Here is a 111,185-nt window from a genome sequence, read left to right as displayed (position 1 = left end):
TTTGCAGGATCGGTGATGCTGCCGGCATATTTGTTGTCGCCCGCGGCCTTGAGCGAGCCGATCGTCTTGCCGGCATATTTGCCCGATTTGAGCGTGATGGAAAACTCGCCGCTGCCTGAAATGGCCGCGGTATCGCCGGCTTGCGTTTTCCAATTGCCCTCGATCGGATCGGCCCACGCCGCACCCGCCATGATCAATGTGGCTGCAAGAGCCAGGCTGACTTTTCGAAACATGTCTTGCTCCCTTTGGATAGCCGGCCGAATTCTCCGCCTCGCCGGTCTGCCGCTTACGCAAACGCAAGCTAATCCAGCTCCCCGCAAAACAAAAGCGGTGCCGCAACGGAAGACTTTGGGATTTTGAAGCCGCCTGAATTGGCTGTGTCGGCGGGGAAATGAAACGACCGGCACGTGCTGTTTGTTTCCCGTGGTTAGCGGAGTGTTGATCGAGGCTCGGAAAATTTTCGTCAAATTTGACGAAAATCGGCGGAATTGCTGGCTTCGTATCCTTAACGAATTTCTATGTTTACCTCTTGTTTTAGCTTTGTTTTCCTCAAATTAAGCACGCCATTTAACGACGGATTCAAGCCTGCTTGGCATTCTCGGAAGCATCGAAAGAGCGGCCCGGACAAGACGAACGGAGGCAGCTCTCGGGAGCCAGACAGGGGACTAAAATGGCACGTTTTGAAATGCTTGAAGCAGGTTTCGGCGCCATGGGGGCAACTGCCCAGGCCGACATTCTTTTCGAACTGGGCATGATGTATGCGACCGGCCGCGATTGCGACACCGACGTCGTTGCCGCCCACAAATGGTTCAACATCGCCGCCATCAAGGGATCGGCCCGCGCGGCGGAACTGCGCTCGGAACTGTCGGCCGCCATGTCGAAGGTCGAGATCGCCAGGGCGCTGCGCGAAGCCCGCGAATGGATGACCATGCACTAAAGTACCGGCAGACGGGGACGCTCCGGCCAAGACCGCTCCAAGACGGTCGGGCCAAACAGGGATAAGGCTGCGCAGACAGCCGGGCCACAGGCCATCAACAAAGAGAATGCGGCAGGCAGGATGGGCCAAGCCGTACGACGGACCATGATGCCGAAAAGAATCCGGTTTTCGGATCAGGGCAGGGAAGACGGGGAAGGCCACGTTGGGGTTCGCGGCGCGGGGGCGCTGGGGAAACAGCCCGATGGGCAAAAAAGCCACGACCAGCCGGAACAAGGCTGGCGTGGCTTTTTGCGTGGATGAGGGCTCGCAGGCCCAATCGAGCGGCGCCAATGCGCCTAGACAGGCACAATGAAGGATGAAATTGTCCCGCCTCTCTGGAAGAAGCGCGGCCGGGGGCCGCGCGTGAGTGGAGGAGTTCTATTGCCATGAAAAATATGAGTATTTTCAGCGCGGCCATCTTCGGCCTGATGATGAGTGCGCCGGTCGCATTCGCCGACGACATCACCGTTTCGGTGGTCGGCCCGATGACCGGACAGCTCGCCACCATCGGCGATCAGTTCAAGCAGGGCGCAAAGGCTGCGGCAGACGCCATCAACGCCGCGGGCGGCGTCAACGGCTCGATGATCAAGCTCGACATCGAGGACGACCAGTGCGATCCCAAGCAGGCCGTGTCGGTGGCCAACCGCATCGTCGCCAACGGCGTCAAGTTCATCGACGGCCATGCCTGCTCGGGCTCGAGCATTCCGGCCTCGGCCGTCTATGCCGAGGCCGGCGCGCTGATGATGAGCCCGGCTTCCTCGAACCCAGTGCTGACCGACGCGGCCGCCAAGGCCGGCTGGCCGACCATCATGCGCCTCTATACGCGCGACGATGCACAGGGCGCCTTCATCGGCCCCTGGATCGCCAAGAAATATGCCGGCAAGAAGGTCGTCATCCTGCACGACAAGAGCGCTTACGGTCAGGGCGTGGCTGATGCCGTCAGGGCGACCATGAACACTGGCGGCCTCAAGGAAGTCTATTATGACGCCATCAACCCCGGCGAGAAGGACTATTCGGCGCTCGTCACCAAGCTGAAGGATCTCAAGGCCGACGTCGTCTATTTCGGTGGCTACCATCCTGAAGCCGGCCTGATCCTGCGTCAGTCGGCCGAACAGAACCTGAAGTTCCAGCTGATCATGCCGGACTCGATCGCCTCGCCGGAATTCTGGCAGGTTGCCGGCCCGGCTGGCGAAGGCACCATGTTCGTCTTCCCGTCGGACCCGCAGGCAAAGCCGGAAGCCAAGGCGGCGGTCGAGAAGATCAAGGCCGGCGGCTTTGTGCCGGAAGGCTTCACGCTGTTCTCCTACGCCGTGGTCCAGGCTTTCGCCGAAGGGATCAAGCGTGCAGGCAGCGACGATCCGGCCAAGGTTGCCGAAGCGTTGAAGAACGGCACGCCGATCAGCACCGTTGTCGGCGACGTCACCTTCGACGAAAAGGGCGACCTCAAGAATGCCAGCTACGACATCAACCAGTGGCATGACGGCAAGTACGCGCCGATCGCGCAGTAATCCCGCGTAATGATGTAATCCAAGGAAATGGCCGGGTTTCGCCCCGGCCATTTTGTTTACGGTCCGCGAAGCGCTCCGCTTGTCAGCCTGCGGCAGCGGTCTGGGCGCTCTGTTCCTCGACGAACCGCACCAGCACCGTCCCGTCGGTGACCTGCGCTCCTTCCACAGCGATCTCGGCAACCACCCCATCATGCGGGGCGGCGATGGTGTGCTCCATCTTCATCGCCTCGAGGATCAGGAGTGCTTGTCCCTTGATCACCGCGTCGCCCTTGGCCACGCGCACCAGCTTGACCAGACCCGGCATCGGCGCGCGCAAGCTGCCGGAAGCGGCAGTCGCGTCATCGCTCCGTGCCAACGGGTCCGATACCGCGAATGTGTAGCCGACGGCGCCTTCGAACACCGTGATGTGGCCGGGCCAGCGGGCGAGGCGGGGAGCGGCGCGAAAATCATGCGAATTGGTGCTGTCATAGGGCGCATCGAGCGCCACCTGGAAGCGCCCGTCCGACCGCACCGAAACCTTTGCCAGTATATCCGTCTCGCCGAACTTCAGCCGCGTGCGACGCGCCACGCCGTGGAAATGCGCATAGCCGGCAAGCGACGACCATGGGTCGTTCGATGGCGGCAAAGCTGCCGCACCGGAGGCGGCAAGGGCTGCTGCCGAGATGATCTCGCCGGTCGGCGGCGCGACCTTGGTCAGTGCCGCCTGATGCCGGTCGATCAGGCCGGTGTCGACGTCGCCATCACAAAAGTCGGGATCGGCGGCAAGGGCGGCGAGAAAGCCGGTGTTGACGGTGGAACCAGCAATTTCGGTCTGCGACAGCGCCGCGCCGAGCGCTTCCAGGGATGCTTGCCTGTCCTTTGCATGGACCACCAGCTTGGCGATCATCGGGTCATAATAGGGCGAGATGGCATCGCCGGCCCGCACGCCGGTCTCGACGCGCATCGTCGCGCCCTCGGGGGCCGCCTCAGGGAACTTCAGATGATGCAGCGTGCCCGTTGCGGGCAGGAACCCCTTTGCGGCATCCTCGGCATAGATGCGCGCCTCCAAGGCGTGGCCGGTCAGCGCGATCTCGCTCTGCGTCTTCGGCAACTTTTCGCCGCTGGCAACCCGCAACTGCCACTCGACCAGATCGGTGCCGGTGACCATTTCGGTGACGGGATGCTCGACTTGCAGGCGGGTGTTCATCTCCATGAACCAGAAGCGGTCGGCCTTGAGACCTTGCGAGGCATCGACAATGAATTCGATGGTGCCGGCGCCTGAGTAGCCGATCGCCTTGGTGGCCTTCACCGCCGCTTCCGTCATCGCCTTGCGCAGCGCTGGCGTCATGCCGGGGGCGGGGGCTTCCTCGATCACCTTCTGGTGGCGGCGCTGCGCCGAGCAGTCGCGTTCATAGAGATGCACGGCATTGCCGAAATTGTCACCGAACACCTGCACTTCGATGTGCCGCGGTTTGTCGACATATTTTTCGACCAGAACGCGGTCGTCGCCGAAAGCAGCCTTTGCCTCGCGCCGGGCGCTGGACAGCGCCTCGGAGAAATCATCGGGATGCTCGACGCGCCGCATGCCCTTGCCGCCGCCGCCGGCGCGCGCCTTGATCAGCACTGGATAGCCGATCTCGCGTGCCTTGGAGGCAAGCAGGACGATCTCCTGCGCTTCGCCATGATAGCCCGGAACGACGGGAACGCCGGCTTTCTCCATGAGCCGCTTGGCGGCATCCTTCAGCCCCATGGCGCGGATCGAGGCCGCCGATGGGCCGATGAAGGTGAGCCCCGCCGCCACTACCTGGTCGACGAAATCAGGATTTTCCGACAGGAAGCCATAACCGGGATGGATGGCCTGCGCCCCCGTCGAAAGCGCAGCCGCGACGATCCGGTCACCGCGTAGATAGCTTTCGCCAACCGGCGAGGCGCCGATATGAACGGCCTCGTCGGCCATCTCGACATGCAGTGATTTCGAGTCGGCGTCCGAATAGACGGCGACAGTGTGCACACCCATCTTGCGGGCCGTGCGGATGACACGGCAAGCGATCTCGCCCCGATTGGCGATCAGGATTTTGATGAACATGGAGCCTCCGTAGCCAGGGCTTGCTGAAAGCGACGCAGGCGTTCCTTCGCGCCCCCTCTGTCTCGCAAGCCTATATGGATAGGCTTTCCCTTCGCCGGACACTGCCTTGCAGTTCGACGCTTGATGTAGAGCGCTCCCTTACCAAGGCAGTGCTCTACCAGCAAAGCGCAAATGCCTATTTCGATGCCGAGATCGCGCAGCCGCCACTCGCGGTCTTGAGTTTCCACCGCGTCAATCCGGCCTGGCAGTTGCGCAGCGCGATCTCTTCCGCGGCCTTCTGGGACGGCGCGTTGAACTTCGTCCCGCAGATGATGTAGAGGTCGACGACGCGCGAATAAAAGGTCGTGGCGTAGGCCGAATGACCGCTCGCCGCGACGTAGCCCTTGTAGGCGACGTTGCATTCGCCCGAGCCTAGGGTCGGCGGAAAACGCACGTCTCCCTTGCTTCCTGCGAGCGATCCGGCCTGGCTGGCGCCGGCTGTTGCGAATATGAGCAAACTTGCAAGTATCGAAGCAGTCGTCTTCCGGCAATATTTCAGTTTCATTTCCGCCCTGTTCCCGTTGCACTGCGCAGGATGAGCGGTAGCGAATATTTTGTCTCGACGCCAGTTCACCAGCGGAGATTCGATGCTGCCTATGCTGATGAATCGGTTGGTCCATGCAGTTCAGCCTCTTCGCAGGGCAGCAACGGCCTGCCGGTATATTTCCGCCGTTTGGTCGTCGAAGCAGCAGAAGATGACAGTTTCAGGCGTGTTTTTCTCTTCGACGATCATGCTGACGGTGCCGACAGCGATCTTGGTCGCCTCATCTTTCGGGTAGCGGTAAACACCGGTCGAGATCGCCGGAAACGCCACCGAACGGCAACTATTGGCGGCCGCGAGTTCCAGCGACCTGCGATAGCAGGAGGCCAGCAGTTCGGCTTCGCCCTTGCCGCCGCCCTGCCAGACCGGCCCGACCGTGTGGATGATATGTCGAGCCGGTAGCTTGTAACCCTTGGTGATCTTGGCGTCGCCGACCTTGCATCCATTCAGCATCCGGCATTCGAACTCGAGCTCGCGGCCGGCGGCGCGATGGATGGCGCCATCGACCCCACCCCCGCCAAGAAGCGAGGTGTTGGCGGCATTGACGATGGCGTCGACATCGAGCTTCGTGATGTCGCCTGTGTGGATGCGGATCCTGTCCAGCGCCTTGTTCATCTCACATCCTGAACACGCCGAAGCGCGTGTCCTCGATTTCGGCGTTGAGCGCGGCTGAAAGGCTGAGCGCCAGCACCTCTCGCGTCTTCGCCGGATCGATGATGCCGTCATCCCAGAGGCGGGCGGACGAGTAGAGCGGATGGCCCTCATGCTCGTATTTCATTAGGATCGGCTTCTTGAATTTCGCTTCTTCCTCGGCGCTCCACTCGCCGCCCTTGCGTTCGATGCCCTCGCGCTTGACCATGGCGAGCACGGTTGCCGCCTGTTCGCCGCCCATCACCGAGATGCGGGCGTTCGGCCACATCCACAGGAAGCGCGGGGAATAGGCGCGGCCGCACATGCCGTAATTGCCGGCACCGAACGAACCGCCGATGATGACGGTGACCTTCGGCACCTTGGCGGTGGCAACCGCCATCACCAGCTTGGCGCCGTCCTTGGCGATGCCGCCTGCTTCGTACTTTCGGCCGACCATGAAGCCGGTGATGTTCTGCAGAAAGACCAGCGGGATCCCGCGCTGGCAGCACAGCTCGATGAAATGCGCGCCCTTCAGCGCGCTTTCGGAAAACAGCACGCCATTGTTGGCGATGATGCCAACCGGCATGCCGTGGAGATGGGCAAAACCGGTGATTAGCGTTGTGCCGTAGTTCTGCTTGAACTCGTCGAATTCGGACCCGTCGACAAGGCGCGCAATCACCTCGCGCACATCATAGGGCTGGCGCAGATCGGTCGGCACGACGCCGTAGAGTTCATCCGCCGGATGAAGCGGCGGAATCGATCTCTGTAAGTTCAGGCTTACGGTCTTGTTCCGATTCAGGTTTTTGACGATGCGCCGGCAGATGGCGAGCGCATGTTCGTCGTCCATCGCATAATGGTCGGCAACACCGGAAAGCCGCGTATGCACATCCGCGCCGCCCAGATCCTCGGCGCTGACGTCCTCACCGGTGGCCGCCTTCACCAGCGGCGGGCCTCCGAGAAAAATGGTCGCCTGGTTGCGCACCATGATCGTCTCGTCCGACATCGCCGGCACATAGGCGCCTCCGGCCGTGCAGGAGCCCATGACGCAGGCGATCTGCGGGATGCCGGCCGCCGACATGTTGGCCTGGTTGTAGAAGATGCGGCCGAAATGCTCGCGATCGGGAAACACCTCGTCCTGGTTGGGCAAATTGGCGCCGCCGCTGTCGACCAGATAGATGCAGGGCAGATTGTTCTGCAGCGCGATCTCCTGCGCCCGCAAATGCTTTTTCACCGTCAGCGGATAGTAGGTGCCGCCCTTCACCGTGGCATCATTGACGACGACCATCACCTCGGTGCCCTCGACCCGGCCGACGCCGGCGATCATGCCGGCCGAGGAAATTTCCTCGCCATACATCGACCACGCCGCGAACTGGCCGATCTCGAGGAAGGGCGAGCCGGTGTCGAGCAATTGCGCGAGGCGTTCGCGCGGCAGCAGCTTGCCGCGCGAAATATGGCGCTCACGCGCCTCCTCGGAGCCGCCGCGCTCGACGGTCGCGGCCTTGTCGGCGATGTCGGCGACCAGTGCGCGCATGCGTTCGGCATTGGTGCGAAAAGTGTCGGAGGAGGAAGAGATCTGGGTTTGCAGGACGGCCATGCTCACACCCCCTCCGCCATGATCTCGCGGCCGATGAGCCAGCGCCGGATTTCGCTGGTGCCGGCGCCGATCTCGTAGAGTTTGGCGTCGCGTAAAAGCCGGCCGGTCGGATAGTCGTTGATATAGCCGTTGCCGCCCAGCAGCTGGATGGCGTCGAGCGCCATCTGCGTCGCCTTCTCAGCTGCGAACAAAACGCAGCCGGCGGCGTCCTTGCGGGTGGTCTGGCCGCGGTCGCAGGCGGCGGCGACGGCGTAGACATAGGCGCGCGCGGCGTTCATCACCGTATACATGTCGGCCAGCTTGCCTTGCACCAGCTGGAACTCGCCGATCGGCTGGCCGAACTGCTTGCGTTCGTGCACATAGGGGATCGCCACGTCGAGGCATGCCGCCATAAGGCCGATCGGCCCGCCGGCAAGCACCGTGCGCTCATAATCGAGGCCCGACATCAGCACCTCGACGCCGCGCCCTTCTTCGTGCAGCACATTGTCGAAAGGCACCTCGACATCCGAAAAAACCAGCTCGCCGGTGTTGGAGCCGCGCATGCCGAGCTTGTCGAGTTTCTGCGCCACGGAAAACCCTGTCATCGCCTTCTCGACGATGAAGGCGGTGATGCCGCGCGATTTCCGTTCCGGATCAGTCTTGGCATAGACGACCAGCGTATCGGCGTCGGGGCCGTTGGTGATCCACATCTTGGTGCCGTTGAGCACATAGCGGTCATTGCGCTTTTCGGCGCGCAGCTTGAGCGAGACGACGTCGGAGCCGGCGCCGGATTCAGACATCGCCAGCGCGCCGACACGCTCGCCCGAACACAGCGGCGGCAGGAATTTTTCCTTCTGCGCCGGCGTCGCCCAGCGGTTGATCTGGTTGACGCAGAGGTTGGAGTGGGCGCCGTAGGAGAGGCCGATCGAAGCCGAGGCGCGGGAAATTTCCTCCACCGCAATCACATGGGCGAGATAACCCATGCCGCTGCCGCCGAAATCGGGATCGGCGGTGATGCCGAGCAGGCCGAGCGCGCCGAGCTCGCGCCACAGATGCCCCGGAAATTCGTTCTGGCGATCGATATCCCCGGCGATCGGCGCAATCCTGTCCTGGGCGAAGCGGCGCACCATATCGCGCAGCGCCTCGATGTCCTCGTCATGCCCGAAGCTGAGCGTGTTCGTGTACATGGCGTTCCTCCTGCCGCATGACCCCGAAAATCGACTTCGATTTTCGGAAAGGATCATGCGCAAAATCTAAGTGCTACAGCGTCCTTTGCACGTCCGAGGGACGTGCGGCGCTGTAGGTATCCATCCTCGCGCCAACCAGACGCATTGTCATTGAAAGATATGTCGCCGTCACTTCAGGGACCGACAGCCGCTCGCCTGGGCGAAACCAGACGATGACGACGGTCATCATCTGGATCAGCGCCATGGCCGTAAGGCCGGTGTCCTCGATGCTGAAGTCGCCGGCCTCGACGCCTTCGCGCAAGATGGTGCGCAGTTCCTTTTCGTAGGCTGTGCGCATGCGCAGGATCTGCGTCAGCCTGTCGGGCGACAGGCTGCGCAGTTCCATGTTCGACACATGCGTGGCATGCCGGCGCTCGATGTGGAAATCGATGTGGTTGCGCACATAGGCCGCAAGCTGCCCCGCCGGATCCGCATCGGTTGGCCTGACGTGTTCCCAGGCCGCCCGAAGCCCCTCCATGTGCTCGCGCATCAGCGTGAACAGCAGGTCTTCCTTGGTCGGAAAATAGCGATAGAGCGCGGCTGCCTGCACGCCGACCTCGGCCGCCAGCTGGCGCATCGACATCGCCTCGTAGCCGTAGCGTGCGATCAGGTTGACCGCCGCTTCGCGGACTGCCGCCTCGGTTCGCTCGCCGTCTGATCCTGTGGTGCGCGCCATGGTCGCCTCGTTGACCTGACGATAATAAAACGAACGTTCAATTAATTCAAGGGTGCCAGACTGGTTCAAGTGCCGCGCGTGCGCCTATGCGACGATCCTGAAATCTCCGGGCGCGGTCCAGGTCTCGATCTCCTCCACCTCGACCCGCGAGACTGAAGCGCCCGCCGGACCTTGCCGAAGCCGTTCGATCATGGCCGAAACCGCCGCGTCGGCGCCGGCAAAGCCATGCCGTTACCGAGCCGTCTCTTTCGTTGCGCACCCAGCCCACCAGCCCCAGCCCCGCCGCTTCGCCTCTTGCCCAGATCCTGTAGCCGACGCCTTGCACCCTGCCATGTACGCGGGCTTGCACAGCCCTTTTTCGATCGTTCATCGCGTGCTCCCATGCATAGAGTCTGGCGCAGGAACGGGCGAAGGCAACTGGCTTGAAGGGGTTATCGAACAGGAGCCCAGCCTTGATCGCAAGATGGATGACTTGATCCAATAAATAGTTGACTTGGTCAACTTTTGCGCGATGATCTACCGACTTGCAAACTCAGGGAAGGCGCGTGACATGCCGGCTGATCGCAGTGCCCTGGTCAGCGATCTCAGATGCTTCAACCGGTTCTATACCGGCTTGATCGGGCTGCTCGACGAAACCTCGACGCACAGCGCCTTTTCGCTGACCGAGGCGCGGGTGCTGTTCGAACTGGGCCGTCGACCTGGCCGTGTTGCCGCCAATCCTGGCGGTACGGCAGGCTTTCTGGCACGGGTGCTTCAAATCGACTTCGGACCAGCAGCGTCCGACATTGCCTGGGAACTCCAGCTGGATCCTGCCTATGTCACGAGAATCCTTCGAAAATTCTCTGCCGCCGGCCTGACCGAAACGCGCACTGGCCCCGAGCCCCAGCGCCGTCGCGTCCTCTCGCTCACCGTCCGCGGCCGGGCTGCGCTTGCCGCACTCCAGGCAGCTGCGGATCGCGATCTCACCCGCCTGACCGCAAGCCTGGACGACGAGGAAGCCGCCGAGTTGTCGGATATATTGGCACGCGTCAGGCATCTGCTAAGCGCAGCGCCAGCATCCGAACGCCGCGAAAGCGCCTAGTTCCCCCGCGCTGCCGCCAGCGCGCCCGGCAATTCCTCGGCAAAGATATCCAGTTCATGGTCGAGGCCGACGCTGACGCGAATGCAGCGGTCTAACCCTGGCGCCATCGGCTTGCGGATGAACACATCACGTGACAGCAGACCTTGCAGCACCTTCAGCGCGAAGGCGCCGTCATGGCCGCAATCGATGGTGACGAAATTGGTCGCCGAGGGCAGCGGCTTTAACCCGTTCTGTTCGGCGATCGCCGCGATGCGCCGGCGCCCGGCAGCCACCCGCGCCACCACCGTCTCGAGATAAGCCTGGTCGGCGAGCGCCTCGACGCCGGCGATCTGCGCCATGCGGCTGACACCGTAGTGGTTGCGGATCTTCTCGAAGTCGCGAATCACCTGGGCTTCCGCAATCGCATAGCCGCAGCGTATTCCGGCAAGCCCATAAGCCTTTGAAAAGGTTCGCATGCGGATGACATTCGGTCGCGAGATATCGATCGGCGGCAGGGCCGAGGCTGGCCCCAATTCGCCATAGGCTTCGTCGAGCACCAGCATGGTGGTCTCAGGCAGCGCCTCGATGAAGCGGATCACTTCGTCCGCCTCCCACCAGCTGCCCATCGGATTGTCCGGATTGGACAGATAGACCAGCGACGCCTTCTGCTTGACGACCGCGGCGAGCAGGCCGTCCAGGCTCTCGCGGTCATTCTCGTAAGGGACGGTGACCAGCCGCCCGCCGACGCCGGCAATATGGAAATTGAAGGTCGGATAGGCGCCGAGCGACGTGACCACCGCGTCGCCAGGCGCCACATACATGCGCGCCACCAGGCTGAGCAGGCCGTCTATGCCTTCGCCGACAACGACATTCTCGACAGCCACGTCGTGGTGCGCGGCAGCCGCGACCTTCAGGTCGAAATTGTCGGGATCGCAATACATCCATTGGTCACGCGCGACGCTCTCCATGCGGGCGATGACGCGCGGCGACGGGCCAAAACTGCTCTCATTGGCGCCGATACGGGCACGGAAGGGCCGGCCGCGCTCACGCTCCTGCGCTTCCGGGCCGACAAAAGGCACGGTCGACGGAAGTGCTGCAATGATCGGCGAGAGGGCAGGGCGCTGACGCATGGTGGAAGCTCGCTTGGAAAAGGGACTTCTTGCTAGCGTGGCCAGCCTGGCCGTGCAAGCACCCCGCGGTCCGCAGCCGTAGCGATGGATTCCGTCACCTCTTTTTGGAAGCGCAATCCAGGAGCTGCCTGCCGGCTGAGTCGCTGGACGAAACTGTCAAAGGCGCCGTTGGCTCGTCGGCCCAGCCAACTTTCAAAAGAACTGGGCCAATGCATGCGGCCCAAAAGTGACCTCGGTTTTGGGAGAACGGCATGCATAAAGCAAAGGCCTGAAGCGTCGCATGGATCCATTTCGACGCGCTTCGGGCCTCGCGGCAGCATAGCTGCATTTTTTATGAGCATCATGAAAAAACCCGGCGGTTGCCCGCCGGGTTTCGATTTCGACAAGGCGAAATCTATTAGAACGAGCGCTGGAAGCGGAGGATGCCGCCGACGCTGCTCTTCTTGGTGGAGCCGGTCCAGTTGGAGAAGTCGGCGTCGTCGAACTTGCCTGCATTGAGGTAGTCGACTTCGGCCGTGACCGTGAAGCCGGGAACGATGTCGTAGGCGATGTTCGCCGCGACGCCGAGGTTCTTCCAGTCGTCATACGAGATCTGGGCGTTGAACCTGGTCTTCTCGTTGAACTTGTAGGTGCCACCGCCCCACACAGCCCAATTGCCGCCCCACTGCTTGTAGAAGCCGCGGCCGCCGGCGGGAGATCCGACGACGAGAGGCGGAAGGCCGACGACCGGGTTGGGAACGGTGTTAACATCATTGAGCTTGCCGTCAGAGCCGTAACCACCCATGACCCAAAGCGACACTTGGTCGTTGACGGTCACGTCCAAGCGAACCTTGCCGGCCACCGACTCATAGTTGCTGTCATAAGCGACGACGCCGGTGATGGCGCCCCAGCCCTGCGTGTACTTCACGCCGCCGACGACATGCGGAACGTAGCTGTCGATTGAACCGACGCCGTAAAAGCCAGGCGTACCACTGCCCGCGCCTTCTTCCAGCGAAACCACGGCCGAGAAGCCGTTGCCGGCGTCGAAGTAGTACTGGACGACGTTGGTATCGAAGTCACCGTAAGGAACCAGCGTATCCTGGATGACGTCGCCGGCATAGCCGATGAACGTGTTGAAGGCCGATTCGTCCTTACCGACGCGCAGACCACCGAGCTGGATCCAGGCGAAGTTCAGCGACGTCCCCTTGTTGTGAGCGGCATTGATAGGCTCGTCGGCATTGTCGTTGCCGAAGTTCCAACGGGTCTCGGTGTAGGTCTTCAACGTGCCGAGTTCGGTTTCCTGGCCGGTCCAGGTCTTCAGCGTGAAGCGGGCGTTCTTGTGCCAGACGCCCTGGTTCTTGCCGCTCGTCACGTCGTCGGTCCGCGCGCCATCGAACGAGCCGATGTCACCGCCTTGGATGTCGTAACGGACGTAGCCGCCGATGCGCAGGCAGGTTTCGGTGCCGGGGATGTAGAAGTAGCCAGCGCCGTAGACGTCGCAGATCTTGACGTATTCAGCGGGTTCCGGCTCGGCGACGACGACGGCGTCGGCGGCGCGCGCACCGGAAACTGCGATCAGGGCCGCAGCGGAGCCGAGAAGAAGGCTCTTGATGTTCATTTTCTGACCTCCAGTCAAAAGTTAAAAAACGGGTCTGGGTATTCTTTGCTGAAGGACAGCGTTCCCTGCCCCATCCCCACTACCGAAAAAGATGCGCACCGCGCCGCTCCTTCGAATTCGACATTACCCATGAGGCGGCGGCGTTCAACAACGATCGTACCGGCGAATGGGCTGTTCGGCTGCTATCCCCCAGCGTTGTTGCACAAATGACACGATTTGGCCTCACTCAGAAAGCTCTCGTTAACCATTGGGCCGGTCGCAGCCGCCTATCTCCAGCCGAATCCGGCAACCGGCTGACGGAATCAAGGCAAGGCCGCGAGTCACCAGCCAGGGATTTGCCGCAGAACCGCCGCAGCTGGGAAAGCCGCGGCGCAGCACGCGGTTATTTTTCGACATAATGATTTCTTTTTCCGAGATAATGGTCGGGGCTTGTTGATTGTGCCGGCGCTTTTCTTTATCCAGCGGCGCAACGGAGAGGTGGCCGAGTGGTCGAAGGCGCTCCCCTGCTAAGGGAGTAGAGGTCAAAAGCTTCTCGTGGGTTCGAATCCCATCCTCTCCGCCATCCTGCTTCGCGCTGTGCGCTTCGAATCACATCAATCAAGCTATGGACTTCGGCCAGGCTCATCTGCCTGTCGCCTTGACGGTGTATATTGCCGTCGAAACCGAGGCCAATGCACGGCAGCTCGAACGGTGTTTCAAGACCGGATCGGGCAAGGCTTTTGTGAGCAAGCGATTTTGGCGAACTGAGCGCCGCTGACGGCCTGTGACGCTATCTATCTGAGATAAAACGAAAAAAAGCCATTCGAGCTGCCTTCAGCTGACCTCCACTCTCGATTCTGACTGGAGGTCAGAAAATGAACATCAAGAGCCTTCTTCTCGGCTCCGCTGCGGCCCTGATCGCAGTTTCCGGTGCGCGCGCCGCCGACGCCGTCGTCGTCGCCGAGCCGGAACCCGCTGAATACGTCAAGATTTGCGACGTCTATGGCGCTGGCTACTTCTACATCCCCGGCACCGAAACCTGCCTGCGCATCGGCGGCTATGTCCGTTACGACATCGGCGTGGGCGACCGCGAAGGCGTGCAGAACGTTCCAGATCATCTGGATGGCGGCACCAATGACACCTACTACAAGCAGGCTCGTTTCGCGCTGAAGACCTGGACCGGCCAGGAAACCGAGCTCGGCACGTTGAAGACCTACACCGAGACCCGCTTCAACTTCGGCAACAACAGCGGTGACTATACCGGCGTGCCGACGGACGTCGACAACAATCCGGCCACCCCGGACGTGCTGGTTTACCCTACCGGTTGGCAGGCTGGCAACAAGGGCGTTTCGCTGAACTTCGCCTGGATCCAGCTCGGCGGTCTGCGCGTCGGTAAGGACGAATCGGCCTTCAATACGTTCAGCGGCTACGCTGGTGAGGTGATCGACGATACGCTCGTTCCCTACGGCAATTTCGACACCAACGTCGTTCAGTACTATTTCGATGCCGGCAACGGCTTCTCGGCCGTGGTCTCGCTTGAAGAAGGCGCTGGCACTGACACGATCGACAGCTATGTTCCGCATGTCGTCGGTGGCGTGAAGTGGACCCAGGGCTGGGGTGGCATTTCCGGCGTCGTTGCATACGACAGCAACTATGAGGCTGTCTCGGGCAAGGTTCGCCTGGATGTCACTGCGACCAACGAGCTCACGCTGTGGGTCATGGCCGGCTATGGCAACAAGTCTGACGTTGGCGACCCGAATTCCGGTCACAACTTCTACAAGAACTGGGACGGAAGCTGGGCTGTTTGGGGCGGTGGCACCTACAAGTTCAACGAGAAGACCTCGTTCAACGTCCAGGCATCGTATGACGACGGCAAGACTTTCGGTCTGGCTGCCAACGTCGCTTATGAGGCCGTTCCGGGCTTCAAGGTCGTGGCCGAAGTCGACTACTTCAACAAGGCGTCTGGCGATTTCCGTCCTGTCAAGGATGACGGTGTCGGCGGTATCCTCCGCTTCCAGCGCTCCTTCTAAGGGCTGGTTCCTTACAGGTGAAATCCAGCCCGGGCGCACACACGCCCGGGCTGTTTTTGTTTCGTGACTGGGCTTTGGAAAAACAGAAGGAACAGGGGGAACTCGGTAGCTGAAAAGTCTGCGGAACGATTTCGTGGGATTCACCGTCAGGTGGATGAAATTGTTTGTCGGACAAAAACTCTTGAAAGGACGCTTCCAAGTAGGCTAGGGCTGACCTATCCACTCGGGGGTGTGGTCAATAATGACAAACGAAGCGATTCAAGAGGGGTATCCCTCTGATCATTTTGCGGTGTTCTCTTCTCAAAATTCAAAGTTTAAATATACATATAACAAGATCCGGGAAGTAACGTCGCATAGGGTTGGAGACCTTTTTCTAGCATATCGAGATATATTGTGGGATGATGGGCGGCATAAATACAATGTCAGCTCTTTCATCGGCGAAATAGACGAGATCCTCCTCGGGGAGCGTTTCAGCGCCTTTGACCAGAGTACCCTTGATAACCTTATCGGCACCTTGCGCCAGCGCGGCAACAGCAACGCAACCATCAATCGAAAGATGGCTGCCCTCAGCAAACTGCTGCGCAAGGCTCACAAGATGGGGGATATCCACAGCCTGCCCGAGTTCCGCCGCCAGAAGGAGCGGGCGGGACGGATTCGTTTCCTCGAGAGGGACGAAGAGGCAAGGCTGTTTGCCGCCATCAAAAGCCGCAGCGAGGATGCCTACAGGCTTTCCGTCTTCCTGGTCGATAGCGGTTGCCGTCTTGGCGAAGCACTCGGGCTGATCTGGAACGACATCCAGGAACATCGCGTCTCCTTCTGGATCACCAAATCCGGCCGCAGCCGCACCATTCCGATGACCGAGCGGGTCAAGGAGGTCATCAAGCTGCCTCCGACCGAGGGCCGCCGGCCCAAAGGTCCGTTCACCAAGCTCAGCCAGGCACAATATCGTGCCATCTGGAACGAGGCGAAAGCCGAAGTCGGTCTTGGCGCCGACGATCAGGTGGTCCCGCACATCTTGCGCCACACCTGTGCCTCGCGTCTTGTCCAGGGCGGCATCGACATCAGGCGCGTGCAGATGTGGCTCGGTCATCAGACCTTGTCGATGACCATGCGCTACGCGCATCTGGCCACAAATGATCTCGACGGCTGTGTCACCGTGCTCGAGACGCCCCGGGGGTGTGGAGCGGCCAGCGGCGTTGAAAGCTCTGCATTTTCGTCGCCGCTGACCACGCCTTCGGCCTCGAAGCCGGCGCGCAAGCCGAAGAGCGAAGCGGTAAAGGCCCCCGGTAAAGGCTCCAAGGCAAACTAGAGCGTTTCACCGTTTCATGGAAACGGCGAATCACTCTAACTCTTTGTTTTGATCCAATTCCTGACGGAAAACCGCTCACACTTTTCCTGGAATTGCTCTAGCTCCGCGCCGAGCTTGCCAATTGGCCGCGCGAGTCGGCGCTCCTGCCGGGCGGCATCCTTTCCCCGTATGTAGTGTGGGGGAGGGGCGCTCTCATCGGCGGTCGCGCAATCGCCGGCGTTACAAGACGAGTTGTGACGTTGCGGCCAACCCCTTCTTCCACTCGGGATAGAGGCTGAGCTCATCGTCGATGATTCGCCAATTATCGGCGATGCGAAGAGGCGCCGGCGTTGCTGCCGGCTGCTTTCCTCTCGTCTCCGTGGGGGGCGGTCCGCGAAGCAGGCAGAAAAGCCAATTGCTTGGCTCGTCGCGTGACGAACGGCCGGCGTGGCAATGAGGGCAAACGGTTAGGAATTGCTGTGCACGGCAAGAATAATGGCGAAATGGAACCAAGAGGCCGCTCGGCTTACAAAGTCATGGCAGTTTGAATTTTCAGCTTCCTGAAGTTTATTCTGAGCAACTCTGCTGTTCCGCCCTGTCGAGAAACGCGCCAATCGAGCCGGGCAAGCTGCCGGTTTCAAGGAACGGCGCATGGCCCTGACCCTCAACGGTGATCGTTTCCATCATCGGATGGCGCTGGCGCATCTGCTCCAGAGTTTCAGGCGACAAAAGCCTGGAATTGGCGCCACGTATAGCGAGCAGGGGAATGGCTGTCAACGCCTCGAACTGCGGCCACAGCGCCGGCAATGGCTGTGACAGGTCGAGATTGGCGACCGTATCGACCAGTTTCGGATCAAAATCCGGCATCAGCCCTTGATCCGTCGCGCGGTAGAGCGCCCCCACCATGCGCGTCCAGTCTGCATCGGTGAGTGCAGGAAAATCCTTGGCGTGAACGCGGCGCTGGGCATCCACCGCCTCGGCGAAGGTTTTCGGCTTCGGCGCGCGTTCGAGATAGGACTGGATGTGGGCGAGGCCGGCCGTTTCTATCAGCGGCCCGATGTCGTTGAGAACAATAGCTTTCAGCACGGCCGGCCGCAGCGCGCCAAGCACATGGATGATCAGCCCGCCGCGCGAGGTGCCGATGAAAGCCGCCTCCTCGATGCCGAGCGCGGTCAGTCCGGCAAGGACGTCACCGGCCTCGACGCCGACATTGTAGTGGCTAACATCGGGATCGTGGGCCGATTGTCCGCGTCCGCGATAGTCGAAGGCAACCACCTTGCGCGCCACCGGGGATCGCGTCGAAAGATAAAGCGCCAGTTCGTGAAAATCCCGCGCGTTGCGGGTCAGACCGGGCAAGCAGACGACCGGCCAGTGTCCGGAATTCGCGTCGCCATAGACGCGCGCATGAAGTCTCAGCCCGTCTGGCGCTGCGTAGAAGAAGTCGGGAAATTTCGAGGGATTACCAGTCATCTAGAAAAGAAATCGACCAACAACACGGCTAGCTCCGCTAAAATTGCAAGAAGGACGGCTATTTCGATCCATACTTCGACCAGATAGTTTCGATGTTCGATCAGTCTATCATTGGCGAGCTCGTAGAGGTCCTCTCCGACCTCGATCGCATCGTCAAGCGCTCGGACACGAGATATGAGGTCGGCTTGTAATGCAAGCTCACCAAAGAGCCTTCTTGTTGCCGTTGAGAATTTAGGTTCTGGGCGCTGCAAAGCGATGTCCATCCGAGCCACAAAAATGCGCGCGGTCTGAAACTGCCGGGTCATCTGGTTGACACGGCACTGCTCGCGCAACGCGGTACGCGTAATGTCGTGTGTGAGAGCGACGTCGTTTGTCATCGATTGCCATGTTGTTTCCAGACGCGACTCCTCGACCGATAGAGCGCCATAAACATGCGAAAAGACGGCAGCCGCCGCAAGACAGTCTTCGGCTGCCTGCATAGGCGCGAAGGCCAGGCCTCGCCGACCTCGCCAGACAAGGCGTACATTTCGACCCGACACGTCCAGATAAGGTGCCTTTGTATCGCCCTGTAGCAGTATAGCTAACCCGTCGCGGCACAGAAGGGGCCGGTCCGGCCAACAGCATCAGTCCCACCCGCGTAAGCTGTTGCATTCAACCCACGACGATAAAACTTGGCCTATCTTTGTCAAGGATCGCGTGCCGCCCATGAAACCGCGGTGCGTGCGCGAAGCGTCAGGCATGAACCGTCTGCGTCGGCAAAAGATTGCGGTTGGGCCTGTGATCCCCATACTCGACGGTTGGCAATCTTTCGGTCAACTCCGCCCGTTCACCAGGTCGCCGACGATGTCGTATTTGCCGGAAATACGCATCTTGTAGACCTCGTAATTCTCCATCACGCGCTGCACGTAACTTCTTGTTTCCGTGTAGGGAATCCGCTCGATCCAGTCCACAACCGCATCAATGTCCTTGCCGCGCGGGTCGCCGTATCTGGCCACCCACTGGCTGGCCCGGTTGGGGCCGGCATTGTAGCCGGCGAAGGTCAGCACGTAGGAGCCGTTGAAGCGATCGAGCTGCTCGCCGAGGAAGGCTGAACCGAGTGTGGCGTTATAGCCGGCGTCGGTGGTCAGCCGCGCCTGCGAAAACTGCAATCCGGCCTTCTTCGCCAGCTGTTTGGCGGTTCCCGGCATCAGCTGCAGCAGCCCGCGCGCGCCGGCGCTGGATACGGCACCGACGTTGAACTCGCTTTCCTGACGGGCAATCGCGTAGGCCAGTGCCTTCCCCGAACCGGAAATATTGGCCGAGTCAGGAATGACGCCGAGCGGGTGCGACAGCGCACCGACATCGATGCCGCGCGCGCCGGCGATCTTGCCGACCTTCAACGCCATGAAATGATTGTCTTGTTTTTCGGCAAGGACAGCGAGCAGCGCCAGTTCGCCCGGGCTGGTCAACTGCCCGGCGAGGTCGCGATAGAGCGTTTCGGCATAGCGATCATAGCCCGCCTCCTGCAGCCGCTTGATCGCACTGACAGCCTCGCGGCCGGCAAAATTCTGCCGGTCGGCTGCACTTGGCGTGGGATAGACGATGTTGAGCGCCTGGCGGCCGACGCGTTCTGCGGCAAGCTGGCCGTAAAAGGTCGTGCCGTAAGCGGCGGCGCGGCCAAAATAGTCCTTGGCGTTGCCGGCACCGCCGACTTCCGCGGCGCGGCCGAGCCAGTAATAGGCGCGCGACAGGGTCATCGGCCCTTGGGCAAGGTCGGCGATGCGCGAAAAATGCGTCACGGCAAGCTTTGGGTCGTTGAGGCCCCGCAGCGCATACCAGCCGGCATGGAACTCGGCCTCGGCCGCATTGGCAGCACTTTCGGCGGCATGCGTGGCGACGATCTTGTACGCGGTCTTCATGTCGCCCTGGTCGACCAGTTCGCGCGACAGCACCCGGCGCTCGACCCACCAGGCGTCTGGATCGACCAGAGCCTCACGGTCCGTCGGCGCCTTCATCACGACGGCGGCGGCGCCGGCAAAATCCTCCTGCTTGCGCAGATACTCGGCCTGCGCGAAGAAATAGCCGGCAGAACGCTGCGACACCGGGACGGCCTTCAGCAGTTTCGACGCATTCTTGTCGCCTCTGTCGGCCGCGGCCCAGGCCTCGGCAAACTGCTGGGCGCCGGCAAGGCCGGCAATGCGCAGGGCGGAATTCACCCGGTCGGCATAGAACATGCGGTCCATGCGAAAACGGTGGTCGGCGGCAGGGATCAGACTGCCGAATTCCTTGATCAGCGCCGTCTCGTCCTTGGCTTCCAGGATCGTGGTGCGCCAGAACGGCGACAGCACCGAGCGCGCCGCCTTGACATTGCCCGTCGCCACATAGGCGCGGGCGAGAACCATGATGCCTTCGAATGTTTGTGGCTGGCTGCCATCGAACGCCGCAACGACGATGTCGGGAGCGGGGTTTTCTCGATAGAGCGCCCGCTCGCTGTTCTTGCGCAAGGCAATGGTGCCCGGCCAGTTGGGCAGCATTTTCGCGGCGGCGGCGATGTCGCCGCTCGGAACCTTGTCGCCACCGTAAAGTGCGATCGCCCAGGCCAGTATGTGCTGGTCGAGCGATTGAGCGGGAAGCGCATCGCGCACTCCACGCGCGCCGGGAATGTCGCCGGCCGCCAATGCGTCGAGCCCAGTTTTCAACAGGGCGACGCTGGGTGAGGGGGCCCGCTGCGCGCTGTCCTGCGGGCTCGGAATCGGGATCGCCGAGGTGACCCGCGCATCCACGCTGCTGCTGATCGCCACACCGGGCATCAGCGCGGCGATGGCGCCAAGCAGCGCGAAGAGGTGAGGCCGACGGGTCGGCATGATCTCGTGTCTTTCCCTGGTCCCGCATTGTACCAGCAGGCGAAGATGCCTCGAAGCCTAAACTTAGGTCGTGAAGGGCTCGTAAACAAAGGGTTATCGAGGCCGTTCGAATTGCGCTTGCTGGCACCATGGCAATGCTTGCCGCGCAACCATGTCGAGACTATGGTGCGCCGCTTCGCTTTCAGTTAGAAGGCGCACACGACAAACTGATCGACAAGACACCGATGCATGTCGCCCAAAAGTGGATACCGGTTTTGGGACAACGACATGCATAAACCAAAGATGCATGTCGCCCAAAAGTGGGAACCGGTTTTGGGACAACGACATGCATAAACCAAAGATGCATGTCGCCCAAAAGTGGGTACCGGTTTTGGGACAACGACGTGCATGAACAAACAAGTCCCAAGGAGTTGGACGACATGCTGAGAGGCTCGCTTACTGCGCTCGTGACACCGTTCGAAAAGAGCGGGCGTTTCGACGAGAAAGCCTTTCGCGCGTTTGTCGAATGGCAGCTCGGGGAAGGCACGACAGGCCTGGTTCCGGTGGGCACGACCGGCGAGTCGCCGACGCTGTCGCATGATGAGCATCGCCATGTCGTCAAGGTCTGCATCGAGGTGGCCAAGGGCCGCGCCCCGGTCGTTGCCGGCGCCGGTTCCAACAACACCGCGGAAGCGGTTGGCCTCGTGCAATATGCCGAAAAGGCCGGTGCCGACGCCGCCCTGGTCGTCACGCCTTATTACAACAAGCCGACGCAGCGCGGCCTCTACGAGCATTTCGCCGCCGTCGCCAGGGCGACCAAGCTGCCGATCATCATCTACAACATCCCGCCGCGCTCGGTGATCGACATGATGCCGGAGACGATGGGCCGGCTGGCGCACGACTTCAAGAACATTGTCGGCGTCAAGGATGCGACCGGCAAGGTCGAGCGTGTGTCCGAGCAGCGCATGACCTGCGGCAAGGATTTCATCCAGCTTTCCGGCGAGGATGCTTCGGCGCTCGGCTTCAACGCCCATGGCGGCGTCGGCTGCATTTCGGTGACCTCGAACGTCGCCCCGCGGCTCTGCGCCGAATTCCAGGAGGCGACGCTCTCCGGTGACAGCGCCAAGGCGCTTGAGCTGCAGGATCGTCTGCTGCCGCTGCACAAGGCGATCTTCCTGGAGCCCGGCGTGTCCGGCGCCAAATACGCTCTGTCGAAGCTGGGCAAGGTCGAGAATGTGCTGCGGTCGCCGCTTGTCACGGTCGAGGAAGCGACCGCGGCGAAGATCGACGCGGCCATGAAGCACGCCGGCTTGATTAATTGAAGATGAGGCGCCACCTCTCCACATCATGAATCAAGTCAGAAAAGCCGATCCCAACAACAAGACCGTTGCGGAAAACCGTAAGGCGCGGTTTTCCTACGAGGTGCTCGACACGATCGAGGCCGGCTTGGTGCTGACCGGCACCGAGGTCAAGTCGCTGCGCCAGGGCCAGGCCAATATCCAGGACAGCTATGCCTCTGTCGAAGGCGGCGAGATCTGGCTGATCAATTCCTATCTGCCCGAATATCTGCAGGCCAACCGCTTCAACCACGAACCCAGGCGGCGGCGCAAACTCCTGCTCAACAAGCGCGAGATGGCCAAGCTTTCGCAGAGCGTCGACCGCGAAGGCATGACGCTGGTGCCGCTGAAAATCTATTTCAACGACCAGGGCCGCGCCAAGCTGCTGCTCGCCGTCGGTCGCGGCAAGAAATTACACGACAAGCGCGAAACCGAAAAACAGCGCGACTGGTCGCGCGAGAAGGGCCGGCTCTTGAAGGAGCGTGGGTGACAGATATCTGGCGGTAGCCCTCGAAAAGCCCGGTTGGCTTCCAGGTTTGGGGCGAGCGCAACCGGCAGATACCAGAGGGGATTGCCTTGAAGGACCGGATCATCCTCTGGGGATCGATGAGCCTGGTTTTTGCGGCGATGGCCGTGGCCGGCGGCTTCTTCTACTTCCACACCTATTCTCCCGACCGCAACAAATATCCGGTCAGAGGCATCGACGTCTCGCATCATCAAGGCCAGATCGATTGGTGGCGCGTTGCCGCCGACGATGTCGCCTTCGCCATCATCAAGGCGACCGAGGGCGGAGATCATGTCGATAGCGCCTTTGCCAGCAATCTGCGTGAGGCCCGCGCGGCTGGCATCGCCGTTGGCGCCTATCATTTCTTCACCTTCTGCCGGCCGGGTGCCGACCAGGCGAAAAATTTCATCTCGGTGGTGCCGCGCGATCAGCCCTTGCTGCCGCCGGTGGTTGATGTCGAGTTTGGCGGCAACTGTCCGCAGCGTCCATCGCCCGAACAGTTGAATGCCGAACTCCAGGCTTTCCTCGGACCTGTCGAGGCGGCGTTCGGCAAGACGGCGATCGTCTATCTGACCGATGAGGCGCAGGCCGCCTATGCCGGGCAGATCGTCGCCCGCCCGCTGTGGCTTCGCTCGCTGCTGGTAGAACCGGACCGCCACGACTGGGTCTATTGGCAGTACCACAATCGGGGGCGCGTGGACGGTATCGAGGGTGACGTCGACCTGAACGTTCTGCGGGGTGGGCCGGAGAAATTGGCGGCGCTGCTCGCGCCGGTGCCCTGAGGTGTGAATCTATATCTGCAGGAATGCCGCGATCTCGCGGAACACGTTGACGAACATTTCCTCCGTCAAGACACCGGTGTTGGTGTTGTAGCGCGAGCAGTGATAGCTGGAAAACAGCGTGATGCCGCCGGCCGGCAACTGCCCGCCATGCTTGAACGGATAGGCGGCGACGCGCCCGCCAAGCGCACGCACGGTCGACTGGTGCGCGATCGACCCAAGCGCCAGCACGGCGCGCAGCTTCGGAAAGCGCGCGATCGTCGGCACCAGGAACGTCCGGCAGGTCGAGATTTCGGCCCCGACCGGCTTGTTCTCCGGCGGCACGCAGCGCACCGCATTGGTGATCGCCGTGCCGACAAGCTCCAGCCCGTCATCGGGCCGCGCCTTGAACTCACCGCGTGCGAAGCCGTGCGCGATCAGCGTCGAGTAGAGCAGGTCGCCGGCGTAGTCGCCGGTGAACGGACGGCCGGTGCAGTTGGCGCCGCGCAGGCCGGGCGCCAGCCCGACGATCAGAAGCTGGACGGTGTTTTCGCCCTGCGGCGGCAGGAAGGTCGGCACCGGCGCGTTGAACCAGGACGGCTCGCGCTGCCGCCACTCGGCTATGAAATCATGCAGCCGCGGGCAGAGCGGGCAGTCGCGGTTCGGTTCGGAGGCGAGGAGGATGGTCAAGGCGACCGGCCTCAGTAGTCATCCTCATCGACTTCAGCTGGTTCGGGCCGGCGCACGGGCCTCTCCGAGGGATCGCGGCCGACTTCGTTCTTCAGCGTCGTCAGGTCGATGAAATGGTCGGCCTGGCGGCGCAGATCGTCCGAGATCATCGGCGGTTGCGAGGCCATGGTCGAGACGATCGACACTTTGCGGCCGCGCCGCTGCAGCGCCTCGACCAGCGTGCGGAAGTCGCCGTCGCCGGAGAAGATGACATAGTGGTCGACGACATCGGCGAGCTCCAGCGCATCAACCGTCAGTTCGATGTCCATATTGCCCTTGATCTTGCGGCGGCCGGTCGAGTCGGTGAACTCCTTGGCGGGCTTGGTCACCACCTTGAAGCCGTTATAGTCGAGCCAGTCGATCAGCGGGCGGATCGAGGAGTATTCCTGATCCTCGACCAGCGCGGTGTAATAATAGGCGCGCAAGAGATAGCCGCGCTTCTGGAAACTCGACAAAAGCTTGCGATAGTCGATGTCGAAGCCGAGCGCCCGGGAGGTGGCGTAGAGATTGGCACCGTCGATGAACAGGGCGATTTTTTCACGTGGGTCGAACATGGAAAATATTCCTTTTCGAAAATGCGGCCGTCTAAACGAAATGCGGTAGCGACTATCGGTCAGGCTCTTAATAAACCGGCTGACCTTGTCCATTCGAGATAACGCCAGTTTGGTGGCAATCCAAGGCGTGATGCGGCAATGCAAGCAATTGTGATCGCGGCGTCGAACGAACGACGCGGCTGGTTTTGCCAAATCCGGGGTCTGGACAGGGGGATTAAGCGCCCCAATGGCCCGCCAATGCCATGATGCTTGTATTTTGGCGGCATTCGGGTTATGGACCGCGCCTGTTTTCCATCAAATCCAGGCATGAAAGGGGCAGTCCATGGCCCGCGTAACCGTTGAAGATTGCATCGACAAGGTCGACAACCGCTTCGAGCTGGTGCTTTTGGCCGGCCACCGCGCTCGCCAGATCAGCCAGGGCGCACAGATCACCGTTCCTCGCGACAACGACAAGAACCCGGTCATCGCCTTGCGCGAGATTGCCGACGAGACGCTGTCGCCCGACGACCTCAAGGAAGATCTGATCCATTCGCTGCAGAAGCATGTCGAGGTCGACGAGCCCGAAGCCGATGGCGAGGTGATCGCCGATCAGACCGGCGCCGCTGTCGCGGCCACCGAAACCGACGACGCCGAGGACAACATCACCTTCGATCGCATGACCGAGGAAGACCTGCTGGCCGGCATCGAAGGTCTGGTTCCGCCGGAAAAGAGCGACGACTACTAAGAGAGTTTTCTGGACCTGGCCGGAACACGTTTCCGGCACTTCCGTCCCGGCAGTTTCGTGGCTATCTATGACATGCGCCGTACAGCAGTGCGGCGCATGATTCATTTCATCGCTGAGAGATTCCGCCCATGATGCGTCAGTATGAGCTTGTCGAGCGCGTCCAGCGCTACAAGCCTGACGTCAACGAGGCGTTGCTCAACAAGGCCTATGTCTATGCCATGCAGAAGCATGGACACCAGAAGCGCGCTTCCGGGGATCCGTATTTCTCGCATCCGCTCGAAGTAGCCGCCATCCTCACCGAAATGCACATGGACGAGGCAACGATCGCCGTCGCCCTGTTGCACGACACCATCGAGGACACCACGGCGACGCGGGCCGAGATCGACGATCTGTTCGGCCCCGAAATGGGCAAGCTGGTCGAGGGCCTGACCAAGCTGAAGAAGCTCGATCTCGTCTCCAAGAAGGCCGAGCAGGCGGAGAATCTGCGCAAGCTGCTGCTGGCGATCTCTGAAGACGTCCGCGTGCTGCTGGTCAAGCTCGCCGACCGCCTGCACAACATGCGCACCCTCGACCACATGCCCGAGGCAAAACGCCTGCGCATCGCCGAGGAGACGATGGACATCTATGCGCCGCTGGCCGGGCGCATGGGCATGCAAGGCATGCGCGAGGAGTTGGAGGAGATCGCCTTCCGCTACATCAATCCGGAAGCCTACCGCGCCGTCACCGCGCGGCTTGCCGAAATCTTCGAGCGCAACAAGGGCGTGCTGACCGACATTGAAAAGGCGCTGTCGGCGCTGTTTGAAAAGCACGCCATCAACGCCGGCGTGAAGAGCCGCCAGAAGAAGCCGTGGTCGGTGTTCCGCAAGATGGAGGCCAAGGCGCTGTCCTTCGAGCAACTGTCCGACATTTTCGGCTTCCGCGTCGTCGTCGATACGGTCGAGGACTGCTATCGCGCGCTCGGCGCCATCCACACCACCTGGTCGATGGTGCCCGGCCGCTTCAAGGACTACATCTCGACGCCGAAGCAGAACGACTATCGCTCGATCCACACCACCATCGTTGGCCCCTCGCGCCAGCGCGTCGAGCTGCAGATCCGCACCCGCGAGATGAACAAGATCGCCGAATACGGCGTCGCGGCGCACTCGATCTACAAGGACACCGGCGGCAAGACGAACGGTGCCGGCCATGCGATCTCGAAGGAGACCAATGCCTATGCCTGGCTGCGGCGCACCATCGAGCAGCTTGCCGAAGGTGACAATCCCGAGGATTTCCTCGAGAACACCAAGCTGGAACTGTTCCAGGACCAAGTGTTCTGCTTCACGCCGAAGGGCATGCTGATTGCCTTGCCGCGCGGCGCCACGCCCATCGATTTCGCCTATGCGGTGCACACCGATGTCGGCGACACCTGCGTCGGCGCCAAGGTCAATGGCCGCATCATGCCGCTGATGACGGAACTGAAGAATGGCGACGAGGTCGAGATCATCCGCTCCAAGGCGCAAGTGCCGCCGGCCGCCTGGGAATCGGTCGTCGTCACCGGCAAGGCGCGCGCCGCTATCCGCCGGGCCACCAAGAACGCCATTCGCAAGCAGTATTCCGGCCTCGGCGCGCGCATTCTCGAACGCGCCTTCGAACGGGCCGGCAAGTCCTTCACCAAGGAAAGCCTGAAGCCGGTCCTGCACCGGCTGGCGCGCAAGGACATCGAGGACGTGCTGGCGTCCGTCGGCCGCGGCGAACTTGCCTCCACCGACGTCATGAAGGCTGTCTTCCCCGACTATAAGGACGAGCGTGTCACGCCGGCAGCACCCAAGCAGCGCGAGGAGGGCTGGTCGAAGATCCGCAATGCCGCCGGCATGCTGTTCCAGATTCCGGGCCGCGCCGCGCGCAAGGACAAGGACCAGCCGCGCGACGGCGCCGTGCCGATCCGCGGCGTGCGCGGCGACCTGCCGGTGCGCTTCGCGCCGGAGGGTGCTGTGCCGGGCGACCGCATTGTCGGTATCGTTCAGCCGGGCACCGGCATCACCATCTATCCGATCCAGTCGCCGGCGCTGCAGGCTTTCGATGACCAGCCTGAGCGCTGGATCGACGTGCGCTGGGACATTGACGAGCGCACCAAGGAGCGCTTCCCCGCGCGTGTCTCGGTCACCGCCATCAATGCGCCGGGCTCGCTCGCCGATATCGCCCAGGTCGTTGCGTCCAACGACGCCAACATCCATACGCTGTCGATGGTGCGCACCGCGCCCGACTTCACCGAAATGCTGATCGATCTCGAAGTCTGGGATCTGAAGCATCTCAACCGGCTGCTGTCGCAGCTCAAGGACAATTCGAGCGTCAGCGACGCACGGCGTGTGAATGGCTAGATCCTGATCCCGAAAAGTGGGAACCGGTTTTCGGACAAGATCAGGGTCAATTCAAAAGGGGCGCAGATGAAGACCGATGAAGTGCTGGGTATTTTCCGCGAGGCGGGTGCTGTTCTGGAGGGGCATTTCATCCTGACGTCGGGCCTGCGCAGCCCGGTCTTCCTGCAGAAGGCACGGGTGTTCATGCATGCCGACAAGACCGAGCGGCTGTGCAAGGCGCTGGCCGAAAAGATCCAGGCAGCAGTGCCGGGCAAGATCGACTATGTCGTCGGCCCGGCGATCGGCGGCCTGATCCCGGCCTACGAAACCTCGCGCCATCTCGGTGTGCCGGCGATCTGGGTCGAGCGGGAAGGGGGCGAGTTCCGCCTGCGCCGCTTCGAGATCGCCAGGGGCGCGCGCGTCGTCATCGTCGAGGATATCGTCACCACCGGCCTGTCGATCCGCGAAACCATCGAGTGCCTGCGCGAGCTTGGCGCCGAGGTGGTGGCCGCCGCCTGCATCATCGACCGTTCCGCCGGCAAGACCCATGTCGGCGTGCCGCTGATCGCGCTCGCCGAATATGAGGTTCCGGCCTATCCGCCAGACCGGCTGCCGCCGGAGCTTGCCGCGATACCCGCGGTCAAGCCTGGCAGCCGCAACATCTGACCATGCATGTCGCCCAAAAGTGTGCGGCGGTTTTGGGAGTGACGACATGCATGACAACAAACTCGAAATGATCGTTGGGATCGATCATTTCGTGCTGACGGTGGCGTCGCTCGAAGCGACCTGCGTCTTTTACCAGCGCGTGCTGGATTTCGAGCGCATCGATACGCCGGGCCGGCCGACAGCGCTGGCTTTTGGCAGCCAGAAGATCAATGTCCATGAAATCCGCCGCACTTTCGAGCCGAAGGCAAAGGCGCCGACGCCAGGGTCAGGCGATTTCTGCCTGGTCACCGAACGACCACTCGACGAAATCCGTGCCCGTCTCGAAGCCAATGGCGTTGCGCTCGAACTGGGACCGGTCGAGCGCATTGGGGCGCGCGGTCCGATGATGTCTGTCTATTTTCGCGATCCGGACGGCAATCTTGTCGAAGTCAGCCAGTACTTGCGGTAGTGTCTCAGGCATCCGGCTGCGACAATAAGCCGAAGCCATTCTCAAATTCGCCGCGATTGTCAGGCGTTGGAGACGTGAACCTTACCAAAGATTATAGCGGCGCGGCCGCTGTACAGGTAGCCTTCGGTTGTTGCCGGGGTTGCGGATCGCTATATCAAAGTCGCGATTGCCTTCGGGTGGCCGCAAAGCGCAAGATGCGGCGGTTGAAGCCCGGCTGAAGACGGCCGGCATGTAAGCTGTAAAGTATCGGGAATAGGAAGAGAGTGCTTTTTCGTCGCCGCAAGCCTGATGGTCTTTTGGAGCGGGTGCGCACCTATCTGTGGCCGCGCCGCTCGTTTTCGCGCTCGCTTCAGTATTTTTCCAAGCGCATCCTGCGTCTGAAGGCCACCCCGCATGCGGTGGCCGCCGGGGTCGCGGCTGGTGTCTTCGCGTCGTTCTTTCCCGTGGGCTTCCACTTCATCATTGCCGCCGTTCTATGTTGGGTGATCGCCGGCAATCTTGTGGCGGCGGCACTTGGCGCTGTTTTCTTCGGCAATCCGCTGACTTTTCCCATTCTGTGGGGCGCATCCTGGGAAACCGGCAAGCTCATCCTGCACGATCGCCTGCCGGCGCATGGTCCGCCGGCGCATCTGGGCGAAATGCTGCACACGCTTTCCTTTGCGAAACTGTGGCATCCGGTGCTGGAACCCATGCTGATTGGCGCTGTGCCGCTCGGGCTGGTGTTTGGCCTCCTGTTCTACGGCGTCACGCGCTGGGGCATGAATGTCTTTCGCGAGCAGCGGCGCAAGCGGCTGGCCGAGCGCGCAAGGAGCCGCGACCAGCCGCCTCATCCCGGAGCAAGCATCGGTTCTGCTACGCGATGATCATCGGCATCGGCAGCGATCTGATCGACATCAGGCGCATTGAGAGCTCGCTGGAGCGTCACGGCCAGCGCTTCGTCCAGAGGATCTACACCGAGGTCGAACAGGCGCGTTCGGAAAACCGACGAGCCCGCGCCGCTTCCTACGCCAAGCGCTTCGCCGCCAAGGAGGCCTGCGCCAAGGCACTGGGCACCGGTCTGGCGCAAGGCGTGTTCTGGCGCGACATGGGCGTCGTCAACCTGCCCAGCGGTGCGCCGACCATGGCGCTGACCGGCGGAGCGTTGGCGCGGCTCGAAAAAATCCTGCCCCAGGGGCACCGGGCGGCGATCCACCTCACTATCACGGATGATTTTCCGCTCGCTCAAGCCTTTGTGATCATCGAGGCGTTGCCCGTCGAACAAGCGCCACATTGATTGCATCTGACGACCGGCATTGACGTTGCCCAGCGCGCGCCGAGACTCTATACATCCAACGCACAATCGAGGACGACATGAGCGTGGCTGAAAAATCCCAGAAGAAATCCGGCGGGCTTGGCGAAACCGTCAGCGTCATCGTCCAGGCGCTTTTGCTCGCGCTGGTCATCCGCACGCTGTTGTTCCAGCCCTTTTCGATCCCGTCGGGATCGATGCGGCCGACGCTTCTGGAGGGCGACTATCTGTTCGTCACCAAATGGTCCTACGGCTATTCGCGCTATTCGTTGCCGTTCGGGCCCGACCTGTTCTCGGGCCGCATCTGGGGTTCCGAGCCCAAGCGTGGCGACGTTGTGGTGTTCAAGTTCCCGCCGGATCCCTCCGTCGATTACATCAAGCGCGTGGTCGGCCTGCCCGGCGACAAGATCCAGATGAAGAATGGCCAGCTGTTCATCAACGGCGTCGGCGTGCCGCGCGTGAAAACCGGCCAGATTGACAATCCCGATATCACCGAGATGCCTCAGCCGATCGACGTCTACCGGGAAACCCTGCCGAACGGCGTCAGCTACGACACGCTCGACCTCAATCCGAATTCCATCGGCGACAACACGCGTGAATTCGAGGTGCCGTCCGGCCACTATTTCATGATGGGCGACAACCGGGACAATTCCGCCGACAGCCGGTTCACCGTCGGCTATGTTCCAGCCGAGAATCTGGTTGGCCGCGCCAACCTCGTCTTCTTCTCGATCGCCGGCAAGGCGAGCCCTCTCGAAATCTGGAAATGGCCGTCGCTGATGCGCGTTTCGCGCCTGTTCCACTTCGTCAACTAGGGTCATGGCGTCAACAAAACGGTTGACCGCCGATGCGCTCGCCGAAGCGCTGGTGCAACGCACGGGCCATGCCTTTGCCGACCGCCAGCGCCTGCAGCGTGCGCTCACCCATGCCAGCGCCCGTGGCGCCAATGCCGGCACCGACTACGAGCGTTTCGAATTTCTCGGCGACCGGGTTCTCGGCCTGGTCGTTGCCGATATGCTGCTGGCGGCGTTTCCCGATGCAGCGGAAGGCGAATTGTCGCTGCGGCTCAATGCGCTGGTCAATGCCGAGGCGCTTTCCGAGATCGCCGAACATATCGGGCTGCCGGACCTGGTCCGTGCCGGATCGGATGTGCGCGGCCTCGAGGGGCGCAAGCGCGTCAACCTGCGCGCCGACGCCTTGGAATCACTAATCGCCGTGCTCTATCTCGACGGCGGGCTGGACGCGGCACGCGCCTTCATCCACAAATATTGGCAGCCGCGCTCACAGGCTTCGGGTGCGGCGCGCCGCGACGCCAAGACCGAATTGCAGGAATGGGCACATCAGGCGGCGAGTGCGGTTCCGGCCTACCAGATCGACAGCCGCGAGGGGCCGGACCACGATCCGCTGTTCACCGTCAGCGTCAGAGTTGGCGCATTTCAGCCGGCGACCGGCAGCGGCCGTTCCAAACGTGAAGCGGAGCAGGCAGCCGCGGCTGCCCTTCTGCTGCGCGAAGGTGTATGGAACGCGGCATGACCGATATTGAAACTGCTGAAACCCCCGCCACGCATTCCGGCTTCGTCGCGCTGATCGGCGCGCCGAATGCCGGCAAATCGACGCTGGTCAACCAGTTGGTCGGCGCCAAGGTGTCGATCGTCACCCACAAGGTGCAGACGACCCGCGCCATCGTGCGCGGCATCGCCACGCATGACAATGCGCAGATCGTCTTTGTCGACACGCCCGGCATCTTCAAACCCAAGCGGCGCCTCGACACCGCGATGGTGACCACCGCCTGGGGCGGCGCCAAGGATGCCGATATCGTGCTTTTGCTGATCGATGCCGAGCGCGGTATCCGGGGTGATGCCGATGCTATCCTCGAACGGCTGAAGGATGTGCGCCAGCCGATGGCGCTGATCCTCAACAAGGTCGACCGGGTCAAGCACGAGACGCTTCTGGCCCTGTCCGCGGCGGCGAACGAGAAAGTGCCGTTCAAGCGCACCTTCATGGTCTCGGCGCTGACCGGCTCCGGCTGCAAGGACCTGCTCGACTATCTGGCGCAGGCGCTGCCGTCCGGCCCCTGGTACTATCCGGAAGACCAGATTTCCGACCTGCCGATGCGCCAGCTGGCGGCCGAGATCACCCGCGAAAAACTCTATCTGCGGCTGCATCAGGAACTGCCCTATTCCTCGCATATCGAAACCGAGAAATGGGAAGAGAAGCCGGACGGCTCGGTGCGCATCGACCAGACCATCTATGTCGAGCGCGACAGCCAGAAGAAGATCGTGCTCGGCCACAAGGGCGAGACCATCCGTGCCATCGGCCAGGCGGCACGCATGGAAATCGCTGATATGCTGGAGCAGAAGGTGCACCTCTTCCTGTTCGTCAAGGTGCGCGAGAACTGGGGCGACGATCCCGAACGCTACCGCGAGATGGGGCTCGAATTCCCGCACTAGCGGCCCGGCGTGTCATCGACGCGGTGCCGGCGACCGCAGGCGCTGGACATGATGTGATTCCTCGGCCGTCTTTGCTCTCGTTCGCGCACCTGTCGCGCTCGGCCCCCTAAAGCCTGTCAGGTGGCACGCACCGGCATGTGATTGTCATGGAGCGAGAGGGCTGCCGTCACAAATCAGGAACGCGACAGCGCGCGCCGGTGCGTTTCGATTGCTTTGGCAGATATGGCCAACCCAGCGACCAGCATGGGTGTCCATCCAACCTGGAGGTGGATTGGATGTCAGTCAACGATAAATGGAGCGAAAAATAACCGCCGATTGTTGTCGGAAGTAGACAAAAAGTCCCATTTAATGGGGTATCTGGGGAATTATAGTCTGTTTAGAGTATAGTTAGCCGAGAAATTATCGGGATATATATTGATTGTATGACGTTGTGCCGATTGTGCCGAATGCTACGGTGGCGAGTGTTATTTGTGCAACACAGCATTTATCTGTTCACAGAATCGCCGTTATTTCCAAAACCGTCATTGAAGGCGGAAGATTGATGGGTATGTTCGCCGCGAAAAGGGACGCAGTGCGCGCCCTTTTCGTTGTGGGAATGAGGCGGGAAAAAATAGCCGCCAGCCACAGATCCGAAGCCATTTAAACTATGACTGGAGAGGTCAGAAAATGAACATCAAGAGCCTCCTTCTCGGCTCAGCCGCGGCACTGATCGCGGTCTCCGGCGCTCGCGCCGCGGACGCTGTCGTCGTCGCCGAACCGGAGCCGGCCGAATACGTCAAGATTTGCGACGTCTACGGCGCCGGCTACTTCTACATCCCGGGCACGGAAACCTGCCTGCGCATCGGCGGCTATCTCCGCTATGACATCGGCGTCGGCGATTCCGGCTCGTTGGATGGCGTCAATAACGTTGCCGATAGCGTGGACGGCCGTAGGCACGACACCTACTACAAGAACATGCGCTTTTCGCTGAAGACCTGGACCGGCCAGGAGACTGAACTCGGCACGCTGAAGACCTACACCGAGACCCGCTGGCAGTTCGGCAATTCCTCCGGCGATTACACAGGTAACGGCACTGGCTGGGTGGCCGGCAACAAGACCGCCACCCTCAATTTCGCCTGGATACAGCTCGGTGGCCTGCGCGTCGGTAAGGATGAAACGGCATACGACCAGTTCATCGGTTACGCCGGCAACGTCATCCAGGACACGACCATCCCGTATGGCGTCAAGGACACTAACGTCGTCCAGTACAATTTCGACGCAGGCAACGGCATCACGGGCGTGATCTCGCTCGAAGAAGGCGCGACTGCTTCGGGTATCGCGGACACGATCGACAGCTATGTTCCCCACGTGGTCGGCGGTCTGAAGTACAAGGGCGACTGGGGCGCGATCACCGGCGTCGTCGCCTATGACAGCAACTATGAGGAAGTGGCCGGTAAGGTTCGCCTGGACGTCAATGTCAACAAGGAACTGTCGCTGTTCATCATGGGCGGCTACGGCACCGACGACAACCTCAAGGACCCGACGAACTTCGTCAACGCACATGGCCGTGGGCAATACAAGCCATGGGGTGGCAACTGGGCAGTCTGGGGTGGCGGTACCTACAAGTTCAACGACAAGACGGCGTTCAACGTCCAGGCTTCGGCTGACGACGACAAGAACTACGCTCTTGCGGCGAACGTCGCCTACACCATCGTCCCGGGCTTCACGATCACGACCGAAGTCGACTGGGATCACTACGGCAACTTCGGCAATCCCTCCCTCTACGGCAACTGGACCAAGGCCAACAAGAAAGACAGCGTCGGCGGCATCGTCCGCTTCCAGCGCAACTTCTAACCGATCGGCTGACCTACCAGGCCGCCCGCAGCGTATCGCTGCGGGCGGTTTTTTATGCGTTGTCGCGAGAGCCGGCCCAGGCGCCAGGCTCATACCTTGATTTCGCCACCCGATCGGTGAAAAGCTCTGGGCATGGAATGGCGCGACGAGGGAATCATTCTCGGCACCCGCAAGCATGGCGAAACCAGCGCCATCCTCGAGGTGATGACCCGCGCGCATGGCCGCCATCTCGGTCTCGTGCGCGGCGGTCGTTCGCGCAAGCAGCAACCTGTTCTCCAGCCCGGCAACCGCGTCGATCTCTTGTGGCGGGCGCGCCTTGACGAGCATCTCGGCACATTCCAGGCCGAGGCGATCGAGATGAATGCCGCCAGGCTGATGGACAGCGCCGTCGCCGTCTACGGCCTGCAGACCATGGCCGGGCATTTGCGCCTCTTGCCCGAGCGTGACGCCCATGGCGGCCTTTATGAAGCTCTCGCCGTGATGATCGTCCATCTCGACGATGCCGATACTGCCGGCGAACTGGTGGCGCGCTTCGAGCTTCTGATCCTCGATGAACTCGGCTTCGGCCTCGATCTCAGCCAATGCGCCGCCACCGGCACAAGGCAGGATCTGGCCTACGTCTCGCCGAAGTCGGGTCGCGCGGTGTCGCGCGAAGCCGGCGCGCCATGGCGCGACAAGATGCTGGCGCTGCCGGCCTTTCTGCAACGCGGCTCCGGCCTGCGCGGCGATCCTGCCGCGATCGAGGATGCCTTCCGGCTCACCGGTTTCTTCTTCACCCGGCATGTCTATGAGCCGCGCGGCATCGAGGCGCCCGACGCCCGCGCCGGCTTTCTTGCCGCACTGCGCAAGCATCACGCGGCGCGCAAGGCCATTGCCGGAGACAATGCGGCATGAGCGAAGTCGAATTGTATCCGGGCCGGGTCTCGCCGCTCGGTCTCGGTACCATTCCGCACGCCGACATCCTGAAATACACCGGCCTGGAATTGCTGCAGCGAATCATCGACGGCAGGTATCCGGCACCGCCGATCTCGTTCCAGCTCAGCTTCGCGCTGACCGAAGTGTCGGAAGGTCGTGCCGTGTTCCGCGGCGTGCCGAATGAGCGCCACCTCAACCCGCTGGGCGGCGTACATGGCGGCTGGGCGGCAACGCTGCTCGATTCGGCATTGGCCTGCGCCGTGCAGACGCTGCTCGAAAAGGGTGAGGCGTATACGACGGCGGAGTTCAAGGTGAATCTCACGCGGCCGATCACGCCCAGGACCGGCGAGGTGGTTTGCGAAGGCAAGGTGGTCCACAAGGGCCGCACGCTTGCCGTTTCGGAGGCGACACTGAAGGATGCCGGTGGCAAGCTCTTGGCTTTCGGCACCGAGACATGTTCGATATTTCTAGCCGCCAATCTGGCGGCACGTTGAGTTTTCCAGCCGTTTAGCCGCCGCATTTGAATGTCAGTGAGATGAAACGTCAGTGAAAACTGGCCTGGTTTGGGGGAACCGCCATGTTTGAAAGCCTGATCGGCCTTGTCGCCATCATCGCCTTGTTCGTCATTATTTCGCGTCAGCAGAGCCGCATCGGTCTGATCGAACGCGAACTTGGCGCGCTGCGCAGTCTCGTCCTCTCAGGCGCCGTGCCGCCGGTGGCCAAGCCTTCAGAACAGATGGCGGCCGATGGCAAGGCCGAAGCGGCGCCGATGGCTGCGGCAGCGGCCGATATCGCCTCGCCGGCGGTGAGCGAACCGGTCGTACAGGCGCCGGCTGCAGAAACGGAAGCTCCGGCCGGCGAGGCTGTGTCTGGCCCCTGGTCGACGGGCGAGGCTCCGAAGGCAGCAGAGCCTGTCGAGCCGGTTGCAGGGGCCAAGGCCCCCGGCAAGCCGGATATTGAGACTGCACTTGGCACGCGCTGGGCGGTCTGGGTCGGCGGCATCGCGCTGGCGCTGGGTGGCCTGTTCCTGATCCGTTACACCATAGAAGCCGGCATTTTTGGCCCCGGCGTGCGGCTTACCATGGCGGCGGTGCTCGGGCTGGTGCTGGTCGCAGGCGGCGAGTTCATTCGCCGCACCGGCTTCAAGGTGCCGGTGCAAGGCGTTGCCGGCGCCTATATTCCGGCGATCCTGACGGCGGCAGGTGCCTTCATCCTGTTCGGTACCGTCTATGCCGCCCATGGCATTTACGGCTTCATCGGCCCGGGGCTTGCCTTCACGCTGCTCGGTGCGATCGGCGTGGCGACGATCGCGGCGGCCCTGGTCCATGGCCAGGCGCTGGCCGGCATCGGCCTTGTCGGCGCCATGGTGACGCCGGTGCTGATCGCCTCGCAGGCGCCCAATCCCTGGGCGTTGTTCGGCTACCTCGCTATCGTGCTCGCCGCCACCGCTGTCATCGCCCGCATGCGCGACTGGAAAGCGCTGATGGCGGCGGCCTTTTTCGGCACCGGCATCTGGACCATCCTTTACATGACCGACGCGCCGGGCGTGAACCTCTCCGCCGTCCTGTTCATCGATGCCGTCACACTGGCCGTGCTCGCTTTTGTCTGGCTCGGCCGCCACCGCGACGAAACCGCCAGGACCTTCGACTGGCCGTCCATCGTGCCTGGCCTGTTCGTTGCCTTCTCGGCGCTGGGCCTGTCGGTCGACCCGGCCTTCGCCGCGGCCGGCTATGCCTTGCACGGCGCCGCTATCCTCGCGGCGATGGTGGCTGTCGCACTTTATCGCCCGCTGGCGCTGCCGCTGCTTTACGCCGCCGGTCTGGCGACGGTCATGATCTATCTCGGCATCATCCCGCCAACCTCGATCGCGTCCGACTTTTCGGCCGGCGCTCTCGGTGTCGATGGTTTGCCCGTCGCGACGTCCAATGCCTTGACCTTGCGCATCGGCATCGCCCTCGGCCTGATCTTCATCGGCGCGGGCCTGTGGGCCGCCCGTAAATTCGCGGCATCTTCCCCGCTTCGATCCGCCTCATGGGCGGCATCGGGTGTTGTCGTGCCACTGGTCATCCTGCTGGCGCTCTGGTTCACCTTCGGCAATCTCGACCGCGACTTTGTCTACGCCGCCGTCGCAGCGCTGATGGTCGTGGTTTTCGCCGGAGGCGGCGAGTGGATCGCGCGCGCCGAAGAACCTTCGCTCAAGGGCGGGCTAGCTGTGTCGTTTGCCCTTGTCGGTGCGGCGCTCGCCGGTCTCTTGATGCTGCACATGGCTTTCAATTCCGGCTGGACCACCATTCTGCTTGGCGCAGCAGCCATTGTGCCGGCGCTGGCGACGCGCTGGCGCTCCTATCCGGTGCTCGGCTGGGTTTCGGTTGGCGCCGTGATCGCCGTGCTTGGCCGCGTCGCCTTCGATCCGACCATCGTCGGCGCCGAGTTCCTGTCGACGACACCGGTGTTCAACTGGCTGCTGCCGGGCTATGGCGTCCCTGCGCTCGCCTTCGGCTTCGCCGCCTGGCAGCTCGCCCGCACCACCAATGGCCGGCCGCGCCTCGCCATGGAAGCGGCGGCGGCGCTGTTTGCGCTGCTTGCCGTCGCCATGCTGGTACGTCACGCCATGCATGGCGGCGTCATCGACACGGGTCCGATGACGCTTGCCGAACAGGCGATCTACACGCTGATCGCCATCGGTGCCGGCGCCATCCTGGTCGCCATCGACATACGCTCGCCAAGTTCTGTGCTGCGCTATGGTTCGATGGCGGCGGGCGCGGTTTCGGTCGCCTTGATCGTCATCCGACATTTCGGGGTGCTCAATCCGCTGTTTACGGACGAGTCGACCGGCCGGATCCCGGTCTTCAACCTGTTGTTCCTTGCCTATCTCCTGCCGGCCATCGCCGCCGGCGGACTGGCGCTCTATGTCAGGGGTAAGCGGCCGAAATGGTATTCGGCAATGCTGGCACTGGTCGCGGCGCTGCTTGCCTTTGCCTATGCCACCCTGTCGGTCAGGCGGCTATTCAAGGGCGAGTTCATCGGCCTGTGGAGCGGGCTTGGCCAGTTGGAGACCTACACCTATTCGGCGCTTTGGCTGGTGATCGGCGTGGCGCTGCTCAGCGCCGGAGTCTGGCTGAAGTCGCAGGTGCTGCGCATCGCCTCGGCCGCGTTGATCGCGATCGCCGTGCTGAAGGTCTTCCTCTTCGACATGTCGGAGCTGGAGGGCGTGCTGCGAGCACTGTCCTTCATCGGCCTCGGCGCCGTGCTGATCGGCATCGGCCTATTCTACCAGCGGCTTTTGACCAGGGCGGCGAGGGAGAAGATACCGGTCGTCGAACAATGACGGCAGGAATTCAATCAAGCCGGGAATAAACCGGCACCCGCCAGCGTTGTCTCATTGCTTGGGTGACCGGGGCGGCGGACCGCTTCGCGCTGGCCGCTTGCGTCGCGCCGGGAAGGCGCGTTGAATCGGGATCAACAAGGGCGATTTCAGAACCAGCGGTCATGGACGAAAAGAAGGCTGCAATCCTTGGCGAAATACCGCGACTGCGCCGCTACGCACGCTCGCTGTTGCGCAACCGGGATTCTGCCGACGACCTCGTCCAGGACTGCCTCGAGCGCGCACTCATGCGACTCGACAACTGGCAGACGGGAGAAAGCCCCAGGAGGTGGCTGTTTACGATCATGCATCATTTGTTCATCGACCAGATGCGCAAGGTGAGCCGTCGCGGCGAAGCGGCGATGCTGCCGCTGGAAGCTGGCGAGGCGGTTGCCCAGCCGGCCGAGCAGTTGGAGGGCATCGCCTCGCGTGAGATCATCAACGCGCTGCAGGCGATCAGCCCCGATCGCCGCGCGGCCCTTGTCATGGTCGCTATCGAGGGCTTTTCCTACGCCGAGGCCGCCAACATGCTGGGCGTTCCCGCCGGCACGCTGATGTCGCGCATCGCGCGCGGGCGTGAGGAACTGCGCGGGTTGCTGGATGACACGGCGCGTCGCCGCGCGATAAGGATCGTCGAGAAATGATCCGCCGCGATTTTTCAGAACGTGACATCCATATGGCGCTCGACGGCGAACTGCCTGCCGACGAGCGCGCCGCCTATGATGCCTGGCTCGACGCCAATCCCGAGATGAAGGCCAGGAGCGCCCGCTTCACAGCCGACCGAGAGGCGTTGCGTTCGGCCTTTGCCGGCGTGCTGGATGAACCTGTTCCCGCGCGCTTGCGCAAGGTGGTGCTCGGTGAAGCGCCGGTTAGGGCCGCGGTGCCGAGATCGCGCTGGTGGCTTGCCGCGGCAGCTGCCGTGCTTTTGGCCGCGGGCGGATTTGGCGGCTACTTTGCCGGCATGGACAGCGTCGGACAGGAGGATCCGGCGGAGGATCGGCTCGCCGAACAGGCGATTGCCGCCCATGTCATCTACGCCGCCGAGAAGCGGCATGCCGTGGAAGTGCCGGCAAGCGACAAGGATCATTTGCAGACATGGCTGTCCAACCGGGTCGGGCTGAAGCTGGTGGCGCCGGATCTGACCGCGAACGGCTTCCAACTGGTGGGCGGCCGGTTGCTGCCGGCCGGCGAAGCTAAGGCCGCGATGCTGCTCTACGAGGACGACAAGGGCGAGCGCATATCTCTCTTCGTCACCGCGGAATCGGCGGAGAATGCCAAGGGCACCTATGCTTCGGCGCAGGACGGCCCGCAGGCCGTCTACTGGCTGGACAAGGGCTATGGCTGCGCCGTCGTCGGCTCGCTGCCGCGCGAGCAATTGGCGGTCGTGGCCAAGAATGCCTATGGCCAGCTTCTGGCAGGCCTCGCAAGCTGAGTTGGCCGCAATTGTTCGTAGCCGCTTGCCCATCAAAACGGCGATCCTGTTCAAAGCCCGCGAGCTTCCTTGCCGCGGCGGAACCTGTCACAATTCGGCCCTAATCAAGGAGCGATAGCGCTTGATGAATACCGGCGCTTCGGCCGGTGTTTGCGACGCTTTTGACCGGGGCCGTTTCCGCAACGCAATCGAGGTTTTCTCAAGTCGCATGCCTGCCGAGATCCGTACGGCCCGCGCGTCTGACGTCGATGATCTCGCCGCCATCGAGAAAGCCGTTTTCTCGAGCGATCGCATTTCCCGTCGCTCCTTTCGCCTGTTCATCGAGCGCGAGACCGCCGAGACGCTGGTCGCCGAAGTCGCCGGCCGCGTCGCCGGCTACGCAATCGTGCTGTTTCGCAAGGGCAGTGGGGTGGCGCGGCTCTATTCCATAGCCGTTGGCCCATTTTTCGGCGCGCTCGGCATCGGGCGCCAGCTTTTGACTGCGGCGGAGGAGGCAGCCTTCGAGCACGACCGCATGATGCTGCGCCTTGAAGTGCGCGAGGACAACGACCGGGCCATCCGCATCTACGAGCGGGCCGGCTACCGCAAGATTGGCCGCGAGCCTGGCTATTACGAGGACGGCGCGACCGCGCTTCGTTATGAGAAAACCCTGCGCGGCGACCTTCCAGTGGCCACCAGGGTGCCGTTCTACCAGCAGACCTGCGAGTTCACCTGCGGCCCATGCTGCCTGATGATGGCCATGGCCAATTTCGACCGGAATTTCGTGCCCGATCCGGTGATGGAAATCCGCTTGTGGCGCGAGGCGACGACCGTCTTCATGATGTCGGGGCCGGGCGGCTGCGAACCATTCGGCCTCGCGGTCTCGGGATATGAAAGCGGGCTCGCGGCGGAGATCTTTGTTTCCTTCTACGGCGCGCTGTTCCTGCAATCGGTGCGCAGCGAGGACAAGCGCCGGGTGATGGAACTGGCCCAGGTCGACTTTCGCCGCCGCGCGGAACTTTATGGCATCCCGGTGAATTACCGCTCCTTCACCATCGACGACATCCGCACCGCCATCGCCGCGGGAAAACTGGTGCTGGTGCTGATCAGCGGTTTCCTGATGTTCGGCAAGAAGGTGCCGCACTGGGTGCTGGCCATCGGCGACGATGGCGATCATATTCTGATCCACGATCCCTGGGTCGAGGACGAAAGGCAGGAAACCATCCTTGATGCCGCCAACATTCCCGTGCCCTACGGCATCTTCATGAACATGGCGCAGTTCGGCCGCGACGGGCTGCGTGCCGCCATCACTCTGGGGAAGCGCGACACACAATGACCTGGGTCATCCTTACCGGCCGGCAGAGCGATCTCGACCAGGTGGCGACACCGCACAAGATCATCACCAATCGCGACTATCTCGCGCATCCCTCGCTGTTCCGCGGCCAGCGGCCGAAGGTCATCAACCTGTCGAACAATTACGGCTATCAGAGCCGCGGCTACTATGCCTCGCTGCTGGCAAGTTCGCGCGGCCACAAGGTCATTCCGACCGTCGAGACGATGATCGACCTGTCCGAACGCAAGCTCTACGAACATGCGCTGCCGGAACTGGAACTGGCGCTCAACAAATGCCGCAAGGACCTCGGCGGCGCCTTTCCGGCCAAGGTCTGCATTTTCTTCGGCATCGGCCCGTCGAAAGTCTGGGACCGCTTCGCCAAGCTGTTGTTCGACTGGTTCCGGGCGCCGGCGCTCGAGGTCCACATCAAGGACAGCGCCGAATGGGCTTCGATCCGCAAGATTGGCTTCCATCCGCTGGCGCGCATGACGGAGGATGAGGAAAAGAGCTTCATCCAGTGCCTGGAGACCTACACCAACCGTGAATGGCGCGACACCAAGGGGCGCACCCCGGCGCGCTACACCTTCGCCACGCTGGTCGATCCGCACGAGGAATTGCCGCCGTCGGAAATCTCGTCGCTGCGCTACTGGGCCAAGATCGCCGAAAAGATGGGGGTCGAAATCGAGCCCATCACCAGGAAGGATCTTGCCAAGCTCGCGAACTACGATGCGCTGTTCATCCGCGAGACCACCTCGATCTCCAATCACACCTATCGTTTCGCCCGCCGAGCCCAGCAGGAGGGCATGCCCGTCATCGACGATCCGCTGTCGATGATCCGTTGCACCAACAAGGTCTATCTCAACGAGCTGATGGCTTACAACAAGGTGCCGGTGCCGCCGACCGTGATGATCGCCGGCACCTCCGACTTCGAACTGGCCGCGCAGACGCTGGGTTTCCCGTTGGTGCTGAAGATCCCGGATTCATCCTTCTCGCGCGGCGTCAAGAAATGCGAGAATATCGAGGAACTGACACGGCTTGCGACCGAGTGGCTGGAGGATTCCGACCTCCTCATCGCGCAGAAATTCATCCCGACCGAATATGACTGGCGCGTCGGCGTGCTCGGCGGCCAGCCGCTGTTTGCCGTGCACTATCTGATGGCCAAGAAGCACTGGCAGATCGTCAACCACAAGGCCAATGGCAAGCCCGACCAGGGTGGCATCAAGACCTTCACGCTGAAGGAGACGCCGGCCCATGTCGTCGAGACGGCGGTCAAGGCGGCCCGCTGCATCGGCGACGGCCTCTACGGCGTCGACCTCAAGGAGACCAAGGACGGCGTCTTCGTCATCGAGGTCAACGATAACCCAAATCTCGACCATGGCTGGGAGGATTCCGGCGAGAAGGACGAGGTCTGGGTGCGGCTGACGCAGTGGTTCCTGGAGCGGCTCGACCGGCCGGGGCGGTAACTGTTCAACCAGAGCGGTTCGCCGTTTCACGGAAATGGAGAACCGCTCTATCTCTTTGTTTTAAAGCAATTCCGGACGGAAAACCGCTTCACACTTTTTCTGGAATTGCACGGGGGAAAACATGCAGTTCATCGTGATCGAGGATTTCATCGGCTGCGACCGCAAGGAGATCTACCGCCGTTTCCGCGATCGGGGCCGCCTGAAGCCGGAGGAGCTTGTCGTCCACCACAGCTGGATCGCCGCGGATATGAGCCGCTGCTTCCTGCTGGTGGAAACCGACGACGTCACGCTGCTGCAACGCTGGGTCATCGAATGGGCTGATCTGGTCGAGTTCGAGATCGTTCCCGTGGCGACCAACAAGGACATGGTGGCAGCCTTGAGCGGGCATCTCTGACCACGGGAGCCTGACGGGTCAACGCAGCGCCGGGGAGCCGGCAGCGCGCTGGCATTGGTTGATCAGCCAATCGCGGAACGCCGCCACGACATCGCGCCCGGCGCTGCGCTCCGGAATGGTCAGGCAATAGGGCTGGCGCAGCGCGATTGCCCTGGCGGCGGGCCGGACCAGCCGGCCGTCTTCCAGCGCTTCGGCACAATAGACCCCTTGCGCCAGCGCCACGCCCAGCCCCGAAATGGCGAGGTCGAGGGCGGCGCGCGACGAGTTGGCCGACAGGCCCCGCTGCGCCGCCCGGCCAGGCTGAACACCTTCAGCCTCGAACCAGTTGCGCCAGGACGGAAACGAGGCGCCGGTCGGGCCCCAGTCGGTGTGGATCAGCGGCAGCCCGGCGAGCGGACCGCCGTCCGCCTTGATCGAGTTGGCAAGCCCTGGCGCGCAGACCGGATAGACGGCGTCCCGGGCGATGTCCTCGGTCGGGTGCTCGCGATAGTGCGGGCCGTACGAGAGCCTGATATCGATCAGCTCGCGGTCGAACGGCACCGGGTCGTCGTCGCCGCGCAACGAGATGTCGGCGGCACCATGGCTTGCCACGAAGCCCGCCAGACGCTGCGAAAGCCAGCCCATGGCCATCGAAGGCGGCACCGATACCACCAGGCGCGGGCGGAAGGCATCGCCGCCCAATTCGCGCGAGACACTGCCGATTTCCTGGAAGGCCATGGTCAGCCGCGGCAGCATCTCCACGCCGGCCTCGGTGAGCACAACCTTGCGGTTGACCCGTTGAAACAGCTTGCGCCCCATCTGTTCCTCGACGGTGCGGATAAGCTGGCTGACAGCGGCCGCCGAGACCGAAAGCTCCTCCGCCGCCGCGGCGAAGCTGCCCGTGCGCGCCGCGGCCTCGAAGGCCTGAAGTCCTTTGAGCGATGGAGATGTGACCATGATCGCCAGATAGATAAGATGAACTTATCCAAATCGCAGAAATCGTCGTTTTTGGAAAGCTTTTTCACCAGCTAGAGTGGGTCTCATCAAATTGCAAGCCTGGATCGAACCGATGGACCATCGCGACATCATCGCGTCACTTACCCCGGAAGAGCGCAGTCGCCTGACCGCCAAGTCCGATGCTGCCGGTCTCGTTCAGCTCGGCGCCCATTGGGGGGCGATTGTGATCATCGGATCGCTGATCGCCGCGAAAGTACCATTCTGGCCGCTGCTGATGCTGCCGCAAGGCATCCTGATCGTCTTCCTGTTCACGCTGCTGCACGAGACGGTTCATCGCACCGCCTTCGACACGCTGTGGTTGAACGAAGTCGTGGCGCGGGTGTGCAGCCTGGCGCTGGCATTGCCGGCCGACTGGTTCCGCTATTTCCATTTCGCCCATCACCGCTTCACGCAGGACCCCGAAAACGATCCGGAGCTCGCCTTTCCCAAGCCGGAAACGCTAAGGCAATATCTCGTGCACGTTTCCGGCATCCCGCTGTGGTGGGGCCATCTCAAGACGCTCTATGCCAATGCGGTTGGCTGCAGCCAGGAAAGCTATGTGCCGCCGAAAGGCCGGCCCAAGGTGCGGGCCGAAGCGCGCGCCATGATTGCCTTCTACGCCGTCGTCTTTCTGTTCGCCGTCTACTTCCGGCTCTCTGTACTTTTCTATATCTGGGTCATTCCCGCACTGCTGGGGCAGCCCTTTCTGCGCCTCTATCTGCTCGCCGAGCACGGCCGCTGTCCGTTCGTGGCCAACATGCTGGAGAATACGAGAACCACACTGACCAACTGGGTTGTGCGCAAGCTGGCCTGGAACATGCCCTTCCATACCGAGCATCATGCCTACCCCGGCGTGCCGTTTCACCAATTGCCGCGGTTTCACACGCTGATCGAGCGGCATCTGAAGGTGGTCGAGTCGGGCTATGTCAGCTTCCACCAGAAATACCTGGAAGCGCTGAACTGACCGATGTCGTCAGCCGGTCTGGCTGTGTAGCGCACGCGCCTTCAACAGACGCTGGATGTCCGCTGCCTTCGACGGCACGCCGATCAGATAGCCTTGCGCCTCTTCACAGCCATTGTCGCGCAGAATGTCGAGTTGTACCTCGGTCTCGACGCCCTCGGCGGTGACGACAATGCCAAGCTCGTTGCCGAGCCCGATGATGGTGCGGACGATCGCCGCCGTGTCGCGATTGCCCATGTCGCGGATGAAGGAGCGGTCGATCTTGATCTTGTCGACCGGGAAACGCCTGAGATAGCCGAGCGAGGAATAGCCGGTGCCGAAATCATCCAGCGCGATGCGGATGCCGAGATCGCGCAATTGTCGTAGCGTCTTCAGCACGGCCTTGCTCTCGTCCATCAGCACGGTTTCGGTGATTTCCAGCTCCAGCCGTCCGGCCGGCACCCCGGAAAAGGCCAGCGCCGAGATGACGCTGCTGGCAAACCCGCCGCTTTTGAGCTGCACAGCCGAGACATTGACCGCGATGCGCAGGCCGGGAGGCCAGCTTGCCGCTGCCGCGCAGGCCTTCCTCAGCGCCCATTCGCCGAGCGGCACGATCAGTCCGGTCTCTTCGGCGACGGGAATGAACGCGTCCGGCGCGACAGTGCCGCGCGCAGGGGAATGCCAGCGCATCAAGGCCTCCGCGCCGATGATCTCGCCGGAGGCGATGTTCATGATGGGCTGGAAATCGAGATCGAACTCCTGGCGCGGCAGTGCCGCGTCGAGGTCGACTTCGAGCGCCCGCCGGGCCTGCACTATGGCGTCCATCGCGGGCTCGAAGAAGCGATAGAGGTTTCTCCCTTCGCTCTTGGCTCGGTAGAGCGCCGTATCGGCGTTTTTCAGCAGCGTGTCGGCGTCCCGGCCATCTTCGGGGAAAACAGCGATGCCCAGGCTGATGCCGATATGCATATCCCGGCTCTTGTCGCGAAACGGTTTTGCGATGGCCTCGACGATGCGCTTCGCCAGTTTTTCAGCATCGGCGATGCCCCTGGAGTTGAACTGCATGACGACGAACTCGTCGCCGCCGAAGCGGGCGACGACGTCTGTCTCATTGCGCAGGCAACGCTGCAGCCTCTCGGCGACGTTTTTCAAGAGCCAGTCGCCGGCGGGATGTCCCCAGGTGTCGTTGATCGCCTTGAAGCGGTCGAGATCGAGCGAGAAGATCGCCAACGGCGGTGCCGCGGCATCCTCCAGTGCCAGGTCGAGCCGTTCGCGAAACATCGAGCGGTTTGGCAGTCCGGTCAGCGTGTCGTGATGCGCAAGATGGATCATGCGCTCTTCGGTGCGTCGACGTTCGGTGACGTCGTCGAAGGTCACCACCCAGCCGCCGCCGCTCATCGGCTGGCGCGTGACCAGAATCGTCCTGCCGTCGATTAGATGGCGATAGGCCTCGTGCATTTTTGCCGCCACCAGGCAGGCCTCGGTCTTGGCGACTTCGCTGTCGACGTCGATCTTCTGGTAGATGCCGAGCTCCAGCAGTTTTTCGAGCGCGTCGCGATGCGTCGTTCCAAGCGGGAAGTTCGCCGCGGTGACGTTGTAGAGCTCCAGAAAACGCCGGTTGCGCACGATCATCCTGCCGTCGGCATCGTACATCAGCAGGCCTTGCGACATGTTGGCGAGTGCCGCGTCGAAACGGCGATGCTGCTCCTTGAGGTCCTGCTCGGCGCGCCGCTGTTCGGTGATGTCCTCGTAGATCGAGACCCAGCCGCCCAGGGCCAGCGGACGGTGCGAGATGTTGATGATGCGACCATCCGACAGCGTCTCTTCGTAGGTCGAAGGTTTCGCCTGGTCGATATAGGGTTTGCGGATGGCGTAGAGCTCGTCGGCGCTTTGCGAGGCGATGCCGATGTCGACGCTGTGGCGCAGGATGTCGATGAAGTGGATGCCCGGTCGCACCAGCCTGGCGTCGAGGCAGAAGATGTTGAGGTAGTTGCCGTTGCAGATGATCATGCGCTCGTCGGCGTCGAACATGCATAGCCCATGCGACATGTTCTCGACGGCAGCTGAAAAGCGTTCGTTCTGTTCGCGCAGCTCGTCTTCCATGCGGCGCGGGCGCTCCACGCCTTCGGCCACCCACTCCGGGGCGATCGAACCATCCTTGACATCCACGACGGGCATGAGGCGCGCCTGCGGTGCGTGATCGAACACCACACTGTTGCCGTTTCCGGTTAATTTAGCGTTCTTTACCCTACCGCCGACGTTGCAACTGGATGCCGCGACTTCTCAAGCGCCGAAAACCGCTTCAGGAAGGCATCCTGCGCCCAGGTCACCGAGCGCGGCGTGAAATCGAAACGCTCGGCGGAGAAACCGCGCGGACGGCCGAAGAATTCGGTCGCCTCGGCGGTCGAGAAGCCGGCAAGCAGCGTTGCCTCGAAATAGGCGGCGATCTGGTCGGCGCGCTTGATGTCCCTGCGCAGCGCCGCGGCCGGTTCGGGCGGCAGCGAAAAGCGCAGATGGATGGCGCGCTGCAGGCGCAATTCGCAGTCCTTGTAGCTGCCGCCCATCACCGACTTGAACGGCGAGATCATGTCGCCGATGACATATTCAGGCGCATCGTGCAGCAGCGCGGCGAGCCGGTCGGTGGCAGAAGCCTGAGGCACCAGATCGTTGAACAGCGCCTCCACCAGCAGTGAATGCTGGGCGACCGAAAACGCATGCTCGCCGCTGGTCTGGCCGTTCCAGCGGGCGACGCGGGCGAGCCCATGGGCAATGTCCGAAATCTCGATGTCGAGCGGCGAGGGGTCGAGCAGGTCGAGCCGGCGGCCGGACAGCATGCGCTGCCAGGCACGCGGCGGCGCACCGGCGCGATCCGCCGCCATCAGGCTTCCTCCGCGCTGACGGTTTCCTGGGGAAAACTGAATTTGGCCCAGGCGGGAATGGCCAGCCTCACCGGAACATCGCCGGCCAGGATCGGCTGGCCGGCGTCGAGTGCCGCCTTGACTCTGTCGATGCGGGCAACGGCAAGCCCGATGTCGCCGGCGCTCGAGCCGAGCGTGCCGACCGGCCGGCCCTCGACGGTGAGTTCGGTGCCGGAGGCGGGCAGGGCAAGCCCAGCCTGCACGATCAGCACACGCCGCCTGGCGGTCCCGCGATGCTGCATGCGCGAGACGACTTCCTGGCCGACATAGCAGCCTTTCCTGAAGCCGACGCCGCCGGTCTCGTCGAGTAGCACGTCATGCGGGAAGGCGTCGCCCAACGCATAATCGGTACCGCTCTCCGCGATGCCGTGGGCGATGCGCAAGGCCTGCCATGCAGCGATGTCGCCGGCGTCCGCAATGCCGGCATAGGTGCGCGTGACGCTTTGCTTGGCAAAGCGCCTGTCGGCAAACGCGGTTGAATCATTTTCTGAGGCGATTGACTCCTTTCCCCACCCAACAGCGACAAGCGACTGTTCCGACTTGGCAATCTCGACCTTGGCGCGAAGCTTGTAGAGCATCAGCCGGCGAATGAAATCATCTGAAATGTCGGCCCGGCATTCTAACCGGAAGGCGTTTTCGCCGGCACGCGAGATCAGGAAGTCGAACAGGATCTTACCTTGCGGCGTCAACAGCGCGCCAGGCTTGGCTTCGCCGGCGCCGAGCGTATCGAGATCGGTGGTCAGGATGTTTTGCAGAAAGTGCTCGGCATCCGGGCCGTAGACGGAGATGAGCGCGCGGTCTTTCAGCAGGGCAAAGGGCATGGGGGATAAAGGCCTGATCTTGCAAAACGGTTGGCCATTACGTAAGCCGCTGACACTCCCCCCGCAAGAGAGCATGGCCATGACCTACGACCTCATCCTGACAGGCGGCACAGTGGTCAACCATGACGGCGAAGGGGCACGTGACGTCGGCGTGAAGAATGGACGCATCGCCGCAATAGGCGATCTCCGCCAGGCCTCGGCCGGCGAGACGATCGACTGCCGCGGCCTGCACATCCTGCCGGGCGCCATCGACAGCCAGGTGCATTTTCGCGAGCCGGGACTGGAGCACAAGGAAGATCTGGAGACCGGTTCGCGGGCGGCGGTGCTGGGCGGCGTCACCGCGGTGTTCGAGATGCCAAACACCAACCCGCTGACCACCAGCGAGGCAACGCTGGCCGACAAGGTGCGGCGCGGCAGCGGGCGCATGCATTGCGACTTCGCGTTCTGGGTCGGCGGTACCCGCGATAACGCCAGCGATGTCGGCGAGCTTGAGCGGCTGCCGGGTGCAGCGGGAATAAAGGTTTTCATGGGATCGTCCACCGGCGACCTGCTGGTCGAGGACGACGAAGGCGTCGCCTCGATTCTGCGCAACACCCGCCGCCGTGCGGCCTTTCATTCGGAGGACGAGTTCCGGCTGCGCGAGCGCCTTGGCGAGCGGATCGAGGGTGATCCGTCGTCGCATCCGGTCTGGCGCGACGAGATCGCCGCCTTGCGTTGTACCGAACGGCTGGTACGCATCGCGCGCGACGTTCGCGCACGCATCCATGTCCTGCACATCTCGACCGCGGAGGAGATCCTGTTCCTCGAACAGCACAAGGACGTCGCGACCTGCGAAGCGACGCCGCACCATCTGACGCTGAGCGCCGACGACTATCCCAGGCTCGGCACGCTGATCCAGATGAACCCGCCGGTGCGCGCCTCCCGCCACCGCGATGGCGTCTGGCACGGCATCGCGCAAGGCATAGTCGACGTGCTCGGCTCCGATCACGCACCGCACACGCTGGCCGAAAAGGCAAAACCTTACCCGGCCTCGCCCTCGGGCATGACCGGCGTGCAGACGCTGGTGCCGATCATGCTCGACCACGTCAACGCCGGCCGGCTGACCTTGCAGCGTTTCGTCGATCTCTCAAGCCACGGGCCGCAGCGTATTTTCGGCATGGCCAGAAAAGGCCGCATCGTAGCCGGCTACGATGCCGACTTCACGGTTGTCGATATGAAGCGGCGCGAGACCATCACCAATGCGCAGGCCGGTTCGAAGGCAGGCTGGACGCCCTATGACGGCAAGGAAGTGACCGGCTGGCCGGTCGGCACCATCGTGCGCGGCCGCCGGGTGATGTGGGAAGGCGAAATCGTCACGCCTGGGCAGGGCAGGGCGGTGGAGTTTTCCGAGGCGTTGCCTGCCTAGAGCCTCAAACTCCCCTTGAGAGGCTGGACCGAAGGTTCGGGTGGGCGCGCCGCCGCCCCCTCAGTCTCCGGCGACGAAGAAGGTCCACTGCCCAGCGGGCGTGATGCCGACGCGATAGAAAATATAAGCGCCGAACTGCTTCATGTCGTCGAAATCGCCGGCTGTGACGATCTTGAACAACTCGACCCGCTGCTTGGCGTCGAGCTTGTCCAGCGGCAGCGCGAAGAAATACGGCCAGACATAGAGTTCCTTGGCTGTTCCGGCGTCGACATGGACATAGCCGGCGCTGAGCACTTCCTCCAGTATGGCCAGGATCTCCTGGCCGTCAGGGTCGCCGGATAGCCCCTTGAGGAAGGCGATGGCGTCACCATCGATGTCGGCCAGCGACAGCTGGGTCATGCTGTCGCCCTTGCCGATCAGGGGCCGGAGCTTTTCGATGTCGCCGCTCCTGCAGGCCTCGATGATCAGATCATGCATGCGCCGCACGGGCTCGGGCAGCTTGCTAAGGTCGTAGGCCACCTCGGGCAATGGCGCCTCGGGATCGACACGCGGCCTGTTGGTGCCGCCATCCGCTGGACTGTCGGGCTCCGCCGCGTCCGGAGCGGCCGGCTGCTGGCCGGTCGAAGGCGGCGTTCCCACCGGGTCGGGCATGGGAATCGAGCCGCCGGGCGACGAGACGTCATCATCCGCTGACGGTGTGACAGGCGAGGGAAGCTCTTCGCGTTGAATCTCGCTCAGCGCATAGGCCGGGCTGCTTGCCAGGCACGTCACAAAGGCAATCGCAGCACAGCAAGCGGCGAGACGGATGTAGAGGACTAGGCCCTGCGGCCCGCCTGACATCGGAAAATTCACTGCCCGTATCTCCTTGGCTCCCGGGCATGATGCCCAAACGGCACTCGATCGTCAAAGAACCGGATGTCGGTTCAGTGCCGCAGCCGCTCGGGTTCGAAGGCGCCAGCAATCACCTTTTCACGCATGCGGTCGAGCAGGGCAAGGGCCGACGTCTCGCCATTGGCGCGCAGCATTTCACCGAATGCGGTCTCGAGCGCCGCTTCGGCAATGATCTCGGGCTCGATGCCGGCGGAAAGGCCCTCGGCCCAGGCTTCGCTGTGGCTTTCCACCGCCGTCAGGCGTTTTTCTTCCCTGACCAGCGCGTCGATGTCGTTGACACCATGTTCCATAAGCGATGTCCACCCTTTCAAGCAGCGATCCATCAGTGCGGATCAGGCTTGATCTGTTCCGTTTACACGCAGCCCTAAGTAAGTATCTGTAAATACGACATTTTTTTGATCGTCTTTTACAGCAGGCGGCTGTGTTTGGCGAAGCTGCGTTTCAACTCGGATCAAACTTAGCCGATTAGGCCGGCCCGCGGGGCGAAAACCTTCAGTTTGAGTTAATTTCACATTCTCGCGGTAACGTTTGATTAACGTTGTTGCAGAAGTGCAACAACAGGATTGCACCAAGACCCAGACCGCTACAAGCCAGATTTGTCTGATATGACCGGCGATCGCCCGGATATCTGTTGATGGATTGCCTGAGGCGCGCCGCATCGACATGGATGCAGGCGACGCGCTTTACGTTTTTGCTCTTATGCATGTTGTGTCGCCAAAACTGGGCTGCTTACGCGACATGCATCAGTTGCCATAGCGCGAGGCAATATCGCGCGACAGCGTCTCGCCTTCCTTCATATAACGGCTGATGGCTTCCGTGGCTGAAGCGGTGCACTGCGTATAGGTGCCGCCGAAGGAACGATAGCCGCGATTGAAGCTGGCGATGAAGCGGGCGCGACGCTCCGGATCCGGATTTTCCGAATCGAGCAGTTTTTCCATTTCGCCACGCCACTGGTCGCCCTTCTCGCCGCACAGATTGCGCAGGAAATGCAGCGACCCCAGCACCTCCGCCAGCCGCATCAGCCCCGGCTCGAACGGCGACTCGGCACTGAACGCCGGCCGCACGGCCACGACCGTACTGGCGGCAAGGCACAAAGCGACAAGAAAAGGAGCGCGGCTCATAAGTCTATGTGGCCAAACAATTTGTCGCCTGCAAGGCGTTTCCGGCGCGGCGGCTGGGAATCCAGCGGCTTTAGGGGGAACCAGACGATCGGCCAAGCAGATCTTCCGCCAGCGCGAACACCGAGCCGACAAGCGGCAGCGCCGTCATCTCGCGGAGCGTGTAGAAGGCAGCTGTCTCGGCATCGTCGCTGGCCACGGCCTCGCCGCCTGCATAGGCGGCGCCGAAGACCGTGAGGCGGTAATCGACCGGGTGGGAATCTTCCGTGCCGTCGATATGGATTTCCCGAAGCGGGCGAAAACCGGTGGCACGCAAACCGGTCTCTTCGTGCAGCTCGCGCTTGGCGGCTTCCTCCAGTGTCTCGCCGGGCTCGACCTTGCCGCCAGGAAAGGCATAGAGACCCTGCGAAGGTTGCCGTGCCCGCTTGACCAAGAGCACGGTGTCGCCACGCACCACGGCTACCGAGACCGCCGGCAGTATCTTTCGTGTATCGCTCATGGCTCCCAATCGTTCGACCGCCACAGCCCGCTGTGGACGGTCAGCGCCGGACAGCTTTAGCGGTTGCAGTGCGGCTGTTCCATCGTCACTTTCTGGCGGGACCATTCGGAGGCAGGAGCAATCGATCATGTGCGGACGTTTTGCCTTGACCACCACACCGGATCAGACCGCCGCCTTTCTCGGCCTGGCCGGGCTGGAGGAGTTCCCGGCACGCTACAACATCGCGCCGACGCAGCCGGTGCTGATGGCGACCGCTGGCGCACCACGCGCGCCGGGCTCCAATTTGCCGGATCGCCAGCCGATGCTGGTGCGCTGGGGTCTCATTCCGGCCTGGGTCAAGGACACCAGGGAGTTTCCGTTGCTGTTCAACGCGCGCTCGGAAGGCGCAATCGAAAAGGCCTCGTTCAAGGCCGCCATGCGCCATCGCCGCGCGCTGGTGCCGGCGTCTGGCTTCTACGAATGGCGGCAGAGCGGTGGCAAGAAGGGGCAACCCTACTGGATCCGGCCCAGGCATGGCGGCCTGGTCGCCTTTGCCGGCCTGATCGAGACCTATGCCGAGCCGGGCGGCTCGGAAATGGACACCGGCGCCATCCTGACGGTCAACGCCAATGCCGACATCGCCCACATCCACGACCGGATGCCGGTGGTGGTCGATCCCCGGGATTTTGCCCGCTGGCTGGATTGCCGCACGTTGGAGCCGCGCGATGTCGCCGACCTGCTGCGGCCGGCGCAACTCGATTTCTTCGAGGCTATCCCTGTCTCGGACCTTGTCAACAAGGTCGTCAACACCGGCCCGGAGATTCAGCTGAGGGGCGAGATCGGGCCGGAGCCCGAGAAGGCCAGGCGCCAGAAGCCTGGCGCGAACGACAGTCAGATGACGTTGTTTTAGAGGATACCGCTATTTCGAGGCGGATGTGAGCGCCTCATGCCCGGCGCCTCTGGCGCCGGCCGCACCCTGTTTCAGGCAGCGCGGGGCGATACGATCTTCGGCGCCGGCTTCTTTTTCTTCGCGGTGTGAAGAAGGGCGGCGACGATCGCGGCCGGGCCGATGGCGCGATAGTGGCTGGCCAGCGCCGGTTGCTTGGCGCGGGTGGCTTCCTGCTTGCTTCGAGGCATGTTCTCTTCCCAGGTAACGTTTTCGTGTTCGCGTTTGACCGTCGAATCCGACCAAATCGTGACGTTTGGTGATCTAGCCGGCGAATGTTTCATGACTGTGCCGACATGTTTAATAAAATGTTTCACTGCCTGATTCCGCGTGATCGAGCGACGCGTTTGCCAATCTTCACGGCGTTTTTCTTGGAAGCAGCGGCTTGACGGCAACACTGACCAAGGCGATAAAGCCGCCCATGAAAACGTCTTTCGCCATTTGTGGCATTTGCATTATTGGCTAGCCTCGCGCTGGCCGGACGTTTTCGCCTCATCTTTCCCCAGAGTGGACAAACGCCCCGGCCAGCAGGCTGGAGTCTGATTTGCGCCTCGGCGCGGGACTGGCTCCATCCAGATAAAAAGTTCTGAACCGGGAAGGCATGGAATGTCCGACGCATCGCAGGGCCTGCGCCTCTACAACACGCTGACGCGCACGAAAGAGAATTTCGTTCCGATCGATGCGCTCAATGTGCGCATGTATGTCTGCGGCCCGACCGTCTACGACTTCGCCCATATCGGCAATGCCAGGCCGGTTATCGTCTTCGACGTCTTGTTTCGCCTGCTGCGCCATCTCTATGGCGAGACGCATGTCACCTATGTGCGCAACATCACCGACGTCGACGACAAGATCAACGCGCGTGCGTTGCGCGATTTCGGTAGCGAGATATCGGCCGGAAAGCTGTCGCTGAACGAAGCGATCCGGCGGGTGACCGAAAAGACCGCCGACCAGTTCCATAGGGATGTCGCCACGCTCGGCTGCCTTGAGCCGACGGTTGAGCCGCGCGCCACCGAATTCGTCGAGCCACGCGCCGACGGCAAGGCAGACATGATCACTTTGATTCAAAGCCTGATCAAACGCGGCCACGCCTATGTCGCGGCAGGCGAAGTTCTGTTCGACACCGCCTCGATGCCGGACTACGGCCAATTGTCGAAGCGCAATCTCGACGAACAGCAGGCCGGCGCCCGCATCGCTGTCGATGCGCACAAGAAGAACCCCGGCGATTTCGTGCTGTGGAAACTGTCATCGCCGGAAGAGCCGGGCTGGCAGAGCCCGTGGGGCAGGGGCCGGCCGGGCTGGCACATCGAATGCTCGGCCATGTCGGCGGCCTATCTCGGCGAGGTGTTCGACATCCATGGCGGCGGCCTCGATCTCATCTTCCCGCATCATGAGAACGAGATCGCCCAGTCGCGCTGCGCCCACGGCACATCAGTCATGGCCAACGTCTGGATGCACAACGGCTTCCTGCAGGTCGAAGGGCAGAAGATGTCGAAGAGCCTCGGCAATTTCTACTCGATCCACGAACTGCTGGAGACCGAGACCTTCGGCGGCCGCAGCTGGCACGGCGAGGTGCTGCGGCTGGCGATGCTGATGACGCACTACCGCGAGCCGATCGACTTCTCCGTGCGCAAGCTGGAGGAGGCGGAGAACACGCTGCGCAAGTGGAAACGCGCGGCGGATCTGGCGCCTGCGGCAGGGCAGTTGCCGGTGGAGGTGATCAATGCCTTGTCGGACGATCTCGCCACCTATGCCGCCTTCCAGGTGCTGACCCAGTTGGCCAGCGAGGCCGCGGAAGGCAACGAAGCCGCCGTCGCGCTGAAGGCGTCACTGCTGTTCCTCGGCTTCGATGTCGCCTCGGCAAAGGTCGACGAAGACAAGGTCGCCAAGGCAATCGCCAATCGTCTCGCTCTTATCGCTGCCAAGAACTGGGCCGAAGCCGACCGTGTCCGCGACGAGCTTTTGGTACAAGGTGTACAGTTGAAGGACGGCAAGGATCCGGCCACCGGCGAACGTGTGACGACGTGGGAGGTCAAGCGGTGAGGGTAGCGCCAAGCACCCCCCTCTGCCCTGCCGGGCATCTCCCCCTCAAGGGGGGAGATTGGACGTCATTTCGGCTTTCGCCAATAGCGGACGTCGATGATTGGGCGCCGTCGGCGAAGCTGCCGATCTCCCCCCTTGAGGGGGAGATGTCCGGCAGGACAGAGGGGGGCGCCTCGCGATGACCCATCATCACGTATCTCCCGTCAATCGCGGCAATGCGCGCAAGGCTATGACCGACGCCGGGCTGAAGCTTTGGAATGAGATACGCGCACACCGACTCATGGGGCTGGCGTTTCGACGTCAAATGCCGATAGGGGGCTACATCGTCGATTTTGCTTGCGCCAACAAGAAGCTGATCGTCGAGCTGGATGGCTCCCAGCACGCTTCTCATGAGATTTCAGCGTCTGACGCCGCGCGAGCAGCCAAGCTTGAGGCTCTGGCCTGGACTATCCTGCGTTTCTGGAACGACGACGTCATTCGCGATATCGACAATGTCTGCCAGCACATCGTGATCGAGGCCGGTTTGGCCGGTGCCGAAGTGCCAGCACGTGAACCAGCAAGGGAGGCATTTCCATGATCGACCATCTCGGCATCGACGTTGCAAATTTCGAGGCTTCGAAAGCTTTCTACGACAAGGCGATGGCGCCGCTTGGTGCTTCCCTGCTCTATATGGTGCCGCTGGAATACACCGGCGGTGAAAAGGTCGGTGGCTACGGTCGCGATCGGCCGGTGTTCTGGCTGCAGGAAGGCAAGGAGGGGCAAAAGGCCCACCAGCACGTCGCCTTCACCGCGCGCAGCCGCGCCGAGGTCGATGCCTTCCATGCCGCTGCCCTTGCCGCCGGCGGCAAGGACAATGGCAGGCCGGGCCTGCGCCCGCATTATCATCCGAACTACTACGGCGCCTTCGTCTTCGATCCCGACGGCAACAATGTCGAAGCCGTCTGCCATGACCCGGAGTGAGACGTGATGAGCCTTGACAACCGGCCGGTCTACACAGGCGGCTGCCAATGCGGCGCGGTGCGCTTCCGTGTCGAAGGCGCGCTTGGCGACGCCTCGATCTGCCACTGCCGGATGTGCCAGAAGGCGAGCGGCAATTTTTACCTGCCGTTGGTCTCGGTGCGCGGCGCCAGGGTTGACTGGACACGCGGCGAGCCCAAGCGTTTCCGTTCCTCCAATGCCGCCTGGCGCGGCTTCTGCGCCGAATGCGGCACGCCGCTGACCTTCGAGGCGCCCGACGGCATGGCGCTGGCGATCGCCGCCTTCGACGATCCGGCCGGTATCGCACCGACCATTCAGTGGGGCACGGAGGCAAAACTGCCTTATGTGGATTCGATCCCGCAACTGCCGGGCGAGGACACGATGGCGGACATGGGCTCGGCTCCCTATCTCGCCGAGCTTGTCTCCTACCAGCATCCCGATCACGACACCGACCAATGGCCGCCGGAGGAAAGACTATGACCGAGACTGTCCGGGCCGGCGGCTGCCAGTGCGGCGCCGTGCGCTTCCGCATCAAGGGGGCGCTCGGGCGGCCGTCCATCTGCCATTGCCGCATGTGCCAGAAGCAGTTCGGCTCGTTCTTCGGCGCGCTGGTGACGGTGCCCAGCGATGGTGTCGAATGGACGCATGAGGAACCGAGCTATTTCCAGTCTTCAGTCGACATCGATCGCGGCTTCTGCGCCCGTTGCGGCACGCCGTTGAGCTACCGCCAGCCCGGCGGACTCGAGATTGCCATCGGCGCCTTCGACGACCGCTTGGATCTGGCGCCACAAATTCAGGTCAATTACGCGTCCCGGCTGCCCTGGGTGGAGAAGATCTTCGCGGCGCCGGTCCATGACGACCCCGACTACTACGCAAGGCAGGAGCAGATCATCTCCTTCCAACATCCCGATCACGAAACGGCCAACTGGCCGCAGCAGGGCCTGAAATTATGAGCTTGCGCACCCTCTACCCGGAGATCGAACCGTTCGACTCAGGCATGCTCGATGTCGGCGACGGCCATCAGGTCTATTGGGAGCGTTCCGGCACCAAGGGCGCCAAGCCGGCCGTGTTCCTGCATGGCGGGCCGGGCGGCACCATCTCGCCCAAACACCGGCGGCTGTTCGATCCAAAATTCTACGACGTCATCCTGTTCGACCAGCGCGGTTGCGGAAAATCGACGCCGAACGCCTCGCTGGAGGCCAACACGACCTGGCATCTCGTCGCCGACATAGAACGGCTGCGCGAGATGGCCGGCTTCGACACATGGCTGGTGTTCGGTGGCTCCTGGGGCTCGACGCTGGCGCTCGCCTATGCCGAGACGCATCCCGATCGCGTCAGCGAACTGGTGGTGCGCGGCATCTACACACTGACCCGCGCCGAGCTCGAATGGTATTATCAGTTCGGCGTCTCCGAGATGTTCCCCGACAAGTGGGAGCGTTTCGTGGCGCCGATTCCCGAGGCCGAGCGCGGCGATATGATGGCGGCCTACCGCACGCGGCTGGTCGGCTCGGACCGCAAGGCGCAGCTGGAAGCGGCGCGCGCCTGGAGCCTGTGGGAAGGCGAAACCATCACGCTGCTGCCGGAACCGGAAACCAGCGGCAAGTTTGGCGAGGACGACTATGCCGTCGCATTCGCCCGCATCGAGAACCATTATTTCGTCCATGCCGGCTGGCTGGAGGAGGGGCAGCTGCTGCGCGATGCCTGGAAGCTCAAGGATATTCCCGGCACCATCGTCCATGGCCGCTACGACATGCCGTGTCCGGCACGTTACGCCTGGGCGCTGCACAAGGCCTGGCCGAAGGCCGATTTCCATCTGATCGAGGGCGCCGGCCATGCCTATTCGGAACCCGGCATCCTCGACCGGCTGATCCGCGCGACGGACAAATTTGCAGGCAAATGACCATGACCCGCGAGCGCCTCTATCTCTTCGACACCACATTGCGCGATGGCCAGCAGACGCCGGGCATCGACTTTTCCGTCGAGGACAAGATCGCGATTGCAAAACTGCTCGACGATTTCGGCATGGACTATGTCGAGGGCGGCTATCCCGGCGCCAATCCGACCGACACGGCCTTCTTCCAGCAGAGGCGCACGGCAAGCGCCAAATTCGTTGCTTTCGGCATGACCAAGCGGGCAGGGGTGTCGGCATCCAACGATCCCGGCCTTGCGGCGCTTGTGCAGTCGAAATCCGACGCCATCTGCTTCGTCGCCAAGAGCTGGGATTATCATGTCCGCGTCGCGCTCGGCTGTACGAACGAGGAAAACCTCGAAGCCATCAAGGCGTCGGTCGAGGCCGCTGTCGTCTCCGGCAAGGAAGCGCTGGTCGACTGCGAGCATTTCTTCGATGGCTTCAAGGCCAATCCGGACTATGCGCTGGCCTGCGCCAGGACGGCATACGACGCCGGCGCGCGCTGGGTGGTGTTGTGCGACACCAATGGCGGCACGCAGCCATCGGAAGTTCGTGCCATCGTCGACAAGGTCATCGACTCGGGCATTTCCGGCGATCATCTGGGTATCCACGCCCACGACGACACGGGCCAGGCGGTTGCCAATTCGCTGGCCGCGGTCGAGGCTGGCGTGCGCCAGATCCAGGGCACGCTGAACGGCATCGGCGAGCGCTGCGGCAATGCCAATCTGATCTCGATCGTGCCGACGCTGGCGCTGAAGCCGGCTTTCGCGGATCGCTTCGAGACCGGCATTTCGGCCGACGCGCTGACCGGTATTTCGCGGCTGTCGCGTGCCTTCGATGAATTGCTGAACCGCGCGCCGGAAGCGCAGGCGCCCTATGTCGGCGCCTCGGCTTTCGCCACCAAGGCCGGCATCCATGCCTCCGCCCTGGCCAAGGAACCGGCGACCTATGAGCATGTGCCGCCCGAATCCGTCGGCAACCGCCGCCGCGTCATGGTCTCCGACCAGGGCGGCAAGGCCAATTTCCTCGCCGAGCTGAAGCGGCGCGGCATCGAGGTGCCCAGGGACGATCACCGGCTCGACGCGCTGATATCAGTCGTCAAGGAGCGCGAGGCCGAGGGCTATGCCTATGAGGGCGCCGACGCATCCTTCGAGCTCCTGGCGCGCAAGATGCTGCACGGCCTGCCGGAGTTCTTCAATGTCACCTCATTCCGCTGCATGGTCGAGCGCCGCTTCGACGCCAACGGCAATCTGAAGACCGTCTCCGAGGCCATCGTGAAGGTCGAAGTCGACGGCGAGGAGAAGATGTCGGTGGCGGAAGGCCATGGTCCGGTCAACGCGCTCGACATCGCGCTGCGCAAGGATCTCGGCAAATATCAGAGCGAGATCGTCGATCTCGAACTCGCCGACTTCAAGGTGCGTATCCTCAATGGCGGCACCGAGGCCATCACCCGCGTCCTGATCGAATCGCATGACGGCACCGGCGCGCGCTGGTGGACGGTCGGGGTTTCCGAAAACATCATCGACGCTTCGTTCCAGGCGCTGATGGATTCGATCATCTACAAGCTGATGAAGAACCGTGAGATGGCCGGGCTGGTGGCCGCCGAATAAGGTTGAACCATCAGCGAAAGTCCATTGATCCATCAGAACTTTGTGATGGTCTTGCCAAGGTTACTGGGCCATAGCGTTGGGCCATGGTCACTGAAGCAATTACCCTGGACGCAGAATCAAAGGCCCGTCGCGGCTTCCTGCTGGCGCTGGGCGCCTATCTCTTGTGGGGGTTGCTGCCTTTCTACATGAAGGCCGTGGCGCATCTGCCGCTTGCCGAGGTGATCGCGCACCGCATCGTCTGGTCGGTGCCGATCGCCGCAGCGGTTCTGGTTTGGGCCGGCCGCACAGCGGACTTCAAGGCGGCAATTCGCTCCCCCCGCACCATCGCCATGGCGGCGCTGACGGCGGCGCTGATCTCGGTCAACTGGGGCATTTACGTCTGGGCTATCGCCGTCGACCGCACTGTCGAGACCGCGCTTGGCTATTACATCAACCCGCTGGTCAGCGTCGTCGTCGGTGCGCTGTTGCTTGGCGAGCGACTCGACCGTCTGCAGATCGCGGCGGTGGTGCTGGCGACGGTCGCCGTCACGGTGCTGACAATCGAGGGCGGCAAGCTGCCCTGGGTGTCGCTGGCGCTGGCGTTTTCCTTCGCCGCCTACGGCTTCTTCCGCAAGACGCTGCCGATCGGCCCGAGCCAGGGCTTTCTGCTCGAAGTGCTTTTGCTGTCCGTGCCGGCTCTCGGCTATATCGTCTACCTGATCGCGACGGGACAGGACCACATCGTATCCAGCACAGGCACCGACACGGCGTTGCTGATCGGCTGCGGCCCGGTCACCTCGGTGCCCCTGCTTTTGTTTGCGTTCGGCGCCAAGCTTTTGCGCCTCTCGACCATCGGCATCATGCAATACATCGCGCCGACCATGGTTTTCCTGATCGCGGTTCTGATCTTCGATGAGCCGTTCGGCACGGCACAAGCCATTGCCTTTGCCCTGATCTGGACGGCGCTGGCGATGTATTCCTGGTCGATGCTGGTCACGGCGCGACGGACCGCGGCTACATCTGCCCGAGCCGCCTGACGAAAAGGTACGTCACGCCGGCGATCAGCAGCGAAATCGCCGTCACCACCCAGAAACCCATCGGCGTGTCGACCAGGGGCAAACCGCCGACATTCATGCCGAACAGGCCTGAGATGATGGTCATCGGCAACAGCACCGCCGTCATGACGGAGAGAATGTAGAGAAGCTGGTTCGACTGCATGGTCAGTTTCGCCATCAGCTCGTCCTGCAACAGCCTTGTGCGTGCCTGCAACTGCTCGCCGTCATTATAGAGGGTGAGTGCCCGGTGCGAGAGTCTGGCCGCCATGTCATTGATCGGGTCAGGCAGCTCGTCGCGATGCGAATGGTCGAGATGCCGGAAAAGATTGGTGAGCGTCGCCATCTGCCGGTGGATCACCACCAGTTGCCGGCGCGCCTCGACCAGCGCCTGGCGTTCATTGTGCCATGCATCGCGCACGACGCGGTCCTCTATGCCGTCGAGCGCATCGCCAAGCTTGCCGAGCTCACCCGACATGCCGTCGAGCGATTGGCCCATGACAGCCTCGATCAGGTCCGACGGCGAGCGGAATTTCCGCGATCCATTCTCCACCGCCTTGCGGATGGCGTCGACCGACTCCAGCGGCTGTTTGCGGGCGCCGATCAATATCGTGTCGTTGAAGGCGAAGCGGAAATGGACGAGCCCGCGCGCCTCCGAGAAATCGTGCTTGAGGTCCGGCAGATCGCCATAGAGCCAGCCATCCTCATAATCGATGTGGCAGCCATGGCTGGGGGCAAGGAATGCGTCGCGCGCCGGGGCCGGCAGAGCCTGCTCGGCGCCGATCTCCTGGCGAGCGTGGAGGTCGGTGATCTGGTAGCTGCGCCAGGTCCAGCGGGCTTGCGCTGGATCCTTGGTGCGCACGCCTTCAGCGGTGAAATGGTAGATGAAGAACAGCCCGTGTTCATCGGGCAAATAGGGCGAAAGGTCGGTGCCTTCGGCGGGGAGGGCGATGTTCACGGTCGCTTCTCCAGATGATCCAAGCAACGGAACGGGCAAGCGGTTCAACTGCAAGGTCTTAGCATGCGAGAAGCCGGTTTCGTGTGACAGTTTCTTGACATCTGCCGATCTTGTTGTGCCGAGCAGGGAGCGCGGTGACGACGCCTTCACCGCCACCGCATCGCGACTGGGATAACTCAGCGCTTCGGCCCAAATCCGGGATAAGGGTTGAGCGGCACGATGGCGGTAATCTCCATCATGCCGGCCTTGATCAGCGGCAAGGTGGCGAGATGGCCGCGCACTTCGGCGTCGTCGCCCGCCTCGAACATCATGCCGCTGCCGGGGATGTCGCCACGGTTCCAGACCTGGCGCACCGCGCCTTCGGCGTAGAGGGTGCGGCGCTGTTCGGCCTCGCCTGGCAGAAGCGGCGCAAAGTCGGCGTCGCCAAACTTTGCGGTGTTGCGTGTGAGAAGGGCAAAGAACTGCATGTCGGTCTCCTCTGGTTGGATGACCCACTATTCCCTGGGGATGGTCAGACTGTCCAAGACTAATTAGGATAAAGTTGAGACCTGTATGGACTAATCGTTGGAGAAAAAGTGTTCGACCTGCGCCAGCTCCGCTACTTCATCACCGTCGCCGAAACCGGAAATGTCGGTCGCGCCGCCGAAATCCTGCACATCTCGCAATCGCCGCTCAGCCGGCAGATCATGCAGCTCGAGGAGCAACTGGGCGTCACCCTATTCGAGAGGGCAAGGCAGCGGGTTCACCTCAATGCCGAGGGCCGCGCCTTCCTCACCGAGGCCCGCGCGCTGCTCGCCAATGCGGGGCGCGTGGAGGAGTTCGGCCGCAACCTCGCCGGCGGCGCTGTCGGCCGTCTCGCCATCGGCTATGTCGAGGGGGCCGTGCATGCCGGACTGGTCGCCCGCATGCTCGGGCAATTCCGCCGCGAGCGGCCGCAATTGCATCTCAGCCTGATGAGCCTGCGTTCCGCCGCGCAACTGGAAGGGCTGCGCCAGCGCACGCTCGATCTCGGCCTGGTCTATTCGCCGCCACCGGCCGACTATCCTGAAATTGCCTCGATGCTGGTCCGTCGCGAGCCGTTGGTGCTGGCGATACCCGAGGGCGATGCGCTTACGGCTGTCGCCGACATCGGCCCGCATCATCTCGACGGACGCCCGTGGGTCACTGTGGTGCGCCAGCCCGCCGACACCAACCGCGGCCAGTTCCTGGCCGCTTGCATCGAGGCCGGCTTCGTGCCCGACATCGCCTATGAGACCGCCGATCCCTTGACCTCGCTTGGCCTGGTCAGCGCAGGACTAGGCCTGGCGACGGTGCAGGAAAGCCTGCGAAGCGCCGCGCCGCCGGGAATAGTCTTCCGCGACCTTCCCTGGTTCAAGCGCAGCGTGGCGATTTATCTCGCCTGGCGCCGGCGGGATGAGCGCGCGGTGATTGGGGATTTGCGGAAGGCAGTAGGCAGTAGGCAGTAGGCAAGTCCTATTCCCTACTGCCTATTCCCTACATCTTGTCTATCACCGACTGCACGCCCTCGGTCGGGGCGTCGACGGAGGAGCCTGCCACCATGATGGCGGCGACGACGGCCTCCGGGTCGTTGATGACCAGCGGCTTGACCCGTTGCGCGGTGTGGATGAAGCCCTCTGCCGTCATGTGATCAAGCAACGCCGTCATCGGGTCCCAGAATCCGTTGACATTGGCGAAGACGATCGGCTTGCGGTGGTGGCCGAGTTGCGCCCAGGTCATGATCTCGACGATTTCCTCGACTGTGCCGATGCCGCCAGGCAGCGCCACAAAGGCGTCGGATTTCTCGAACATCTTGTGCTTGCGCTCGTGCATGTTGTCGGTGATCAGCAACTCGTCGAGCCGGTCGAGCGCGGTTTCAGTTGCTTCCCTGTTGATCAGGAAGCGGGGAATGATGCCGGTCACCTTGCCGCCGGCCTTGAGCGCGCCTTCGGCGACGGCGCCCATAATGCCTTTGGTACCGCCGCCATAGATCAGCCGCAGGCCCGCTTTGGCAATCGAGCGTCCGAGCAGGTGCCCGGCCTTCGCATAGATTTCATTGCGGCCCGGAGACGAGCCGCAATAGACGCAGACGGATCGAATCGTGTTCATGCGGATGATTGGTGATTGGGTCTGAAAGCGTGGTCAAGCCCTAAGGGTTGACAAGCCAGGCTTTTTCTTGACGGCCCGTTTTTCTTGTCGGCATTGGCAAAACACGCTAGACCGGCATTAGGTGGCTAAGGGGTAGGGAAATATGGCAATTAATCCACTGAAGGCGTTCCTGTTCGCGGCGGGTGGGACCGTCGCGGCCGCGGGAACCGCCTATGTATCGGGCGCACTCGACCCGTATCTTCATCCGACGCCGCCGGCGAAGGTTGCGGCCTTGACGCCGCCCGAGGCGCCGAAACCGGCTGATCCCGGCACGGAAGGGCGGCTGCCGGCGCCGGCGGTGCCGGCTGCTCCAGCCGCGGCGCCGCAGGCGACTACTCCAGCCGCGCCCGCGACAGAGGCTACGGCTCCGGCGGCGCCCGCACCGGCCGCACCCGCCGCGGCTGGCCCGACCGCACCGACTTTCGATGTCGTGCGCGTCGAGAGCAATGGCTCGATCGTCATCGCCGGCAATGCAGCGCCCAATTCAAAGGTCGAGATCCTGAGCGGCACGATGGTGCTTGGCTCGACGGTGGCGGGTCCCGATGGCGCCTTTGTCATCGTGCTCGACGATCCGCTGAAGCCTGGCGACTATACCATTACCCTGCATTCGACCGTCGGCACGGTCGTGACCGTCTCGGTCCAGACCGCTGTCGTTTCGGTTCCCAAGAATGCCGCTGGCCAGGTGCTGGCCATGGTCGAAGAGCCGGGCAAGCCGGCCGAACTGCTGACGGTTCCCGCGCCCGAGACCAAACCGGCAGCACCTGCCACCGGCGACCAGGCTGCCGCTCCGGCCGCACCGGCGCCAGCTCCGGCCGGTCAAGCGCCCGCAACTGCTGCTCCGGCGCCCGCCGCACCGGCAACACCGCCCGGCGCCGTGGGCGAACCCAAGATCGTCGTCGAGGCGGTCGAGATCGACGGCAACAAGATATTCGTCGCCGGTCTCGCCGATCCCGGCCGCAAGGTGCGCGCCTATGCCAACGACATCCTGCTTGGTGACGCGCTGACATCGCCGGACGGTCATTTCCTCATCGAGGCGACGCGCGACATTCCAGTCGGCAGCTACACCATCCATGTCGACGGCCTCGATGCCGACGGCGTGAAGGTCGTGGCCCGCGCCGCGGTGCCGTTCGAGCGCGAGCCGGGCGAAGCGGTTGCCGCCGTGGCGCCTGCCGGGACCAAGCCGGCGGATGCCAAGCCCGCTGAGACCAAGCCGGCCGCACCGGCAGCCGCCGAAGCACCCGCCTCTCCGGCTCCTGCCGCATCGGCAAAGACTCCGGCCGTTGTCGCTGCGGCCACACCGCCAAGCGACGTGCCGGAGGCCGTGGCGCCCAAACTCGAACATGCCGACGGCGCGGTCATCATCCGCCGCAACGACACGCTGTGGCGGATTTCGCGACGCGTCTACGGCCACGGCGTGCGCTATTCCACCATCTATCTCGCCAACCAGGACCAGATCAGGGATCCCAACCACATCTGGCCCGGCCAGGTGTTCAAGGTTCCGGAAAAGTCCAAGGAAGGTGAAGCCGCCGACCTCAAGGCAATGGGCGAGCAGGCGACGAAGGCGCCGACCAAGACGCAGTAGAAGCCCGCATCAATCAGCTGGCATCGCCTGCTTGGTTGGAGTGAAGCGCGAAACCGTTTGCACCGGGATCGCCCAGATCAGGGCGGAGATTCATGCTCGGAATGAGATAATCTCCGCCATTTTCCCGACGATATGGGATGGGCGCCGTCGTCGCCAGTGTCCGCATCCTGTCACGCAGCCGTTCAGCCACGGGCTCGAAGCCGGTCTCGTCGAGACGATCGACCTTGTAGACCACGAATGGCGGAAGCACGTCATATCCGGGGTAGTAGAGGATCCCGTGATTGATCGGAAACAGCAGGTCGTCGATGGGGCCATTGATCCCGCGCGGCGTGTAGTGCTCCTCCCAGCCTCCTGCGGTCACGATCAACATGGCGCGTTTTCCGACAAGGGTGCCCTCGCCATAGCGATCGCCCCAGCGCCGATCGCTATGCTCACCAACGCCATAAGCGAATCCGTAGGCGAACACACGGTCGACCCAGCCCTTGAGGATTGCCGGCATGGCGAACCACCAGAGCGGGAACTGCAGGATCAAGGTGTCGGCCCACAGGAGCTTCTCGATCTCGGCCTTCACATCGCCGGTTAGGGTGTTGGCCTCGAAACCCTTCTTGGAAGCCGCGACCGGGATGAGCCGCGCATCGGGTTCCAGCGAAGGGAAGTCGGCGCGATCGATCTCGGATTTCCAGCCATCGGCATACAGGTCCGACACGCGCACCTCATGCCCTTGAGCCTCGAGTTCCGTTATGGCGACGTCACGAAGGGCGCCGCTCAGCGAGCGTGATTCAGGGTGAGCGAAGACGAGGAGAACTTTCATGGGTTAGATCCAATGTTGAGGAAACTGACGGGAAGGTAGCCAATGGCCGTTCAATCCGCTATATGCAGGTAATGCATAATATTGTGCCGAATAATGGATAAGTCAGACATTACATTCGAGCGCATGCGCAGCTTCGTTCGCGTGGCCGAGCGTGGCAGCCTGTCGGCCGTCGCACGGGAATTTGGTGTCGGGCAGTCAACGATCACGCGGCACGTGCGGGAGCTCGAAGAAGCTGTTGGCGTGCCTTTGCTCAGCAGGACGACCCGGCGTGTCACGATGACCGCCGAAGGCAGCCGCTACTATGCCAATAGCGTTCAGATCCTGCGCCTCGTCGAACAGGCCAGCGATGAGGCCCGGGGCACGCGTGGCGCGCCCGCCGGCACGATCCGGATAAGCTGTACGGCGGCTTTCGGTGTCTTGCACGTCAGCCGGCTGATCTTCGCTTTTCAGGACCGTCATCCCGACATCGGGGTTGACCTCAGCCTCACGGATGAACGGGTGGACCTCGTCCGCGAGGGTGTCGATATCGCGCTTCGGCTGGGGCCGCTCACGGACAGCTCGTTGAAGCTGCGGGCCCTCGGCCAGTCGCGGCGTCTGCTCGTGGCCTCTCCGGACTATCTGGCGGCGAAGGGACGACCGGTCGTCCCTTCGGATCTGTCCCGGCATGAGGGCATACGGATGTCGAACGTCGCGGGCAGCGAAACGCTTGCCTTGCAGGGCGCCGGCGGTGAACGCCACACGGTGCCGTTCGCGGGGCGACTGCGTATCGATCATGGGCTCGCCGCGCGGCAGGCCATGATCGCCGCTCGCGGGATCGCGCCGGCGCATCGATGGCTTGTGGACGATCTTCTGGCGGCCGGCTTGCTGGAGACGATCCTTGCGGATTATGCGCTGCCGTCAGTCCCGCTGAATATGTTGATTGTTCCGGAGCGCGCGGGCGTCGCAAGGGTGCGCTTGCTGGTCGAGTTTCTGGCTGAGCAGATTGCCGATATTCCAGGGATCGAGAAATCCCTCCCGGAGCATTGATGCATGTCGCCCAAAAGTGACCTCGGTTTTGGGCCGAACGACATGCATGGAAACAAGGGCCTAAAGCGCGTCGCATGAATCCGGTTCGGCGCGAGGCTTTTAGCCGCCGTCCGATCTGCCCGGAAGAGTAGCTTGCGGTGGTGCCGTTCATCGTCTATCGCCGATGAACGATGACAGAATCCACCCTCGAACCAGACCGCGCTGCCGGCGCTCTACCCAACCGCGGCTCGGATAGCCACGCCGTCGCGACGCGATTTGCGGCGTTGTCGCATCCGGCCCGCATTGAGATACTGAAACACCTCTCGGCCAGCAATTCCTGCTGCTGCCGCGAGGTCGTCGACCGTTTCGATCTGGCGCAGTCCACCGTGTCCCAGCATCTGAAAATACTGGTCGAGGCTGGCCTGGTCCGTTTCGAGCCCGACCGCCAGCGCTCGCGCTATGCCGTTGATCGCGCAGCCCTTGCCGACGTATCGGCATCGCTGAACGCCCTCGTCGATTCCTGCTGCTCCGGCCGCTGACCCTCTCACCCGAAAGGCAAGAAAAGTGGCCGAAAAGACCGTCTCCGCCGACACCTCAACGCTCGCCACATTGCGCAATTTGTGGCCCTATATGTGGCCGGCCGACCGCGCCGATCTCAGGGCACGCGTCACCTGGGCGACGCTGCTGCTGGTCGTTGCCAAGGTGACGCTGGTCGCTGGTCCCTATTTCTTCAAATGGGCAACCGATGCGTTGGCGGGAGGGGCCAAAACGCCGCCGCCGCTGCCGTCTTTCCTGCTGGCCCCGGTGATGCTGGTCGTTGCCTACAATGTGCTGAGGCTGGTCCAGCTCGGCTTCAACCAGTTGCGCGATGCGCTGTTTGCCCGTGTCGGCCAGCATGCGGTGCGCCAGCTTGCGTTCCGCACCTTCGTTCACATGCACCAGCTGTCGCTGCGCTTCCATCTGGAGCGCCGCACCGGCGGCTTGTCGCGCATCATCGAGCGCGGCACCAAGGGTATCGAGACCATCGTGCGCTTCATCATGCTCAACACAGCGCCGACCATCCTCGAATTCGCGCTGACCGCCGGCATATTCGGTTTCACCTATGGCTGGAAATATGTGGCCGTGGTGGCGATCACCGTCTGGCTTTATGTCTGGTTCACGGTCAAGGCCAGCGACTGGCGCATCTCGATCCGCCGCGACATGAACGACAGCGACACCGACGCCAACACCAAGGCGATCGACTCGCTGCTCAATTTCGAGACGGTCAAATACTTCACCAATGAGCGCATGGAAGCCGACCGCTTCGACCGTTCGATGGCGCGCTACGAGATCGCCGCCACCAAGACCTGGACCTCGCTCGGCTGGCTGAATTTTGGCCAGGGCGTCATCTTCGGCCTCGGCACGGTCGTCGTCATGTGCATGTCGGCGCTGGAGGTGCAGGCCCATACGCAGAGCGTCGGCGATTTCGTCTTCATCAACGCCATGCTGGTGCAGCTTTCCGTGCCGCTCAACTTCATCGGCTTCATCTACCGCGAAATCCGGCAGGGGTTGACCGATATCGAGCATATGTTCGACCTCCTCGACGTGCCGCAGGAGATCGTCGACAGACCGGACGCCAAGCCGCTAACCGTCGGCGCTGGCAAGGTCGAGTTTCGCGACGTGCATTTCTCCTATGATCCGAACCGCAAGATCCTGAAGGGTGTTTCCTTCGAGGTGCCGGCCGGCAAGACGGTCGCCATTGTCGGGCCGTCGGGCGCGGGCAAGTCGACCATTTCGCGGCTGCTGTTCCGCTTCTACGACGTGCAGGCCGGCCAGGTGCTGATCGACGGCCAGGACATCCGGGATGTCACCCAGGACAGCCTGCGCGCGGTGCTCGGCATGGTGCCGCAGGATACCGTGCTGTTCAACGACACCATCGCCTACAACATCCGCTACGGCCGCGTCGGCGCGAGCGAGGAGGAAGTCCGCAAGGCCGCCGAACTCGCCCAGATCGGGCCGTTCATCGAAAAGCTGCCGGACGGCTACAAGTCGATGGTTGGCGAGCGCGGGCTGAAGCTTTCCGGCGGCGAAAAGCAGCGCGTGGCGATCGCCCGCACCATCCTGAAGGCGCCGCCGATCCTGATGCTCGACGAAGCGACTTCGGCGCTGGACAGCCACACCGAGCAGGAGATCCAGGCCGCGCTCGATCTCGTCAGCAAGGGCCGCACCACCATTGTGATTGCCCACCGTCTGTCGACAGTGATCTCCGCCGACGAGATCATTGTGCTCAAGGACGGCCAGATCGCCGAACGCGGCACCCATGTCGAGCTGATGCGCAAGCACGGCCTCTATGCCTCGATGTGGGACCGCCAGCGCGAGGCGACCGAAGCCGAGGAGCGCCTGCGCCTCGCCCGCGAGGGCGACGAGCTCGGCGTCATCGTTCGCCGGCGGACGTCGGAGGTAAATTGACGCCACTTTCCTTCAAGGGGAGAGGGAAAAAATCCGCTTGACCTCGACTTAAGTTGAGATTGTACGCCGGTCCTGGAGCCCGAAAACACCATCATCCAGGAACGGAACAATCGAAATGAACGACATAAATCAGAACGTCAACGGCGGCAGCGTGTTCAGGGTGGACAAGTTCATCGTCCCGGCCGCCGCCCGCGAGGAGATCCTCGTCAAGGTCAGGGCGACGCATGAATTGCTGCGCCAGCAGCAGGGTTTCGTGCAGGATTTCCTACTCGAGCAATTTTCGGGGCCGGGCGAATTCAACCTGGTGACGATCGTCGAATGGGAAAGCCAGGCGGCCGTCGACAAGGTCGTGCCGATCGTCAAGGCCGCGCATGAGCGCATCGCTTTCAATCCGCAGGAGACGATAGCGCGCCTCGGCGTGCGGGCCGACATCGCCAACTATCAGCGGATTCCCGGGCTCTAGCCCGGCCAGCCGACGCCCGGTGCCGGCGCTTCAATGCTGAGCACCTGGCCGGTGCGGGCGTCGCTGACCATGTGCTCGAAGCCGCGCCATTCGGCGGCGACGATGAACAGCGTCCTCCTGTCCGCGCCGCCCAGCATGCAGGCGAAGCAGCCGCGATCGACGGTGACGGTCTGCAGCACCTCGCCGCCTTCGCGCACCCGCACGCAGTGCTTGTTGGGAACATCCGCGTACCAGACCGCGCCTTCGGCATCGAGGCAGATGCCGTCGGGATAACCGTCGAGGTCGGCCCAGACGCGCCGGTTGGACAGGCTGCCGTCGGCGGCGATATCGAAGGCGGTCAGCCGGTTGCCATGGGATTCGGCAAGGATCAGCGCCTTGTTGTCCGGGGTCACCGCCATGCCGTTGGCAAAGGCGATGTTGTCGGCCACTAGCCGGACCGCGCCGTCCGCCGTGATCAGCACGATGGTGCCCGGGCCGAAATACTCACCGGCAGCCGGCGCCGGCCCGCCGCCATTCACATAAATGTTGCCGCGCCCGTCGACGACGATCTCGTTCCACGGGCTTTTCGATCGGCCGCGCAGATCGGCATGGGTGACAAGCCTGCCATCCACTTCCTGTCGCAGCAGCAAGCCTTCGCGGCCTGAGACGACCAGCAGCCGGCCATCCGGCAGCCAGTCGATGGAATAGGGCAGGACGGCAGGCACGGTGAGCATGATTTCGCGATTGCCGTCGGCGTCGATCGCGACGATCTCGCCCGTGCCCCAGTTGCAGACCCACAGGCGTCCGTCATGCCAGCGCGGTGATTCACCGAAGGCGAGGCCCGCGGTAACGAGGCGCGCCGGGGTAGCCGGTTGTATCTGCATGGGGAACTCCTCGTTGCGCGCCATCATGGCTGAAAGGACCTTGGAAAGATTGCTGTCTCACTAAGGACGGGCGAGGGGCCTTCTTTCCGACAGCCGCTTTGTTATTTCGTTCAGGAATACCGCCAATATCGCACGTGCTGTTGCTCATCGTCGCGCCCGCCAGCCGCAGCCAATGCGGCGTCGCCGATTGTTGCGTTGCGGCGAAGGGGGCTTTCAGCTATTGAGGCCCGACCTGAAACGGAGCCGCCCCAGCCCGATGAGCCTTGTCGATACGGTCAAGAACGCGTTCGTACCGATCCATCGCGAAGGCTATCCCTTCATCGCGGCCTTTGGCGCGGGCACACTGTTCCTTGGCTATTTCTCCTCGATCCTGTTCTGGATCGGCCTGATCCTGACCGCCTGGTGCGTCTATTTCTTCCGCGACCCCGAGCGTGTCACGCCGGTCGACGATCGCCTGGTGGTGAGCCCCGCCGATGGCATCATCTCGGCCGTAGGACCGGCCGTGCCGCCGCGCGAGCTTGGCCTCGGCAATGTCGAGATGACCCGCATCTCGGTGTTCATGAATGTCTTTTCCTGCCATGTGAACCGATCGCCCGTACGCGGCCGTATCGCCAAGATCGAACATCGGCCGGGAAAATTCCTCAACGCCGAACTCGACAAGGCCAGCACCGAGAACGAACGCAACGGCCTTGTCATCGAGAGCCCCAATGGCACGGTGGCTGCCGTCCAGATCGCCGGCCTGGTGGCGCGCCGCATCGTCTGCTGGGCCGAGGCCGGCGCTTCGATCGGCACCGGCGAGCGTTTCGGCCTGATCCGCTTCGGCTCGCGCGTCGACGTGTTCCTGCCCTTGACCGCGACGCCACGCGTTGCCGTTGGCCAGACGGCGGTCGGTGGTGAAACCGTGCTCGCCGAATTCGGCGGTGTCGCCGGCACTCCCCTTGTGCGGATTTCCTGAGCCTTGGGCGCGCCGTTCAAGAAGTTCGAGGCCCATGCCAGCGGCGGTCCGCGCATCCGCGAGATCCCGATGCGCATGGTGCTGCCCAATCTGGTCACCGTGCTCGCCATCTGCGCCGGCCTGTCTGGCATCCGCTTTGCCTTCGAAGACCGCTTCGAGACGGCGGTGGTGATGGTGCTGCTGGCTGCCTTTCTCGATGGCATCGACGGTCGGCTCGCACGCATGCTGAAGGCGACTTCGAAATTCGGCGCGCAGATGGATTCGCTCGCCGACATTGTCAATTTCGGTGTCGCGCCGGCCTTGGTGCTTTATGCCTTCCTGCTCGACCGCGCCGGCTCGCCGGGGTGGATCGCCGCTCTGCTGTTCGCCATCGCCTGCGGGCTCAGGCTCGCCCGCTTCAACGTGCTCGACGACGAGAAGGCCGACCGTCCGCTGTGGCAGTCGGAATATTTCGTCGGCGTGCCGGCGCCGGCGGGCGCGGTGCTGGTGATGCTGCCGCTCTATCTGTTCTTCCTGAGGCTCGGGCTGGAGCCAAGCCGGCCGGCCGCCTTCGTCGCCACCGGCTTCACGATCCTGGTCGCTTTCCTGCTGGTCAGCCGGCTGCCGGTCTATTCCGGCAAGAGCATCAAGATCCCGGGCGACAGGGTGCTGCCGGTCATTCTCGCCGTCGTGCTCTACATCCTCTTGCTGATGACCTATCCCTGGTACACGCTGACGGCGTCGGTCGCGGGTTATCTGATCTTCCTGCCGTTTTCCGTGCGCGCCTATTCCAAGCGCGCCAAGCTCGAAGGCGAAAAGGTGCCACCTTCGGACATAGGTTAGCGCACCTTAATCTCCCCCCTTGAGGGGGAGATGCCCGCGAAGCGGCAAGAGGGGGTCCTCGCGAGTGAAGCGCTATCGTCCATTTGTGGAATAGGTCGAGCCCTGTCGAACCAACCCCCTCTGTCGCCTTTGGCGACATCTCCCCCTCAAGGGGGGAGATTAAGCAGCCACGCCCAGTCCCAGCCTGTCGATCGCCAGCTTCCTGGTCGAGACATAATCGGTCTTGCCGGAACCAAGCACCGGGATTTCTTCTACCTTGACGATGTCGTTGGGCACCATGAGTTCGGCGGCCCCGGCTTTCTTGCCGAACTGGCGCAATTCTTCGGGATTGGCATCGTCGGCGGTGGTGACCAGCACGATGCGCTCGCCGCGCCTCTTGTCGGGCACCGCCACCGCCGCATGGCGTTCTTCCGGCCACAGCGACTGCACCAGCATCTCGACCGCGCCCAACGACACCATCTCGCCGGCGATCTTGGCGAAGCGCTTGGCGCGGCCGCGAATGGTGATGAAGCCTTCGCGGTCGACGGCGACGATGTCGCCGGTGTCATGCCAGCCGCTCAGCGGCTGCAGCTCACCGGGGCGGTCGGCGGTCATGTAGCCCATCATCAGATTAGGGCCATCGAGCCACAACTGGCCGGCGTCCGAAATGCCTTCGACCGGCTCCAGCTTCATGCGCATGGCCGGCAACAGCCGGCCGACCGTACCATCGCGGCCGTGGATGGCGGTGTTGACGGCGACCACGGGGGCGGCCTCGGTCAGCCCGAAACCTTCGATGATCTCGGCCTGGAAGCGCTCGCGATAGACGCGGCGGGTTTCCGGCTTCACCGCCTCGGCGCCGGCAACGACGAAGCGCAGGCTGGAGAAATCGCCGTCCTTGGCTGTGCGCGCATAGTTGGCGAGGAAAGTGTCGGTGCCGAACATGACCGTTGGCTGCACCTTGCGGGCGATCTCGGGGATGATCTTGTAGTGGAGCGGCGAGGGGTAGAGGAACAGCTTTACCCCGGTGACCAGCGGCAGGATGGTGCCGCCCGTCAGGCCGAAGGAATGGAACACCGGCAGCACGTTGAGTAGGATATCGGCCGGCGAGATGGTGATGCGCGCCTCGGCCTGCATGGCATTGGCGAGGAGGTTCCTTTGCGACAGGACAACCGCCTTTGGCGTGCCTTCCGAGCCTGAGGTGAACAGGATCACGCCCGGCTTGGCCGCGTCCTGGCGCTGCAGCGGCAAACGCCACAGCAAGGCGGCGGCAAGCTTGTCCAGCGCGGTGACGCCGGTCCGAACATCTTCCAGCCACAGCAGCCTGGCCCCGCCCTTTTCGACCGCGGCGACGATATCGGCAAGATCGGCTTTCTCGACGAAGGCGCGCGAAGAGATGACGGTGCGGATGACGGCCGTGCGTACGGCGGCGGTGACGCTCGCCGGCCCGGCCGTGTAGTTGATCATCGCCGCCACCCGTCCCGCCGACACAAGGCCGACGAATGACATCACGACGCCATTGGCGTTGGGCAGCATTATCCCCACCGCCTCGCCTGGCGCCGTCACCGCCTCGAAACGCCTGCCCAGCACGCGGGCGCCGATGAACATCTTGCGGTAGCTCAGCGCGCCCGAGATGACATCCTCGATGATTGGATGCGAGGCGCCGACCCTGGCTGCCGCATCGCGCATGGCCAGGAACAGGCCGCGGTCGAGGTCATTGCCGAAAAGCCGGGCCTCGGCGACGCGGTCGAACAGCGCATTGGTGTTCGAGGCCTGGTCCGGATTGCGCGCCACCAGTTCGGCGACGGTCATCGGCTCCAGTACGCTCATCGAGAGCTGCGGAAACCAGTGCCGCGGAGCCTTGGCCGCCGGCGTCAGGGACACAGGCAGGCTGCGCGCGCCGGCGACAAAGATCGGCACGATGCGGGCGTCGGCCTGCATGGCAATGCGGGTGACGGCGCGAAACAGCCGGAACGTCTTGACGTCCGGCTCGACGGCGTCCGGCAGATAGACGGCGAGCCGGCCCTTGCCCTTCAGCACACGCACCAGCCGGCGGCTGACGAAAAGATGTTCGGCATTGAAGGCAATCGTGCGGCCAAGCTCACGCCAGGGTTCCAGCCACGGCGAGCGCGCCGAGACCTCGTCGAGGATGTGCAGCGTGTCATCCGGCAGCAGCGACAGCATCAGCGCCGGTTCGAAGCGCGACTGGTGGGAGATGACGTAGATGACCGGAGCCTGCGCCTTGCGCGCGATCCTGATGCGGCTGTCGCTGATCCGGTAGGTGAGCTTGAACGGCACATAGAGCATCGCCTGGCTGACACGCAGGCCGAGGCGGAATTTTTCCACCACGCCGATCAGCAGCCAGGCCAGGACAAGACCCGCAAGCAGCGCCAGTGTCAGGATCATGCCGCGTCTCTCCCAACGATTTTTGTCACCGCGGCTCTTCCGCGGCCGCGTCGGCGCAGAGCGTAGCGCAAGTGGGCGCTAGGTCAATGTGGGAAGAGACGGTGTTCCTTCTCCCTCCGGAGGGAGTAGGAACGAGCCCTACGCCGCCTTCAACCGTCCGCTGATGAAGCGGAACTCCTGCGTCTTGCCGCCATAGCCATAGGCGGCTGCCGGCACCTCATGCACGAAGGCGTAGCTTTCTTCGTGCACACCACCCAGCAGGCGGCCGAAGGCATCGAAGAGAGCCTTGAGATAGGCTTCCAGCTCAAGCTTGGTGTTGGTGCCGTCGACCACCTTGATATCCAGCCAGAACGTGTTGGTGCCTTGCTCGGCTAATGATTTGCCGCCGGCGAACCAATGCTGCGGATCGATGTAGGACACGGCAACGGCGGTGATCGTCGGATCCTTGCGCAACTGCGTGGCCGTGATCGCGGTGATTTCCCTGGCGATGCTGGCGGACAAAGCGGCGTTCGGCTTGCCGGTGACGCTGATATTGATGATGGGCATTTTTCGTCTCCTTGGTTCTAGCGGCCTCTGATCGCCGTTGGAGAGATCATGTCACCATCATTGAGACAAAAAAATCGAATTGTTTTCAATTGAAGATTCGATATTATCGAATTATGGAAACATTCGATCCCGATCTGCTCAAAACCTTCCTCGCTTTCGTCGACAGCGGTTCGCTGGCGCAGGCGGCCATCAGCGTCGGCCGTTCGCCTTCGGCCGTGACCGCCCAGATGCAGCGGCTGGAGGAGATCGTTGGCGAGCCGCTGCTGGCGCCGCAGGGCAGGGGGCGCGGCCTGACGCCGACCGGGGAGGACCTCGTCGGCCACGCCAGGCGCATCCTTGCCGCGCACCGTGAGGCCTGGCTGGCGCTAAAGGGCGCGCGGGCTGCCGGGCGTGTCGCCATCGGCACGACACAGGATTTCGCCGACAGCGGCCTGCCGGAGCTTTTGCGTGCCTTCGCCACCAGCCATCCGCGCGTCAGGATCGAATTGCGGGTCGGACGCTCCGCCGAACTAGCGCAGGCGCTGCAGGCCGGCAGCCTCGATCTGGCGATTGTTATGCGCCAGGCGGCCGCGGCGGACGAGGTCGGCGTCCTGCGCGAGCCGATGATGTGGCTGTGTGCTGGGAAAGGGCTCGCCTCGCGGCAGGAAGAACTGCCGCTGGCGCTGCTCGATCCCTATTGCGGTTTTCGCGAGGCTGCGCTGGCAGCGCTCGATGCTGCCGGCCGCCGCTACCGCATCGCCGCCGGCAGTGCCAGCCTGGCCGGCCTGCGCACCGCGGTGAATGCCGGCGTTGCCCTGACCTTGCGAACCCCGCGCTTTGCCCATTCCGGCATTGTCGAAGCGCCGCGCGAGCTTGGCCTGCCGCCGGTTCCGATGGCCGAATTCGCGATCCGGCTGCGTACCGGAGCCGATGGGTCGGCGGGCGATCTCGCGGCGCTGCTCAGCGGCAACCTGGCGGTGTCCGGGGCACCTGGCTGATCTGGCAGGGCGAGACGCCTTTTCGCCAGCTATTTGCAAGGAAAAGCCGATCCTACGGTCGGGCCTGTTAGCAAAGAAAAAGCCGACCTTGCGGTCGGCTTCGAAGTAGGACGGGCCGAGGGGTTTGGGGGGACTTGGGGGGTGGCCCGTCGCACCAATAATGTCTGAGTCCGATGATGGTTCCGTGACTGTGTCACTTTTTTAAGAAATATTTGACGCCGCCTGCTGTGAGCGGGCTGCCAGCCAGTCGCGGCCGGCATGGGCGAACACCGCGCAGAGCACAATGGCGCCCCCGACCATGCTGGCGACAGGCGGTATCTCGGCCAGGAAAAGCAAGGCAAACAGGATCGCGAACGGCACTTCCGCCGAGCCGAGCAGGCCGGATTCGGGCGCCGGGATAAGCCGCGCGCCTTCCGTCCACAGGATCGACGACAATGCGAAGGATGCGCCGAAGGTGACGAGCAGAACAGCATCCCTTGCCGACACCGCCAGGGGATCGGTGATGAACCAGCCGAGAATGAATAGCAGGAAGGCTGAAACCGCGCCGGCCCACACCACCGGCGTGTCACGAAAGGCGCGCACCATGATCATGTAGAGCGCGCTGCCGGCCGTCATCAGCAGCGCTAGCCCGTCGCCGAACAGATGGCCGGTGCCGAACCCCGACCAGACCATGATGCCTACACCGCACAGCGACACGGCCGCCGCGAGCATCGTCTGCAGGCGGAAAGGCTCGCGCACCAGCACCCAGGCCAGCAGGGCGGCAATGAAGGGCGACGTCGCATAGATGACCGCGACATTGGCGACATAAGTGAATTTGAATGCCGAGATGAAGGCGATGCTCGCCAGCGCGCCTTCCACCGCCAGCAGCCAGCCGCGCCAGCCAAGCCGCAGCGTGCCGCGGTTGCCCGAGCGATGGCGGCGCCACAGCACATAGAGGCTGATCAGGATCGAGCCGACAAAGCCGCGCCAGCAGGTGATCGTCAGCGGATCGGCGTGGATCGACTTGGTCAAGACACCGGTCAGGCCGAACACCGCGGCCGATGACGACACCAATATGATGCCAAGCGTGCGTTCGGTGGCTTCGGTTTTGGCGGCTGAGACGTCAGTCATGCCGGCAACCTACCCCGTCCGGTCCTGACATCGTAGGGTCAGCAGTGAGCGCCATCCACATCACAGCCGCTTGCGGAAATGCTCGCCGCCGACGATCAGCAGCCCTGCGGCGATAATCAGGGCGGCACCGACAAACACTTCGCGGCGCGGTACGTCGCCCCAGATCGCGAAGCCGAGCGCGAACGCCCATAACAGCGAGCTGTATTCAAGAGGCGCGAGGATCGACGCCGGCGAGCGCTTCATGCCTTCGAAGAGAAGGTATTGCGCCAGGCCGCCGAGTGCGCCGACGCTGGCGAGAAGCAGCAACTGCGCCAGATCGGGCGTATGCCACCACAACAGCGCCGGCACCGCCGAAAACACCAGGAAATAGAAATTATTGAGGAGAAGCTGGATCATCGAGCGCTCGGCGAGTGCTGTCTTGCGCAGCAGCACGACGGCGATGGCCCATAAAAGAGCGGCCGCCAGCACCAGCAGCACCGGCACGGATAGGCCGAGATGGGTCGGGTCGCAAGCGACGAAGACGCCGGCAAAACCGATCAAAACCGCCAGCCAGCGCAGCATCGGCACCTTTTCGCCGAGCAGGAACACCGAAAGCACTGTGACGATGATCGGCGCCGCGTAATAGACGGTGGTCAGTTCGGCGAGCTGCAGGCTGCGGGCGGCGTTGTAGTAACATAGCCAGGCGGCAAGGGTGAAGGCGCTGCGCACCAGCATCGGCCGCACGATCGGCGAGCGCACCGTGTCGGCAAACAGTTGCCGCCCGCCGATCGCCGCGCAGGCGCCGAGGATGGTGATGCTGCGGAAGAACATGATCTGCCAGACCGTCATGCCGGCAACCAGCAGCTTGATCGAGGCGTCCTGCGTCGAAAACAAGAGATAGGCGGCACCGGTCAGCAGGATGCCGGCGAGAACCCTTTCGCGTGTTTCGAGAATGGCGACATCGGCCATAGGCGCGGACCAGAGGTGCGGGAAGCGACAGGAATAGCTCGAGGACACTGGGAAATCAGGCCTCGGCTCCCAGCTATACGGGTGAAAGTCGACACAGCGCTACGCCAGCCCTGAGCTTGCGTTGGGGCAGGGATTGCTTGCTTCCAGGACGCGATCGGCCCTTATATCTGACATCCGACGAGGCCATGCTGCTCGCTGGCCGCAAAATCGAAAGAGGCAACGAAATGGACGCCGCCGAACTTAAGGCCATGCAGGCGCCGCTGAAGCAAGCCTATCGCGACGACGCCTCGCAGGCGCTGATCACGCTGAGAGCGAAGGGCTCGATCGACGACCAGTCGGTGGCCTGCAAGGTGGAGACGGGCAGGGCGATCGCTGTCGCTGGTCTGCATCCGGCAACCGGCGGCTCAGGCCTCGAGCTCTGCTCCGGTGACATGCTGCTGGAAGCACTCGTGGCCTGCGCCGGAGTGACGCTGAAGGCGGTCGCGACGGCGCTCGAGTTCAAGCTCGGCGCTGCCACGGTGGAGGCCGAAGGCGATCTCGATTTTCGCGGCACGCTCGGTGTCGCCAAGGACGCACCGGTCGGTTTTCGTGCCATCCGGCTCAATTTCGCTCTCGACACGGACGAACCGCAGGAGCGCATCGATTCACTGCTGAAGCTGACCGAGCGCTATTGCGTGGTGTTCCAGACCATCAGCCAGAAGCCGGAATTGACCGTGAGCGCACGGCGCTGAAAATAACAAGGCCCGCAGCCAGCAGCTGCGGGCCTCGTTGCGACGGATGCTTACTGCGCAGACGGCTGTTCGGCATCGCCTTCGTCGGTGAAGGGCGAGGCACTTGGCACGCACTGCACGGACCAGCCAGCGGGGGTCGGCTGCTTCTGATATTCGGTGATGGCTGCGGTGCACTGTTCACGCTTGTCGAAGGTGCTGGGCAGCACCACCATGCCGCCCTGTGGGCCGGCGATTACCAGATACCAGACCAATGCTGCGGTCGTAGCCATGGGAGTTTCCTTGTTCTGCCCAGTTTGGGCTCTCGCTGTTGTGGGAGTCGCTACGATCCTAACAACTCCGGGGAAATGACGAAAGCATGGCCGCCGCGCAGCTTTTCCCCCTCAGATCACAGCCGCGTGATGATGTGGCGAATCTCTGAGCAAGGGGTTTGCGACCTACGGCTACACCGGATGTCGCGCCGAGAGCGGCCACAAAAGCGGTGGCGGCAACGACTACAAGTCTGCGTATCGATCCCCCGGTTTCGAATGTCCTACGTTCGAAGAACGGAGCCGGAGGCCCTTTTAATCTCTGACACAGACCACCCAATGCGCGCAGCAGTTTCGGGAGCCGTCAAAACCAGAGTGTGGATTTATTCGGGCTGCCTGTAGGCGACGAAGCGGTTGTGCTTGGCCTGAAAGATCAGCCCGGTCTCTTTCAGCTCCGGGCTGGCCAGCGGCACGATGCGCCTGGCGATCTCGGAAGGGTGCGGCAGCGTCTCCGGATCCTCGCCGGGCACGGCCTGGGCCCGCATGGCGGTGCGGGTGGCGCCCGGGTCGGCGGCATTGACGCGCAGCGGCAGGCTTTGCGTCTCATCTGCCCAGGAGCGCATCATGGTCTCGACCGCCGCCTTCGATGCGGCGTAGGGCGCCCAGAAGGCGCGTGCCGAATGCGCTGCGTTGGACGAGAGGATGATGGCCCGGCCGGCATCCGAAAGCCTGAGCAGCGGGTCGACCGAGCGGATCAGCCGCCAGGTCGAGGTGACGTTGATGGTCATCACCTTCTCGAAGGTTTTTGCCTCGACATGGCCGATCGGCGAGATGACGCCGAGCACGCCGGCATTGGCGACGAGGATGTCGAGCTTGCCCCAGCGCTCATGGATCGCGCCGCCCAGCCGGTCGATGCCGGCCATGTCGGCGAGGTCGAGCGGCACCAGCGTCGCCTGGCCGCCGGCCGCCTTGATCTGGTCGTCGAGTTCTTCCAGTCCGCCGACGGTGCGCGCAACCGCGATGACATGCGCACCGGCGGCGGCCAATTCCCTGGCGATGAAATAGCCGATGCCGCGCGATGCGCCGGTGACGACCGCGACGCGGCCGGTAAGGTCGAGGGTCATGCGAGTATTTCCGTAAGGTCTGGCTTACGCCCCACTGTTCGCCAGCAGCGACAGTGTGCGCACATTGTCGTGGCCTTCGAAGTCGAGCAGGCGGGTCGGATACTGGCCGGTGAAGCAGGCGTCGCAGAACTGCGGTTGTTCATCGTTGCGGCTGGCCTCGCCGACGGCGCGATAGAGGCCGTTGATGGAGAGGAAGCCGAGCGAATCGACACGGATGAATTCGGCCATCTCTTCCACCGACATGCGCGAAGCCAAGAGCTTCGATTTCTCCGGCGTGTCGACGCCGTAGAAGCAGGAGGCGCTGGTCGGCGGTGAGGCGATGCGCATATGCACTTCCCGGGCGCCGGCATCGCGCACCATCTGCACGATCTTCTGGCTGGTGGTGCCGCGCACGATTGAATCGTCGACCAGCACGACGCGCTTGCCCTCGATCATGCGGCGGTTGGCGTTGTGCTTCAGCTTGACGCCCATGTGGCGGATCGAATCGCCCGGCTGGATGAAGGTGCGGCCGACATAGTGGTTGCGGATGATGCCGAGCTCGAACGGAATGCCGGCCGCCTGGCTGAAGCCGATCGCCGCGGGCGTGCCCGAATCCGGCACCGGCACGACAATGTCGGCCTCGACCGGATTTTCCTGTGCCAGCTCGGCGCCGATGCGCTTGCGCACCTCGTAGACATTGCGGCCTTCGACCGAAGAATCCGGCCGGGCGAAATAGACATACTCGAAGATGCAGAAGCGGGTCTTCTGCGGCTCGAACGGGAACAGGCTTTCAATGCCCTTGGAGGTGACGACGACCATCTCGCCGGGTTTCAGGTCGCGCACGAACCGCGCGCCGATGATGTCGAGCGCGCAGGTCTCGGAAGCGAGGATCCAGGCGCCGTCGAGGTCGCCCAGCACCAGCGGGCGGATGCCGAGCGGGTCGCGGCAGCCGATCATTTTCTTCGCCGTCATCGCCACCAGCGAGAAGGCGCCTTCGACCTGCCGGACGGCGTCGATGAAGCGTGAATTGAGGTCGCGTTCCTTGCTGGTCGCAACCAGATGCAGGAGCGTCTCGGTGTCGGAGGTCGAGGAGAAGATCGCGCCCTGCTTCTGCAGCGCGCGCTGCACCGTCATGGCGTTGGTGAGATTGCCATTGTGGGCGACGGCAAAGCCGCCATCGGCGAGTTCGGCGAAGAAGGGCTGGATGTTGCGCATGCCGGCGCCGCCTGTCGTGGCGTAGCGCGTATGGCCGATGGCGCGGTTGCCTTGCAGGCTGTCGATGACGCGCTGCTTGGTGAAAGTATCGCCGATCAGGCCGACATGGCGTTCGACATGGAACTGGTTGCCGTCATAGGAAACGATGCCGGCCGCTTCCTGGCCGCGATGCTGCAGCGCATGCAGACCGAGTGTGACGATGGCCGCTGCATCCTGTCGACCGAAAATGCCGAACACACCGCATTCGTCGTGGAAATGGTCGTCGGCCTCGGCGGAAAGCACGTCGTCTGCGTTTGCCATCTTAAGCTCCGCTAAAATCGCCATATAGTGCGGGTTCGCGCCGAAAGCAACGCGCGCCGTACAGTCGTTCACACCATCGTCTGTTCAGGTGCCCTTTCGGGGGTCAGTTTGCCGGTGCTGCCGGGGCTGCTGGCGCTGCCGGTGCTGGCTTGGCTGTGTTGTCCGCGGGGCCAGCGTCATTGTCGTCGGGGGCCGGCGCGTTTGCATCGTCACCCGTTGCCGGCACATCCGCCGCTGGAGCATCCGGAGCAGCCGGAGCCTCGCCACCCGCTTTCGGGCTGAGCTTCTTGAGGATTGCGTTTTCGGTGTCGGCGGGCAGCAGGTTCTCGATCTTGGCGCCGATCGATTCCAGCAATGGCCGTGATTTGGCGTCCGTCACCCAGGCCGGGGCCTTGGCGCCGGCCAGCCAGTTGAAGAACAAAAGCGCCACCGCGACCACCAGGATGCCGCGCGCGGCGCCGTAGAGGAAACCGAGCGTGCGGTCGAGCGCGCCGATGCGCGAATCGATGATCCAGTCGGCGAGCTTCATGGTGATGACGGAGACGACGATCAGCGCGACGACGAAGACCACGCCGGCGGAGGCCGCCATCGCGATCTTCTCATTCTCGACGTAGGGCTTCAGATAGGGCAGGACCGGCTTGTAGAAGAAGAAAGCCGCCGCCGCTGCCGCCGCCCACGAGACGACCGACAGAACCTCGCGCGAAAAGCCGCGAACCATGGCGAGCATCGCCGAGACCAGGGTGAAGCCGACCAGGATTCCGTCAAGCAGCGTAATCGGCATGTCTTTGGCCCCACTCCGATCTCTTTTTCACGGCTCGGCGAGCCGCGTCACTCTTCTTCGTCCACGCGGCTTCGACGTGAGCCGGCTATGCGTGCCACGAGGTCGGCAAGCTCGGTGGGCTGGAAAGCACCGGCCCCGATCCCTCCGGCAAGTTCCTCGCTGCCCAAGGGCAGAACCGCACTACCAAAACCCAGCTTTTCGGCTTCCTTGAGGCGCTGCTGCGCATGTGCAACCGGCCTCACAGCACCCGACAGGCTGATTTCGCCGAAATAGACGCAATCGGCGGGAAGGGCAAGACCAGTGAGCGAGGAAACCAGTGCGGCGGCGACCGCGAGATCGGCCGCCGGCTCGCTGATGCGGTAGCCGCCGGCGACGTTGAGATAGACATCGTGCTGGCCGAAGCGAACGCCGCAATGCGCCTCCAGCACTGCCAGCACCATCGACAGTCGCGCACCGTCCCAGCCGACCACTGCCCGGCGCGGCGTGCCGAGCGAGGATTGTGCCACCAGCGCCTGGATCTCGACCAAAACCGGCCTCGTGCCTTCCATGCCGGCGAAAACGGCGGCACCCGGCGATTTGGCATGCCGCTCTCCGAGGAACAGCTCCGACGGGTTGGAGACTTCGCGCAAACCCTTGTCCGACATTTCGAAGACGCCGATCTCGTCGGTCGGCCCGAAGCGGTTCTTCACCGTGCGCAGGATGCGGTAGTGATGGCCGCCTTCGCCTTCGAAATAGAGCACGCCGTCGACCATGTGCTCGACCACGCGCGGGCCGGCGATCTGGCCTTCCTTGGTGACATGGCCGACCAGCACGATCGCGGCACCCGTGGATTTCGCATAACGGATCATCGCCTGGGCGGCGGCGCGCACCTGGGTGACTGTGCCCGGCGCCGAATCGGCAAGGTCGGTCCACAGCGTCTGGATGGAATCGAGAATGACCAGATCCGGCCGCTTGCCGTCGGCGATGGTGGCGAGAATGTCCTCGACATTGGTCTCGGCCGCCAGTTCCACCGGCGTGCCGGCGACGCCGAGCCGCTGCGCCCTCAGCCTGATCTGCGCGACGGCTTCTTCACCCGAGACGTAGACGATGCGGTGGCCTCGGGACGCCAGCGCGGCGGCGGCCTGGGTGAGCAGCGTCGACTTGCCGATGCCGGGATCGCCGCCGACCAGAAGTGCCGAGCCGCGCACGAAGCCGCCGCCGGTGGCACGGTCGAGTTCGCCGATACCCGAGATGATTCGCGGCGCGTCCTCGATGTCGCCCGAAAGCGTGGTCAGCACCACCGCGCGGCCCTTGCGGGCGTTGCGCGTATTGGCAGGCCCCGAGCCGATGCCACCGGAGGTGCCTTCCTCGACCAGCGTGTTCCACTCCCCGCAGGCATCGCATTTGCCGGCCCAGCGCTGATGCACCGATCCGCAATTCTGGCAGATGAACTGGACGCGCGATTTGGCCATCAGGCGTGGTCTGCCGTCAGATACGCGCACAAAGGTGCTGGAAGGGTCGAGGCCTGTCTCAAAAGGTCACTCAAACCTCTCCGCAATATGATGCTCCTCAGCCAGATCGGAGAAGCGGGTGAATTCGCCGTGGAAGGCGAGCGTCACCGAGCCCGTCGGGCCGTGACGCTGCTTGGCGACGATGACCTCGGCCTTGCCCCGCATCTCGTTCATCTCGTTTTCCCACTTGACGTATTCCTCGGTGCCAAGCTTCGGCTCGCGGTTCTTGAGGTAGTACTCCTCGCGATAGACGAACATCACGACGTCGGCGTCCTGCTCGATCGAGCCGGATTCACGCAAGTCGGAGAGCTGTGGGCGTTTGTCTTCGCGGCTTTCGACCTGACGCGACAGCTGCGACAGCGCGATGATCGGCACGGCGAGTTCCTTGGCCAGCGCCTTCAGGCCCGTGGTGATCTCCGTGATTTCCTGCACGCGGTTCTGCGAGGCCCTGGCGGATGAACCCTGCATCAGCTGGATATAGTCGATGACGATCAGGTCGAGGCCGCGCTGGCGCTTCAGGCGACGCGCGCGGGCGGACAGCTGCGCAATGGAGATACCGCCGGTCTGGTCGATGAAAAGCGGGATCTTCTGCATGGTCTGCGAACAGGCGACCAGCTTTTCGAAGTCCATTTCGCTGATCTCGCCGCGGCGGATTTTTGAGGACGAGATTTCCGTCTGCTCGGAAATGATACGGGTCGCCAGCTGTTCGGACGACATTTCGAGCGAGAAGAAGCCGACCACGCCGCCATTGGCCGCCTTGAACGATCCGTCCGCCTGCTGCGCCGGCACGTAGGCCTCGGCGATGTTGAAGGCGATGTTGGTGGCGAGCGACGTCTTGCCCATGCCCGGGCGGCCGGCAAGCACGATCAGATCGGACGATTGCAGGCCGCCCATGCGGCGATCGAGATCGCGCATGCCGGTGGCAAGACCCGACAGATGCCCGTCGCGCATATAGGCGGCGTTGGCCATGTCGACAGCGGTCTTGACCGCGTCGGTGAAGCTCTCGAAGCCTCCATCATAGCGGCCGGTTTCGGCCAGTTCGAATAGGCGGCGTTCGGCGTCCTCGATCTGCTCGGAAGGCGACATGTCGACCGGCGCGTCATAGGCGATGTTGACCATGTCCTCGCCGACGGTGATCAGCGCGCGGCGCGTCGCAAGGTCGTAGATCGCACGGCCATAGTCGGTCGCATTGACGACGGTGACGGCTTCGACCGCCAGACGCACGATATATTGCGCCACCGTCATGTCGCCGACCTTCTCGTCGGCCGGCAGGAAGGTCTTCAAGGTGATCGGCGTCGCCACCTTGCCCATGCGGATGAGCTCGGCCGCGATCTCGAAAATCCTACGATGCAGGGGTTCGTAGAAATGGCCCGGCTTCAGGAAGTCGGAGACGCGGTAGAAGGCATCGTTGTTGACGAGGATGGCGCCGAGCAGCGCCTGCTCGGCCTCGATGTTGTTCGGAGCCTCACGATAGAGCGGTTGCTCCGCCACGCCGAATTTCCGCGCTGCCTCTGCCATGACATCCCCGATTTCAATCCCACCTTGCCGTAGCAGACCACGTTAAGGGCGGGTGAAGATTCGTAGTCCTTTCCTGCTTGTTCACAGCACAAAAAAATCGGTGGAAAGAATCCCGATTGACTCGAATCAGGTGACCGACCGTAGCGAATCCGCACCGGGAACAAAACAGGAAAATACACTTCCGCGAGGTCGGACGAGTCTAGTCGTGGAGGGTGCGAGGTTCGGTGAGTTGGCCGAGACGCGTCTCTATGAAACGCCGTTCGGCCGGCTGGCGGGCGAGTTCGAGAGCCCGCAGATAGGAGGCTCTTGCTGCCTCGGTCAGGCCAAGCCGCCGCTGCATATCGGCCCGCGCCGCATGTGCCAGATGGTAGCCGTCGAGGCTGCCTTGTGCCATCACGTCTTCGATCGCCGCCAGACCGGCTTGCGGCCCGTCGCGCATGCCAAGGGCGGCGGCGCGGTTCAGCGTCACCACCGGGGAGGGCGCGACGCGCCTCAGCACATCGTAAAGCGCAACGATCTGGGTCCAGTCGGTGTCGGCCGTACTCGCCGCTTCCGCGTGGATGGAGGCGATGGCTGCCTGGAGGATGTGGGGTCCAACCTGCCGTGAAGCGAGCGCCCGCCCAATGAGGCCGTTGGCTTGGCTGATCAGCCCGCCGTCCCACAGCGACCGGTCCTGATCCTCAAGCAGGACGAGGTCGCCATTGGCATCGACCCGCGTCGCGCGCCTTGCCTCATGCAGCAACATCAACGCCAGCAGCCCATGCGCTTCGGGCTTATCGAGCAAATCCACCACCAGCCGGCCGAGACGGATCGCCTCGGCGCACAGATCGGCCCGTGTCAGGCTTGGTCCCTGGGTTGCCGCGTAGCCCTCGTTGAAGATCAGGTAGATCACCTGCAGCGCGCTCTCGAGGCGCTCCGGCAACGCGCCGCGGTCGGGCACCTCGTAGGGAATGGCCTCGTCGCGGATCCTTGCCTTGGCCCGCACGATGCGCTGGGCAATGGTCGGCGCCGGTGTCAGATAGGCGCGGGCGATTTCTTCCGTGGTCAAGCCGCCCACCTCGCGCAGGGTCAGGGCGATGCGTGCGTCCGGCGCCAGCGCCGGATGGCAGCAGACAAAGATGAGCCGCAGTTCATCGTCCGCTATGTCTTCAGGCGTGATCGGTTCCGCTGTCTGTTCGCTCAAGGCCAACAGTTCCGGCAAGGCGCCGGCCAGCCGCGCTTCCCGGCGCCAGCGATCGATGATTCTGAAGCGGCCGGCCGAGACCAGCCAGGAATAGGGATTGGCCGGCAGGCCTTGGCGCGGCCACCGCTCGGCGGCGGCGGCGAAGGCCTCATGCAAGGCCTCCTCCGCCGCGTCGAACCCGCCGAGCAGGCGGATCAAGGTCGCCAGCACGCGCCGCCCCTCGGTACGATACACCGTCTCCAGGCGGTCAGGCGTGCCGGCGGCGCTCACAGCACCGGCCGGGGCTGGCTGAAGTCGACGACCGGCCGGACTTCGATGTGACCGATCGTGGCCAATGGATGTCCGCTTGCCACCCGCACCGCCTCGTTGAGGTCACGAGCCTCGATGACGATGATCCCGCCCAGCATTTCCTTGGTTTCCATGAACGGGCCGTCGACCGCCGACATCTTGCCGTCGCGGACCTGCAGGGTCATCGCTTCTTCAGGCAGCACCAGGGCCTCGGCGGTGACGAAATGGCCGCTGGCCTTGAGCACCTCGTCATATCCGGCGCACTCGGCAAGCGCCGCATTGGCCTGCGGACTTCCGCCAAAGAGTGTCTGGGGGTGGTAGTAGATGAGACAAGCATAGCGCATGGATGGTTCCCTGGTCTTGATTTGCGCGGTCAGGCGTCGAGGATCGGCGCGAAGCCGCCATGGACCCTTCGACCGTTGTCGTAGGGCATGATGTCGGCATACATGCGCGGATCGGCAATCACCTTCTTCCAGCCTTCGTCACGAACCTGTTTCGAAGGCCATTCCACCCAGGAATAGACGATGGCTTCCCCGTCCTCCGCTTTCACCGCTGTCCTGTAATCGGTGACCTCGCCGTCGGAGATGTCGTCGCCCCAGGCTTCGACGATGCGGGTGGCGCCGAATTCCTTGATCACGGCGGCATGCTTTGACGCCACGGCAAGGTAGGCCGCGTTGTTGGCGATGGGAACTGGCACAAGCGAGCCATCAATATACCCGGGCTTGCCGGAAGCGCCCACGTCAATGATCGATGCGAAGCCGCCTATCATCATGCGCTGGCCGTCGAACGGCATGGTTGCGAGGATCTTCGCCAAACGCGGATCGTTCATCATCGTGTAGTAGGCGGCGTCCGCCGCTGCCTTGTCGGGATATTCGTGCCACGAGAAGATGACGACCTCGTCCGGCGTTGCCTTCACGGCACGCTTGAAGTCGGTGGTCTTGCCGCCGGGCACGTCGTCACCCCAGGCTTCAACCATCCGGGTCGTGCCGAATTCCTTCAGCACCGATGCCGCCTCGGCGACATGCCTGCGATAGGCTTCCTTGCTGGCGGCGGGCACGGCGGCGACAAATCCTGCGATATAATTCATTGTCTTTCTCCTGTTGGCTGATGCTGCTTGACGCTTTGGCTTCCCGGAAGCTCCCGAGAACGCCAATGGTCGAACGGTCCAGCCCGGATTCGACATGGCTGCGGAATTTTTCATGGGTGGCGCTGAACGAATGCCCTGCGCTCTATTCGGACGTCAGCCTGTCGCCCCAGTCCAGCCGCCGGGCCAACTTGAAGTCCGCGCCGTCACGCTTGGTGAACAGGTGCTCCGTGGCCGTGCCGTCTTCCTGGCAAAGCTTGAGCAGGACCTTGCCCGAACCGGATTTCGGCGGTGCGATGACCCGCGCGGCATGGGACGCGGCCGGCTTGCGCGACGCGGCGACAAAGATAAACTTTTCGTCTTCCCACGGCACATCGGCATCCTTGGCCAGCCGGTGCAGGCGCGAGCGGGCGACGCGACGGGAAAAGTGGCACCAGTCGGGCGCGGTGAGCGGGCAGGGCGCCACATGCGGACAAGGCGCCAGCAGATGCGCCCCGGCGGCGATCAACTGCGCCCGCACCGCCAGAATGCGCTGCCAGCCCGCTGGCGTGCCCGGCTCGACGATCAGCAACGTGTCTGTCGTCAGCTGCCACAGCCGGTCGACCATTTTGGGCAGGGATGCCGGCACGATCTCGTCCAGCACATAGGCGCAGGTGACGAGCTCCGCCGGCTGAAGGTCGGCCAGGTCTATTGTGACGTCGCCAGCCCGCCAGACGGTCCGGGCTGCGATGGCATCGGCGGCGAGCGTCTCGCCGACCTTGCGCACCGGCGCACTCGCTTCCAACAAAACCGCCTGTTCGAGATCGGACCAGAGATCGTTGGTGGCCCAAAGCACTGTGCCAGGACCGGCGCCGACATCGAGCAAGGTTTTCGGCGCGAAATCAGGCCGGGCCGCGTTCAGCGCGTCGAGGCTGGCACGGACCGCGGCATAGGTCGCCGGCAGCCGCGTCGCCAGATAGGCCTTGACCGCCATGTCCTGCGCCATGTGCAGGCGGCCGTCGCGCAGTTCGGCGCGGTAGCGGTCCGACAGTGTTTTCGCCGCCTGCTTCAGCTCAGGCAGCGGGATTTTTTCCAGGATGCGATCGACGGCTTGTCGAAGAGGGGCCGGCAGTTCCACGCTATGCTCCTCGCGGTGCGAGCACGATGAGCGACGCCCCGGCTATGCAGAGTGCGGCACCGGCAAGATCCCAGCGGTCGGGCCGCACGCCTTCCACCAGCCATAGCCAGGCCAGCGAGGCAGCGATGTAGATGCCGCCATAAGCGGCATAGGCGCGGCCCGCCGCATTGGTGTCGACCAGCGCCAGAAGCCAGGCGAAGACAAGCAGCGAGACGAAGCCCGGCGCCAGCCACAATGGCGATTTCTCCAGCCGCCACCAGGCCCAAACCGAAAAACAGCCGGCGATCTCGGCGAGCGCCGCGGCGGCATAGAGGAGATAGGTCATAAAAAAGGCCTCGCGACGATCACGAGGCCTTTTTCGGGGCAGGGGCCGGGAATGGCAAGCGCCAATGGCGAACGGCGTGTCTACTCCGCCACCTTGCGGCGGCGGGCCGGCTTGGCTGGCTTCTCGACGGGAGCCGCTTCGCGGCGGCCCATGTCGCGCATTTCCAAGGCCTTCTCGCATTTGGCCATATAGTCGCGGGTCATCGGCAGCGTGTCGTTCTTCTTGGCGATCTGGAACTGGAAGATGACCAGATCCTGCCAGCGGAAGGCGGCTTCCGAAGCGGCCAGATAGAATTCCCACATACGGCAGAAGCGTTCGTCGTAGATGGCCTTGGCCTTGTCGCGATTGGCGGCGAAGCGCTGGCTCCAGTGCTTCAGCGTATCGGCATAGTGAAGCCGCAGGATCTCGACATCCGTGACCACGAGGCCTGATTTTTCGATCGCCGGCAGCACTTCCGACATGGCGGGTATGTAGCCGCCCGGGAAAATGTACTTGCGAACGAAGGCGCTGGTCGCCCACGGCACACCGGAGCGGCCGATCGTGTGCAGCAGCATGACACCATCGGGCTTCAGCAGTGTCGCCGCCTTGTCGAAGAAGGTGCGGTAGTGGTTGACGCCGACATGTTCGAACATACCGACCGAAACGATACGGTCGAAGCGTTCGTTGAGTTCGCGATAATCCTTCAACTCGAAATGGACGTGGCTTTCCAGGCCTTGCGCATGCGCCCGGTCGGTGGCCACGCCATGCTGTTCGGTCGACAGCGTCACGCCCTGTACGTCGACGTCGAACGCCTTGGCCAGATAGAGGCCGAGCCCGCCCCAGCCGGAGCCGATGTCGAGCACCGTCTGGCCGGCCTTCAGCCTGAGCTTGGCGGCGATATGGCGCTTCTTGGCTGCCTGCGCCTCGTCCAGCGTCATGTCTGGCTGTTCGAAATAGGCGCAGGAATACTGCATGTCCTCGTCGAGGAAGAGCCGGTAGAGATCGCCCGACAGATCGTAGTGACGCTGCACGTTGCGTCGCGAACGCGAGGCGGTGTTGATCTGCTGCAGGCGGCGGAAGGCGTGGCGCAGGCCTTCGATGGCTTTCGACCAGGTCGCGTCGATGCCGCCGCTGCCCATGTTCTGGAAGGCGATGCGCATCAGGCCGAGCACGCCGCCTTCGAGAATGTCGAGTTCGCCGTCCATGTAGGATTCAGGCACCGCCAGCATCGGATCGAAGGTGATGGCGCGTTCGGCACGCCGGGTCTTGATGTGCATGTGCACCGGCTCGCCGCTGCCGTCGCCGAAGATGACTGTCGAGCCTTTTGGCCCGGTTACCTTGAGATTGCCCGTACGCACCAGGCGGTCGAGAACGCGCTTCAGCAGAATGTTCATAACCAAATGTCCCCTCACGGTCAGACTGGCTGCCTTAATTCTGCAACAATATATGGGGGTTCGAAAAGTTCCTTTTGGCACAAAAATGCCCGGGCGAGAGGCCCGGGCATTGGTCCAGAACGGCTGGATGACGACAATGTGATCGGAGGGCTGCTCCCTCCCTTGTCGTATGTATCAGGCGTTGTCTTCGCCGCCGTCAAACTCGGCATTCGGATCGAAGAAGTTTTCCGGCCGTGCATTGTCGTTGATGTCGTCGCCATAGATGGCTTCGGCGGTGGTCAGCGTCTCGCCCTTGGCCTGGCGCTCGGCTTCGTCGGCCGTGCGGGCGATGTTGAGCGTGACGGTGACCTCGACTTCCGGATGCAGCGCGATCGCCACATTGGTGAGACCGATGGTCTTGATCGGCTGGTTGAGCAGGATCTGGTTGCGGTTGACCGAAAAACCTTCCGCCGTCAACAGTTCGGCGATGTCGCGCGTCGACACCGAACCGTAGAGCTGGCCGGTTTCACCGGCGGAGCGAACGGCGATGAAGCTCTTGCCGTCGAGCTTTTCGGCAACCTGGCTGGCTTCCGACTTGCGCTCGAGATTGCGGGCTTCGAGCTGAGCGCGCTGGCCCTCGAACTTCTTCTTGTTGGCTTCGTTGGCGCGCAGCGCCTTGCCCTGCGGCAGCAGGAAATTGCGGGCAAAGCCGTCCTTGACCTTAACTGTATCGCCCATCTGGCCGAGGCGGGAAACGCGTTCGAGAAGAATGACTTCCATGGTTTTGTTCCTTTTGGTTGGGCGCCGTCCATGAAGGCAGGCGCCGAATTCTCTGGAACAGGTCAGGAAGCTTGAGCGCCTTGAGCGCCGGTGTCGCTGTCCTGCCTGTCGCGGCAGTTAGAGGTTTTTGACCTCAACTCGGGATTTGATGGCTGAACCGGTCATGCCCGTCATGGCCGGTGAAAGGAACGGGCGGCGAACCGCCCGTTCGGGAGAATTAGCGGACCACGTAGGGCAGCAGGCCGAGGAAGCGGGCGCGCTTGATCGCCTTGGCGAGCTCACGCTGCTTCTTCTGGCTGACCGCGGTGATGCGCGACGGCACGATCTTGCCGCGCTCGGAAATGTAGCGCTGCAGCAGACGCACGTCCTTGTAGTCGATCTTGGGCGCGTTGGCGCCGGAGAACGGGCAGGTCTTGCGGCGACGATGGAACGGGCGCCGGGTCGGGATCTGGTTGATGTCGACCATTATTCTGCACCCCCTTCAAAGCCTTCGCGCGGACGGCGCGGACCACGATCGCCACCGGCGTCGCCGAACGAACGCGGCGGACGATCGCCACGGTCGCCGCGATCACGGTCGCCGAACGAACGCGGGCCACGATCACCACGGTCGCGGTCGCCGAAGCTGCCGCGCTCGGCGCGCTCTTCGCGCTTCTGCATCATGGCCGACGGACCTTCCTCATGCGCCTCGACCTTGATGGTCAGGAACCGCAGGACGTCCTCGGACAGACCCATCTGGCGCTCCATTTCGTTGAGCGCTGCCGGCGGGCAGTTGAGGTCCATGAGTGTGTAGTATGCCTTCCGGTTCTTGTTGACCCGGTAGGTGAGGGACTTCAGTCCCCAGTTCTCGACCCGGCCGACGGACCCGCCATTCGCGGAGATGACGCCCTTGTACTGTTCGACAAGCGCATCGACCTGCTGCTGCGAGAGGTCCTGCCGGGCAAGAAACACATGTTCGTAAAGAGCCATTATGTCTTCGTGCCTTTCTTCGTTTCTCTCCCGGTTCCCGGCGGCTAAAGCCTCTGCAACTTCTCTGACCCGCTTGTCCCGGTTAAAGGGGCGGGGAAGAAAGGAGCATGACGAGACGGTCGAGAGCGGAGACACGGGAGGCGGAAGCACTTCTGGCTTCACACGAAGGCTTAGATAAAACCTCCGGCCCTCCGTTCAGCCCCCAGCTGGGACCGGCAGATTGGCGGCGTCTATACAGCAATCCGCTGATAAGGCAAGGGCAGGCGGCGTTCTCGATGTCGCAGACCGCCGGAAAGTCAGACGGCGGCGCCGGAATGGCCTGGTGATTTCCGGCAACCGGCCCTTAACCACAATGTCAGGTTGTGCGGGGTTGGGCCCTCGCCGTCAACGGTCGATTCATCATGGAAGGCGCAAATCGCCCGGGCGATCCGCGCAGGTCAAGCGGTAAGCATTTTCGGGGGTAAGGATGCTTCTCAACAGATTCTGGCGCTCGAAGAGCGGCAATTTCGCGCTGCTGATGGGGCTCGGCCTGCCGGCCATCCTGTCGGCCGTGGCGTTCGCGATTGACGTGTCCACCGTCATGCGAGCCAAGAGCAACCTGCAGAATGTGCTCGACGCCGCAAATCTTGCCTCCTCGCATCTCGGCGACCTCGACATTACACGCACGGATGCCTTCGATCGCTATTTTCAGGCCAACATCGCCGGGCATGGCGAACTCGCCAACGCGCAGGCGACGCTGACCGTCGACAGGGGCGTCAACTTCATCAAGACCAAGGCGGTAGCGTCGGCCGACGTCAATTTGAACTTCGGCTTCTTGTTCGGCCGCAACAGACGCATCGTCGTCGACGCCTCGGCGGTCGAATCGAACAATCAGCTCGAAGTCGTGCTGGTACTGGACAATACCGGCTCGATGGCCGGTGCCCGCATGACGGCGTTGAGGACGGCAACGAAGTCCTTGCTGGACACACTCGAGGCGACGAAATCGCCGACGCGCCAGATTCGCGCCTCCCTCGTTCCGTTCGTCACGGCCGTCAACGTCGATGGCGATGAATTCGACCCGTCCTGGATCGACATGGACGGCAAGTCTTCCACCAACGGCGTCAACTTCCCCGTCATCGACGGCAAGCGTCCCAATCATATGGCGCTTTTCAAGCAGCTCAAGGACACCGGATGGACCGAGGCCGGATGGCACGGCACCGGATGGAAAGGCTGTGTCGAGGCGCGGCCGGGCGCTTACAACATTTCCGATACCCCACCCGACCCGGACAAGCCCGACACGCTGTTCGTTCCGTATTTCGCACCGGACGATCCGGAAGATGCCCAAAAGCCGTCTAGCTCCTATGGCAATGCGGCCAAATACTACAACAATTCCTATCTCGACGACGTCAGCGACAAGACCAAGACCGCCAAGCTGAAAGGCAACCGTCTCGGTATCGATCTCAGCAGTCTGACCGACCCTGTGCCCCCTGCCGACAAGGATGCCAAGGAAAAGGTGGCCAAATATGTTGCGCCGACCAAGGAGCTTATCACCGAGACGGGTTCCGCCATCACCGTCGGCCCGAACCGCGCTTGCCCGACACCTGTCGTCCCCCTGACCGACGATTTCGACAAGCTGCGCAAGGCAGCAAGCGAGATGACCGAGTGGAACGGCTCGGGCACCAATGTCTCCGAAGGTCTGTCGTGGGGCATGCGGGTGCTGTCGCCCGCCGCTCCCTACACCGATGGAGCGCCATGGAAGACGCCCGGCGTCAGCAAGATCGTGCTGTTGCTCACCGACGGCGAGAACGTCGTCTATGGCGCCAGCGAACAGCCGACGAAATCCGACTACACATCCTATGGCTATCTGGCGGGTGGCCGTTTCGGATCGGACGACCAGACCGCCGCAGCGCGCAATGTCGACGGCTGGACCAAAAGCGTTTGCACGCAATTGAAGAACCAGGGCGTGCAGATCTACACCATGGTGCTGCAATCCGACACCGCCGCCAACCGCGCGCTTTACAGCGCGTGCGCCTCGGACCCGAGCGGCTACTATGCCGTCAACGATCCGGCCAAGCTGCCTGACGTTTTCCAGCAGATCGCCAACAAGTTCTCAAGGCTGCAACTGACCAACTAGCAGCCGCGCGCGCGGCACCTCTAAGGGGTCAACCCTCAACTCATGTGGGCGACAACCTTGTCCACCGTCTCGGGGAAGAAGTCGGGCGCCGCGTGGCGCTTGCCGAACATCATGTCGTACTGGATGAGCCGGAAATCGCGGATCGCCGGGTCGATCTCCTTCTGGCGCGACCAGTCGGGCTTGGCCTCGCCGGACGGCGTCAGCAGCAGGTTGCGGTCGACGACGCGGTAGCGTTCCCGCATCTCGCCCAGGAAGCCCGTATAGTAAGGATGGGTGATGCCGGCGGCAGTCAGGATATGATAGGGCAGGAATGCCGGGCTCACCGTGCCGAGGTCCGCGACCGGACCGGAACGGTTCGACCAGATGATCAGTGGCGTTGCGTGATGGTCAAGGGCGGCTTGCGGTGTCGGCTCCTTGCGTGGCGCGACATTGTCCTTCAGGAAGCCGGTCTCGACATAGACCGGCCCAAGCGGGGGCAGATGGTCGCCGAAGAAGGCGATAATCGTCGGCCGTTCCCGCTTCTTGGCCCATTCGATCAGCCGCTCAAGGCCGCGATCCGCGTCGGCTGAACCCTCCGCATAGCTCAACAGCGAGTCGCGCGCCCATTGGCTGATCGGCGCCTGCACCGCGTGGGTCGGGTTGTAATAGCGGTTCGGTTCATAGGGGCCATGGTTCTGCAGGCTGACCGCGAAGAAGAACACCGGGTCGTCGCTGGCGTCGGCTTCGCGGATGATCTCGTCGGTCATCGCCGCGTCGGATGCCAGCGGTCCGCGCTTTTCCATCGGCGGCAGCGTCTCTTCCGACTTGAAATCGTTGAAGCCGAAATCGGCGTAGACTGCGCCACGGTTCCAGAACCAGTTGGTGCCGGGATGGATGGCACGCGCCCTGTAGCCCTCGCTCTTCAGGAAGGTGGCCATCGAAGGCGTCGGCGTGCGCACATATTGCTGGTAGGGGATGCTGCCAGCCGGCAGGAAAGCGTTGGAAAAGCCGGTCAGCGCCTCGAATTCGATGTTGGCGGTCATGCCGCCGAATTCAGGCGAGAACATCGAACCGGAACGCAATGCCCGCACGGTGGGAATCGGATCCGGCGTGATGGTGACGCCGGGCAGCCTGGTCGGATCCCAGAAGGATTCGCTCATGACGATAATGATGTCGGGCTTTTCCTCGGGCACAGAAGCCGTCATCTGCGGCCGGTCGATCGCCGCGATCGCCTTGTCCGTGTAGCCCGGCGGCGCCGAGACATGCGCCATTGGCACGTTGAGCGCGAAGGCGAGCGCAAAGCCGTTGGAAGCGTAGTTTTCCTTCTGGTCCCACATGATCGGGATGATCTGCAGCCGGTCCCGGGTCCAGGAGAAGGTGGCATAGTCCATGATCGAGACGAAGAAGGCGAGCAGCGGCACCGCCAGCGTCAGCCGCGCAAGGCGGCCCTTGTGGCTGAGTGCGGGAACCTTGCGGCGCCACAGCCGCCAGCCATAGACGAGCAGCGACAGGCCGGCGATGATGCCGACGACCATGGCGAGCGCGGTCATCGGCCGCTCACGCACCAGAAGCGGCAGCAGCGCAAAGATCTGGCGAGCGTAGAGAAAGTCAGTCGGGTAGAGCGGATCGCCGAGATAATGCGATTTCTGATGGCCGACAAAGGCCAGCGCCAGCGTCAAGGGCGCGACGATCATCAGGCTCTGATGGCTGCGTCCCAGCAAGGCGTCGAGACCGATGAGGATCAGCGCGAACACGACGATGGTCGTCCAGCCCGGCTTGAGCGGCTGCAGGAAGAAAGAGATCGTGCCGGCAACGTCACCGCGCACGATCAATTCGATGGCAAACACCAGGATGGCAGAGATTACGAGGCTGATCAGCCCGTAACGGACGACCGGCCATCTCCGGCCCGGCAGATAGCCGGTGGACGGATCGTCTTCCAGGAATTGAGGCACGGCTTTACCCGCGCGTTTCGAACTCTTTGCCACTTTAACTTCCCACCCGGCGACAACCCAAGTCACGCGATTGTCATATAATTGTCACGCAAAGCTAGCGCCTGTGGTGGAAATAAGAAGAGCCAGCAAACGAATCGTGAGCGGTTTTCATCAGGAGTGATCGCCAAAAAGTCTTTTGGAACAGGCACTCGGCGCACGGTTCGGAGCTGGGGCCGGGTTGAACCGGGCTTGACTTGGCGGCCCGCCTTGCGCCACAGGCAGGGAAAATTCGTGTTATCAGGCAAGTAAAACCAGTCTTCGGGAGCCCTCGCATGGCCGTCGCATTCACCTTTCCGGGACAAGGCAGCCAGGCTGTCGGCATGGGCAAGGACCTCGCCGATGCCTTTCCCGAGGCGCGCAGGGTCTTCCAGGAAGTCGACGACGCGCTCGGCGAGAACCTGTCGAAGCTGATCTGGGAAGGTCCGGAGGAGACCTTGACGCTGACGGCCAACGCGCAGCCGGCGCTGATGGCGGTTTCGCTGGCGGCGATCAGGGCGCTGGAAGCGGGCGGTTTCTCGCTGAAGGGCAAGGTCGCCTATGTCGCCGGCCATTCGCTGGGCGAATATTCGGCCCTTGCCGCGGCCGGCTTCGTTTCCGTCGCCGATGCTGCTCGGCTGCTGCGCATTCGCGGCAACGCCATGCAGGCGGCGGTGCCGGCCGGCGAGGGCGCCATGGCGGCGATCATCGGACTGGAGCAGCCAGATGTCGAAGCCGCTTGCACCGAGGCCGCTCAAGGGGCCGGCAAGGTCTGCCAGATCGCCAACGACAATGGCGGCGGCCAACTGGTCATTTCCGGCGCCAAGGCCGCGGTCGAGCTGGCCGCCAAATTGTGCACCGAAAAGGGCGCCAAGCGGGCGCTGATGCTGCAGGTCTCGGCACCCTTCCATTCGGCGCTGATGGCGCCGGCTGCCAATGTCATGCGCGAGGCGCTCGCCGGTGTAACGAAGCATGCGCCGGCGGTGCCGGTGGTGTCCAACGTCACGGTGACCCCGACCAGCGATCCCGACGAGATCGCCCGGCGCCTGGTCGAGCAGATCACCGGCCGCGTGCGCTGGCGCGAAACGGTCGAATGGTTCGGCGCCAACGGCGTCACCACGCTTTACGAGATCGGCGCCGGCAAGGTGCTGTCGGGCCTGGCACGGCGGATCAACCGTGACATTGCCACGTCAGCCATCGGCACGCCGGCCGATGTCGAGGCCGCGCTGGCCGCATTCGCATAATCCACTGGCGATTTGACCCTACCCGTGTGAAGGGTGTTCTCTCAGATCAGGAGACGAAAATGTTCGAACTGACCGGCCGCAAGGCGCTCGTCACTGGCGCATCGGGAGGCATCGGCGAGGCGATTGCCCGCGTGCTGCATGCGCAAGGCGCCATTGTCGGCCTGCACGGCACCCGCATCGAGAAACTGGAGGCCTTGGCAGGCGAACTCGGCGATCGGGTCAAGCTGTTCCCGGCCAATCTGTCGAACCGCGACGAGGTTAAGGCGCTCGGCCAGAAGGCGGAGGCTGATCTCGAAGGCGTCGACATTCTGGTCAACAATGCCGGCATCACCAAGGACGGCCTGTTCGTACGCATGTCGGACGCCGATTGGGACTCAGTGCTCGAGGTCAATTTGACCGCCGTTTTCCGGCTGACCCGTGAACTCACCCATCCGATGATGCGCCGCCGCCATGGCCGCATCATCAACATCACCTCCGTGGTCGGCGTGACCGGCAATCCCGGCCAGACCAATTACTGCGCCTCCAAGGCCGGCATGATCGGCTTCTCCAAATCGCTGGCGCAGGAGATCGCCACACGCAACATCACCGTCAACTGCGTCGCTCCGGGCTTCATCGAATCGGCGATGACCGACAAGCTCAACGACAAGCAGAAAGAGGCGATCATGGCGGCGATTCCGACGCGCCGCATGGGCACGAGCGCCGAGGTGGCGTCCGCCGTCGCCTACCTCGCCTCCAACGAAGCCGCCTACGTCACCGGCCAGACCATCCATGTCAACGGCGGCATGGCCATGATTTGACGGATGTCGCGGGGCTGTGAAAAGAGACCATTTCGCCTTGGACCTCAGCCATTTTTCGTGTAATGCGGCCCGCAACCCGGCGGTTCGGGCAAAAACCGGTCTGTAGCCGTTGCGTTTCTGGCAGGACCATCTTTCAGCTTGATTAGCGGCATTCTGCCCGCTAACGAAGACAGACAAACAAAAGACGAGGATGCCCCAAATGAGTGACACCGCAGAGCGCGTCAAGAAGATCGTCATCGAGCACCTGGGCGTCGATGCCGACAAAGTGACGGAGCAGGCGAGCTTCATCGATGATCTGGGCGCTGACAGCCTCGACACGGTCGAACTCGTCATGGCGTTCGAAGAAGAGTTCGGCGTGGAAATTCCCGACGACGCGGCCGAGACCATCCTGACCGTCGGCGATGCGGTGAAGTACATCGACAAGGCTTCGGCCTGACGCTTTCCGCAGTCATCACTGGGGAGGACCTGCGATGAGGCGTGTCGTCGTCACGGGCCTTGGGTTGTTGTCGCCATTCGGCATGGGCTTCGAGCACAGCTGGAAGGAACTTCTGACCGGCCGCAGCGCGGCCAAGCGCATCACCGAGTTCGAGGTGGAGGATCTTGCCTGCAAGATCGCCCACGTCGTTCCGCGTGGTGACGGCAGCAATGCCACCTTCAATCCCGAGGCCGTGCTCGAGCCGAAGGAATTGCGCAAGATCGGCGACTTCATCCTGTACGGGATTGCCGCCGCCGACGAAGCGCTGAAGGATTCCGGCTGGGAACCCAAGACCCACGAGGAGCAATGCGCCACCGGCGTGCTCATCGGTTCCGGCATTGGCGGCATCGAGGGCATCGCCGAGAACGCGATGATCCTCAAGGAACGCGGTCCACGCCGCATCAGCCCCTTCTTCATCCCGGGCCAGATCATCAATCTCGTCTCCGGCCAGGTTTCGATCCGGCACGGGCTGAAAGGTCCGAACCATGCCGTCGTCACTGCCTGCTCGACCGGCGCGCACGCCATTGGCGATGCGGCCCGGCTGATCATGTGGGGCGATGCCGACGTCATGGTCGCCGGTGGCGCCGAGGCGCCGGTGGCAAGACTGTCGATCGCCGGCTTCGCCGCCTGCCGCGCTCTGTCGACCGAGCGCAATGACACGCCGCAGACGGCGTCGCGTCCCTATGATCGCGACCGCGACGGCTTCGTCATGGGCGAGGGCGCCGGTGTCGTGGTGCTGGAAGAACTCGAGCACGCCAAGGCGCGCGGCGCCAGGATCTATGCCGAGGTGACCGGCTACGGCCTCACCGGCGATGCCTATCACATCACCGCACCGGCTGAAGACGGCGATGGCGCTTTCCGTTGCATGACCGCGGCGTTGAACCGGGCCAGGCTTACGCCCGCCGATGTCGACTACATCAATGCGCATGGCACCTCGACCATGGCCGACACGATCGAACTCGGCGCTGTCGAGCGGCTTGTCGGCAATGCCGCGTCGAAGATTTCGATGTCGTCGACCAAGTCGTCGATCGGCCATCTCTTGGGCGCGGCGGGTGCCGCCGAAGCGATCTTTTCGATCCTTGCGATCAGAGACAATATCGCGCCGGCGACCATCAACCTCGACAATCCAGAGCGCGAGACCGCGATCGACCTGGTGCCGAACAAGCCTCGCTCCCGCCAGATCGACGTGGCGCTCTCCAATTCTTTCGGCTTCGGCGGCACAAACGCATCGCTTGTGTTCCAGCGCTACAATGGCTGATCGCCCGGTTGCCGGGCGATGCTTCGGCATGTCGTCAATTTTGCCATATTCGCCTCTACTCTGCCGCAGGGGATTCGTTGAGAGATCAAACGGTAGGGCGAGATGAACACAAATCCGGCGGGCAACGGAGAATTGGGGCAACGGCCGGCGAACAATGGCGGGCCGATCGTGCCGAAGACGGCCAGCGAGGCCTTGCGGCCAGAAGCCGGAACGCCGCCGCCGAAGCGCTCGCGCGCTTCGCGCAGCCAGGTCGTCGTGTTCATGAACTTCGTCATCTCCCTGGTGATGCTGATGGTTCTGGCCGCGGGCGCGGCACTTTACTTCGGCAAGCAGGAATTCACCGAACCCGGTCCCTCGGCCAATGGCGACACCTTCCTGGTCAAGCCGAACACCGGCGTCCAGGACATCGCCGACCAGCTTGAGCGCCGTGGACTGATCAGCGACGCCCGCGTCTTCCGCCTTGGCGTGCGTGCTTTCGGCAACGATTCCGCGCTCAAGGCCGGCGAATACGAGATCAAGCCCCGGGCGTCCATGCGCGACATCATGGAGCTTTTGAAAAGCGGCAAGTCGGTGATGTATTCACTGACCATTCCGGAAGGGCTGACGGTTGAGCAGGCCCTGCAGCGTATCGCCGATGAGCCCGCCTTGAGCGGCGACATGCCGGCGACAACGCCGCCGGAGGGCAGCCTTGCCACCGACACGCTGCGCTTCACGCGCGGTGCGACGCGCCAGCAGATGGTCGACAAGCTGGTGGCCGACCAGAAGAAACTGGTCGACGAGGTCTGGCAGCGGCGTGCGCCAGATCTCCCGCTGGCCAATATCGAAGACTTCGTCACCCTGGCCTCGATCGTCGAGAAGGAAACCGGCAAGGGTGACGAGCGTTCGCGCGTCGCCGCCGTCTTCCTCAACCGCTTGGCCAAGGGCATGCGCCTGCAATCCGATCCGACGATCATCTATGGTCTATTTGGCGGCAAGGGAAAGCCCGCGGACCGCCCGATCTACCAGTCGGACATCCAGAAGCAGACGCCTTACAATACCTATGTGATCAGCGGGCTGCCGCCGACGCCTATCGCCAATCCGGGCCGTGCAGCGCTTGAGGCCGTGGCCAATCCGTCGAAGACCGACGATCTCTATTTCGTCGCCGACGGCACCGGCGGTCACGTCTTTGCCGCGACGCTCGACGAGCACAATGAGAACGTCGCCCGTTATCGTGCGTTGCAGAAGAAGCAGGCCGATGACGCGGCCAAGGCCGCCGCTGCCACTGGTACAAACGGCAATGCCGACAAGCCGGCTACCGACAAGCCTGCCACCGACAAGCCTGCCGACGGCAGCGCCGGCGGCAACAATGGCGACGCCGGCGGCGATGCGGGCGATGCCCAGTAGGTGAAGAAAGGCGTTGCCCGGAAGGCGACGGCCTGACATTTGAAGGAACGCCATGCGTCCGATTTCGACGCACCGACGGCGTGGTTATTTTCAAGCAGCACTTGCCCTGTCCGGAAACTGGTTTCGGGGTGATGCACCAGGGATATGCGGGCGACATGAATTTGCAGAGCATGACCGGATTTGCGCGTGCCGTCGCCGAGCATGACGGCACCTCGATCGCCTGGGAGGTCAAGTCCGTCAACGGCAAGAGCGTCGAGGTGCGGCTGCGGCTGCCGCAAGGTTTCGAGCGTCTGGAGCCGGCGGTCAGGCAGACGCTGCAGAAGCGTTTCGCCCGCGGCAATTTCCAGGCGACGCTGACCATTGGCCGCGCCGCCGGCGCGCAGGCGCAACCCGTCGTCAACGAGGCGTTTCTGAAGGACGTTGCGGGTCTCGCCAAACGGCTGCAGGAACAGTTCGGCGTTGCTCCCGCGACGGCTGACGGGTTGCTGTCGCTGCGGGGCGTGCTCGACATTCCCGAAACCGTGGAAACCGAAGAGGCGCGCGCCACGCTCGACACCGCCATCATGGCTGCGCTCGACGTGGCGCTGAAAGGGCTGGAGCTGGCGCGGCAAAGCGAGGGGGCGGCGCTGGCTTTGCTGCTGTCCGGCCACATCGACGCCATCGAGGCATTGACGCTGCGCGCGGAGGCGGATCCGTCCCGCGAGACAGCGGCGATCCGTGAACGCATCGCCGAGCAGGTCAGGCTGCTGATGGACGCGTCCGCCAATCTGGATGCCAGCCGGCTGCACATGGAGGCGGCATTCCTCGCCACCAAGGCTGATATTCGCGAAGAGATCGATCGGCTGAAGACGCATGTCGCATCTGGCCGGGCGCTACTCGGGGGCGGCGGCGCCGTTGGCCGGAAGCTCGATTTTCTGGCACAGGAATTTAACCGCGAATCGAATACGCTGTGTTCGAAGTCGAACGCCGCAGCCGTCACCGCGATCGGGCTGGAGCTGAAGGCGGTGGTCGACCAGTTTCGTGAACAGGTCCAGAATCTGGAGTAGCCGATGGTCGCCAAGGAACCGATGGTTCCCAGGGATTTAGGATCCCGCATCCGCCGCCGGGGGCTGATGCTCGTCCTGTCGTCGCCATCCGGTGCCGGCAAGTCGACGATCGCGCGCAACCTCCTGGAAAGCGATTCCAGCCTCGAATTGTCGGTCTCGGTCACCACCAGACCGCGCCGCGGCTCGGAGATCGAGGGTGTCCATTATCATTTCCGCACCATGCGCGAGTTCGAACGGTTGCGCGATTCCGACGCGCTGCTCGAGTGGGCGGAGGTGCACGGCAATTGCTATGCGACACCGCGCGAACCCGCGGAACTGGCGCTGGCGCAAGGCCGCGACATGCTGTTCGACATCGACTGGCAGGGCGCTCAGCAGTTGAAGGAGAAGATGCGCGCCGACATCGTCTCGATCTTCATCCTGCCGCCGTCGATGAAGGAATTGAAGGCCCGCCTCAAGCGCCGCGCCGAGGACCAGGAAGCGGTGATCGAGACGCGGCTGAAGAATGCCCGCAACGAGATCGAGCACTGGAAGGAATACGATTTCGTCATCGTCAACGACGATCTCGACCGCGCCTTCGCCGAGGTGCGCGGCATCGTCGTAGCCGAACGATTGCGGCGCGACCGCCGGCCGGGTCTCTTCGATTTCGTCTCGGGGTTGCTGGACGAGAAAACCGTCTGATTGGCGTCAGGGCGCCATGCCGTCGACCAGGATCAGATGGCGGCTGAGCGCCGCGTCGCGCACATCCAGCGCCGCGGCATATTCGGCGGATGCGTACCAGCGCCGTGCCTGCTCAATGTCAGGAAATTCGACGACGATCAGCGGTGTGGGATGCCACTCGCCTTCCAGCGTTTCCACCTGGCCGCCGCGTACGAGATAGCGTCCACCATGCTGGGCGATGGAAGCCGCGGCGCGCGAGCGGTACGTCTGCAATGCCTCGTGGTCGCGGATGGTGACGTCGGAAATGATATAGGCAGGCATTTTGGTTTTCTCCGGCATGCTCGCCGAACTATCTATTCCTGCGTCGCCACAATTCCAGGCCGGCGCTAAACAGAATTGGTCAGCCTGACGAATTCCTCGACGCTGAGCGTTTCGGCGCGGCGGGTCGGGTCGATGCCCGCGCGCTCGAGCAGGGCCTCGCCGCCGAGGCTTTTCACACTCTGCCGCAGCATCTTCCGGCGTTGGCCGAAGGCGGCTTCGGTGACGCGGCCGAGTTTCTTTACGTCGGCGGGCAGGGGCGTCGCGCGCGGCTCCAGATGTACCACCGAAGAGGTGACCTTTGGCGGCGGCGTGAAGGCCTGGGGAGGCACGTCGAAGGCGATCCTGGCCTTCGTGCGCCAGCCGGCCAGCACCCCAAGTCGTCCATAGGCGTCGCTGCCGGGCTCGGCGACGATGCGCTGGGCAACCTCACGCTGGAACATCAGCGTCATCGATGCGTAGAAGGGCGGCCAGTCCACGACCGTCAGCCACCGGACGAGCAGTTCCGTGCCGATGTTGTAAGGCAGATTGGCCACGATCCGCACCGGACCGCTGGCTCCGCCGACCGCGGAGGCGAGGGCGGCGAAGTCGGTTTTCAGCGCGTCGCCGGAAACCACCTCCAGCCGACCGGGATAGTGAGCGGAGACTTCGGCCAATGCCGCCAGGCAGCGCTCGTCGCGCTCGATGGCGACGACCCGGGGGGCGCCGTTGGAAAGCAGTGCTCTTGTCAGGCCGCCAGGTCCCGGCCCAACCTCGATCACCACGGTGTTTGTCAGGTCGCCCGCGCTGCGTGCGATCTTGCCAGTCAAATTGAGGTCGAGCAGGAAATTCTGGCCGAGCGCCTTTTTCGCTTGCAGCCCATGGCGCTCGATGACATCGCGCAATGGCGGCAGCCCGTCGATGCTCATGCGGCCGCGGCCTTTTTGTCGGTGTCGGCGAGCGTTCTGGCGAGCTTCAATGCGGCGATCAGGCTATCGGGCCGTGCAATGCCCTCGCCGGCGATATCGAAGGCGGTGCCATGGTCTGGTGACGTGCGGATGAAGGGCAGGCCGAGCGTGACGTTGACCGCATCGTCGAAGGCGAGCGTCTTGGCCGGGATCAACGCCTGGTCGTGATACATGCAAAGTGCCGCATCGTAGCCTGCCCGTGCCCGCGCATGGAACAGCGTGTCGGCCGCCAAGGGGCCGAAAGCATCGATGCCCTCGGCGCGCAGAATGTCGACCGCCGGCCGCACGATATGCTCGTCCTCCAGGCCCATCGAACCGCCTTCGCCGGCATGCGGATTGAGGCCGGCAATGGCCAGCCTCGGCCTGGCGATGCCGAAGCGGCCGGCGAGATCGGCCGCGGTGATGCGCGCGGTCGCGACGATCAGTTCTGTGGTCAGGGCCTTCGGCACCTCGGCCAGGGCGATGTGGATGGTGACGGGAACCGTGCGCAGGTCGGGGCCTGCCAGCATCATGACGGGCATAGCCTCGACACCGCTGTGCCGGGCCGCCAGATGCGCCATATATTCGGTGTGGCCGGGAAAGCGGAAACCGGCATCATAGAGCGGCTTCTTGGCGATCGGACAGGTGACCACGGCAGCGGCGTCGCCGGCAAGGCAGGCGGCGACAGCGCGGTCGATCGCCTCGACGGTTCCGGCCGCGTTGGCCTGATCCGGCCGGCCGGGGCTGTCGATGAACCGGGCTGCCAGTGGAACGATCGGTAAGGTGCGGGCGAAAACCCGCGCCGCCTGCGCCGGTGTCGTTTCGACGATCGGCACCGACACGCCAAGCCGGCTTGCCCGCGAGGCGATCAGCGCCGGATCGGCCAAAAGATAAAAGGCGGGCAAAGCGACTGCCTCGCGCGCCAGGAAGGCGGCGATGGCGATTTCGGGGCCGATGCCGGACGGATCGCCGACACTCAGCGCCAGCGCGGTCATCGCGCTCTTCACGTCAGCGCTTGACGATGCGGGCTTTCGCCTTCAGCTCGTCGACATATTTCTTGCTCAGATCGTCGGCGGCCTTGTCGTTGGAGCCTTCGCTCTGGAACACCATCTGGGCCGTCTTGTCGTCGGACACTTCGCGCGACGAGCAGATGCCGATGAACTCGACGCCGCGCTCGGTCTCGCGGGTGACGGTGGCACCACCGACCTTGGTGGCCTTGATCTGCTCGGCCCAGTCCGGCGGCAGCTGCGGCGCCAGCACGCGGCCCAGGTCGCGAACGGTGACGTCGATCAGGCCCTTGGCGAATTCGCGCGTCGTGTTGCAGCCGTTGAAGCGGGCGCGCATGGCATCGGCCTCACGCTTGCGTTTGGCCAGCGTCGCGCTGCGTTCAGATGCCGGGACGACGAAGATGACCTGCTGCAGCATATACTCGGTGGCGCTCGGTTTGGCGCCGCCCTTGTCGAGCATGCGCCTGACCGCATCCTGCTCGGTCACGCTGCCGCCTTCACCGGAACGGTAGCGCGCACTCAAAGCCTGGTTCCAGGCCATCTGGGCACGGATGAATTCCTTGAAATGATCCTTGCCGACGCCGGATTTTTCCATCACGCCATCGAGCTGGCCGAGCTGCATCTTGTTGTTAGTGGCAAAGCGCTGGTAGGCCGCCTCGACCTGGGCGTCGCTTATGCGTATGCCAAGCCGCCTGGCTTCGGCAAGGCGCAGCGTCTGGTCAATCATTTCCTGGGCGGCATCGCCCTTCTTGCGCTGCAGCTTCAAGAAGGCGGCGCGATGGGCGATATCGCCTGTCGTGATTGGTACGTCGTTGACGACGTATTTGATCTCGCTGGCGAAAGCCGGCGGCGTCATGACGGTCATCGACACGGATGTCGCCGCCACAAGCAGCGCGAACCCTGCTGAAAAGAGGTATTTCCTCATCATTAGCATCCCAATTCTATCCCGGTTCCGCCCAATTTCGTCCTCTGCCGGGTGTGCGAATCCGTGCCAGCCCTATGCGGCGAAACGATGTCTCGCCGGCTACTGGATGGTGTCGACTGCGCTGGTCGACGAGCCGAAGTCGCCGAGGGTGCGGAACGACAGGTTGAAGCCGATGCTCTGCGTCACTTGCCTGGTGTTCAGGTCACGCGACTGCGAGTACGTCATCAGATAGGTGAAGCAGGAATCGTTGTAGGCGAAGCCGACCCCATCCTTGACCAGCAGGCTTTGCTGCAAATCATAGGTTCCCGTCCCGAACACGCGCCAGTTTTCGGCAAGATGCGTGGACGCACCGAGCGTCACCTCATGCCGGTCGGTCGTGAAACCGTAGAGCGGCTGGGCCTGGATGAAAGCGTATTTGGCGCTGAGCGACACCGGCAGGCCTGAATAGGCTGCCTTCACCTCGACGCGGCGAACCTCGAACGTCTGTTCGTCGAAGCGGCCGCTGACGGAAGCCGCGAACCCATTCGGGCTGTTGATGCCAAACAGGCCGACATAGTCGGACTTGGTTGTCTGAAGGCCGGAATTGGCACCGACATTGACCAGGTCCGGAGCGGCAAACGAGTTCTCGCCGCCGATCTGATAGGACTGGCCGAAAATGGCATTGGTGCCCCAGCCGTTGATGTAGGAGCCGGAATAGCGGAAGCCGACATTGGCGCGCGAGCCGCCTTCGATGCGATCATAACCGGAGAATTTGTCACGTTCGAACAGGGTGGTCGCGTCGAACACCATGCTCTGGGCGTCTTCATTCGGAATGGCGAGACCGCCGACATATTGTTCGTTCGGACGCAGGAACAACTGCGCCATCGGCTCGATGACATGGCTGGAGCCGCTGGCCATCGAAAACAGCAGCGGCCAACGCATCTCTAGACCGGCGGTTGCCATGTAACGGGCGAACGACGAGCGCATATCGTCGCTGGCGTTTATAAGAGGGTTGGCCGCCATCTGGTTGACGGCGGCGAGCGAACCCGATGACGCGTTGACGTAGTCGACGTCGCCCTGCAGCGCCAGCAACGGTGTCACCACCAGCCCGTCGTCGGTCACGAAAGTCCGCTTCCATTCGGCCTCGGTGGTGAGGCGCCCGGTCTCACCTGCGATGCCGCGCACGCGCTGGACAGGTGTGAGGGAGTTGTATGGGGAGTCGAAAGTCTCGTCGAGTTCGTTGCGGTGGAGGACGCGCGTGTTGACGTTGAGCGACAGCTGGCCGCCGGCCAGCGGCGCGTCGGGGATATAGGCGTAGTCAAGCGACGGCAGCACCCAGGGCTGCTGGTTGCTGCGCGCGGCGATATTGCTGTTGAGTGTATTTTCCTGCACGTCGAAGTGCATGGCGCGCACGTCGAAGTAGTTGCGGCCATTGAGTCCCGTCAGGTAAACCGTCGACTGATGGACGCTGCCATTGTACTTGTCGATGTTGTAGGTGCTCGAGAAGTTCTTGTCGGTCTGGAGCAGTACGTCCCAGCCGAAATTCCAGCGTTCGTTGATAGCGAACTGCCCCTGCGTGCCCATCATGCCGCGGAGTTTGTTGGGATCGCCCGCCGTGCCCGAATCGACGTTGCGCCCGGCGCTGTCGATGAAGGCGTCCGGATCCCGCTGCTGAATTCCGGCGATCTTCAAACTGTATTCGCCATTGTTGAAGCGCTGGCGCCACTCGGCCTCGCCGAGGAAACCCTGCTTGGTGTAGCCGCTTCCCGACACCGTCAGGTCATAAGTCGGCGAAAGGGCGAAATAATAGGGAACCTTGACGCTGTATCCCAGATGGCTGTTGTAGCTGACGCCCGGGATCAGGAAGCCGCTCTTGCGCTTCACCGTCGGGTCGGCGATCTCGAAGGCCGGCAGGTAGGCGAGCGGGAAGCCGAAGAATTCGAAATTCGCATTCTCGAAGCGAACTGTCTTCTTCTCGCCATTCCAGATGATCTTCCTGGCTTTCACGCGCCAGGTCGGCGCCTTGTCGGGCTTGTCCTCGCACGGCTCGCAGGCGGTGTAGACGCCATTGTGGAAGGTGGTCAGCACGCCGCCCATGCGCTCGGCGCTTTCAGCGGCGAAATAGGCCTTGTCGATGGTTTCTACGCGTAGCGCGTTGACGAAACCGTCGGCGAAATCGTCGGTGATATCGATGTGCTGCGAATTGATCTTGGTGCCGTCGCTGTTGACGATTTCGACATTGCCGGTGGCAACCATCCGCTTGGTGTTGCGGTCGTATATGACCTTCTGGGCGACGAGGCGATTGCCACCATAGTCGATCTGCACGCCACCAACGGCGGTCACCGTCTGATTGTCATTGTTGTAGACCAGCGTGTCGGCGGCCAGCAGCATTTGCGAGCCGGACGGAACATTGGTCGCTATCTTGCCGACTTCCTGCGAGAACGCAGGCAACGGCACGGCGCAGGCAAGCAGGCACGCCAAGGCGCTCGCCGCATAAAGGCGCGCCAAATGGGCCTGCCTGCTGCTGGGCAAAAACGCCTCCCTCACTAGCCGTCTTCCTTGTATAGCAGGAAAGTCACCCCGAAGAACATAGCTACCACGACCGGCACCCAGGCGGCTATGGCAGTCGGCACGAACCCCGCCACGCCGAATGCCTTCACCAGCACCGAAACGACATAAAGCAGAAACCCGGCAACGACGCCACCCAGAATCATCGTTGCCGATTGTCCCATCCTCGCAAATCGCATTGAAACTGTTGCTGCAATCAGCGTCATGGCGACGAGGAGGAACGGCAACGCCACCAGCGAATCAAACTGCATGGCAAACGCATTTGCCTTGAGGCCGAAGGAACGGGCAACCTCGATTTTTCCGGGCAGGTCGTAGAACGGAATGGTCTCCGGGCGCGCCAGCCGCTCCTGCACGAATTCAGGCTTCAGATTGGTCGGCACACGATCGCTTGCGGCGGGCTGGATGGTGCCGTTCCTGAAGGTCTTCACATCCTGCAATTCCCAGTAGCCGTCCCGCAGGTAAGCGCGCGCGGCGTCCTTGCGTTCGACGATGTTGCCTTGCGGGTCGAGGACGAAAAAGACGGCGTCGGCCATTTCCAGGCCCTGGTTTAGGATGGCCCGCGCGCCGATGATGGTGTCGCCGGTGCTGGTTTTCTGGCGAATCCAGGGGGCGGCGTCGGCCGAAACCGTATTTGATTTGCCGGTGCGCAACTGGGTCTCGATCTGTTCGGACAAGGAGAAGGCGTGCGCGGCGAGCGGGTTGATGAGCCCGACCGACACAAAGCCGAACAGCAACGCCCCGATGCAGCATGGCAAGAGGAATTGCCAGGCGGAAACGCCCGCTGACCTTGCGATGACCAGTTCATAGCGGCGGTTGAGCGAAACCAGTGTCGCCATCGCCGAGAACAGGCCGACAAACGGCACGGTCTGCAGCATGAT

The 111,185-nt window shown here is 63.0% G+C and carries 111 protein-coding genes, 1 tRNA gene and 1 pseudogene (2 of these 113 only partly in view); 57 read left to right on the top strand and 56 right to left on the bottom strand.

Annotation, left to right across the window (positions count from 1 at the left end; all coding sequences use genetic code 11):
- Positions 1 to 233, bottom strand: the 5' portion of a protein-coding gene (locus ACWGS8_RS25815; RefSeq protein WP_454583555.1) for a DUF2147 domain-containing protein. 109 nt of this gene lie to the left of the window's left edge; 233 of the gene's 342 nt are visible here — the first part of the coding sequence; its start codon is at positions 231 to 233; its stop codon lies beyond the left edge, outside the window.
- Between the two features lie 437 nt (positions 234 to 670).
- Between ACWGS8_RS25815 and ACWGS8_RS25810 the strand changes: the two genes are divergently transcribed.
- Positions 671 to 937 (top strand): sel1 repeat family protein, encoded by a 267-nt coding sequence (locus ACWGS8_RS25810; RefSeq protein ID WP_454583554.1) that lies wholly within the window; start codon positions 671 to 673, stop codon positions 935 to 937.
- Positions 938 to 1,362: 425 nt separating this feature from the next.
- A complete protein-coding gene (locus tag ACWGS8_RS25805) occupies positions 1,363 to 2,484 on the top strand; it encodes a branched-chain amino acid ABC transporter substrate-binding protein (protein WP_454583553.1) in 1,122 nt (373 codons plus the stop codon).
- 82 nt (positions 2,485 to 2,566) lie between these two features.
- Here ACWGS8_RS25805 and ACWGS8_RS25800 read toward each other — a convergent pair whose 3' ends face one another.
- The 7 genes and pseudogenes from ACWGS8_RS25800 to ACWGS8_RS25770 all read right to left on the bottom strand — a co-directional run bounded on the left by ACWGS8_RS25800 (position 2,567) and on the right by ACWGS8_RS25770 (position 9,604).
- Complete coding sequence (locus tag ACWGS8_RS25800) at positions 2,567 to 4,549, bottom strand: acetyl/propionyl/methylcrotonyl-CoA carboxylase subunit alpha (RefSeq protein WP_454583552.1); 1,983 nt, start codon at positions 4,547 to 4,549, stop codon at positions 2,567 to 2,569.
- 175 nt (positions 4,550 to 4,724) lie between these two features.
- On the bottom strand, positions 4,725 to 5,093 hold the full coding sequence (locus ACWGS8_RS25795; protein WP_454583551.1) for a hypothetical protein: 369 nt from the start codon (positions 5,091 to 5,093) through the stop codon (positions 4,725 to 4,727).
- Positions 5,094 to 5,213: 120 nt separating this feature from the next.
- Positions 5,214 to 5,744 (bottom strand): O-acetyl-ADP-ribose deacetylase, encoded by a 531-nt coding sequence (locus ACWGS8_RS25790; RefSeq protein ID WP_454583550.1) that lies wholly within the window; start codon positions 5,742 to 5,744, stop codon positions 5,214 to 5,216.
- A gap of 1 nt (position 5,745) precedes the next feature.
- Positions 5,746 to 7,353 (bottom strand): carboxyl transferase domain-containing protein, encoded by a 1,608-nt coding sequence (locus tag ACWGS8_RS25785; protein WP_454583549.1) that lies wholly within the window; start codon positions 7,351 to 7,353, stop codon positions 5,746 to 5,748.
- A gap of 2 nt (positions 7,354 to 7,355) precedes the next feature.
- Positions 7,356 to 8,519: an isovaleryl-CoA dehydrogenase gene (locus ACWGS8_RS25780; protein WP_454583548.1), complete on the bottom strand. Its 1,164-nt coding sequence runs from the start codon at positions 8,517 to 8,519 to the stop codon at positions 7,356 to 7,358.
- Between the two features lie 73 nt (positions 8,520 to 8,592).
- Positions 8,593 to 9,234: a TetR/AcrR family transcriptional regulator gene (locus tag ACWGS8_RS25775; protein ID WP_454583547.1), complete on the bottom strand. Its 642-nt coding sequence runs from the start codon at positions 9,232 to 9,234 to the stop codon at positions 8,593 to 8,595.
- Positions 9,235 to 9,318: 84 nt separating this feature from the next.
- Positions 9,319 to 9,604 (bottom strand): annotated as a pseudogene (locus ACWGS8_RS25770) (acylphosphatase).
- Positions 9,605 to 9,784: 180 nt separating this feature from the next.
- Between ACWGS8_RS25770 and ACWGS8_RS25765 the strand changes: the two are divergent.
- Positions 9,785 to 10,315, top strand: a complete 531-nt coding sequence (locus tag ACWGS8_RS25765) for a MarR family winged helix-turn-helix transcriptional regulator (RefSeq protein WP_454583546.1) — start codon at positions 9,785 to 9,787, stop codon at positions 10,313 to 10,315.
- Here ACWGS8_RS25765 and ACWGS8_RS25760 read toward each other — a convergent pair.
- Both ACWGS8_RS25760 and ACWGS8_RS25755 read right to left on the bottom strand, forming a co-directional pair.
- Positions 10,312 to 11,424: a pyridoxal phosphate-dependent aminotransferase gene (locus tag ACWGS8_RS25760; protein ID WP_454583545.1), complete on the bottom strand. Its 1,113-nt coding sequence runs from the start codon at positions 11,422 to 11,424 to the stop codon at positions 10,312 to 10,314. The genes ACWGS8_RS25765 and ACWGS8_RS25760 overlap by 4 nt on opposite strands.
- A gap of 397 nt (positions 11,425 to 11,821) precedes the next feature.
- A complete protein-coding gene (locus ACWGS8_RS25755; RefSeq protein WP_454583544.1) occupies positions 11,822 to 13,021 on the bottom strand; it encodes a porin in 1,200 nt (399 codons plus the stop codon).
- Positions 13,022 to 13,492: 471 nt separating this feature from the next.
- On the opposite strand from ACWGS8_RS25755, the gene ACWGS8_RS25750 reads away from it, so the two are divergent.
- The 3 genes from ACWGS8_RS25750 to ACWGS8_RS25740 all read left to right on the top strand — a co-directional run bounded on the left by ACWGS8_RS25750 (position 13,493) and on the right by ACWGS8_RS25740 (position 16,339).
- Positions 13,493 to 13,583, top strand: a tRNA-Ser gene (locus ACWGS8_RS25750).
- Between the two features lie 292 nt (positions 13,584 to 13,875).
- Complete coding sequence (locus tag ACWGS8_RS25745) at positions 13,876 to 15,030, top strand: porin (protein WP_454583543.1); 1,155 nt, start codon at positions 13,876 to 13,878, stop codon at positions 15,028 to 15,030.
- A gap of 241 nt (positions 15,031 to 15,271) precedes the next feature.
- Positions 15,272 to 16,339, top strand: a complete 1,068-nt coding sequence (locus ACWGS8_RS25740) for a tyrosine-type recombinase/integrase (protein WP_454583542.1) — start codon at positions 15,272 to 15,274, stop codon at positions 16,337 to 16,339.
- A 546-nt stretch (positions 16,340 to 16,885) separates the two neighbouring features.
- Here the strand turns inward: ACWGS8_RS25740 and ACWGS8_RS25735 are convergent.
- From ACWGS8_RS25735 to ACWGS8_RS25725, 3 genes are all read right to left on the bottom strand, one after another.
- Positions 16,886 to 17,788, bottom strand: a complete 903-nt coding sequence (locus ACWGS8_RS25735; protein ID WP_454583541.1) for an alpha/beta fold hydrolase — start codon at positions 17,786 to 17,788, stop codon at positions 16,886 to 16,888.
- Entirely contained in the window at positions 17,785 to 18,267 is a 483-nt protein-coding gene (locus ACWGS8_RS25730) for a hypothetical protein (protein WP_454583540.1), read from the bottom strand. Before ACWGS8_RS25730 ends, ACWGS8_RS25735 begins: the two co-directional genes overlap by 4 nt.
- A 333-nt stretch (positions 18,268 to 18,600) precedes the next feature.
- Complete coding sequence (locus tag ACWGS8_RS25725; RefSeq protein WP_454583539.1) at positions 18,601 to 20,631, bottom strand: lytic transglycosylase domain-containing protein; 2,031 nt, start codon at positions 20,629 to 20,631, stop codon at positions 18,601 to 18,603.
- 419 nt (positions 20,632 to 21,050) lie between these two features.
- Here ACWGS8_RS25725 and dapA point away from each other — a divergent pair, with 419 nt between their 5' ends.
- The 3 genes from dapA to ACWGS8_RS25710 all read left to right on the top strand — a co-directional run bounded on the left by dapA (position 21,051) and on the right by ACWGS8_RS25710 (position 23,234).
- The gene (gene dapA, locus ACWGS8_RS25720; RefSeq protein ID WP_096456303.1) at positions 21,051 to 21,932 is read left to right on the top strand and encodes a 4-hydroxy-tetrahydrodipicolinate synthase; all 882 of its coding nucleotides are present in this window, start codon (positions 21,051 to 21,053) and stop codon (positions 21,930 to 21,932) included.
- Between the two features lie 25 nt (positions 21,933 to 21,957).
- Complete coding sequence (smpB, locus tag ACWGS8_RS25715) at positions 21,958 to 22,437, top strand: SsrA-binding protein SmpB (protein ID WP_006202221.1); 480 nt, start codon at positions 21,958 to 21,960, stop codon at positions 22,435 to 22,437.
- A gap of 86 nt (positions 22,438 to 22,523) precedes the next feature.
- On the top strand, positions 22,524 to 23,234 hold the full coding sequence (locus tag ACWGS8_RS25710) for a glycoside hydrolase family 25 protein (protein ID WP_454583538.1): 711 nt from the start codon (positions 22,524 to 22,526) through the stop codon (positions 23,232 to 23,234).
- 9 nt (positions 23,235 to 23,243) lie between these two features.
- On the opposite strand, the gene ACWGS8_RS25705 is transcribed toward ACWGS8_RS25710, so the two are convergent.
- Both ACWGS8_RS25705 and ACWGS8_RS25700 read right to left on the bottom strand, forming a co-directional pair.
- Positions 23,244 to 23,900 (bottom strand): uracil-DNA glycosylase, encoded by a 657-nt coding sequence (locus ACWGS8_RS25705; protein WP_454583537.1) that lies wholly within the window; start codon positions 23,898 to 23,900, stop codon positions 23,244 to 23,246.
- A gap of 11 nt (positions 23,901 to 23,911) precedes the next feature.
- On the bottom strand, positions 23,912 to 24,493 hold the full coding sequence (locus ACWGS8_RS25700; protein WP_010915096.1) for a LabA-like NYN domain-containing protein: 582 nt from the start codon (positions 24,491 to 24,493) through the stop codon (positions 23,912 to 23,914).
- Between the two features lie 322 nt (positions 24,494 to 24,815).
- Between ACWGS8_RS25700 and rpoZ the strand changes: the two genes are divergently transcribed.
- The 19 genes from rpoZ (at position 24,816) to ACWGS8_RS25605 (ending at position 43,115) form a co-directional block, all read left to right on the top strand.
- Complete coding sequence (rpoZ, locus tag ACWGS8_RS25695) at positions 24,816 to 25,217, top strand: DNA-directed RNA polymerase subunit omega (RefSeq protein ID WP_010915097.1); 402 nt, start codon at positions 24,816 to 24,818, stop codon at positions 25,215 to 25,217.
- A gap of 128 nt (positions 25,218 to 25,345) precedes the next feature.
- Positions 25,346 to 27,574 (top strand): RelA/SpoT family protein, encoded by a 2,229-nt coding sequence (locus tag ACWGS8_RS25690; protein ID WP_454583536.1) that lies wholly within the window; start codon positions 25,346 to 25,348, stop codon positions 27,572 to 27,574.
- Positions 27,575 to 27,640: 66 nt separating this feature from the next.
- The gene (pyrE, locus tag ACWGS8_RS25685) at positions 27,641 to 28,219 is read left to right on the top strand and encodes an orotate phosphoribosyltransferase (protein WP_454583535.1); all 579 of its coding nucleotides are present in this window, start codon (positions 27,641 to 27,643) and stop codon (positions 28,217 to 28,219) included.
- A 46-nt stretch (positions 28,220 to 28,265) separates the two neighbouring features.
- On the top strand, positions 28,266 to 28,667 hold the full coding sequence (locus tag ACWGS8_RS25680) for a VOC family protein (RefSeq protein WP_454583534.1): 402 nt from the start codon (positions 28,266 to 28,268) through the stop codon (positions 28,665 to 28,667).
- Between the two features lie 263 nt (positions 28,668 to 28,930).
- A complete protein-coding gene (locus tag ACWGS8_RS25675; protein ID WP_454583533.1) occupies positions 28,931 to 29,530 on the top strand; it encodes a DUF2062 domain-containing protein in 600 nt (199 codons plus the stop codon).
- Positions 29,527 to 29,940 (top strand): holo-ACP synthase, encoded by a 414-nt coding sequence (gene acpS / locus ACWGS8_RS25670; protein ID WP_454583532.1) that lies wholly within the window; start codon positions 29,527 to 29,529, stop codon positions 29,938 to 29,940. Before ACWGS8_RS25675 ends, acpS begins: the two co-directional genes overlap by 4 nt.
- 77 nt (positions 29,941 to 30,017) lie before the next feature.
- Positions 30,018 to 30,767, top strand: a complete 750-nt coding sequence (lepB, locus tag ACWGS8_RS25665) for a signal peptidase I (RefSeq protein ID WP_454583531.1) — start codon at positions 30,018 to 30,020, stop codon at positions 30,765 to 30,767.
- 4 nt (positions 30,768 to 30,771) lie between these two features.
- Positions 30,772 to 31,485 carry a ribonuclease III gene (rnc, locus tag ACWGS8_RS25660; protein WP_454583530.1) on the top strand — a complete coding sequence of 238 codons (714 nt, stop codon included), beginning with the start codon at positions 30,772 to 30,774 and terminating at the stop codon, positions 31,483 to 31,485.
- A complete protein-coding gene (gene era, locus ACWGS8_RS25655) occupies positions 31,470 to 32,402 on the top strand; it encodes a GTPase Era (protein WP_454583529.1) in 933 nt (310 codons plus the stop codon). The genes rnc and era overlap by 16 nt, the downstream gene beginning before the upstream one ends.
- A gap of 418 nt (positions 32,403 to 32,820) precedes the next feature.
- On the top strand, positions 32,821 to 33,045 hold the full coding sequence (locus ACWGS8_RS25650; RefSeq protein WP_454583528.1) for a hypothetical protein: 225 nt from the start codon (positions 32,821 to 32,823) through the stop codon (positions 33,043 to 33,045).
- Between the two features lie 23 nt (positions 33,046 to 33,068).
- Complete coding sequence (locus ACWGS8_RS25645) at positions 33,069 to 34,235, top strand: porin (RefSeq protein ID WP_454583527.1); 1,167 nt, start codon at positions 33,069 to 33,071, stop codon at positions 34,233 to 34,235.
- Between the two features lie 132 nt (positions 34,236 to 34,367).
- On the top strand, positions 34,368 to 35,129 hold the full coding sequence (recO, locus tag ACWGS8_RS25640) for a DNA repair protein RecO (RefSeq protein ID WP_454583526.1): 762 nt from the start codon (positions 34,368 to 34,370) through the stop codon (positions 35,127 to 35,129).
- On the top strand, positions 35,126 to 35,644 hold the full coding sequence (locus ACWGS8_RS25635; RefSeq protein WP_454583525.1) for a PaaI family thioesterase: 519 nt from the start codon (positions 35,126 to 35,128) through the stop codon (positions 35,642 to 35,644). Before recO ends, ACWGS8_RS25635 begins: the two co-directional genes overlap by 4 nt.
- A gap of 83 nt (positions 35,645 to 35,727) precedes the next feature.
- On the top strand, positions 35,728 to 38,478 hold the full coding sequence (locus tag ACWGS8_RS25630) for a DUF2339 domain-containing protein (protein WP_454583524.1): 2,751 nt from the start codon (positions 35,728 to 35,730) through the stop codon (positions 38,476 to 38,478).
- Between the two features lie 161 nt (positions 38,479 to 38,639).
- On the top strand, positions 38,640 to 39,158 hold the full coding sequence (locus tag ACWGS8_RS25625) for a sigma-70 family RNA polymerase sigma factor (protein ID WP_454583523.1): 519 nt from the start codon (positions 38,640 to 38,642) through the stop codon (positions 39,156 to 39,158).
- Positions 39,155 to 39,946 (top strand): anti-sigma factor family protein, encoded by a 792-nt coding sequence (locus ACWGS8_RS25620; protein ID WP_454583522.1) that lies wholly within the window; start codon positions 39,155 to 39,157, stop codon positions 39,944 to 39,946. Before ACWGS8_RS25625 ends, ACWGS8_RS25620 begins: the two co-directional genes overlap by 4 nt.
- 208 nt (positions 39,947 to 40,154) lie before the next feature.
- The gene (locus tag ACWGS8_RS25615) at positions 40,155 to 41,261 is read left to right on the top strand and encodes a peptidase C39 family protein (protein ID WP_454583647.1); all 1,107 of its coding nucleotides are present in this window, start codon (positions 40,155 to 40,157) and stop codon (positions 41,259 to 41,261) included.
- Positions 41,258 to 42,721, top strand: a complete 1,464-nt coding sequence (locus tag ACWGS8_RS25610; RefSeq protein ID WP_454583521.1) for a RimK family protein — start codon at positions 41,258 to 41,260, stop codon at positions 42,719 to 42,721. The genes ACWGS8_RS25615 and ACWGS8_RS25610 overlap by 4 nt, the downstream gene beginning before the upstream one ends.
- Positions 42,722 to 42,842: 121 nt before the next feature.
- Complete coding sequence (locus tag ACWGS8_RS25605) at positions 42,843 to 43,115, top strand: DUF3303 domain-containing protein (protein WP_454583520.1); 273 nt, start codon at positions 42,843 to 42,845, stop codon at positions 43,113 to 43,115.
- 18 nt (positions 43,116 to 43,133) lie between these two features.
- Here ACWGS8_RS25605 and ACWGS8_RS25600 read toward each other — a convergent pair whose 3' ends face one another.
- Positions 43,134 to 44,051 carry a LysR substrate-binding domain-containing protein gene (locus ACWGS8_RS25600; RefSeq protein ID WP_454583519.1) on the bottom strand — a complete coding sequence of 306 codons (918 nt, stop codon included), beginning with the start codon at positions 44,049 to 44,051 and terminating at the stop codon, positions 43,134 to 43,136.
- Positions 44,052 to 44,163: 112 nt separating this feature from the next.
- Between ACWGS8_RS25600 and ACWGS8_RS25595 the strand changes: the two genes are divergently transcribed.
- Positions 44,164 to 45,054, top strand: coding sequence for a fatty acid desaturase family protein (locus ACWGS8_RS25595; protein ID WP_454583518.1), 891 nt, complete (start codon positions 44,164 to 44,166; stop codon positions 45,052 to 45,054).
- Positions 45,055 to 45,063: 9 nt separating this feature from the next.
- Here ACWGS8_RS25595 and ACWGS8_RS25590 read toward each other — a convergent pair whose 3' ends face one another.
- The 3 genes from ACWGS8_RS25590 to ygfZ all read right to left on the bottom strand — a co-directional run bounded on the left by ACWGS8_RS25590 (position 45,064) and on the right by ygfZ (position 48,766).
- Positions 45,064 to 47,205 carry a putative bifunctional diguanylate cyclase/phosphodiesterase gene (locus ACWGS8_RS25590; protein ID WP_454583517.1) on the bottom strand — a complete coding sequence of 714 codons (2,142 nt, stop codon included), beginning with the start codon at positions 47,203 to 47,205 and terminating at the stop codon, positions 45,064 to 45,066.
- A gap of 65 nt (positions 47,206 to 47,270) precedes the next feature.
- Positions 47,271 to 47,906 carry a hydrolase gene (locus tag ACWGS8_RS25585; RefSeq protein ID WP_454583516.1) on the bottom strand — a complete coding sequence of 212 codons (636 nt, stop codon included), beginning with the start codon at positions 47,904 to 47,906 and terminating at the stop codon, positions 47,271 to 47,273.
- Complete coding sequence (gene ygfZ / locus ACWGS8_RS25580; RefSeq protein ID WP_454583515.1) at positions 47,906 to 48,766, bottom strand: CAF17-like 4Fe-4S cluster assembly/insertion protein YgfZ; 861 nt, start codon at positions 48,764 to 48,766, stop codon at positions 47,906 to 47,908. The genes ACWGS8_RS25585 and ygfZ overlap by 1 nt, the downstream gene beginning before the upstream one ends.
- 73 nt (positions 48,767 to 48,839) lie before the next feature.
- On the opposite strand from ygfZ, the gene ACWGS8_RS25575 reads away from it, so the two are divergent.
- The gene (locus tag ACWGS8_RS25575) at positions 48,840 to 50,171 is read left to right on the top strand and encodes a dihydroorotase (protein WP_454583514.1); all 1,332 of its coding nucleotides are present in this window, start codon (positions 48,840 to 48,842) and stop codon (positions 50,169 to 50,171) included.
- A gap of 60 nt (positions 50,172 to 50,231) precedes the next feature.
- Here the strand turns inward: ACWGS8_RS25575 and ACWGS8_RS25570 are convergent, their stop codons facing one another.
- From ACWGS8_RS25570 to ACWGS8_RS25555, 4 genes are all read right to left on the bottom strand, one after another.
- Positions 50,232 to 51,023, bottom strand: a complete 792-nt coding sequence (locus tag ACWGS8_RS25570) for a hypothetical protein (protein WP_454583513.1) — start codon at positions 51,021 to 51,023, stop codon at positions 50,232 to 50,234.
- A 71-nt stretch (positions 51,024 to 51,094) separates the two neighbouring features.
- Entirely contained in the window at positions 51,095 to 51,352 is a 258-nt protein-coding gene (locus ACWGS8_RS25565; protein WP_008874920.1) for a hypothetical protein, read from the bottom strand.
- Positions 51,353 to 51,805: 453 nt separating this feature from the next.
- Entirely contained in the window at positions 51,806 to 52,183 is a 378-nt protein-coding gene (locus ACWGS8_RS25560) for a TIGR02301 family protein (RefSeq protein ID WP_454583646.1), read from the bottom strand.
- A 70-nt stretch (positions 52,184 to 52,253) separates the two neighbouring features.
- A complete protein-coding gene (locus tag ACWGS8_RS25555) occupies positions 52,254 to 52,679 on the bottom strand; it encodes an NUDIX hydrolase (protein ID WP_454583512.1) in 426 nt (141 codons plus the stop codon).
- 127 nt (positions 52,680 to 52,806) lie between these two features.
- Between ACWGS8_RS25555 and ACWGS8_RS25550 the strand changes: the two genes are divergently transcribed.
- Positions 52,807 to 53,568, top strand: a complete 762-nt coding sequence (locus tag ACWGS8_RS25550; RefSeq protein ID WP_454583511.1) for an SOS response-associated peptidase — start codon at positions 52,807 to 52,809, stop codon at positions 53,566 to 53,568.
- Positions 53,569 to 53,639: 71 nt separating this feature from the next.
- Here ACWGS8_RS25550 and ACWGS8_RS25545 read toward each other — a convergent pair whose 3' ends face one another.
- Positions 53,640 to 53,888, bottom strand: a complete 249-nt coding sequence (locus ACWGS8_RS25545; protein WP_454583655.1) for a hypothetical protein — start codon at positions 53,886 to 53,888, stop codon at positions 53,640 to 53,642.
- Positions 53,889 to 54,210: 322 nt separating this feature from the next.
- Between ACWGS8_RS25545 and cysS the strand changes: the two genes are divergently transcribed.
- The 8 genes from cysS to rarD all read left to right on the top strand — a co-directional run bounded on the left by cysS (position 54,211) and on the right by rarD (position 61,157).
- Positions 54,211 to 55,644 (top strand): cysteine--tRNA ligase, encoded by a 1,434-nt coding sequence (gene cysS, locus ACWGS8_RS25540; RefSeq protein ID WP_454583510.1) that lies wholly within the window; start codon positions 54,211 to 54,213, stop codon positions 55,642 to 55,644.
- 178 nt (positions 55,645 to 55,822) lie between these two features.
- Positions 55,823 to 56,221, top strand: a complete 399-nt coding sequence (locus ACWGS8_RS25535; RefSeq protein WP_454583509.1) for an endonuclease domain-containing protein — start codon at positions 55,823 to 55,825, stop codon at positions 56,219 to 56,221.
- Complete coding sequence (locus tag ACWGS8_RS25530) at positions 56,218 to 56,604, top strand: VOC family protein (protein ID WP_454583508.1); 387 nt, start codon at positions 56,218 to 56,220, stop codon at positions 56,602 to 56,604. The genes ACWGS8_RS25535 and ACWGS8_RS25530 overlap by 4 nt, the downstream gene beginning before the upstream one ends.
- A gap of 6 nt (positions 56,605 to 56,610) precedes the next feature.
- A complete protein-coding gene (locus tag ACWGS8_RS25525) occupies positions 56,611 to 57,102 on the top strand; it encodes a GFA family protein (RefSeq protein ID WP_454583507.1) in 492 nt (163 codons plus the stop codon).
- A complete protein-coding gene (locus ACWGS8_RS25520) occupies positions 57,099 to 57,575 on the top strand; it encodes a GFA family protein (RefSeq protein ID WP_454583506.1) in 477 nt (158 codons plus the stop codon). The genes ACWGS8_RS25525 and ACWGS8_RS25520 overlap by 4 nt, the downstream gene beginning before the upstream one ends.
- Positions 57,572 to 58,522: a prolyl aminopeptidase gene (gene pip / locus ACWGS8_RS25515; protein WP_454583505.1), complete on the top strand. Its 951-nt coding sequence runs from the start codon at positions 57,572 to 57,574 to the stop codon at positions 58,520 to 58,522. The genes ACWGS8_RS25520 and pip overlap by 4 nt, the downstream gene beginning before the upstream one ends.
- Positions 58,519 to 60,141, top strand: a complete 1,623-nt coding sequence (gene cimA, locus ACWGS8_RS25510; protein ID WP_454583504.1) for a citramalate synthase — start codon at positions 58,519 to 58,521, stop codon at positions 60,139 to 60,141. The genes pip and cimA overlap by 4 nt, the downstream gene beginning before the upstream one ends.
- Positions 60,142 to 60,224: 83 nt before the next feature.
- Positions 60,225 to 61,157 (top strand): EamA family transporter RarD, encoded by a 933-nt coding sequence (rarD, locus tag ACWGS8_RS25505; RefSeq protein WP_454583503.1) that lies wholly within the window; start codon positions 60,225 to 60,227, stop codon positions 61,155 to 61,157.
- Here rarD and ACWGS8_RS25500 read toward each other — a convergent pair.
- Both ACWGS8_RS25500 and ACWGS8_RS25495 read right to left on the bottom strand, forming a co-directional pair.
- Positions 61,135 to 62,130 (bottom strand): transporter, encoded by a 996-nt coding sequence (locus tag ACWGS8_RS25500; RefSeq protein ID WP_454583502.1) that lies wholly within the window; start codon positions 62,128 to 62,130, stop codon positions 61,135 to 61,137. The genes rarD and ACWGS8_RS25500 overlap by 23 nt on opposite strands.
- 176 nt (positions 62,131 to 62,306) lie before the next feature.
- Positions 62,307 to 62,597, bottom strand: coding sequence for a muconolactone Delta-isomerase family protein (locus ACWGS8_RS25495; protein WP_454583501.1), 291 nt, complete (start codon positions 62,595 to 62,597; stop codon positions 62,307 to 62,309).
- 108 nt (positions 62,598 to 62,705) lie between these two features.
- Between ACWGS8_RS25495 and ACWGS8_RS25490 the strand changes: the two genes are divergently transcribed.
- Positions 62,706 to 63,596 (top strand): LysR substrate-binding domain-containing protein, encoded by an 891-nt coding sequence (locus ACWGS8_RS25490; RefSeq protein ID WP_454583500.1) that lies wholly within the window; start codon positions 62,706 to 62,708, stop codon positions 63,594 to 63,596.
- A gap of 28 nt (positions 63,597 to 63,624) precedes the next feature.
- Here ACWGS8_RS25490 and ACWGS8_RS25485 read toward each other — a convergent pair whose 3' ends face one another.
- A complete protein-coding gene (locus ACWGS8_RS25485) occupies positions 63,625 to 64,236 on the bottom strand; it encodes an LOG family protein (RefSeq protein ID WP_454583499.1) in 612 nt (203 codons plus the stop codon).
- Positions 64,237 to 64,378: 142 nt separating this feature from the next.
- On the opposite strand from ACWGS8_RS25485, the gene ACWGS8_RS25480 reads away from it, so the two are divergent.
- Positions 64,379 to 65,857: a LysM peptidoglycan-binding domain-containing protein gene (locus tag ACWGS8_RS25480; protein WP_454583498.1), complete on the top strand. Its 1,479-nt coding sequence runs from the start codon at positions 64,379 to 64,381 to the stop codon at positions 65,855 to 65,857.
- A 13-nt stretch (positions 65,858 to 65,870) separates the two neighbouring features.
- Here the strand turns inward: ACWGS8_RS25480 and ACWGS8_RS25475 are convergent, their stop codons facing one another.
- A complete protein-coding gene (locus ACWGS8_RS25475; RefSeq protein ID WP_454583497.1) occupies positions 65,871 to 66,668 on the bottom strand; it encodes an NAD(P)H-dependent oxidoreductase in 798 nt (265 codons plus the stop codon).
- Positions 66,669 to 66,761: 93 nt separating this feature from the next.
- On the opposite strand from ACWGS8_RS25475, the gene ACWGS8_RS25470 reads away from it, so the two are divergent.
- From ACWGS8_RS25470 to ACWGS8_RS25455, 4 genes are all read left to right on the top strand, one after another.
- Entirely contained in the window at positions 66,762 to 67,694 is a 933-nt protein-coding gene (locus tag ACWGS8_RS25470; protein ID WP_454583496.1) for a LysR family transcriptional regulator, read from the top strand.
- Between the two features lie 170 nt (positions 67,695 to 67,864).
- Positions 67,865 to 68,212: an ArsR/SmtB family transcription factor gene (locus ACWGS8_RS25465; protein ID WP_454583495.1), complete on the top strand. Its 348-nt coding sequence runs from the start codon at positions 67,865 to 67,867 to the stop codon at positions 68,210 to 68,212.
- 25 nt (positions 68,213 to 68,237) lie between these two features.
- Positions 68,238 to 70,121 carry an ABCB family ABC transporter ATP-binding protein/permease gene (locus tag ACWGS8_RS25460; RefSeq protein ID WP_454583494.1) on the top strand — a complete coding sequence of 628 codons (1,884 nt, stop codon included), beginning with the start codon at positions 68,238 to 68,240 and terminating at the stop codon, positions 70,119 to 70,121.
- A 115-nt stretch (positions 70,122 to 70,236) separates the two neighbouring features.
- Complete coding sequence (locus ACWGS8_RS25455) at positions 70,237 to 70,584, top strand: antibiotic biosynthesis monooxygenase (RefSeq protein WP_454583493.1); 348 nt, start codon at positions 70,237 to 70,239, stop codon at positions 70,582 to 70,584.
- On the opposite strand, the gene ACWGS8_RS25450 is transcribed toward ACWGS8_RS25455, so the two are convergent.
- Entirely contained in the window at positions 70,581 to 71,447 is an 867-nt protein-coding gene (locus ACWGS8_RS25450) for an SMP-30/gluconolactonase/LRE family protein (protein ID WP_454583492.1), read from the bottom strand. The genes ACWGS8_RS25455 and ACWGS8_RS25450 overlap by 4 nt on opposite strands.
- A 172-nt stretch (positions 71,448 to 71,619) precedes the next feature.
- Between ACWGS8_RS25450 and ACWGS8_RS25445 the strand changes: the two genes are divergently transcribed.
- Together ACWGS8_RS25445 and ACWGS8_RS25440 are read left to right on the top strand one after the other, a co-directional pair.
- Positions 71,620 to 72,402 (top strand): phosphatidylserine decarboxylase, encoded by a 783-nt coding sequence (locus ACWGS8_RS25445; protein ID WP_454583491.1) that lies wholly within the window; start codon positions 71,620 to 71,622, stop codon positions 72,400 to 72,402.
- A gap of 3 nt (positions 72,403 to 72,405) precedes the next feature.
- Positions 72,406 to 73,224 (top strand): CDP-alcohol phosphatidyltransferase family protein, encoded by an 819-nt coding sequence (locus ACWGS8_RS25440; RefSeq protein ID WP_454583490.1) that lies wholly within the window; start codon positions 72,406 to 72,408, stop codon positions 73,222 to 73,224.
- A 159-nt stretch (positions 73,225 to 73,383) separates the two neighbouring features.
- Here ACWGS8_RS25440 and ACWGS8_RS25435 read toward each other — a convergent pair whose 3' ends face one another.
- Both ACWGS8_RS25435 and ACWGS8_RS25430 read right to left on the bottom strand, forming a co-directional pair.
- A complete protein-coding gene (locus ACWGS8_RS25435) occupies positions 73,384 to 75,606 on the bottom strand; it encodes an AMP-binding protein (RefSeq protein ID WP_454583489.1) in 2,223 nt (740 codons plus the stop codon).
- A gap of 138 nt (positions 75,607 to 75,744) precedes the next feature.
- Positions 75,745 to 76,152 (bottom strand): tautomerase family protein, encoded by a 408-nt coding sequence (locus ACWGS8_RS25430; protein ID WP_454583488.1) that lies wholly within the window; start codon positions 76,150 to 76,152, stop codon positions 75,745 to 75,747.
- 113 nt (positions 76,153 to 76,265) lie between these two features.
- Between ACWGS8_RS25430 and ACWGS8_RS25425 the strand changes: the two genes are divergently transcribed.
- Entirely contained in the window at positions 76,266 to 77,129 is an 864-nt protein-coding gene (locus ACWGS8_RS25425; protein WP_454583487.1) for a LysR substrate-binding domain-containing protein, read from the top strand.
- A 201-nt stretch (positions 77,130 to 77,330) separates the two neighbouring features.
- Here the strand turns inward: ACWGS8_RS25425 and ACWGS8_RS25420 are convergent, their stop codons facing one another.
- The gene (locus ACWGS8_RS25420; RefSeq protein ID WP_454583486.1) at positions 77,331 to 78,239 is read right to left on the bottom strand and encodes a DMT family transporter; all 909 of its coding nucleotides are present in this window, start codon (positions 78,237 to 78,239) and stop codon (positions 77,331 to 77,333) included.
- 60 nt (positions 78,240 to 78,299) lie between these two features.
- Positions 78,300 to 79,187 (bottom strand): DMT family transporter, encoded by an 888-nt coding sequence (locus ACWGS8_RS25415; protein ID WP_454583485.1) that lies wholly within the window; start codon positions 79,185 to 79,187, stop codon positions 78,300 to 78,302.
- Positions 79,188 to 79,411: 224 nt separating this feature from the next.
- Here ACWGS8_RS25415 and ACWGS8_RS25410 point away from each other — a divergent pair, with 224 nt between their 5' ends.
- Entirely contained in the window at positions 79,412 to 79,918 is a 507-nt protein-coding gene (locus ACWGS8_RS25410; RefSeq protein WP_454583484.1) for an OsmC family protein, read from the top strand.
- A gap of 50 nt (positions 79,919 to 79,968) precedes the next feature.
- On the opposite strand, the gene ACWGS8_RS25405 is transcribed toward ACWGS8_RS25410, so the two are convergent.
- From ACWGS8_RS25405 to rpsF, 15 genes are all read right to left on the bottom strand, one after another.
- The gene (locus tag ACWGS8_RS25405; protein ID WP_010915155.1) at positions 79,969 to 80,187 is read right to left on the bottom strand and encodes a hypothetical protein; all 219 of its coding nucleotides are present in this window, start codon (positions 80,185 to 80,187) and stop codon (positions 79,969 to 79,971) included.
- A 359-nt stretch (positions 80,188 to 80,546) separates the two neighbouring features.
- On the bottom strand, positions 80,547 to 81,287 hold the full coding sequence (locus ACWGS8_RS25400) for an SDR family NAD(P)-dependent oxidoreductase (RefSeq protein ID WP_454583483.1): 741 nt from the start codon (positions 81,285 to 81,287) through the stop codon (positions 80,547 to 80,549).
- A 24-nt stretch (positions 81,288 to 81,311) separates the two neighbouring features.
- The gene (purF, locus tag ACWGS8_RS25395) at positions 81,312 to 82,781 is read right to left on the bottom strand and encodes an amidophosphoribosyltransferase (protein WP_454583482.1); all 1,470 of its coding nucleotides are present in this window, start codon (positions 82,779 to 82,781) and stop codon (positions 81,312 to 81,314) included.
- A 103-nt stretch (positions 82,782 to 82,884) separates the two neighbouring features.
- The gene (locus tag ACWGS8_RS25390) at positions 82,885 to 83,562 is read right to left on the bottom strand and encodes a CvpA family protein (protein WP_454583481.1); all 678 of its coding nucleotides are present in this window, start codon (positions 83,560 to 83,562) and stop codon (positions 82,885 to 82,887) included.
- Between the two features lie 47 nt (positions 83,563 to 83,609).
- On the bottom strand, positions 83,610 to 85,013 hold the full coding sequence (radA, locus tag ACWGS8_RS25385) for a DNA repair protein RadA (RefSeq protein WP_454583480.1): 1,404 nt from the start codon (positions 85,011 to 85,013) through the stop codon (positions 83,610 to 83,612).
- A gap of 66 nt (positions 85,014 to 85,079) precedes the next feature.
- The gene (locus ACWGS8_RS25380) at positions 85,080 to 86,570 is read right to left on the bottom strand and encodes a replicative DNA helicase (protein WP_019857258.1); all 1,491 of its coding nucleotides are present in this window, start codon (positions 86,568 to 86,570) and stop codon (positions 85,080 to 85,082) included.
- Between the two features lie 199 nt (positions 86,571 to 86,769).
- Positions 86,770 to 88,023 (bottom strand): RNA polymerase sigma factor, encoded by a 1,254-nt coding sequence (locus ACWGS8_RS25375; RefSeq protein WP_454583479.1) that lies wholly within the window; start codon positions 88,021 to 88,023, stop codon positions 86,770 to 86,772.
- Positions 88,020 to 88,385 carry a YciI family protein gene (locus tag ACWGS8_RS25370; protein WP_454583478.1) on the bottom strand — a complete coding sequence of 122 codons (366 nt, stop codon included), beginning with the start codon at positions 88,383 to 88,385 and terminating at the stop codon, positions 88,020 to 88,022. The genes ACWGS8_RS25375 and ACWGS8_RS25370 overlap by 4 nt, the downstream gene beginning before the upstream one ends.
- Before the next feature lie 29 nt (positions 88,386 to 88,414).
- A complete protein-coding gene (locus tag ACWGS8_RS25365; protein WP_454583477.1) occupies positions 88,415 to 89,128 on the bottom strand; it encodes a DUF1428 domain-containing protein in 714 nt (237 codons plus the stop codon).
- A 142-nt stretch (positions 89,129 to 89,270) separates the two neighbouring features.
- Complete coding sequence (locus ACWGS8_RS25360; protein WP_454583476.1) at positions 89,271 to 90,242, bottom strand: small ribosomal subunit Rsm22 family protein; 972 nt, start codon at positions 90,240 to 90,242, stop codon at positions 89,271 to 89,273.
- A 1-nt stretch (position 90,243) separates the two neighbouring features.
- Entirely contained in the window at positions 90,244 to 90,567 is a 324-nt protein-coding gene (locus ACWGS8_RS25355; RefSeq protein ID WP_454583475.1) for a YnfA family protein, read from the bottom strand.
- A gap of 80 nt (positions 90,568 to 90,647) precedes the next feature.
- Positions 90,648 to 91,940, bottom strand: coding sequence for a class I SAM-dependent methyltransferase (locus ACWGS8_RS25350; RefSeq protein WP_454583474.1), 1,293 nt, complete (start codon positions 91,938 to 91,940; stop codon positions 90,648 to 90,650).
- A gap of 174 nt (positions 91,941 to 92,114) precedes the next feature.
- Positions 92,115 to 92,699: a 50S ribosomal protein L9 gene (gene rplI / locus ACWGS8_RS25345; protein ID WP_010915167.1), complete on the bottom strand. Its 585-nt coding sequence runs from the start codon at positions 92,697 to 92,699 to the stop codon at positions 92,115 to 92,117.
- A gap of 217 nt (positions 92,700 to 92,916) precedes the next feature.
- Positions 92,917 to 93,165 (bottom strand): 30S ribosomal protein S18, encoded by a 249-nt coding sequence (gene rpsR / locus ACWGS8_RS25340; RefSeq protein WP_006203718.1) that lies wholly within the window; start codon positions 93,163 to 93,165, stop codon positions 92,917 to 92,919.
- The gene (rpsF, locus tag ACWGS8_RS25335; RefSeq protein WP_454583473.1) at positions 93,165 to 93,665 is read right to left on the bottom strand and encodes a 30S ribosomal protein S6; all 501 of its coding nucleotides are present in this window, start codon (positions 93,663 to 93,665) and stop codon (positions 93,165 to 93,167) included. Before rpsF ends, rpsR begins: the two co-directional genes overlap by 1 nt.
- 466 nt (positions 93,666 to 94,131) lie before the next feature.
- On the opposite strand from rpsF, the gene ACWGS8_RS25330 reads away from it, so the two are divergent.
- Complete coding sequence (locus ACWGS8_RS25330; RefSeq protein WP_454583472.1) at positions 94,132 to 95,778, top strand: pilus assembly protein TadG-related protein; 1,647 nt, start codon at positions 94,132 to 94,134, stop codon at positions 95,776 to 95,778.
- Positions 95,779 to 95,813: 35 nt separating this feature from the next.
- On the opposite strand, the gene ACWGS8_RS25325 is transcribed toward ACWGS8_RS25330, so the two are convergent.
- Entirely contained in the window at positions 95,814 to 97,775 is a 1,962-nt protein-coding gene (locus ACWGS8_RS25325; protein ID WP_454583471.1) for an LTA synthase family protein, read from the bottom strand.
- Between the two features lie 245 nt (positions 97,776 to 98,020).
- Here ACWGS8_RS25325 and fabD point away from each other — a divergent pair, with 245 nt between their 5' ends.
- The 4 genes from fabD (at position 98,021) to fabF (ending at position 101,498) form a co-directional block, all read left to right on the top strand.
- Positions 98,021 to 98,968, top strand: a complete 948-nt coding sequence (gene fabD / locus ACWGS8_RS25320; RefSeq protein ID WP_454583470.1) for an ACP S-malonyltransferase — start codon at positions 98,021 to 98,023, stop codon at positions 98,966 to 98,968.
- 59 nt (positions 98,969 to 99,027) lie between these two features.
- The gene (gene fabG / locus ACWGS8_RS25315) at positions 99,028 to 99,765 is read left to right on the top strand and encodes a 3-oxoacyl-[acyl-carrier-protein] reductase (RefSeq protein ID WP_454583469.1); all 738 of its coding nucleotides are present in this window, start codon (positions 99,028 to 99,030) and stop codon (positions 99,763 to 99,765) included.
- Positions 99,766 to 99,964: 199 nt separating this feature from the next.
- Positions 99,965 to 100,201: an acyl carrier protein gene (locus tag ACWGS8_RS25310; RefSeq protein WP_006203723.1), complete on the top strand. Its 237-nt coding sequence runs from the start codon at positions 99,965 to 99,967 to the stop codon at positions 100,199 to 100,201.
- Positions 100,202 to 100,235: 34 nt separating this feature from the next.
- Positions 100,236 to 101,498 carry a beta-ketoacyl-ACP synthase II gene (fabF, locus tag ACWGS8_RS25305; protein ID WP_454583468.1) on the top strand — a complete coding sequence of 421 codons (1,263 nt, stop codon included), beginning with the start codon at positions 100,236 to 100,238 and terminating at the stop codon, positions 101,496 to 101,498.
- Here the strand turns inward: fabF and ACWGS8_RS25300 are convergent.
- Positions 101,486 to 101,761 (bottom strand): hypothetical protein, encoded by a 276-nt coding sequence (locus tag ACWGS8_RS25300; RefSeq protein WP_454583467.1) that lies wholly within the window; start codon positions 101,759 to 101,761, stop codon positions 101,486 to 101,488. The two genes, fabF and ACWGS8_RS25300, sit on opposite strands and share 13 nt — an antisense overlap.
- Here ACWGS8_RS25300 and mltG point away from each other — a divergent pair.
- The 3 genes from mltG (at position 101,760) to gmk (ending at position 104,605) form a co-directional block, all read left to right on the top strand.
- Complete coding sequence (gene mltG / locus ACWGS8_RS25295; protein ID WP_454583466.1) at positions 101,760 to 102,881, top strand: endolytic transglycosylase MltG; 1,122 nt, start codon at positions 101,760 to 101,762, stop codon at positions 102,879 to 102,881. The genes ACWGS8_RS25300 and mltG overlap by 2 nt on opposite strands.
- A gap of 155 nt (positions 102,882 to 103,036) precedes the next feature.
- Entirely contained in the window at positions 103,037 to 103,927 is an 891-nt protein-coding gene (locus tag ACWGS8_RS25290; protein WP_454583465.1) for a YicC/YloC family endoribonuclease, read from the top strand.
- Positions 103,928 to 103,948: 21 nt separating this feature from the next.
- Positions 103,949 to 104,605 (top strand): guanylate kinase, encoded by a 657-nt coding sequence (gene gmk, locus ACWGS8_RS25285; RefSeq protein WP_027053294.1) that lies wholly within the window; start codon positions 103,949 to 103,951, stop codon positions 104,603 to 104,605.
- Between the two features lie 6 nt (positions 104,606 to 104,611).
- On the opposite strand, the gene ACWGS8_RS25280 is transcribed toward gmk, so the two are convergent.
- The 6 genes from ACWGS8_RS25280 to lptG form a co-directional block, all read right to left on the bottom strand.
- Positions 104,612 to 104,905: a DUF1330 domain-containing protein gene (locus tag ACWGS8_RS25280; protein ID WP_454583464.1), complete on the bottom strand. Its 294-nt coding sequence runs from the start codon at positions 104,903 to 104,905 to the stop codon at positions 104,612 to 104,614.
- A gap of 65 nt (positions 104,906 to 104,970) precedes the next feature.
- Positions 104,971 to 105,810 carry a 16S rRNA (adenine(1518)-N(6)/adenine(1519)-N(6))-dimethyltransferase RsmA gene (rsmA, locus tag ACWGS8_RS25275; protein ID WP_454583463.1) on the bottom strand — a complete coding sequence of 280 codons (840 nt, stop codon included), beginning with the start codon at positions 105,808 to 105,810 and terminating at the stop codon, positions 104,971 to 104,973.
- A complete protein-coding gene (pdxA, locus tag ACWGS8_RS25270) occupies positions 105,807 to 106,823 on the bottom strand; it encodes a 4-hydroxythreonine-4-phosphate dehydrogenase PdxA (RefSeq protein WP_454583462.1) in 1,017 nt (338 codons plus the stop codon). Before pdxA ends, rsmA begins: the two co-directional genes overlap by 4 nt.
- 13 nt (positions 106,824 to 106,836) lie before the next feature.
- Positions 106,837 to 107,769, bottom strand: coding sequence for a SurA N-terminal domain-containing protein (locus ACWGS8_RS25265; protein WP_454583461.1), 933 nt, complete (start codon positions 107,767 to 107,769; stop codon positions 106,837 to 106,839).
- 90 nt (positions 107,770 to 107,859) lie between these two features.
- Positions 107,860 to 110,286, bottom strand: coding sequence for an LPS-assembly protein LptD (locus tag ACWGS8_RS25260; protein ID WP_454583460.1), 2,427 nt, complete (start codon positions 110,284 to 110,286; stop codon positions 107,860 to 107,862).
- Positions 110,286 to 111,185: the 3' portion of an LPS export ABC transporter permease LptG gene (gene lptG, locus ACWGS8_RS25255; RefSeq protein WP_454583645.1), read on the bottom strand. The gene runs 186 nt beyond the window's last position; only the last 900 of its 1,086 coding nucleotides appear in the window; its start codon lies beyond the right edge, outside the window; it ends in the stop codon at positions 110,286 to 110,288. The genes ACWGS8_RS25260 and lptG overlap by 1 nt, the downstream gene beginning before the upstream one ends.

The organism is Mesorhizobium sp. 43Arga, assembly GCF_053714255.1.
Note: the sequence above shows the minus strand (reverse complement) of the source record. Positions and strands in the feature narration are given on the sequence as shown.

Excerpts from the sequence above, each read along its gene's own strand:
- ACWGS8_RS25810 (WP_454583554.1), top strand. The coding sequence starts at position 671 with ATGGCACGTTTTGAAATGCTTGAAGCAGGTTTCGGCGCCATGGGGGCA.
- ACWGS8_RS25805 (WP_454583553.1), top strand. The coding sequence starts at position 1,363 with ATGAAAAATATGAGTATTTTCAGCGCGGCCATCTTCGGCCTGATGATG.
- ACWGS8_RS25800 (WP_454583552.1), bottom strand. The coding sequence starts at position 4,549 with ATGTTCATCAAAATCCTGATCGCCAATCGGGGCGAGATCGCTTGCCGT.
- ACWGS8_RS25795 (WP_454583551.1), bottom strand. The coding sequence starts at position 5,093 with ATGAAACTGAAATATTGCCGGAAGACGACTGCTTCGATACTTGCAAGT.
- ACWGS8_RS25790 (WP_454583550.1), bottom strand. The coding sequence starts at position 5,744 with ATGAACAAGGCGCTGGACAGGATCCGCATCCACACAGGCGACATCACG.
- ACWGS8_RS25785 (WP_454583549.1), bottom strand. The coding sequence starts at position 7,353 with ATGGCCGTCCTGCAAACCCAGATCTCTTCCTCCTCCGACACTTTTCGC.
- ACWGS8_RS25780 (WP_454583548.1), bottom strand. The coding sequence starts at position 8,519 with ATGTACACGAACACGCTCAGCTTCGGGCATGACGAGGACATCGAGGCG.
- ACWGS8_RS25775 (WP_454583547.1), bottom strand. The coding sequence starts at position 9,234 with ATGGCGCGCACCACAGGATCAGACGGCGAGCGAACCGAGGCGGCAGTC.
- ACWGS8_RS25765 (WP_454583546.1), top strand. The coding sequence starts at position 9,785 with ATGCCGGCTGATCGCAGTGCCCTGGTCAGCGATCTCAGATGCTTCAAC.
- ACWGS8_RS25760 (WP_454583545.1), bottom strand. The coding sequence starts at position 11,424 with ATGCGTCAGCGCCCTGCCCTCTCGCCGATCATTGCAGCACTTCCGTCG.
- ACWGS8_RS25755 (WP_454583544.1), bottom strand. The coding sequence starts at position 13,021 with ATGAACATCAAGAGCCTTCTTCTCGGCTCCGCTGCGGCCCTGATCGCA.
- ACWGS8_RS25745 (WP_454583543.1), top strand. The coding sequence starts at position 13,876 with ATGAACATCAAGAGCCTTCTTCTCGGCTCCGCTGCGGCCCTGATCGCA.
- ACWGS8_RS25740 (WP_454583542.1), top strand. The coding sequence starts at position 15,272 with ATGACAAACGAAGCGATTCAAGAGGGGTATCCCTCTGATCATTTTGCG.
- ACWGS8_RS25735 (WP_454583541.1), bottom strand. The coding sequence starts at position 17,788 with ATGACTGGTAATCCCTCGAAATTTCCCGACTTCTTCTACGCAGCGCCA.
- ACWGS8_RS25730 (WP_454583540.1), bottom strand. The coding sequence starts at position 18,267 with ATGCAGGCAGCCGAAGACTGTCTTGCGGCGGCTGCCGTCTTTTCGCAT.
- ACWGS8_RS25725 (WP_454583539.1), bottom strand. The coding sequence starts at position 20,631 with ATGCCGACCCGTCGGCCTCACCTCTTCGCGCTGCTTGGCGCCATCGCC.
- dapA (WP_096456303.1), top strand. The coding sequence starts at position 21,051 with ATGCTGAGAGGCTCGCTTACTGCGCTCGTGACACCGTTCGAAAAGAGC.
- smpB (WP_006202221.1), top strand. The coding sequence starts at position 21,958 with ATGAATCAAGTCAGAAAAGCCGATCCCAACAACAAGACCGTTGCGGAA.
- ACWGS8_RS25700 (WP_010915096.1), bottom strand. The coding sequence starts at position 24,493 with ATGTTCGACCCACGTGAAAAAATCGCCCTGTTCATCGACGGTGCCAAT.
- rpoZ (WP_010915097.1), top strand. The coding sequence starts at position 24,816 with ATGGCCCGCGTAACCGTTGAAGATTGCATCGACAAGGTCGACAACCGC.
- ACWGS8_RS25690 (WP_454583536.1), top strand. The coding sequence starts at position 25,346 with ATGATGCGTCAGTATGAGCTTGTCGAGCGCGTCCAGCGCTACAAGCCT.
- pyrE (WP_454583535.1), top strand. The coding sequence starts at position 27,641 with ATGAAGACCGATGAAGTGCTGGGTATTTTCCGCGAGGCGGGTGCTGTT.
- ACWGS8_RS25680 (WP_454583534.1), top strand. The coding sequence starts at position 28,266 with ATGCATGACAACAAACTCGAAATGATCGTTGGGATCGATCATTTCGTG.
- acpS (WP_454583532.1), top strand. The coding sequence starts at position 29,527 with ATGATCATCGGCATCGGCAGCGATCTGATCGACATCAGGCGCATTGAG.
- lepB (WP_454583531.1), top strand. The coding sequence starts at position 30,018 with ATGAGCGTGGCTGAAAAATCCCAGAAGAAATCCGGCGGGCTTGGCGAA.
- rnc (WP_454583530.1), top strand. The coding sequence starts at position 30,772 with ATGGCGTCAACAAAACGGTTGACCGCCGATGCGCTCGCCGAAGCGCTG.
- era (WP_454583529.1), top strand. The coding sequence starts at position 31,470 with ATGGAACGCGGCATGACCGATATTGAAACTGCTGAAACCCCCGCCACG.
- ACWGS8_RS25645 (WP_454583527.1), top strand. The coding sequence starts at position 33,069 with ATGAACATCAAGAGCCTCCTTCTCGGCTCAGCCGCGGCACTGATCGCG.
- recO (WP_454583526.1), top strand. The coding sequence starts at position 34,368 with ATGGAATGGCGCGACGAGGGAATCATTCTCGGCACCCGCAAGCATGGC.
- ACWGS8_RS25635 (WP_454583525.1), top strand. The coding sequence starts at position 35,126 with ATGAGCGAAGTCGAATTGTATCCGGGCCGGGTCTCGCCGCTCGGTCTC.
- ACWGS8_RS25630 (WP_454583524.1), top strand. The coding sequence starts at position 35,728 with ATGTTTGAAAGCCTGATCGGCCTTGTCGCCATCATCGCCTTGTTCGTC.
- ACWGS8_RS25625 (WP_454583523.1), top strand. The coding sequence starts at position 38,640 with ATGGACGAAAAGAAGGCTGCAATCCTTGGCGAAATACCGCGACTGCGC.
- ACWGS8_RS25620 (WP_454583522.1), top strand. The coding sequence starts at position 39,155 with ATGATCCGCCGCGATTTTTCAGAACGTGACATCCATATGGCGCTCGAC.
- ACWGS8_RS25615 (WP_454583647.1), top strand. The coding sequence starts at position 40,155 with ATGCCTGCCGAGATCCGTACGGCCCGCGCGTCTGACGTCGATGATCTC.
- ACWGS8_RS25610 (WP_454583521.1), top strand. The coding sequence starts at position 41,258 with ATGACCTGGGTCATCCTTACCGGCCGGCAGAGCGATCTCGACCAGGTG.
- ACWGS8_RS25605 (WP_454583520.1), top strand. The coding sequence starts at position 42,843 with ATGCAGTTCATCGTGATCGAGGATTTCATCGGCTGCGACCGCAAGGAG.
- ACWGS8_RS25600 (WP_454583519.1), bottom strand. The coding sequence starts at position 44,051 with ATGGTCACATCTCCATCGCTCAAAGGACTTCAGGCCTTCGAGGCCGCG.
- ACWGS8_RS25595 (WP_454583518.1), top strand. The coding sequence starts at position 44,164 with ATGGACCATCGCGACATCATCGCGTCACTTACCCCGGAAGAGCGCAGT.
- ACWGS8_RS25590 (WP_454583517.1), bottom strand. The coding sequence starts at position 47,205 with ATGCCCGTCGTGGATGTCAAGGATGGTTCGATCGCCCCGGAGTGGGTG.
- ACWGS8_RS25585 (WP_454583516.1), bottom strand. The coding sequence starts at position 47,906 with ATGGCGGCGGATCGCGCCGGTGCGCCGCCGCGTGCCTGGCAGCGCATG.
- ygfZ (WP_454583515.1), bottom strand. The coding sequence starts at position 48,766 with ATGCCCTTTGCCCTGCTGAAAGACCGCGCGCTCATCTCCGTCTACGGC.
- ACWGS8_RS25575 (WP_454583514.1), top strand. The coding sequence starts at position 48,840 with ATGGCCATGACCTACGACCTCATCCTGACAGGCGGCACAGTGGTCAAC.
- ACWGS8_RS25565 (WP_008874920.1), bottom strand. The coding sequence starts at position 51,352 with ATGGAACATGGTGTCAACGACATCGACGCGCTGGTCAGGGAAGAAAAA.
- ACWGS8_RS25560 (WP_454583646.1), bottom strand. The coding sequence starts at position 52,183 with ATGAGCCGCGCTCCTTTTCTTGTCGCTTTGTGCCTTGCCGCCAGTACG.
- ACWGS8_RS25555 (WP_454583512.1), bottom strand. The coding sequence starts at position 52,679 with ATGAGCGATACACGAAAGATACTGCCGGCGGTCTCGGTAGCCGTGGTG.
- ACWGS8_RS25550 (WP_454583511.1), top strand. The coding sequence starts at position 52,807 with ATGTGCGGACGTTTTGCCTTGACCACCACACCGGATCAGACCGCCGCC.
- ACWGS8_RS25545 (WP_454583655.1), bottom strand. The coding sequence starts at position 53,888 with ATGAAACATTCGCCGGCTAGATCACCAAACGTCACGATTTGGTCGGAT.
- cysS (WP_454583510.1), top strand. The coding sequence starts at position 54,211 with ATGTCCGACGCATCGCAGGGCCTGCGCCTCTACAACACGCTGACGCGC.
- ACWGS8_RS25535 (WP_454583509.1), top strand. The coding sequence starts at position 55,823 with ATGACCCATCATCACGTATCTCCCGTCAATCGCGGCAATGCGCGCAAG.
- ACWGS8_RS25530 (WP_454583508.1), top strand. The coding sequence starts at position 56,218 with ATGATCGACCATCTCGGCATCGACGTTGCAAATTTCGAGGCTTCGAAA.
- ACWGS8_RS25525 (WP_454583507.1), top strand. The coding sequence starts at position 56,611 with ATGAGCCTTGACAACCGGCCGGTCTACACAGGCGGCTGCCAATGCGGC.
- ACWGS8_RS25520 (WP_454583506.1), top strand. The coding sequence starts at position 57,099 with ATGACCGAGACTGTCCGGGCCGGCGGCTGCCAGTGCGGCGCCGTGCGC.
- pip (WP_454583505.1), top strand. The coding sequence starts at position 57,572 with ATGAGCTTGCGCACCCTCTACCCGGAGATCGAACCGTTCGACTCAGGC.
- cimA (WP_454583504.1), top strand. The coding sequence starts at position 58,519 with ATGACCATGACCCGCGAGCGCCTCTATCTCTTCGACACCACATTGCGC.
- rarD (WP_454583503.1), top strand. The coding sequence starts at position 60,225 with ATGGTCACTGAAGCAATTACCCTGGACGCAGAATCAAAGGCCCGTCGC.
- ACWGS8_RS25495 (WP_454583501.1), bottom strand. The coding sequence starts at position 62,597 with ATGCAGTTCTTTGCCCTTCTCACACGCAACACCGCAAAGTTTGGCGAC.
- ACWGS8_RS25485 (WP_454583499.1), bottom strand. The coding sequence starts at position 64,236 with ATGAACACGATTCGATCCGTCTGCGTCTATTGCGGCTCGTCTCCGGGC.
- ACWGS8_RS25480 (WP_454583498.1), top strand. The coding sequence starts at position 64,379 with ATGGCAATTAATCCACTGAAGGCGTTCCTGTTCGCGGCGGGTGGGACC.
- ACWGS8_RS25475 (WP_454583497.1), bottom strand. The coding sequence starts at position 66,668 with ATGAAAGTTCTCCTCGTCTTCGCTCACCCTGAATCACGCTCGCTGAGC.
- ACWGS8_RS25470 (WP_454583496.1), top strand. The coding sequence starts at position 66,762 with ATGGATAAGTCAGACATTACATTCGAGCGCATGCGCAGCTTCGTTCGC.
- ACWGS8_RS25465 (WP_454583495.1), top strand. The coding sequence starts at position 67,865 with ATGACAGAATCCACCCTCGAACCAGACCGCGCTGCCGGCGCTCTACCC.
- ACWGS8_RS25455 (WP_454583493.1), top strand. The coding sequence starts at position 70,237 with ATGAACGACATAAATCAGAACGTCAACGGCGGCAGCGTGTTCAGGGTG.
- ACWGS8_RS25450 (WP_454583492.1), bottom strand. The coding sequence starts at position 71,447 with ATGCAGATACAACCGGCTACCCCGGCGCGCCTCGTTACCGCGGGCCTC.
- ACWGS8_RS25445 (WP_454583491.1), top strand. The coding sequence starts at position 71,620 with ATGCGGCGTCGCCGATTGTTGCGTTGCGGCGAAGGGGGCTTTCAGCTA.
- ACWGS8_RS25435 (WP_454583489.1), bottom strand. The coding sequence starts at position 75,606 with ATGATCCTGACACTGGCGCTGCTTGCGGGTCTTGTCCTGGCCTGGCTG.
- ACWGS8_RS25430 (WP_454583488.1), bottom strand. The coding sequence starts at position 76,152 with ATGCCCATCATCAATATCAGCGTCACCGGCAAGCCGAACGCCGCTTTG.
- ACWGS8_RS25425 (WP_454583487.1), top strand. The coding sequence starts at position 76,266 with ATGGAAACATTCGATCCCGATCTGCTCAAAACCTTCCTCGCTTTCGTC.
- ACWGS8_RS25420 (WP_454583486.1), bottom strand. The coding sequence starts at position 78,239 with ATGACTGACGTCTCAGCCGCCAAAACCGAAGCCACCGAACGCACGCTT.
- ACWGS8_RS25415 (WP_454583485.1), bottom strand. The coding sequence starts at position 79,187 with ATGGCCGATGTCGCCATTCTCGAAACACGCGAAAGGGTTCTCGCCGGC.
- ACWGS8_RS25410 (WP_454583484.1), top strand. The coding sequence starts at position 79,412 with ATGGACGCCGCCGAACTTAAGGCCATGCAGGCGCCGCTGAAGCAAGCC.
- ACWGS8_RS25405 (WP_010915155.1), bottom strand. The coding sequence starts at position 80,187 with ATGGCTACGACCGCAGCATTGGTCTGGTATCTGGTAATCGCCGGCCCA.
- ACWGS8_RS25400 (WP_454583483.1), bottom strand. The coding sequence starts at position 81,287 with ATGACCCTCGACCTTACCGGCCGCGTCGCGGTCGTCACCGGCGCATCG.
- purF (WP_454583482.1), bottom strand. The coding sequence starts at position 82,781 with ATGGCAAACGCAGACGACGTGCTTTCCGCCGAGGCCGACGACCATTTC.
- ACWGS8_RS25390 (WP_454583481.1), bottom strand. The coding sequence starts at position 83,562 with ATGCCGATTACGCTGCTTGACGGAATCCTGGTCGGCTTCACCCTGGTC.
- radA (WP_454583480.1), bottom strand. The coding sequence starts at position 85,013 with ATGGCCAAATCGCGCGTCCAGTTCATCTGCCAGAATTGCGGATCGGTG.
- ACWGS8_RS25380 (WP_019857258.1), bottom strand. The coding sequence starts at position 86,570 with ATGGCAGAGGCAGCGCGGAAATTCGGCGTGGCGGAGCAACCGCTCTAT.
- ACWGS8_RS25370 (WP_454583478.1), bottom strand. The coding sequence starts at position 88,385 with ATGCGCTATGCTTGTCTCATCTACTACCACCCCCAGACACTCTTTGGC.
- ACWGS8_RS25365 (WP_454583477.1), bottom strand. The coding sequence starts at position 89,128 with ATGAATTATATCGCAGGATTTGTCGCCGCCGTGCCCGCCGCCAGCAAG.
- ACWGS8_RS25355 (WP_454583475.1), bottom strand. The coding sequence starts at position 90,567 with ATGACCTATCTCCTCTATGCCGCCGCGGCGCTCGCCGAGATCGCCGGC.
- ACWGS8_RS25350 (WP_454583474.1), bottom strand. The coding sequence starts at position 91,940 with ATGAACATTCTGCTGAAGCGCGTTCTCGACCGCCTGGTGCGTACGGGC.
- rplI (WP_010915167.1), bottom strand. The coding sequence starts at position 92,699 with ATGGAAGTCATTCTTCTCGAACGCGTTTCCCGCCTCGGCCAGATGGGC.
- rpsR (WP_006203718.1), bottom strand. The coding sequence starts at position 93,165 with ATGGTCGACATCAACCAGATCCCGACCCGGCGCCCGTTCCATCGTCGC.
- rpsF (WP_454583473.1), bottom strand. The coding sequence starts at position 93,665 with ATGGCTCTTTACGAACATGTGTTTCTTGCCCGGCAGGACCTCTCGCAG.
- ACWGS8_RS25330 (WP_454583472.1), top strand. The coding sequence starts at position 94,132 with ATGCTTCTCAACAGATTCTGGCGCTCGAAGAGCGGCAATTTCGCGCTG.
- fabD (WP_454583470.1), top strand. The coding sequence starts at position 98,021 with ATGGCCGTCGCATTCACCTTTCCGGGACAAGGCAGCCAGGCTGTCGGC.
- fabG (WP_454583469.1), top strand. The coding sequence starts at position 99,028 with ATGTTCGAACTGACCGGCCGCAAGGCGCTCGTCACTGGCGCATCGGGA.
- ACWGS8_RS25310 (WP_006203723.1), top strand. The coding sequence starts at position 99,965 with ATGAGTGACACCGCAGAGCGCGTCAAGAAGATCGTCATCGAGCACCTG.
- fabF (WP_454583468.1), top strand. The coding sequence starts at position 100,236 with ATGAGGCGTGTCGTCGTCACGGGCCTTGGGTTGTTGTCGCCATTCGGC.
- mltG (WP_454583466.1), top strand. The coding sequence starts at position 101,760 with ATGAACTTCGTCATCTCCCTGGTGATGCTGATGGTTCTGGCCGCGGGC.
- ACWGS8_RS25300 (WP_454583467.1), bottom strand. The coding sequence starts at position 101,761 with ATGAACACGACGACCTGGCTGCGCGAAGCGCGCGAGCGCTTCGGCGGC.
- ACWGS8_RS25290 (WP_454583465.1), top strand. The coding sequence starts at position 103,037 with ATGAATTTGCAGAGCATGACCGGATTTGCGCGTGCCGTCGCCGAGCAT.
- gmk (WP_027053294.1), top strand. The coding sequence starts at position 103,949 with ATGGTTCCCAGGGATTTAGGATCCCGCATCCGCCGCCGGGGGCTGATG.
- ACWGS8_RS25280 (WP_454583464.1), bottom strand. The coding sequence starts at position 104,905 with ATGCCTGCCTATATCATTTCCGACGTCACCATCCGCGACCACGAGGCA.
- rsmA (WP_454583463.1), bottom strand. The coding sequence starts at position 105,810 with ATGAGCATCGACGGGCTGCCGCCATTGCGCGATGTCATCGAGCGCCAT.
- pdxA (WP_454583462.1), bottom strand. The coding sequence starts at position 106,823 with ATGACCGCGCTGGCGCTGAGTGTCGGCGATCCGTCCGGCATCGGCCCC.
- ACWGS8_RS25265 (WP_454583461.1), bottom strand. The coding sequence starts at position 107,769 with ATGCTAATGATGAGGAAATACCTCTTTTCAGCAGGGTTCGCGCTGCTT.